At 53.1% G+C, this 115,343-nt stretch carries 101 protein-coding genes and 2 pseudogenes (1 of these 103 running past the window's edge); 44 read left to right on the forward strand and 59 right to left on the reverse strand.

Features of this window, described 5'->3' with window-relative positions:
* From OGY37_RS15150 to OGY37_RS15185, 8 genes are all read left to right on the forward strand, one after another.
* Positions 1–405, forward strand: a 405-nt coding sequence (locus tag OGY37_RS15150) for a hypothetical protein (RefSeq protein ID WP_286621145.1), incomplete at its 5' end; no start/stop codon positions are given.
* Positions 406–416: 11 nt separating this feature from the next.
* Positions 417–1,103 (forward strand): phosphonate C-P lyase system protein PhnL, encoded by a 687-nt coding sequence (gene phnL / locus OGY37_RS15155; RefSeq protein WP_286621147.1) that lies wholly within the window; start codon positions 417–419, stop codon positions 1,101–1,103.
* Positions 1,100–2,236 carry an alpha-D-ribose 1-methylphosphonate 5-triphosphate diphosphatase gene (phnM, locus tag OGY37_RS15160; RefSeq protein ID WP_286621149.1) on the forward strand — a complete coding sequence of 379 codons (1,137 nt, stop codon included), beginning with the start codon at positions 1,100–1,102 and terminating at the stop codon, positions 2,234–2,236. The genes phnL and phnM overlap by 4 nt, the downstream gene beginning before the upstream one ends.
* A gap of 2 nt (positions 2,237–2,238) precedes the next feature.
* The gene (gene phnN, locus OGY37_RS15165; RefSeq protein ID WP_149281892.1) at positions 2,239–2,793 is read left to right on the forward strand and encodes a ribose 1,5-bisphosphokinase; all 555 of its coding nucleotides are present in this window, start codon (positions 2,239–2,241) and stop codon (positions 2,791–2,793) included.
* Positions 2,780–3,214 (forward strand): aminoalkylphosphonate N-acetyltransferase, encoded by a 435-nt coding sequence (gene phnO / locus OGY37_RS15170; protein ID WP_126319498.1) that lies wholly within the window; start codon positions 2,780–2,782, stop codon positions 3,212–3,214. The genes phnN and phnO overlap by 14 nt, the downstream gene beginning before the upstream one ends.
* Before the next feature lie 8 nt (positions 3,215–3,222).
* Positions 3,223–3,981: a phosphonate metabolism protein PhnP gene (gene phnP / locus OGY37_RS15175; protein ID WP_191234316.1), complete on the forward strand. Its 759-nt coding sequence runs from the start codon at positions 3,223–3,225 to the stop codon at positions 3,979–3,981.
* 78 nt (positions 3,982–4,059) lie between these two features.
* Positions 4,060–4,311, forward strand: a complete 252-nt coding sequence (locus tag OGY37_RS15180; protein ID WP_149281894.1) for a type II toxin-antitoxin system Phd/YefM family antitoxin — start codon at positions 4,060–4,062, stop codon at positions 4,309–4,311.
* Positions 4,308–4,595: a type II toxin-antitoxin system RelE family toxin gene (locus OGY37_RS15185; RefSeq protein WP_085049650.1), complete on the forward strand. Its 288-nt coding sequence runs from the start codon at positions 4,308–4,310 to the stop codon at positions 4,593–4,595. The genes OGY37_RS15180 and OGY37_RS15185 overlap by 4 nt, the downstream gene beginning before the upstream one ends.
* On the opposite strand, the gene yjdP is transcribed toward OGY37_RS15185, so the two are convergent.
* On the reverse strand, positions 4,592–4,921 hold the full coding sequence (gene yjdP / locus OGY37_RS15190; RefSeq protein WP_275398412.1) for a DDRRRQL repeat protein YjdP: 330 nt from the start codon (positions 4,919–4,921) through the stop codon (positions 4,592–4,594). The two genes, OGY37_RS15185 and yjdP, sit on opposite strands and share 4 nt — an antisense overlap.
* 69 nt (positions 4,922–4,990) lie before the next feature.
* Complete coding sequence (locus OGY37_RS15195; RefSeq protein WP_286621153.1) at positions 4,991–7,255, reverse strand: hybrid sensor histidine kinase/response regulator; 2,265 nt, start codon at positions 7,253–7,255, stop codon at positions 4,991–4,993.
* Positions 7,256–7,369: 114 nt separating this feature from the next.
* On the opposite strand from OGY37_RS15195, the gene OGY37_RS15200 reads away from it, so the two are divergent.
* From OGY37_RS15200 to OGY37_RS15210, 3 genes are all read left to right on the forward strand, one after another.
* Entirely contained in the window at positions 7,370–8,893 is a 1,524-nt protein-coding gene (locus OGY37_RS15200) for a sugar ABC transporter ATP-binding protein (protein WP_149281896.1), read from the forward strand.
* Entirely contained in the window at positions 8,886–9,881 is a 996-nt protein-coding gene (locus OGY37_RS15205; RefSeq protein ID WP_063941242.1) for an ABC transporter permease subunit, read from the forward strand. The genes OGY37_RS15200 and OGY37_RS15205 overlap by 8 nt, the downstream gene beginning before the upstream one ends.
* An 88-nt stretch (positions 9,882–9,969) precedes the next feature.
* On the forward strand, positions 9,970–10,911 hold the full coding sequence (locus OGY37_RS15210) for an ABC transporter substrate-binding protein (RefSeq protein WP_003826688.1): 942 nt from the start codon (positions 9,970–9,972) through the stop codon (positions 10,909–10,911).
* A 71-nt stretch (positions 10,912–10,982) separates the two neighbouring features.
* Here OGY37_RS15210 and OGY37_RS15215 read toward each other — a convergent pair whose 3' ends face one another.
* The 6 genes from OGY37_RS15215 to OGY37_RS15240 are packed head-to-tail and all read right to left on the reverse strand — an operon-like array spanning position 10,983 to position 18,919.
* Positions 10,983–12,389, reverse strand: a complete 1,407-nt coding sequence (locus OGY37_RS15215; RefSeq protein WP_286621155.1) for a KPHS_23130 family T6SS system protein — start codon at positions 12,387–12,389, stop codon at positions 10,983–10,985.
* The gene (locus OGY37_RS15220; protein ID WP_003826683.1) at positions 12,386–12,646 is read right to left on the reverse strand and encodes a PAAR domain-containing protein; all 261 of its coding nucleotides are present in this window, start codon (positions 12,644–12,646) and stop codon (positions 12,386–12,388) included. The genes OGY37_RS15215 and OGY37_RS15220 overlap by 4 nt, the downstream gene beginning before the upstream one ends.
* Position 12,647: 1 nt before the next feature.
* Positions 12,648–13,427, reverse strand: a complete 780-nt coding sequence (locus OGY37_RS15225; protein ID WP_286621157.1) for a T6SS immunity protein Tli3 family protein — start codon at positions 13,425–13,427, stop codon at positions 12,648–12,650.
* Positions 13,428–13,473: 46 nt separating this feature from the next.
* Positions 13,474–14,247, reverse strand: coding sequence for a T6SS immunity protein Tli3 family protein (locus tag OGY37_RS15230; RefSeq protein ID WP_286621159.1), 774 nt, complete (start codon positions 14,245–14,247; stop codon positions 13,474–13,476).
* A 9-nt stretch (positions 14,248–14,256) separates the two neighbouring features.
* Entirely contained in the window at positions 14,257–16,353 is a 2,097-nt protein-coding gene (locus tag OGY37_RS15235) for a T6SS effector phospholipase Tle3 domain-containing protein (protein WP_286621160.1), read from the reverse strand.
* Entirely contained in the window at positions 16,346–18,919 is a 2,574-nt protein-coding gene (locus tag OGY37_RS15240) for a type VI secretion system Vgr family protein (protein WP_286621161.1), read from the reverse strand. Before OGY37_RS15240 ends, OGY37_RS15235 begins: the two co-directional genes overlap by 8 nt.
* Positions 18,920–19,435: 516 nt before the next feature.
* On the opposite strand from OGY37_RS15240, the gene OGY37_RS15245 reads away from it, so the two are divergent.
* From OGY37_RS15245 to OGY37_RS15255, 3 genes are read left to right on the forward strand one after another with little or no spacing between them, the layout of a single operon-like run.
* Positions 19,436–20,119, forward strand: coding sequence for a D-lyxose/D-mannose isomerase (locus OGY37_RS15245; RefSeq protein WP_126319504.1), 684 nt, complete (start codon positions 19,436–19,438; stop codon positions 20,117–20,119).
* 14 nt (positions 20,120–20,133) lie between these two features.
* Positions 20,134–20,994: a ketose 1,6-bisphosphate aldolase gene (locus OGY37_RS15250; protein WP_003826670.1), complete on the forward strand. Its 861-nt coding sequence runs from the start codon at positions 20,134–20,136 to the stop codon at positions 20,992–20,994.
* Entirely contained in the window at positions 20,991–21,995 is a 1,005-nt protein-coding gene (locus OGY37_RS15255; protein WP_122973898.1) for a carbohydrate kinase family protein, read from the forward strand. The genes OGY37_RS15250 and OGY37_RS15255 overlap by 4 nt, the downstream gene beginning before the upstream one ends.
* 154 nt (positions 21,996–22,149) lie before the next feature.
* Here OGY37_RS15255 and OGY37_RS15260 read toward each other — a convergent pair whose 3' ends face one another.
* Entirely contained in the window at positions 22,150–22,881 is a 732-nt protein-coding gene (locus OGY37_RS15260) for a response regulator (protein ID WP_003826666.1), read from the reverse strand.
* Between the two features lie 288 nt (positions 22,882–23,169).
* On the opposite strand from OGY37_RS15260, the gene fdhF reads away from it, so the two are divergent.
* Entirely contained in the window at positions 23,170–25,317 is a 2,148-nt protein-coding gene (gene fdhF, locus OGY37_RS15265; protein ID WP_081003612.1) for a formate dehydrogenase subunit alpha, read from the forward strand.
* A gap of 91 nt (positions 25,318–25,408) precedes the next feature.
* Entirely contained in the window at positions 25,409–26,092 is a 684-nt protein-coding gene (gene yjcO / locus OGY37_RS15270) for a Sel1 family TPR-like repeat protein YjcO (RefSeq protein ID WP_148362562.1), read from the forward strand.
* A 78-nt stretch (positions 26,093–26,170) separates the two neighbouring features.
* On the opposite strand, the gene gltP is transcribed toward yjcO, so the two are convergent.
* The 7 genes and pseudogenes from gltP to nrfA all read right to left on the reverse strand — a co-directional run bounded on the left by gltP (position 26,171) and on the right by nrfA (position 34,340).
* The gene (gltP, locus tag OGY37_RS15275; protein ID WP_003826659.1) at positions 26,171–27,481 is read right to left on the reverse strand and encodes a glutamate/aspartate:proton symporter GltP; all 1,311 of its coding nucleotides are present in this window, start codon (positions 27,479–27,481) and stop codon (positions 26,171–26,173) included.
* 344 nt (positions 27,482–27,825) lie between these two features.
* A complete protein-coding gene (gene nrfG, locus OGY37_RS15280; RefSeq protein WP_286621162.1) occupies positions 27,826–28,437 on the reverse strand; it encodes a heme lyase NrfEFG subunit NrfG in 612 nt (203 codons plus the stop codon).
* A pseudogene (nrfF, locus tag OGY37_RS15285) lies at positions 28,434–30,663 on the reverse strand (heme lyase NrfEFG subunit NrfF). Before nrfF ends, nrfG begins: the two are co-directional and overlap by 4 nt.
* Before the next feature lie 8 nt (positions 30,664–30,671).
* Positions 30,672–31,628 (reverse strand): cytochrome c nitrite reductase subunit NrfD, encoded by a 957-nt coding sequence (nrfD, locus tag OGY37_RS15290; protein WP_032942109.1) that lies wholly within the window; start codon positions 31,626–31,628, stop codon positions 30,672–30,674.
* The gene (nrfC, locus tag OGY37_RS15295) at positions 31,625–32,296 is read right to left on the reverse strand and encodes a cytochrome c nitrite reductase Fe-S protein (RefSeq protein ID WP_003031761.1); all 672 of its coding nucleotides are present in this window, start codon (positions 32,294–32,296) and stop codon (positions 31,625–31,627) included. Before nrfC ends, nrfD begins: the two co-directional genes overlap by 4 nt.
* Positions 32,293–32,859 carry a cytochrome c nitrite reductase pentaheme subunit gene (gene nrfB / locus OGY37_RS15300; protein WP_286621163.1) on the reverse strand — a complete coding sequence of 189 codons (567 nt, stop codon included), beginning with the start codon at positions 32,857–32,859 and terminating at the stop codon, positions 32,293–32,295. Before nrfB ends, nrfC begins: the two co-directional genes overlap by 4 nt.
* Positions 32,860–32,903: 44 nt before the next feature.
* Entirely contained in the window at positions 32,904–34,340 is a 1,437-nt protein-coding gene (nrfA, locus tag OGY37_RS15305; RefSeq protein WP_148362565.1) for an ammonia-forming nitrite reductase cytochrome c552 subunit, read from the reverse strand.
* 434 nt (positions 34,341–34,774) lie between these two features.
* Here nrfA and acs point away from each other — a divergent pair, with 434 nt between their 5' ends.
* From acs to actP, 3 genes are all read left to right on the forward strand, one after another.
* Positions 34,775–36,733: an acetate--CoA ligase gene (gene acs, locus OGY37_RS15310; protein ID WP_286621164.1), complete on the forward strand. Its 1,959-nt coding sequence runs from the start codon at positions 34,775–34,777 to the stop codon at positions 36,731–36,733.
* A 186-nt stretch (positions 36,734–36,919) separates the two neighbouring features.
* Positions 36,920–37,234 (forward strand): DUF485 domain-containing protein, encoded by a 315-nt coding sequence (locus OGY37_RS15315; protein WP_003031750.1) that lies wholly within the window; start codon positions 36,920–36,922, stop codon positions 37,232–37,234.
* Entirely contained in the window at positions 37,231–38,880 is a 1,650-nt protein-coding gene (actP, locus tag OGY37_RS15320; protein WP_003826641.1) for a cation/acetate symporter ActP, read from the forward strand. Before OGY37_RS15315 ends, actP begins: the two co-directional genes overlap by 4 nt.
* A gap of 45 nt (positions 38,881–38,925) precedes the next feature.
* Here actP and OGY37_RS15325 read toward each other — a convergent pair whose 3' ends face one another.
* The gene (locus tag OGY37_RS15325; protein WP_003826639.1) at positions 38,926–39,615 is read right to left on the reverse strand and encodes an LrgB family protein; all 690 of its coding nucleotides are present in this window, start codon (positions 39,613–39,615) and stop codon (positions 38,926–38,928) included.
* A complete protein-coding gene (locus OGY37_RS15330; RefSeq protein ID WP_003826638.1) occupies positions 39,608–40,018 on the reverse strand; it encodes a CidA/LrgA family protein in 411 nt (136 codons plus the stop codon). Before OGY37_RS15330 ends, OGY37_RS15325 begins: the two co-directional genes overlap by 8 nt.
* Before the next feature lie 101 nt (positions 40,019–40,119).
* On the opposite strand from OGY37_RS15330, the gene OGY37_RS15335 reads away from it, so the two are divergent.
* A complete protein-coding gene (locus tag OGY37_RS15335) occupies positions 40,120–41,010 on the forward strand; it encodes a LysR family transcriptional regulator (protein WP_003826636.1) in 891 nt (296 codons plus the stop codon).
* A 59-nt stretch (positions 41,011–41,069) separates the two neighbouring features.
* Here the strand turns inward: OGY37_RS15335 and OGY37_RS15340 are convergent, their stop codons facing one another.
* The 4 genes from OGY37_RS15340 to soxR all read right to left on the reverse strand — a co-directional run bounded on the left by OGY37_RS15340 (position 41,070) and on the right by soxR (position 45,991).
* Positions 41,070–41,561 carry an REP-associated tyrosine transposase gene (locus OGY37_RS15340; protein ID WP_191219610.1) on the reverse strand — a complete coding sequence of 164 codons (492 nt, stop codon included), beginning with the start codon at positions 41,559–41,561 and terminating at the stop codon, positions 41,070–41,072.
* 209 nt (positions 41,562–41,770) lie between these two features.
* Positions 41,771–43,417 (reverse strand): Na+/H+ antiporter, encoded by a 1,647-nt coding sequence (locus OGY37_RS15345; protein ID WP_286621166.1) that lies wholly within the window; start codon positions 43,415–43,417, stop codon positions 41,771–41,773.
* 157 nt (positions 43,418–43,574) lie between these two features.
* Positions 43,575–44,924: a guanine/hypoxanthine transporter GhxP gene (ghxP, locus tag OGY37_RS15350; RefSeq protein WP_003826632.1), complete on the reverse strand. Its 1,350-nt coding sequence runs from the start codon at positions 44,922–44,924 to the stop codon at positions 43,575–43,577.
* Between the two features lie 608 nt (positions 44,925–45,532).
* Complete coding sequence (soxR, locus tag OGY37_RS15355) at positions 45,533–45,991, reverse strand: redox-sensitive transcriptional activator SoxR (protein WP_043018085.1); 459 nt, start codon at positions 45,989–45,991, stop codon at positions 45,533–45,535.
* A gap of 86 nt (positions 45,992–46,077) precedes the next feature.
* Here soxR and soxS point away from each other — a divergent pair, with 86 nt between their 5' ends.
* On the forward strand, positions 46,078–46,401 hold the full coding sequence (gene soxS / locus OGY37_RS15360; RefSeq protein WP_003031731.1) for a superoxide response transcriptional regulator SoxS: 324 nt from the start codon (positions 46,078–46,080) through the stop codon (positions 46,399–46,401).
* Between the two features lie 2 nt (positions 46,402–46,403).
* On the opposite strand, the gene pdeC is transcribed toward soxS, so the two are convergent.
* Positions 46,404–47,990, reverse strand: coding sequence for a cyclic di-3',5'-guanosine monophosphate phosphodiesterase PdeC (pdeC, locus tag OGY37_RS15365; RefSeq protein ID WP_149385239.1), 1,587 nt, complete (start codon positions 47,988–47,990; stop codon positions 46,404–46,406).
* Between the two features lie 552 nt (positions 47,991–48,542).
* Between pdeC and OGY37_RS15370 the strand changes: the two genes are divergently transcribed.
* Complete coding sequence (locus tag OGY37_RS15370) at positions 48,543–48,824, forward strand: YjcB family protein (protein WP_003826625.1); 282 nt, start codon at positions 48,543–48,545, stop codon at positions 48,822–48,824.
* An 81-nt stretch (positions 48,825–48,905) separates the two neighbouring features.
* Here the strand turns inward: OGY37_RS15370 and OGY37_RS15375 are convergent, their stop codons facing one another.
* Together OGY37_RS15375 and ssb1 are read right to left on the reverse strand one after the other, a co-directional pair.
* Positions 48,906–51,215, reverse strand: a complete 2,310-nt coding sequence (locus OGY37_RS15375; RefSeq protein WP_286621168.1) for an autotransporter outer membrane beta-barrel domain-containing protein — start codon at positions 51,213–51,215, stop codon at positions 48,906–48,908.
* Positions 51,216–51,592: 377 nt separating this feature from the next.
* Positions 51,593–52,117, reverse strand: a complete 525-nt coding sequence (gene ssb1 / locus OGY37_RS15380; protein WP_003826621.1) for a single-stranded DNA-binding protein SSB1 — start codon at positions 52,115–52,117, stop codon at positions 51,593–51,595.
* A 251-nt stretch (positions 52,118–52,368) separates the two neighbouring features.
* On the opposite strand from ssb1, the gene uvrA reads away from it, so the two are divergent.
* Positions 52,369–55,191, forward strand: a complete 2,823-nt coding sequence (gene uvrA / locus OGY37_RS15385) for an excinuclease ABC subunit UvrA (protein WP_003826619.1) — start codon at positions 52,369–52,371, stop codon at positions 55,189–55,191.
* Positions 55,192–55,971: 780 nt separating this feature from the next.
* Here uvrA and OGY37_RS15390 read toward each other — a convergent pair.
* The 5 genes from OGY37_RS15390 to dnaB all read right to left on the reverse strand — a co-directional run bounded on the left by OGY37_RS15390 (position 55,972) and on the right by dnaB (position 61,316).
* Entirely contained in the window at positions 55,972–56,328 is a 357-nt protein-coding gene (locus OGY37_RS15390) for an MmcQ/YjbR family DNA-binding protein (protein ID WP_148362570.1), read from the reverse strand.
* A gap of 127 nt (positions 56,329–56,455) precedes the next feature.
* The gene (aphA, locus tag OGY37_RS15395; RefSeq protein WP_003826615.1) at positions 56,456–57,169 is read right to left on the reverse strand and encodes an acid phosphatase AphA; all 714 of its coding nucleotides are present in this window, start codon (positions 57,167–57,169) and stop codon (positions 56,456–56,458) included.
* Between the two features lie 184 nt (positions 57,170–57,353).
* Complete coding sequence (gene tyrB / locus OGY37_RS15400; RefSeq protein WP_286621171.1) at positions 57,354–58,547, reverse strand: aromatic amino acid transaminase; 1,194 nt, start codon at positions 58,545–58,547, stop codon at positions 57,354–57,356.
* Between the two features lie 128 nt (positions 58,548–58,675).
* On the reverse strand, positions 58,676–59,755 hold the full coding sequence (gene alr / locus OGY37_RS15405; RefSeq protein WP_003826612.1) for an alanine racemase: 1,080 nt from the start codon (positions 59,753–59,755) through the stop codon (positions 58,676–58,678).
* Positions 59,756–59,900: 145 nt separating this feature from the next.
* Positions 59,901–61,316 (reverse strand): replicative DNA helicase, encoded by a 1,416-nt coding sequence (gene dnaB, locus OGY37_RS15410; protein WP_003826610.1) that lies wholly within the window; start codon positions 61,314–61,316, stop codon positions 59,901–59,903.
* A 64-nt stretch (positions 61,317–61,380) separates the two neighbouring features.
* Here dnaB and OGY37_RS15415 point away from each other — a divergent pair, with 64 nt between their 5' ends.
* Positions 61,381–62,364, forward strand: a complete 984-nt coding sequence (locus OGY37_RS15415) for a quinone oxidoreductase (protein ID WP_003826608.1) — start codon at positions 61,381–61,383, stop codon at positions 62,362–62,364.
* Between the two features lie 302 nt (positions 62,365–62,666).
* Here OGY37_RS15415 and pspG read toward each other — a convergent pair whose 3' ends face one another.
* From pspG to OGY37_RS15430, 3 genes are all read right to left on the reverse strand, one after another.
* Positions 62,667–62,909, reverse strand: a complete 243-nt coding sequence (pspG, locus tag OGY37_RS15420) for an envelope stress response protein PspG (protein WP_003031713.1) — start codon at positions 62,907–62,909, stop codon at positions 62,667–62,669.
* Positions 62,910–63,042: 133 nt separating this feature from the next.
* Positions 63,043–64,041 (reverse strand): tRNA dihydrouridine(20/20a) synthase DusA, encoded by a 999-nt coding sequence (gene dusA / locus OGY37_RS15425; RefSeq protein WP_003826604.1) that lies wholly within the window; start codon positions 64,039–64,041, stop codon positions 63,043–63,045.
* A 107-nt stretch (positions 64,042–64,148) separates the two neighbouring features.
* Positions 64,149–64,637, reverse strand: coding sequence for a cupin domain-containing protein (locus tag OGY37_RS15430; RefSeq protein WP_003031710.1), 489 nt, complete (start codon positions 64,635–64,637; stop codon positions 64,149–64,151).
* 115 nt (positions 64,638–64,752) lie between these two features.
* On the opposite strand from OGY37_RS15430, the gene zur reads away from it, so the two are divergent.
* The gene (gene zur / locus OGY37_RS15435; RefSeq protein WP_003031709.1) at positions 64,753–65,271 is read left to right on the forward strand and encodes a zinc uptake transcriptional repressor Zur; all 519 of its coding nucleotides are present in this window, start codon (positions 64,753–64,755) and stop codon (positions 65,269–65,271) included.
* Positions 65,272–65,319: 48 nt separating this feature from the next.
* Here the strand turns inward: zur and OGY37_RS15440 are convergent, their stop codons facing one another.
* The 4 genes from OGY37_RS15440 to OGY37_RS15455 form a co-directional block, all read right to left on the reverse strand.
* Positions 65,320–65,529 carry a CsbD family protein gene (locus OGY37_RS15440; RefSeq protein WP_003031706.1) on the reverse strand — a complete coding sequence of 70 codons (210 nt, stop codon included), beginning with the start codon at positions 65,527–65,529 and terminating at the stop codon, positions 65,320–65,322.
* 136 nt (positions 65,530–65,665) lie between these two features.
* Positions 65,666–66,985, reverse strand: coding sequence for an MATE family efflux transporter DinF (gene dinF / locus OGY37_RS15445; RefSeq protein ID WP_126319527.1), 1,320 nt, complete (start codon positions 66,983–66,985; stop codon positions 65,666–65,668).
* Between the two features lie 131 nt (positions 66,986–67,116).
* Positions 67,117–67,725, reverse strand: coding sequence for a transcriptional repressor LexA (gene lexA, locus OGY37_RS15450; protein ID WP_003826596.1), 609 nt, complete (start codon positions 67,723–67,725; stop codon positions 67,117–67,119).
* A gap of 109 nt (positions 67,726–67,834) precedes the next feature.
* Positions 67,835–68,203, reverse strand: coding sequence for a diacylglycerol kinase (locus OGY37_RS15455; RefSeq protein ID WP_003826594.1), 369 nt, complete (start codon positions 68,201–68,203; stop codon positions 67,835–67,837).
* 170 nt (positions 68,204–68,373) lie between these two features.
* Here OGY37_RS15455 and plsB point away from each other — a divergent pair, with 170 nt between their 5' ends.
* Positions 68,374–70,794, forward strand: a complete 2,421-nt coding sequence (gene plsB, locus OGY37_RS15460) for a glycerol-3-phosphate 1-O-acyltransferase PlsB (protein WP_003826592.1) — start codon at positions 68,374–68,376, stop codon at positions 70,792–70,794.
* Between the two features lie 106 nt (positions 70,795–70,900).
* On the opposite strand, the gene ubiA is transcribed toward plsB, so the two are convergent.
* The 5 genes from ubiA to malK form a co-directional block, all read right to left on the reverse strand.
* Positions 70,901–71,773 (reverse strand): 4-hydroxybenzoate octaprenyltransferase, encoded by an 873-nt coding sequence (gene ubiA / locus OGY37_RS15465; protein WP_003826589.1) that lies wholly within the window; start codon positions 71,771–71,773, stop codon positions 70,901–70,903.
* A gap of 13 nt (positions 71,774–71,786) precedes the next feature.
* Entirely contained in the window at positions 71,787–72,284 is a 498-nt protein-coding gene (gene ubiC, locus OGY37_RS15470; RefSeq protein ID WP_003826587.1) for a chorismate lyase, read from the reverse strand.
* A gap of 180 nt (positions 72,285–72,464) precedes the next feature.
* The gene (malM, locus tag OGY37_RS15475) at positions 72,465–73,412 is read right to left on the reverse strand and encodes a maltose operon protein MalM (RefSeq protein ID WP_003826585.1); all 948 of its coding nucleotides are present in this window, start codon (positions 73,410–73,412) and stop codon (positions 72,465–72,467) included.
* Positions 73,413–73,525: 113 nt separating this feature from the next.
* Positions 73,526–74,881: a maltoporin gene (locus OGY37_RS15480; RefSeq protein ID WP_003826583.1), complete on the reverse strand. Its 1,356-nt coding sequence runs from the start codon at positions 74,879–74,881 to the stop codon at positions 73,526–73,528.
* 91 nt (positions 74,882–74,972) lie between these two features.
* Complete coding sequence (gene malK, locus OGY37_RS15485) at positions 74,973–76,082, reverse strand: maltose/maltodextrin ABC transporter ATP-binding protein MalK (RefSeq protein ID WP_048215134.1); 1,110 nt, start codon at positions 76,080–76,082, stop codon at positions 74,973–74,975.
* Between the two features lie 360 nt (positions 76,083–76,442).
* Between malK and malE the strand changes: the two genes are divergently transcribed.
* On the forward strand, positions 76,443–77,633 hold the full coding sequence (gene malE / locus OGY37_RS15490; RefSeq protein WP_003031680.1) for a maltose/maltodextrin ABC transporter substrate-binding protein MalE: 1,191 nt from the start codon (positions 76,443–76,445) through the stop codon (positions 77,631–77,633).
* 15 nt (positions 77,634–77,648) lie between these two features.
* Here the strand turns inward: malE and OGY37_RS23510 are convergent.
* A pseudogene (locus tag OGY37_RS23510) lies at positions 77,649–77,723 on the reverse strand (hypothetical protein); the annotation flags it as partial.
* A gap of 40 nt (positions 77,724–77,763) precedes the next feature.
* Between OGY37_RS23510 and malF the strand changes: the two are divergent.
* The 3 genes from malF (at position 77,764) to xylE (ending at position 82,155) form a co-directional block, all read left to right on the forward strand.
* Positions 77,764–79,308, forward strand: coding sequence for a maltose ABC transporter permease MalF (gene malF / locus OGY37_RS15495; protein ID WP_003826577.1), 1,545 nt, complete (start codon positions 77,764–77,766; stop codon positions 79,306–79,308).
* Positions 79,309–79,464: 156 nt separating this feature from the next.
* Positions 79,465–80,355, forward strand: a complete 891-nt coding sequence (gene malG / locus OGY37_RS15500) for a maltose ABC transporter permease MalG (RefSeq protein WP_003826575.1) — start codon at positions 79,465–79,467, stop codon at positions 80,353–80,355.
* Between the two features lie 324 nt (positions 80,356–80,679).
* Complete coding sequence (gene xylE, locus OGY37_RS15505; RefSeq protein WP_191221937.1) at positions 80,680–82,155, forward strand: D-xylose transporter XylE; 1,476 nt, start codon at positions 80,680–80,682, stop codon at positions 82,153–82,155.
* A 45-nt stretch (positions 82,156–82,200) separates the two neighbouring features.
* Here xylE and psiE read toward each other — a convergent pair whose 3' ends face one another.
* The 6 genes from psiE to pgi all read right to left on the reverse strand — a co-directional run bounded on the left by psiE (position 82,201) and on the right by pgi (position 88,646).
* The gene (gene psiE, locus OGY37_RS15510; RefSeq protein WP_063941223.1) at positions 82,201–82,611 is read right to left on the reverse strand and encodes a phosphate-starvation-inducible protein PsiE; all 411 of its coding nucleotides are present in this window, start codon (positions 82,609–82,611) and stop codon (positions 82,201–82,203) included.
* 165 nt (positions 82,612–82,776) lie between these two features.
* Positions 82,777–84,873, reverse strand: a complete 2,097-nt coding sequence (locus OGY37_RS15515) for a YjbH domain-containing protein (protein WP_286621174.1) — start codon at positions 84,871–84,873, stop codon at positions 82,777–82,779.
* Positions 84,873–85,610, reverse strand: a complete 738-nt coding sequence (locus OGY37_RS15520; RefSeq protein ID WP_286549123.1) for a capsule biosynthesis GfcC family protein — start codon at positions 85,608–85,610, stop codon at positions 84,873–84,875. The genes OGY37_RS15515 and OGY37_RS15520 overlap by 1 nt, the downstream gene beginning before the upstream one ends.
* On the reverse strand, positions 85,607–86,245 hold the full coding sequence (locus tag OGY37_RS15525) for a YjbF family lipoprotein (protein WP_286621176.1): 639 nt from the start codon (positions 86,243–86,245) through the stop codon (positions 85,607–85,609). The genes OGY37_RS15520 and OGY37_RS15525 overlap by 4 nt, the downstream gene beginning before the upstream one ends.
* Positions 86,246–86,363: 118 nt before the next feature.
* A complete protein-coding gene (gene yjbE / locus OGY37_RS15530; protein ID WP_003826562.1) occupies positions 86,364–86,606 on the reverse strand; it encodes an exopolysaccharide production protein YjbE in 243 nt (80 codons plus the stop codon).
* A 390-nt stretch (positions 86,607–86,996) separates the two neighbouring features.
* Positions 86,997–88,646: a glucose-6-phosphate isomerase gene (gene pgi / locus OGY37_RS15535; protein WP_003826559.1), complete on the reverse strand. Its 1,650-nt coding sequence runs from the start codon at positions 88,644–88,646 to the stop codon at positions 86,997–86,999.
* 314 nt (positions 88,647–88,960) lie between these two features.
* Between pgi and lysC the strand changes: the two genes are divergently transcribed.
* A complete protein-coding gene (gene lysC, locus OGY37_RS15540) occupies positions 88,961–90,310 on the forward strand; it encodes a lysine-sensitive aspartokinase 3 (RefSeq protein ID WP_003826556.1) in 1,350 nt (449 codons plus the stop codon).
* Positions 90,311–90,352: 42 nt separating this feature from the next.
* On the opposite strand, the gene OGY37_RS15545 is transcribed toward lysC, so the two are convergent.
* Both OGY37_RS15545 and OGY37_RS15550 read right to left on the reverse strand, forming a co-directional pair.
* A complete protein-coding gene (locus tag OGY37_RS15545; RefSeq protein ID WP_286554719.1) occupies positions 90,353–91,138 on the reverse strand; it encodes a nucleotidyltransferase domain-containing protein in 786 nt (261 codons plus the stop codon).
* Positions 91,139–91,143: 5 nt separating this feature from the next.
* Positions 91,144–92,271, reverse strand: a complete 1,128-nt coding sequence (locus OGY37_RS15550; protein WP_063941217.1) for a slipin family protein — start codon at positions 92,269–92,271, stop codon at positions 91,144–91,146.
* Positions 92,272–92,721: 450 nt separating this feature from the next.
* Here OGY37_RS15550 and rtcR point away from each other — a divergent pair, with 450 nt between their 5' ends.
* Positions 92,722–94,308, forward strand: a complete 1,587-nt coding sequence (gene rtcR, locus OGY37_RS15555; protein ID WP_286621178.1) for an RNA repair transcriptional activator RtcR — start codon at positions 92,722–92,724, stop codon at positions 94,306–94,308.
* Positions 94,309–94,321: 13 nt separating this feature from the next.
* Here the strand turns inward: rtcR and OGY37_RS15560 are convergent, their stop codons facing one another.
* Together OGY37_RS15560 and OGY37_RS15565 are read right to left on the reverse strand one after the other, a co-directional pair.
* Positions 94,322–94,660 (reverse strand): helix-turn-helix domain-containing protein, encoded by a 339-nt coding sequence (locus tag OGY37_RS15560; RefSeq protein ID WP_008786903.1) that lies wholly within the window; start codon positions 94,658–94,660, stop codon positions 94,322–94,324.
* Positions 94,657–95,013: a type II toxin-antitoxin system RelE/ParE family toxin gene (locus OGY37_RS15565; protein ID WP_008786902.1), complete on the reverse strand. Its 357-nt coding sequence runs from the start codon at positions 95,011–95,013 to the stop codon at positions 94,657–94,659. The genes OGY37_RS15560 and OGY37_RS15565 overlap by 4 nt, the downstream gene beginning before the upstream one ends.
* 190 nt (positions 95,014–95,203) lie before the next feature.
* Between OGY37_RS15565 and OGY37_RS15570 the strand changes: the two genes are divergently transcribed.
* Positions 95,204–95,476 (forward strand): YjbD family protein, encoded by a 273-nt coding sequence (locus tag OGY37_RS15570; RefSeq protein WP_003826541.1) that lies wholly within the window; start codon positions 95,204–95,206, stop codon positions 95,474–95,476.
* Here the strand turns inward: OGY37_RS15570 and rluF are convergent.
* Positions 95,473–96,348: a 23S rRNA pseudouridine(2604) synthase RluF gene (gene rluF / locus OGY37_RS15575; RefSeq protein WP_008786901.1), complete on the reverse strand. Its 876-nt coding sequence runs from the start codon at positions 96,346–96,348 to the stop codon at positions 95,473–95,475. The genes OGY37_RS15570 and rluF overlap by 4 nt on opposite strands.
* A gap of 469 nt (positions 96,349–96,817) precedes the next feature.
* Between rluF and OGY37_RS15580 the strand changes: the two genes are divergently transcribed.
* The 10 genes from OGY37_RS15580 to pepE all read left to right on the forward strand — a co-directional run bounded on the left by OGY37_RS15580 (position 96,818) and on the right by pepE (position 104,473).
* Entirely contained in the window at positions 96,818–97,771 is a 954-nt protein-coding gene (locus tag OGY37_RS15580; protein WP_003826536.1) for a sugar-binding transcriptional regulator, read from the forward strand.
* Between the two features lie 70 nt (positions 97,772–97,841).
* Positions 97,842–98,648 (forward strand): SDR family oxidoreductase, encoded by an 807-nt coding sequence (locus OGY37_RS15585; protein WP_286554710.1) that lies wholly within the window; start codon positions 97,842–97,844, stop codon positions 98,646–98,648.
* A gap of 9 nt (positions 98,649–98,657) precedes the next feature.
* Positions 98,658–99,065: a mannose/fructose/sorbose PTS transporter subunit IIA gene (locus OGY37_RS15590; protein ID WP_286554708.1), complete on the forward strand. Its 408-nt coding sequence runs from the start codon at positions 98,658–98,660 to the stop codon at positions 99,063–99,065.
* The gene (locus OGY37_RS15595; protein WP_003826529.1) at positions 99,065–99,559 is read left to right on the forward strand and encodes a PTS sugar transporter subunit IIB; all 495 of its coding nucleotides are present in this window, start codon (positions 99,065–99,067) and stop codon (positions 99,557–99,559) included. Before OGY37_RS15590 ends, OGY37_RS15595 begins: the two co-directional genes overlap by 1 nt.
* A gap of 65 nt (positions 99,560–99,624) precedes the next feature.
* Complete coding sequence (locus OGY37_RS15600; protein WP_003826527.1) at positions 99,625–100,422, forward strand: PTS mannose/fructose/sorbose transporter subunit IIC; 798 nt, start codon at positions 99,625–99,627, stop codon at positions 100,420–100,422.
* A gap of 11 nt (positions 100,423–100,433) precedes the next feature.
* Positions 100,434–101,258, forward strand: a complete 825-nt coding sequence (locus tag OGY37_RS15605) for a PTS system mannose/fructose/sorbose family transporter subunit IID (RefSeq protein ID WP_003031641.1) — start codon at positions 100,434–100,436, stop codon at positions 101,256–101,258.
* Between the two features lie 68 nt (positions 101,259–101,326).
* Positions 101,327–102,550, forward strand: coding sequence for an L-sorbose 1-phosphate reductase (sorE, locus tag OGY37_RS15610; protein ID WP_003826522.1), 1,224 nt, complete (start codon positions 101,327–101,329; stop codon positions 102,548–102,550).
* A 1-nt stretch (position 102,551) separates the two neighbouring features.
* On the forward strand, positions 102,552–103,364 hold the full coding sequence (locus OGY37_RS15615) for a shikimate 5-dehydrogenase (RefSeq protein ID WP_063941212.1): 813 nt from the start codon (positions 102,552–102,554) through the stop codon (positions 103,362–103,364).
* 94 nt (positions 103,365–103,458) lie between these two features.
* Positions 103,459–103,674, forward strand: a complete 216-nt coding sequence (locus OGY37_RS15620) for an addiction module antidote protein (RefSeq protein WP_232018068.1) — start codon at positions 103,459–103,461, stop codon at positions 103,672–103,674.
* A gap of 109 nt (positions 103,675–103,783) precedes the next feature.
* Complete coding sequence (pepE, locus tag OGY37_RS15625) at positions 103,784–104,473, forward strand: dipeptidase PepE (RefSeq protein WP_286621186.1); 690 nt, start codon at positions 103,784–103,786, stop codon at positions 104,471–104,473.
* Between the two features lie 195 nt (positions 104,474–104,668).
* On the opposite strand, the gene OGY37_RS15630 is transcribed toward pepE, so the two are convergent.
* Positions 104,669–106,300, reverse strand: a complete 1,632-nt coding sequence (locus OGY37_RS15630) for a Na/Pi cotransporter family protein (protein WP_003826514.1) — start codon at positions 106,298–106,300, stop codon at positions 104,669–104,671.
* Positions 106,301–106,520: 220 nt separating this feature from the next.
* A complete protein-coding gene (gene metH / locus OGY37_RS15635; RefSeq protein ID WP_198579244.1) occupies positions 106,521–110,204 on the reverse strand; it encodes a methionine synthase in 3,684 nt (1,227 codons plus the stop codon).
* A 195-nt stretch (positions 110,205–110,399) separates the two neighbouring features.
* Between metH and iclR the strand changes: the two genes are divergently transcribed.
* Positions 110,400–111,224: a glyoxylate bypass operon transcriptional repressor IclR gene (iclR, locus tag OGY37_RS15640; protein WP_003826510.1), complete on the forward strand. Its 825-nt coding sequence runs from the start codon at positions 110,400–110,402 to the stop codon at positions 111,222–111,224.
* A gap of 85 nt (positions 111,225–111,309) precedes the next feature.
* Here iclR and aceK read toward each other — a convergent pair whose 3' ends face one another.
* The 3 genes from aceK to aceB all read right to left on the reverse strand — a co-directional run.
* Entirely contained in the window at positions 111,310–113,091 is a 1,782-nt protein-coding gene (gene aceK, locus OGY37_RS15645; RefSeq protein ID WP_003826508.1) for a bifunctional isocitrate dehydrogenase kinase/phosphatase, read from the reverse strand.
* A gap of 102 nt (positions 113,092–113,193) precedes the next feature.
* Positions 113,194–114,498, reverse strand: a complete 1,305-nt coding sequence (aceA, locus tag OGY37_RS15650; RefSeq protein ID WP_003826506.1) for an isocitrate lyase — start codon at positions 114,496–114,498, stop codon at positions 113,194–113,196.
* A gap of 31 nt (positions 114,499–114,529) precedes the next feature.
* Positions 114,530–115,343, reverse strand: partial view of a malate synthase A gene (aceB, locus tag OGY37_RS15655; RefSeq protein WP_003031607.1) — the 3' portion only. Its footprint extends 788 nt past the window's final position; 814 of the gene's 1,602 nt are visible here — the last part of the coding sequence; its start codon lies off the right edge, out of view — the gene reads right to left on this strand; its stop codon occupies positions 114,530–114,532.

Here is a 115,343-nt window from a genome sequence, read left to right on the forward strand (position 1 = left end):
CGGCATCGCTTGTGCCGGATGGCGGCTACGCCTTATCCGGCCTACGGAGCGGCATCGCTTGTGCCGGATGGCGGCTATGCCTTATCCGGCCTACGGAACGGCATCGCTTGTGCCGGATGGCGGCTACGCCTTATCCGGCCTACGGAACGGCATCGCTTGTGCCGGATGGCGGCTACGCCTTATCCGGCCTACGGAACGGCATCGCTTGTGCCGGATGGCGGCTATGCCTTATCCGGCCTACGGAGCGGCATCGCTTGTGCCGGATGGCGGCTACGCCTTATCCGGCCTACGGAGCGGCATCGCTTGTGCCGGATGGCGGCTACGCCTTATCCGGCCTACGGAGCGGCATTGGTTGTAGGCCTGATAAGCGAAGCGCATCAGGCAATCGAACGCAAAAATGTCTAAAGAGGCTAAAAATGAACGCGATCCGCGTTGAAAATGTCAGTAAAACCTTTGTCCTGCATCAGCAAAACGGCGTGCGTCTACCGGTGCTGCAAAACGCCACTCTGGACGTTAAAAGCGGCGAATGCGTGGTGCTGCACGGTCGCTCGGGAAGCGGAAAATCCACATTGCTACGTTCGCTGTACGCCAACTACCTGCCGGATGAAGGACGCATCCACATCCGCCACAGCGATGAATGGGTCGATCTGGTGCAGGCCCCGGCGCGCAAAGTACTGGAGGTTCGCCGTTCAACCATCGGCTGGGTGAGCCAGTTCCTGCGCGTGATCCCAAGGATTTCCGCGCTGGATGTGGTGATGCAACCGCTGCTGGATCTGGGGGTCTCCCGTGAGGAGTGTGCAGCCAAAGCAGCTAACCTGCTTACCCGCCTGAACGTGCCGGAGCGGTTGTGGCACCTGGCGCCGTCGACCTTTTCCGGCGGCGAACAGCAGCGCGTCAACATCGCTCGCGGGTTTATCGTCGATTACCCAATTCTGCTACTTGATGAGCCTACCGCCTCGCTGGACGCCAAAAATAGCGCCGCCGTCGTCGCATTAATTGAAGAGGCGAAAGCCCGCGGCGCAGCAATTGTCGGCATTTTTCACGATCAAACCGTGCGCGACCGCGTCGCGGATCGTCTGCATCTGATGGGAACAACAGCATGATTATCAATAATGTAAAGCTGGTGCTGGAAGATGAAGTGGTGCAAGGATCGCTGGAAATCGAGGGCGGGGTCATTCGCACCTTTGCAGAAAGTCCGAGCAGCCTACCTGAGGCGCTGGACGGCGAAGGCGGCTGGCTGCTACCAGGGCTTATCGAGCTGCATACCGATAATCTCGACAAATTTTTCACCCCGCGCCCAAAGGTAGACTGGCCTGCCCACTCGGCGATGAGCAGCCACGACGCGCTAATGGTCGCCAGCGGCATTACCACCGTACTGGACGCGGTGGCAATTGGCGATGTGCGCGACGGCGGCGACCGTCTGGAAAATCTGGAGAAGATGATCAATGCGGTCGAAGAGACGCAAAAGCGCGGGGTCAATCGCGCCGAGCATCGCCTGCACCTGCGCTGTGAGCTGCCGCATCACACTACCCTGCCGCTGTTTGAAAAACTAGTCAGCCGCGAGCCGGTAACGCTGGTGTCGCTGATGGATCACTCGCCAGGCCAGCGTCAGTTCGCCAATCGCGAGAAGTACCGCGAGTATTATCAAGGTAAGTATTCGCTCACCGACGAGCAGATGGCCCGCTATGAAGAAGAACAGTTAGCGCTGGCGGCGCGTTGGTCACAGCCTAATCGCACGGCGATTGCCCAGATGTGTCGTGAGCGCCAGATTGCGCTGGCGAGCCATGATGATGCCACCCATGATCATGTGCTGGAATCGCACCAGCTAGGCAGCGTGATCGCCGAATTTCCCACCACCTTCGAAGCGGCTGAAGCCTCGCGCCAGCATGGTATGAACGTGCTGATGGGCGCGCCCAACATCGTGCGCGGCGGTTCTCACTCCGGCAACGTAGCGGCGCATAAGCTGGCTGAGCTGGGGCTTTTGGATATTCTCTCCTCCGACTACTATCCCGCCAGCCTGCTCGATGCGGCGTTTCGCGTAGCGGACGACGACACCAACCGTTTTACGCTGCCACAGGCCATTCGTCTGGTGACCCGCAATCCGGCACGGGCATTAAATCTCGACGATCGTGGCGTTGTTGCCGAAGGCAAACGCGCTGATCTGGTGCTGGCACACCGCAAAGGCGGCAACATCCATATCGACCACGTCTGGCGTCAGGGCAAAAGGGTATTCTGACTATGGGTAAACTGATCTGGCTGATGGGGCCATCCGGCTCCGGTAAGGACAGTCTGCTGGCCGAACTCCGCCAGCAGGAACCGGCGCAACTGCTGGTAGCGCACCGTTACATCACCCGCGCCGCCAACGCCGGGAATGAAAATCATATTGCGCTCAGTGAACCAGAGTTTTTTACCCGCGCCGGGCAAAACCTGCTGGCGCTGAGCTGGCACGCCAACGGCTTCTACTACGGCGTTGGCGTGGAGATTGACCTCTGGCTACACGCCGGTTTTGATGTGGTGGTCAACGGCTCGCGCGCACATCTGCCCCAGGCGCAGGCCCGTTACGGCGCTTCTTTACTTCCCATTTGCTTACAGGTTTCCCCGGCGATTCTACGCCAGCGCCTGCAGGCGCGTGGACGGGAGAGCGAAACGGAAATCGCCGCCCGCCTTGAACGCGCAGCCCGCTACGCCCCGTATGACTGCCACGTCCTGAACAACGATGGAAGTTTGCTACAGTCTGTCGATACACTACTCACACTGATGGGACGCAAGGAGAAGAAACATGTCTGTCTGTGAATTACGCCGCGCCACGCTATACGATACCGATGCGGTTTACGCGCTTGTCTGTGAGTTGAAGCAGGGCCAATTCGATCTGCAGGCCTTTAGCGCTGGCTACGCCGCAAATCTGCAAGATCCCAATATGCACTACCAGCTGGCGCTGCTCGACGGACAGGTCGTCGGCTTGATCGGCCTGCACCTGCAGTTTCATCTGCACCACGCCAACTGGATTGGCGAGATTCAGGAACTGGTGGTGATGCCACAGGCACGAGGGTTAAGGGTCGGCAGTCAGTTACTGGCCTGGGCCGAAGCCACCGCGCGCGAAGCGGGCGCAGAAGTCACCGAACTTTCCACCAGCACCCAACGCCTTGACGCACACCGTTTTTACCAGCGTGAAGGCTATACCATGAGCCATTTTCGCTTCACCAAACCGTTGTAGGGGGAGCCATGAGTCTGACCATTACGCTGACGGGAACGGGCGGCGCACAGCTAGTGCCGACATTTGGCTGCGACTGCGCGGCCTGCCAACGAGCACGCTTACAGGCACAATACCGTCGACGCCCATGTAGCGGGGTGGTCAAGTTCAATAATGCGGTGACGCTGCTGGACGCGGGGATCCCGCATCTGATGGACGACTGGCCGGCGGGCAGCTTCCAGCAGTTTCTGCTGACCCATTATCATATGGATCATGTACAGGGATTGTTTCCGCTACGTTGGGGCGTGGGGACGACCATCCCGGTGTACGGTCCGCCGGATGAACAGGGTTGCGACGATCTGTTTAAGCATCCGGGCATCCTCGATTTTAGCCATACCGTGGCACCGTTTGTGGTGTTTAATCTGCAAGGATTGCAGGTAACGCCGCTACCGCTCAACCATTCAAAGCTGACGTTTGGTTATCTGCTGGAGACCGCACATAGCCGCGTGGCGTGGCTCTCCGATACCGCCGGGCTTCCCGACAAGACGTTGAAGTTTCTCCATAATAACCAGCCTCAGGTGATTATCATCGACTGCAGCCATGCCCCGCGCGCCGAGCCACCGCGCAATCATTGTGATTTAAACACCGTTATCGCCTTGAACGAGGTTATCCGCTGTCCACGGGTGATCCTGACGCATATCAGCCATCAGTTCGACCTGTGGATGATGGAAAATCCACTTCCCGCAGGGTTTGAGGCAGGATATGACGGAATGGAGATTGTGCTGGATTAATTTCCCGGACAATAAGACTTGTTAACAGGTCTCTTAAATCCTATACTAAGACCAGTTAAATGGTCTTTAGGAGCGATTATGCCGCATATCATTTTAAGCGATACCACCGCCAGTGTGAGTGAGCTGAAAAAGAACCCGATGGCAACTGTTAACGCAGGGGATGGGTTTCCGGTCGCAATCCTGAACCGTAACCAACCCGCCTTTTATTGTGTGCCAGCAGAGCTTTACGAAAAAATGCTCGATGCACTGGATGACCAACAGCTGGTTAAATTAGTCCATGAACGAAGCCAACAACCCCTGGTGGATGTGGATCTGGACAGCTACTTATGAGTTATACGGTAAAGTTCAGGGAAGATGCGCTGAAAGAATGGCAAAAACTTGATAAAGCCATTCAGCAGCAATTTGCCAAAAAACTAAAGAAATGCTGTGAAAATCCACATGTCCCTTCAGCAAAGCTCAGGGGAATAAAAGATTGCTACAAAATCAAACTACGAACATCAGGGTTTCGTCTTGTTTATCAAGTCATTGACGACACCCTGGTCATCGCGGTCGTTGCCGTCGGTAAACGCGAGCGTAGTGAAGTCTATAACCTTGCCAGCGAAAGATTACGCTAACGATCGTAATCTTCTTCCATTCTGCGTTCTTCGTCTTCTAACTGACGCCGTTCTTGATCGAGCTGACGCTGACGGTCATCCAGTTGGCGACGTCGATCTTCAAACTGGCGGCGGCGATTGTCATACTGCCTGCGCCGATCGTCGCTCATCTGGCGCTGCCAGCTTTCATCACGGGAGTCATCATAATCCCGCCCGTTGTCCGGTTTGTATGCGTCGTTAATCGCCTGCTGAATATTACCAATGGCGTCATCGATAATATCCGCCTGCGCTGACATGGTGGTCAGTGACAGCAAGCTAAAAAGAAGAAATGTCGCGGAGCGTTGCATAAAACCAGCCTCATCAAGAAACTCGCCCCACGGTAATCAAAGCGTATTTGCGCGGGTAGCGGACGAATCTCAATTACGCGAATGCCACAGCGCCTGCGCCAGTTCTCCCCGGGTAAAAGGCTTACGCAATAGCGCCACATCCGGCAGCGCCGGGTTATGCGCCGGACGTAAATCCTGACCGCTTATCAGCAGGATGGACAACTGCGGATAATGTGCCAGCGCATGATTCACCACATCCACGCCGCTCAACCCTCCTGGTAGCATTAAGTCACTGATTAAAATATCAATCTCGGATGAAGCCGCCAGCATATGCATCGCCTGTTCGCCGTTGGCGGCCTCTAACGTCAGGTAGCCCAGCAGGTGTAACTGCTCGCACAACGTCTGGCGTACATCGGCTTCATCTTCAAGCACCAACACCAGTTTTTCACCGCTGTTCGCCGCATGTACCGCCACCGGTTCTGCCTGAGCCTGCACCGGCACAACGGCGCGAGGCAGTTGTAGCCTGACCGTCGTTCCCTGCCCGGGAGCGCTTTCAATCTCTACCCGACCACCGGACTGGCGTACAAAACCGTAAACCATCGACAGCCCCAGTCCGCTGCCGCTACCGGTCTGTTTGGTGGTGAAAAACGGTTCGAAGACCTGGGCTTTCACCTCCTGTGACATCCCGCTCCCCTGGTCGGCGACCTCCAGCATCACCATATCCTGCTTGCGCCCATCGCTGCGCGTAACCCGCTGATTCCAGGTACGGATTTTAATCGTGCCCGCCTGCCCGTCCATGGCGTCACGGGCGTTCATCACCAGATTGATAATGGCGTTTTCCAGTTGGCTGACGTCAATCCACGCGGGCCAGGCGGGAGACTGGGCTTCAATCTCCAGCGTCAACGTGGTCGGAAGAGAGTGGCGCATCAGTTCGCCCAGGTTTTCCAGCAGCGTTTTCAGTTCCACCGCATGGGGATGCAACGACTGTTTGCGCGAAAAGGCCAGCAGGCGTTGGGTAAGTAGCGCCCCGCGCTCGGCGGCTTTTAGCGCCCGATTGACCCGTGGCGCGTCGGGTGACTCCGGATTCACCAGATCCAGACTGCCAATAATCACCGCCAGCAGGTTATTGAAATCATGTGCTAATCCACCCGTCAGTTGCCCCACCGCCTTCAGCTTTTGGCTGTGCAACAGCGCTTCTTCCAGCCCCTGACGCTCGGTGCGGTCGATTTCCATCTGGCTGGTTTTTTCTTTTAGCAGTCGGGTGGTGTGCTCCAGCGACGCCGTATTCCGGGCAAAGACGCTAAAGGCGCGGGCCAGCTCGCCCAGCTCATCGCGCCGCTGCAGGGCCGGGACGCTGACGTCTGATTCACCGTGCGCCAGCCGGGTCATCGCCCGCGAAATGGCCGTCAGGTTGGAGCCGAGATTGCGGTAGATATACCACCCGGCAAAACCGGTGATCACCACCGCCAGCAGCGCAAACACTAAAATAAACAACGCGCCGGATTGCAGTTCCTGATGGCTTTGCGCCACCCGCTGCTCTGAGATCAGCGCCACCTGCGAGGCATACTGATTGATATCGCTGTTGAGGATCGCCACCAGCGCTTTGATATGAAACATATACCAGTTGATGGCCAAATCGCTCTGCTCCAGCGCGGAAGAGAGCGGCTCCAGCTTATGCAGCTCCTGGTTGAAGTCGTTGAGGATACCGCTAATCAGCGGACTAGCATGGCGCAAGGGAAGCGCAGGCATCACCGCATCCAGTTGTTTCACCACCGAACGCGGCGTGGGCGTGTCGATGGCAGCAACAATTAAGCGATCCATCTGCCCCAGCAGCACATCATCCTGCGCGCCGATGAGCTTTTGCAGATGACGTAAATAGCTTTGATTTTGATACAGAGAACTGAGCAACGCGTTACGCTCCAGATGCCGCCGCTGTCCGCGCTGCAACATCCCTTCTACGCTGCTTTGTAGTTCATTACTGCGCTGGATAATACGCTCGACCAGCACCGGCTCCTGCTGCGCCAGCGGCGCGGTAGCCAGTTGTTCCAGCGATCGCTTCAACGCCCGTTGCGTCTCCTGCAGCCGCTCCGCTTCCCCTTTGTATTCCAGCGCCCCGACCACCTGCGACAGCCGCACTGCCGCCGTCGCCACGTTCGCCGTATCGCGCGCCAGGTTCATGCTGCCGGTCATGTCGTCAACGGTTTGCTGCTGCACCTGCTCCTGAATCTGGCTTGCGTGCTGAAAACCCAGCACCGCCACGCCGCTCACCATCAGCGTGACCGCCACCACCAGCAGATTGAAGAACAGCAATCGTCCGCGCGCACTGGCGAAAAAGTGACGTCCCGGTTGCGGCATATCACGCTCCGTGAAGAAAAATCGCAATATGACAAATATGAACGGCTTCTGACATTTTGCATTTACATTCCTGTGATGGACTGCTGATATCGGCCACCCCACAGGAGATCCGCCATGAGCAGGACACCGGTTCTGGAGATGCGCAACATTGCTAAAGCGTTTGGCAAATTTTACGCGCTGAAAGGGGTCGATTTAACGGTCTGGCCGGGCGAGATTCATGCCCTGATGGGCGAGAATGGCGCGGGGAAGAGTACCCTGATGAAGATCCTCGCAGGGGCCTATACCGCCACCAGCGGTGAGATCCTGATTGACGGTCAGCCGTTCCACATTCGCGGGCCAAAAGACGCGCTTAGCGCAGGCATCACGCTGATTTATCAAGAGATGCAGCTCGCGCCAAACCTGACAGTGGCAGAAAATATCTTTCTTGGCAGCGAGCTGTCGCGCGGCGGTCTGGTCCAGCGTAAAGAGATGGTGATGCAGTCACAGAAAGTCATCGACCGACTCGGTGCCCAGTTTAAGGCCAGCGACCGTGTGATGACGTTGACCATCGCCGAACAGCAGCAGGTGGAAATTGCCCGTGCCCTGCACCGTAAAAGCCGCATTCTGGTAATGGATGAACCCACCGCCGCCCTCTCCTCACGTGAAACCCACCGCCTGTTTGAACTGATCATGCGCCTGCGCGATGAGGGGATGGCGATTATCTACATCAGCCACCGCATGGCGGAAGTGTACGAACTCTCGGACCGCGTCAGCGTCCTGCGCGACGGGCAATATGTTGGCAGTCTGACCCGCGACAAGCTCAACGCCTCGGAGCTGGTGCGCATGATGGTGGGCCGTCCGTTGAGCGATCTGTTCAACAAAGAGCGCGACATTCCCTTAGGTAAAGCGCGCCTCAACGTTCATCACCTGACTGATGGCAACAAAGTGCAGCCGTGCAGTTTGCTGGTACGCTCCGGGGAGATCGTCGGCCTGGCCGGGTTAGTCGGTGCCGGGCGTTCTGAGCTGGCTCAGTTGATTTTTGGCGTGCGTAAAGCCATCGGCGGCATGATTGAAGTAGACGGTGAACCGGTAGTGATCCACTCCCCGCGCGAGGCGATTGACCACGGCATTGGCTTTCTGACGGAAAACCGCAAAGAGCAGGGATTATTTTTAGAGCTGGCAGCGGCAGAAAACATCACCATGGCAACGCTGGAGCGTGACGCCAACTGGGGCATGCTCGATCGCAAAAAGGCGCAGGCTATTTCCGATGACGCCATCAAGCTGCTCAACATCCGCGTGCCGCACGCACAGGTACGCGCGGGCGGGCTGTCTGGCGGAAATCAGCAAAAACTGCTGATTTCACGCTGGGTCGCGATCGGCCCACGTATTTTGATCCTCGATGAACCCACGCGCGGCGTGGATGTTGGCGCCAAAAGCGAGATCTACCGGATCATGAACGATATGGCGCGCAAAGGCGTAGCGATCCTGATGATCTCCAGCGAACTGCCGGAAGTCGTCGGCATGAGCGATCGCGTGTACGTCATGCGGGAAGGAAGCATTGCCGGCGAGCTGAACGGACAAAGTATTACCCAGGAAAATATTATGACGCTGGCTACCGGCGTGAACGACTCCCACCATCAGGCGGTGCCCCATGAATAATCCAACCCCTCCCCAGCAGGTGGCGAAATCCGCCTCCGCGAAAAGAATGCTGATGAGCGATCTGATGCAAACAGTCGGCATCTTACCGATTCTCATCCTGATTGTGGCGGTATTTGGCTTTATCGCGCCCAACTTTTTTACCGAAAGCAACCTGCTGAATATAACCCGTCAGGCGTCGATCAACATCGTGCTGGCGGCTGGCATGACCTTCATTATTTTGACCGGCGGAATCGACCTCTCGGTTGGCTCGATTCTCGGCACCACCGCCGTCGCAGCCATGGTCGTTTCTCTTATTCCTGAGCTTGCCATGCTGTCAATTCCGGCGGCGCTTATGCTCGGCCTGGTGCTGGGATTATTTAACGGCGCGCTGGTCGCTTTTGCCGGACTACCGCCGTTTATCGTCACGCTTGGAACCTATACGGCGCTGCGCGGCGTGGCCTATCTGCTGGCCGACGGTACAACGGTGATTAACTCCAATATCAGCTTTGAGTGGATCGGTAACAACTATCTCGGCCCGGTTCCGTGGCTGGTGGTCATTGCGCTGGCGGTGGTGGTGGTGTGCTGGTTCATTCTGCGCCGCACCACGCTCGGCGTTCATATCTACGCGGTCGGCGGCAATATGCAGGCCGCACGTTTAACCGGGATCAAAGTGTGGCTGGTGCTGCTGTTCGTCTACGGCATGAGCGGTTTGCTCTCAGGTCTTGGCGGGGTGATGAGCGCCTCGCGGCTGTATAGCGCCAACGGCAACTTAGGTATGGGTTACGAGCTGGACGCCATCGCGGCGGTGATCCTCGGCGGCACCAGCTTTGTTGGCGGGATCGGCACCATCACCGGCACGCTGGTGGGGGCGTTGATAATCGCCACGCTCAATAACGGCATGACGCTAATGGGCGTCTCCTATTTCTGGCAACTGGTGATCAAAGGGGCGGTGATCATCATAGCGGTGCTAATCGACAAATACCGTACCCGACACCATCAAAGTGCATAGACAAGCTTACTGGCCTGCTCATTCGTAGGCCTGATAAGCGCAGCGCCATCAGGCGTATAACAACAATACCCTACGTGAGGAAACGAGTATGCGTTTGAAGCCATTAGTGACCGCGCTCTGTGCTGGCGCCCTGCTTGCTGCAGCTCCGTTTGTGCAGGCAAAAGAACTGAAATCGATTGGCGTTACGGTGGGCGATCTGGCCAACCCGTTCTTCGTGCAGATCACCAAAGGTGCGGAGCTGGAAGCACGCAAGCTGGCAGGTGATAGCGTTAAAGTAACGCTGGTTTCCAGCGGTTACGATTTGGGGCAACAGGTGTCGCAGATCGACAACTTTATTGCCGCCAAAGTCGACATGATTATCCTTAACGCCGCCGACTCCAAGGGCATCGGCCCGGCGGTAAAACGCGCGAAAGACGCCGGGATCGTGGTGGTTGCCGTTGACGTGGCAGCGGAAGGCGCAGACGCGACCATTACCTCCGATAACACCCAGGCAGGTGAAATGGCCTGTAAATACATTACCGACCGCCTGAAAGGCAAAGGCAACGTCGTCATCATCAACGGGCCACCGGTTTCCGCCGTCCAGAACCGCGTGGAAGGCTGCCAGACTGAGTTTAAACGCCACCCTGACATCAAGGTGCTGTCGCATAACCAAAACGCCAAAGGCAGTCGCGAAGGCGGGCTGGAGATCATGACCGCGCTGCTGGCGGCGAATCCGAAGATCGACGGTGTATTCGCCATTAACGATCCGACAGCGATCGGTGCCGATCTGGCGGCAAAACAGGCGCAGCGTAGCGAATTCTTTATTGTCGGCGTAGATGGATCCCCAGACGGTGAAGAAGCGCTGAAGCGCGAAAACTCACTATTTGTGGCGACTCCGGCACAAGATCCGCAGGTGATGGCTGCCAAAGCGGTCGAAATCGGCTATGACATATTGCAGGGGAAACCCGCCCCGAAAGAACCCGTGCTGATCCCGGTGACGATGATCGATAAAAACAACGTCGGCAGTTATAAGGGTTGGACGGTGAAATAAATCCTGAACCGACTAAGGCTCCTGCCACAAAGAGAGTCAAAGAAGCAAGAGCGCCCGTCAGGGCGCTTACCTCATAAAAACTGAGAGTAATAAATATCCATTTCCTCTTCTATATTATGACTCAGTATAAAAGAAAAAATCATAACCGCCGTGTAAATAACCAGAATACCAATAACCAAAGGTGCAAACGTATACCAGGGGTGACTTTGGAACAGTTCTAGTGGTACGAGACTTACAAATCCCATACACCATAAAATAATTGCGCACAATTTTATGACTCTCCAATAATCATGGAAATCCAGCTTATCAAGTGCAGGCCAGCATCCTGGATATTTAGCAGCTATTATACCGGATTGAATAGTATCTGCGGATGTACTGGCGAATAACTGATGGCCTTGACCATATTTTGCAGCATCCGCAGCCAACGCTAATACAACCCAGCGCTGAACCTCTGTGCTTTGCCCAGTGACGGCCTCCAGTTCATATCGACTATCGGCCAAAATGCTCGTTTTTGCGTTTTCTATCCCACTAAACAATACGAATTTTGACTGCTTATCCAGTGAGTTGAACCATAGTTTTTTAATTTTACTGACATCAACTTGCTGTGCAGAAAGATATGTACTTACGATTTCATCAAGATAGTAAGGGGTACTGTCCATCATGCGTAATAAATATAAAGGTGTGTCTTTATCTTTAAGCAGTTGTGTATTGGTAAAAATAAAGGCATTAGCACTTTCAAAAAAATCAGCATTATTTTCATCATGCAATTCAACGGTAATAACCAGGTTATTTTCAGAAATATTTAAATCAACCCACTCATTTATTAAAAAATAATCAGGACATTTGTGAAGAATATTAATTTTTCCGACCTTATCGTTGGGGATGCTCAGACTTGCCAGCACCGCCTTGAAACTATTGCCGATAGTGTCATCCGCTCCCTTAACGTATAGCCAGGTAGTAAAAGGCCGATAATCCCTGACAAGAGAACATTTGAGGGGCTCTATCAACTGCCTTAGTACTTTATCAACTCTGGCGTCATCCATTGAGTCAACTTCAATATCAATTCGTAACGGCGTTGCAGAACCTTCTGGCGCTTCACCCTCTAATTTCTGAATTTTTAATGCCAGTTCAGGCACCGGGAGAATGGATGAATAGTCTAAAAGAGGCAATGCCCGTATTGCCCAGTTTTTCCACTGGTTCATACCATACTTCTCAAGATAACCCGCATAGTAACATGGAAAAGATATAACACCGTAAGTGATTACCACCACACACCAGATTGCTAATACTATTAGCGACGGGATACCTATTGCATTCCATATCAGATCATCAGGAACTTTCTTGTCCTGCAACCAGCTGAATATATTGTACGTTATAAAAAACAGAAAGATAGCACAGCTAATGATCAGCATAATATTAAGCGGGAATTTTTCTGGTTCTTCATAGGGATTCTTGTTTGGTATCTTCCATTTCCTCATTTGCTTGTCCCCGCCGTTGGCAGTGTGGTTTTAATTGCACAACCACATGCGGCCCTACAGCCATCCACAACGACGCCTTTGCCGTCCATTGTCCAGGTTGGCTCAAAATCAAGTATTGGGAAGGTACCTTTGTGCAGAATACAAACCACAGTATCCCCCTGTAAAGCGACAGGAATTCCCATAAACTTGCTACCAGAAGCTTTATTGACATATCCGCCATTTTCCAGCGGATCGTTTAGCCTGATTACACCTTTCATATTATTTCCCTGTATCCATATCGCAGTGCATCCGGGTCCAGCCCTTATAGCCACCCACCTCCGGTTCTTTGTCCGGCAGGTTTTGATAGTTGGCCTTATAACCTTCCGTTAAATGGGCTAAAGATGCTTTCATAAACACCACCGTTCCCCACGCAGCACCTGGAAACTCAGGACTGGTATGGCCGTTCACATACTCGCCACCGGATTTATGCTTGCCTGGCCTGTAGAGATAATAGGTGTCATCAAAGTATTGATAATCTATACCCGGACCACCCGGCGCCAGACGCGAGTCGTCAAAAGGATATGAACTCATATACAAATGCCCCTGTGCAGTGGTAATAAATGCCTGATTATTAACTACCACCACTCTTTTTATTTCTTTTCCTTCAGGTCTGTCACGCATAACACCATCTGAGTTTCTCTCCAGCGCCGGGAAAGGGGCCATATATGTTGCTACCTGCCACGTTTGTCCATAATCTTTTGATATCAGATAAGCAGTCGGCTCCCAGTTTGGGATAAGTATATATTTATCAGAAGGGTGAATATAGTTTCCCGAGAAAAGTCTGAAGGAGGCAAATCTTCCATCAATTAACTCTTTGTGAATATTTTTTTTACCATCGTGATACCAAAGTGCTCCCTCACAATAATAGCCTTTTAACTCCAGATAACGATTATCGTCATAACGATAAATAACCTGCGAGGGTGTTTTTTTTGTACAGGCAGTGATAGCGCATAGTGAAACTGCGCCGATTAATACTCTTACCATAATTCCTGGTTTCATAATTCATCCTTAAACGTTAAGCGGTTTTGGCATATCCCATTGCAGATTATTTCCCTGCATCCATATCGCAGTACATCCGGGTCCAGCCCTTATAGCCCACCACCTCCGGTTCTTTGTCCGGCAGATTTTGATAATTCGCTTTTTCTGACTCAACAAGATTATCCAGTCCTTGTTTCATAAAAATAACCATACCCCACGCATATCCTGGAGATTCAGGTCTGATGTGGGCATTCACATACTCGCCACCGGATTTATGCTTGCCTGGCCTGTAGAGATAATAGGTGTCATCAAAGTATTGATAATCTATACCCGGACCACCCGGCGCCAGACGCGGGTCGTCAAAAGGATATGAACTCATATACAAATGGTCCTGCGCTGTGGAAATAAACGCCTGGTTATTGACCACCACCACTCTTTTTATTTCTTTTCCTTCAGGATAGTCGCGCATAATACCATCTGAGTTTCTCTCCAGCGCTGGGAAAGGGGCCATATATGTTGCGACCTGCCATGTTTGTCCGTAATCTTTAGATATTTTATATGCCCCTGGCTCCCACTCAGGCACAAGTATGTACTGTTCTGAGGGATGGATAAACTCACCCGAGAAAACCCTATAGATTGGATTGCCATAAATTGATTTGTGGATCTTTCTTTTTATGTCATGGTAAACAACATATCCTTCACAATCATAACCGATCAACTCCAGGTAGCGATTATCATCAAACCGGTAAATTACCTGTGAGGGTGTTTTTTTTGTACAGGCAGTGATAGCGCATAGTAAAACTGCGCCGATTAATACTCTTACCATAATTCCTGGTTTCATAATTTATCCTTAAACGTTAAGCGGTTTTGGCATATCCCATTGCAGATTGGGAGTCTCGGTATTGTATATTTCATTGTGTCTGGCAGGTTTAACCGTTGTTGAATGACAATATTCGTTAACCACGCCAAACTCGCCTGTCGGTAAAATATCATCCGGTCTATTCATGTAATCTTTTGTGTCAGCTTTATTCAATATCCCCGTTGTATAATAATCCACAGTTTTTGGCAGACCATTACGCTTCATACGCCAGTCTCCGCGCAGGAGTAGCTCGGTCCAGAATTCTCCGCAGCGGTGATCGAATGCCCCGCATATCCCCACCGCCAGATCGAAGGCCATCGCTTTTACGGGGGCATCTTTCGACATAACAATAGAAGAGTGCTGGCTGTAACCAACCTGCTCTGATTGCAGCCATTCTTTTTGCAGCTCATCCGGCGTTTTTTCATAAATCAACTGAACGGTCTTATTGTATCCCCCGCCCAGAACAACGCCTTTGGTATAAGGCTTACCATATTTTTTGGAGAACATCGTAAGTTCAGTGGGCGTTAATTCATGGCCCGGCTGTAAAGAATCAAAACCTGCCCCGCTCAGCGTTCTGATGTCGGTTTCAGTGCGCGCAATAACCGTGGCTTTTGCAGAAAATGAGATGTCCTGATCGGGTGAACCCGGCGCTATCGAATATTTATACTGACTTCCCGCACCCTGTAACTGGTGTCTGAAGGTGACGGGGAGCTGCTCACCATTCACAACAACATCCGCAAATGTATATTGTCTGGTCGCCAGCGTATCCTGATCAAAACAACCCTTTTTTAACGCCGGCATTTCAAAAGGCACGCTCAGTGGGCTGCCGCCTATTTCCGGACCATTTTCGCAGAAAACCCGCTGGCGCAGATTGTCTATGCCGCTGGCAATGTCGTGGGGGACTCCCCGCCAGCCCAACCCCTGGACGTTAAGTAATGAAACCACACTGTCATTGGGGCAAAAATAGTTATATACCTTGCCAAAGTTATTACGCGTATAGAGTTTATTCTTGCGCCATTGAGAATTGGTTTTACTCAGGCACAGCGCGCCTTCTAATTCATCGATCTCAGCCTGCGTGTGATATTCCCCCTTGCCATATCTGGCGTTGGTCGCCATCAACTGGCAGAAATTGCGGAACGTCTGCTGTCGGGCGCGATCCGTTTGATGATGTCCGGGCGTCATACCTTCAGCAGCCGTTTTTTCCAGTGCGTAGGGAGAGTGATTCAGGATCACACAATCGGCAGGATCGGCACCTGCTGCTTTGACCAGCATATTGGCCAGCATGGTAATTATCGTTCCCTGGGAGTGCGCAATGATATTAATTGGGTCGTTTTCAGTAGGTTTATTTTTTCGAATCATCAGGATTAAATCAGCCAGCCGCTGCGCGGCAAAAAACTGATAAATACGGTGCGGGTTATCATAAATAGGGTGCGTAAAATCCCCAGCATTCAGATGAAATGAAGCAAATCCTGCCGTAGCGTTCGCAGGGCCGCCGGAACCAGGGCCTAACATATCCGGAATAGTAGTTGTCGCATTGGCAAAGGTACCCCCGCCTTTCGCATACACATCATCCAGCACGTTGCCAAAATTATCATTCTGATATTTCAAGGTGGTTTGGGGAATATGCCCCAGCTTTTCCAGCTTTGTGTTGTCATCTTCCTGATAGGCGTTGTAAGGCAGTTTTGCGGCGTCTCCTGATTTTGCCCGTTCTTCGCGATAACGCCGCTGGTCTTCTATATACGTCGCATGATCGACAGGTTTATATCCCCAATAAAATGGAATGACCGGGCTGCGTCCGGGCATTTTCACCTGCTGCTGCTCGCCATCGCCCATATCCATTTTGTACTGATGCCATTCATGCGGATACATATCCGTGCGGCCCAGACGTTCATTCAGGCCGGCAATGATCCCCTGCTCCTGATTCTGATAGGCCTCGCCAACATCGTTGACACCGTGCACAAGGATCACAATACAGGGCATGGGATACTTAACGGGCACGTCGCAGACAGCCATTTTTCCGCCCGTTGATTTAGGCACGCCCTGTACACCGGTCGCCACCACCCGCGGATTAAAGGGACTGTTACTCATTTGGCAAAATCTCCATTTTCATTTCGTCCATTTCAGTCATATCCAATAACGGCGTCATTCCTTCATCGTCTGTGGCGCCTTCAATGGTTTCACCTGATGCCTTAGTCAGTCTGAATTTTGTATTTTTCAGAACATCGTCTGGGTTGCCAGAGCCATGTAATTTAATGCGGCGATGAAACTGTTCTTCCTGAAAGACAGGGGTTTTATCTTTTGCCGACTCCGGTCCGCTCCAGTCAAGAGTGGTGCCTTTCAACTGCACTTTTGCGGGAGAGAATATTTTTACTGAGCCGTCTTCATTTATTCTGATACCGCCACCACCGCACAAAAGCTGGATATTCTTCCTGGCGCTGATGGTCACGTTGCCGTTCATACTCTGAATATGAAAATGCTTATCAGAAAGCAGGCCCATTTCCCCGCGCTGCGCCTGGACGGAAATATCATCTTTTGCGGCGATGATTTTGATTCCGATAGCTCTGCTGAAAAGTGACAGGCCCTGTCCAACGGCCATTGAGAGTTTTTTAAAGACGTTAAAGCTGCCGTTGCTGGCGGCGTTTAGCGACAAATCTTTGTCTGCTGATAATGCCATCGTTTGTGGTGTCAGCAGGGCCATACCGTGATCGGCGTAGGCCACCAGTCCCGAACGGGTAAGCTGTTCAAGCGCAGCGTTAAGCTGCTGCTGCGGCCCCAATTCGACATTTAACGCCTGTGCCGTCAGCGCGCTCTGCTGAAGTGACGTTGCCAGCGTAAGCGCGTCCTGAAGCTGCTGAACCACTGCGCTCATATCAAGCTGCTTGCCCTGGGCTTTTGGCTGCGCCTCGGTCGTGAGTAATATCCCCTTTGCCGCCCTCAGGACCGCGCGGTCATCGGTGCGCAGTTCTGCGCCTTCGCCGCGCGGTTTACCACCAGCATCAACCAGATGGCCCATATTCAACTGCGTTTTGCCGTACTCGGTACTCAGTTTGACGTGTTCCTGCCCGCGCCGATCCTCCATCCGCAGCTTATTAAAACCCGCAGTGCGGATGACATTGCGGGTATTATTGCGGCTGGTGACGGGGTCAGGCTTTGGAGCATGATGCAGGGCGTGCGCAATAAAAGGTCTTTCCGGATCGCCGCCTTCAAACGCAATGGCGACCTCTGTGCCCTGGATTAACGGAAAGTGATGACCATAAGTATCACCGGCATAAACCCGCGCCAGACGAACGGGCATGCTTTCATAACCTTGCCTGTGCTGGTCGAGGTCAAAATCAAACTTCACCCAATATCGACCCTGCACATCGATATGAGCATATTTGTCATTGTCTATTGATGATGAAACGATCGCGGGAACAGTACCCGCAATACGTGGCCGGGGTAGCGGCTGAGGTCGAAAACAAACGTTCTGGCTGTAGGGAATACCGATAAGCCGGGACTGGAGCGCTGCATCGCGCCTCCCCGTCACCCGCATTGCCGTTACCACAAATCCAGAGGCGAAAGCATGTGGAATGGTACCGTCGATTTCCAGCACCATCCCCGGCACGATCGACGGACTGGTGGTCACACCGTTTAAAATGGACTGATTATTAAGAATAATTTCGTGATGCAGTTTGGCATAGAACCAGCTGGATTCACCTGGCTGCACCTCGGCAAATTGCGATCCCGGCTGATGATGGATATCCGCATAGCGATACTCTGTGCCATATGTCGTAGCCCTTTCCGCAGACACATCGGCGTCAGCATTTAGCATCAGCGAGTTTGCCAGCCTGTAATCAAAGTTCTTCGCCCTAACGTCTGCCGAGACAACGTTGTGCTTTGATACCAGCTTATCGATCGAATAATCATTTGATGTCAGCCCTGCGTGGGATGAGTGCATAATCTTTTGATCAAAAATGTACTGGCATTGTGAATCACTGAAGATAACCACCATAATGTGCGAAACAGCATGATGATTTGCGATCCTGAACCAGATCCCAACTTCTGACAGGATGCGGCTGATAAACGCTAAATCCGACTCCTCCCACTGGACGATCATTTCCCGGTTGGGATAGATACAAACAAGATTATCAAAGTCGATTTCATAATCGGCAAAAGCATGTTCTTTGAGGATCTGCGTGACCAGTTTCGGCACATTTATGTTCAGGTAAATAGCCGAACGCTTGCGTCGTGAGAGTAATGCCAGCTTATGCTCCAGCCTGATTTCGTACAGTGATTCATCCGCTGATGTACTAATAAGCGAAAATGACGTAATCACGCCTTCAATTTGCCGTTCATATAGCCACTTCTCAGAACCTTGAATATATTTATTCCAGTTATGATTAGGTACTCTGATTTTCAGCGAGCCTTCAATGTTAAGAAGTGAGTCAGGAGGGATGTTTTTTTGTTTTGATGTAAATGTGATTTTATAACTGTATGGTTTACTTAAATTTTCATGACCTTCAATTGTTTCAACATCCAGCAACCCTAACTTACCCTCGTCCCTAACAGAGAATAAATACTTATTAATACTCTCCTCTGAAACTATACCTTCCAGATTATAGAAACTCGACCCTTTTTTCATTATCGCATCCCTTACCAAAAGAAAGTAATACATAAGAAATAAAGTCCAGTCAGCATATCAACAATAATAAAAAAAGGGTTATTTTTTTACTGGAAACAAATCTGGAAAGTGAAATAATTATTATTAGTTAAACGTGTAATATAATCCTTACATATAAATAAACGATTAACTGGCGCGAATTTAGATTCAATGACATCATTTTCTAACAAAACGGTTTATATAGCCCAGCATTCGTTTTTTCATCGTAAGGCAACAATCCAATAATCACATCCAAATGGTTCCAAAAACTGAGGCGCGACTAAAAAAACAAGTATTAAGGCAATGATTTTTAATAACATTTATGAAAACAGCCTTTTTATTTATTATTTTATTGAATAAATCACATCCTTCCATAAAAAAACACAATAAAATATAACTATTCCCTATTCTGCTGTGAGGGGAGAGGTAACTGGATTATGCCCATGTGTTCACCAGGAAGATTTTGGTTTTCTCCCTCTCCCTTTGAGAGAGGGCCGCATAAAGGTCATCTTATCAGCCACAGGAGAATCAATGAAACGCTCCGCAATAAACGAGATCCTTGGCCACACGCGCCAGTTTTTCTCTCAGCACGACGTGCACCTCCCCCCTTTTGCCAGTTTCCCGCCGACCCAATGGCGCAAGCTTGATGCCGCTGCCTGGAGCGAAGTTTTCGACCTCAAACTCGGTTGGGATGTCACTGCGTTTGGCGGAAACAATTTCGCCGCGCAAGGCTTAACGCTGTTCACCCTGCGTAATGGCTCGCCAAAAGGCATGCCTTACGAGAAATGCTACGCCGAGAAAATCATGCATGTTCGCGATGCGCAGGTCACGCCGATGCATTTTCACTGGCGCAAGCGCGAAGACATTATCAATCGCGGCGGCGGCAATTTAATAGTGGAACTGTGGAATGCGGGGATCCGGGAGCAAACGGAGCAGACCGACGTAAGCGTGGTGATTGACGGCTGTCGGCAAACCCATGCGGCAGGCAGTCAGTTGCGCCTGACGCCGGGTGAAAGCATCTGCCTGCCACCGGGCCTGTATCACAGCTTCTGGGCGGAAAAAGGTTTTGGCGACGTGCTGGTCGGCGAGGTTTCTTCTGTTAATGACGACGACCACGATAACCACTTTTTGCAACCGATCGCCCGCTATAACGACATTGAAGAAGACGAACCTGCGCAGCTGGTGCTGTGTAACGAATATCGCCTGTTCCGCTAACCAAGGAGCGCATTATGCCGTTGATATCTCTCGCTGATGGCCTTGCCCATGCCCGTGAGCATCGCTATGCCTTAGGGGCGTTTAACGTTCTGGATTCACACTTCCTGCGTGCGCTGTTTGCCGCGGCAAAGCAAGAACGTTCGCCGTTTATCATCAACATCGCCGAGGTGCACTTTAAATATATCTCGCTGGATTCTCTGGTCGAAGCGGTCAAATTCGAAGCCGCACGGCATGACATTCCGGTGGTGTTGAACCTTGACCACGGCCTGCACTTTGAGTCGGTGGTTCGGGCACTACGCTTAGGGTTCAGTTCAGTAATGTTCGATGGCTCCACGCTGGAGTATGAAGAAAATATCCGCCAGACCCGAGAAGTGGTAAAGATGTGCCACGCCGTCGGCGTATCGGTGGAAGCCGAACTGGGCGCGGTGGGTGGTGATGAGGGCGGCGCGCTGTACGGCCATGCCGACGAGTCGCTGTTTACCGACCCGATGATGGCGCGTGATTTCGTCGACAGAACCGGGATTGACGCACTGGCGGTCGCCATTGGCAATGCCCACGGCAAATATAAAGGCGAACCGCTGCTCGACTTCCCGCGTCTGGACGCCATTCGCCAGCAGGCGGCAATCCCGCTGGTACTGCATGGCGGCTCCGGTATCAGCGACGACGATTTCAAGCGCGCGATTGAACTCGGCATTCACAAAATCAACTTCTATACCGGCATGTCGCAGGCGGCGCTGTCAGCGGTAGAAACACGGATGGCGAATCGCCAGCCGCTGTACGACGAATTCGCCGAACTGCTGCTCGGCATTGAAGAGGCCATTACCGATACCGTTTCGGAACAGATGCGCATTTTTGGCAGCGCGGGACGGGTCTGATGGAACGCAAAGGCGTTATCGCCGCAGGCAACATGCTGGTCGATCACGTGCATCAAATTGTGCAGTGGCCGGAACGTGGCTGGCTGGCGGAAATCACCCGTAGCGAACGCGCCACGGGCGGTGCGCCGCTTAATGTGCTGCTGACGCTGGCAAAAATGCACACTGGGCTGCCGTTGCAGGCGGTGGGGTTAATCGGTCAGGACAGCGACGGCGACTACATCATGGCGATGCTGGAGCAGTATCACGTTAATCGCCAACACGTGCAGCGCACCACATTCGCCCCCACGTCGATGTCGCAGGTGATGACCGATCCCAGCGGTCAGCGCACCTTTTTCCACTCACCGGGAGCCAATCGGCTACTCGATCTGCCCGCGTTTGAGCAACTGGATACCTCGATGAAAATCTTCCATCTGGGTTATCTGCTGCTGCTCGACAGTCTGGACATGCCGGATGAGGAGTACGGGACGCGTAGCGCACGGCTGCTGGCACAAATGCGCGACAACGGCTTTGAAACGTCGCTGGATCTGGTCTCACGCAAGGGCGACCCGCGCTACCAACCACTGGTAATGCCAGCCCTGCGCCATCTCGACTATCTGGTGATTAACGAGCTGGAAGCCGGGGAGTTCAGCGGGCTGGAGATCCGCCAGCCCAACGGCGAACTGCATATTGCGCACATCGCCACCGCCGCACACGAATTATTGAATGCAGGCGTGCGCCAGCGGGTGGTGATCCACTGTCCGGAAGGTGCCTGGGGTGAAGCGCCGGATGTGCCGGGCGTCTGGATCCCGTCGCAGTACCTGGCGCAGGAGGAGATCGTTGGCAGCGTCGGGGCGGGAGATGCGTTTTGCGCTGGATTTTTGTATGGCTGTCATGAGCGCTGGTCGCTGACGGACAGCGTCAGGTTGGCACACGCCTGTGCGCGGGCAAGCTTGCTGTGCGCGAATGCGATAGACGGTGCGAAGACGCTGGCAGAGTTGAAAGCAGAAATGGCTGACGCCTGATGCGCTGCGCTTATCAGGCCTACGTTCGCATCGTCCGGAAATATGCCTGATGCGCTGCGCTTATCAGGCCTACGACCGTATCAGGCCTACGGGGTCGTTATCGCTTTTGTAGGCCGGATAAGGCGTTTACGCCGCATCCGGCAACTGCACACAATCACGCCGCCTTATCGTGATGTTGCACGTCGGCGGCAAACACATAACCCAGCCCGCGCAGGGTTTTGATCAACATTGGCTGGTGCGGGTTGTTCTCTATTTTTCGCCGCAGCCGCATGATTAACACGTCAATCGTGCGGTCAAACACCTCAACGCTGTCGCTGCGCGTCAGCTCCAGCAGTTGTTCCCGACTCAGCACCCGGCGGGCATTTTGGGCCAGCGCCAACAGCAGGCTGTATTCCCCCTGCGTCAACTCCACCTTCAACTGCTGGGGATTATGCAGCTGGCAACCGGCGGTATCGAGATGCCAGCCATTGAAAGAAAGCCCCGTGGTTTGCGGGCCGCCGCTTTCTGCCGTTAACACGCCAACGCGTCTGAGCACCGCCTTTACCCGAGCTACCAGCACCCGCGCATTGAACGGCTTACCGATATAGTCGTCAGCCCCCATTTCCAGTCCGACAACCACATCCGACTCGCTGCCAAGCCCAGTCAGCATCACCACCGGTAATCCGGGCCTCAACTTCTGCACCTGTTGTAGCACCATCAGGCCGTTAATATCGGGCAACATCATATCCAGTAATACCAGAGCGATATCCGGCTGAGTCTCAATGCAGCGCAGCGCCTCCTGCCCGGTGTGACAGGCAGTCACCGTAAAGACGTGTTCGCTCAGCACATCCTGTAAAAGCGTGCAGACAGCGATGTCATCATCCACAACCAGTATGGCTGGCTTCATTGTTTTTCCCCATTTCTGGCCAACTTAAATGAGTGTGATTGATTCTGCACAGAGTGACAGCGATAAGGCACAAGGATGTGCGGGAAACATAACCTCGGTCACACTGCCGGGCTGTCACGTATTGGAGATTCGTCACGTCAAATATGACGACAGCCTGTTTTTCGTCAGAGTTTTGCGCAAAATTCGCCCGTAATATCGACTAATGCCCCTGATAAAAACATGGCATAAAAGATGCATAACAAAAACGACAAGCGCGTATGCGCGATTTGATTAACTGGAGCGAGACCGATGAAAAAAGTCGTCACGGTTTGCCCATATTGCGCATCAGGTTGCAAAATCAACCTGGTGGTCGATAACGGCAAAATCGTCCGGGCTGAAGCGGCGCAGGGGAAAACCAACCAGGGTACCTTGTGTCTGAAGGGCTACTATGGCTGGGATTTTATCAATGATACCCAGATCCTGACCCCTCGTCTGAAAACCCCTATGATCCGTCGCCAGCGTGGCGGCAAACTGGAATCCGTTTCCTGGGATGAAGCGCTTGATTACGTCGCCAGTCGTCTGAGCGCCATCAAAGCGAAGTATGGCCCGGACGCTATTCAGACGACCGGTTCATCTCGCGGTACGGGTAACGAAACCAACTATGTAATGCAAAAATTCGCGCGCGCCGTTATTGGTACCAATAACGTTGACTGCTGCGCTCGCGTCTGACACGGCCCATCGGTTGCAGGTCTGCACCAATCGGTCGGTAACGGCGCAATGAGTAATGCTATCAATGAAATTGATAACACAGATTTAGTATTCATCTTCGGGTACAACCCGGCGGATTCCCACCCGATCGTGGCGAATCACGTGATTAATGCTAAACGTAACGGGGCGAAAATCATCGTCTGCGATCCGCGCAAAATTGAAACCGCGCGTATTGCCGACATGCACATCGCGTTGAAAAACGGCTCGAACATCGCGCTGCTCAACGCTATGGGTCATGTCATCATCGAAGAAAAACTGTACGACCAGGCGTTCGTCGCCTCCCGTACGGAAGGATTCGAAGAGTACAGCAAGATCGTCGAAGGCTACACGCCGGAGTCCGTCGAAGATATCACTGGCGTTAGCGCGCAGGATATTCGTCAGGCTGCACGTATGTATGCCACGGCGAAAAGCGCGGCAATCCTGTGGGGCATGGGTGTTACCCAGTTCTATCAGGGCGTGGAAACCGTGCGTTCACTGACCAGCCTCGCAATGCTGACCGGCAACCTCGGTAAGCCGAGCGTGGGCGTTAACCCGGTTCGTGGGCAGAACAACGTTCAGGGCGCATGTGACATGGGCGCGCTGCCGGATACTTATCCGGGCTATCAGTATGTGAAAGATCCGGCTAACCGCGAGAAGTTCGCTAAAGCCTGGGGCGTGGAAAGTCTGCCTGCTCATACCGGCTATCGCATCAGCGAACTGCCGCACCGTGCAGCGCATGGCGAAGTACGCGCGGCGTACATCATGGGTGAAGATCCATTACAAACCGATGCTGAACTCTCCGCAGTGCGCAAAGGCTTTGAGGATCTGGAACTGGTCATCGTGCAGGATATCTTCATGACCAAAACTGCCGCTGCCGCAGACGTTATTTTACCGTCTACGTCATGGGGTGAGCATGAAGGCGTATTCTCCGCAGCTGACCGTGGCTTCCAGCGCTTCTTTAAAGCCGTTGAGCCGAAGTGGGATCTGAAAACGGACTGGCAGATTATCAGTGAAATCGCCACCCGTATGGGCTACCCGATGCACTACAACAACACCCAGGAAATCTGGGACGAGTTGCGTCATCTATGCCCGGATTTCTACGGTGCCACTTACGAGAAAATGGGTGAACTGGGTTATATCCAGTGGCCTTGCCGCGACACCTCAGAAGCCGACCAGGGTACGTCTTATCTCTTCAAAGAGAAGTTCGACACCCCGAACGGCCTGGCGCAGTTCTTCACCTGCGACTGGGTAGCGCCAATCGACAAACTCACTGAGGAGTACCCGATGGTACTGTCTACAGTGCGTGAAGTCGGCCACTACTCTTGCCGCTCGATGACCGGTAACTGTGCGGCGTTGGCCGCGCTGGCGGATGAACCGGGCTATGCCCAGATCAACACCGCCGACGCAGAACGCCTGGGCATCCAGGATGAAGAGCTGGTGTGGGTGAACTCGCGTAAAGGCCGGGTCATTACCCGTGCGGCAGTCAGCGATCGTCCAAACAAAGGCGCGATTTACATGACCTACCAGTGGTGGATTGGCGCATGTAATGAACTGGTGACCGAGAACTTAAGCCCGATTACCAAAACGCCGGAGTACAAGTACTGTGCTGTAAACGTTGAACGCATTGCCGATCAGCGCGCTGCCGAGCAGTATGTCATTGATGAGTACACCAAGCTGAAAGCCAGCCTGCGCGAAAGCGCGATGGGTTAAGCTTCCCCTGACGGCCTCCATTCGGAGGCCGTTTTTTTATGCACATAATCTCTCTATACTGTTCATTCCCTACACTAAATCTAAATATAAGATGAAACGACTTTTCGCCTTGATGGTGTTAATGACATGCTTTGTCCATGCCGAAGAGCCCGGTAGTCAGTTTTTGAAAGCCGCCGAGTCCGGAGACCGACGTGCACAATATTTCCTCGCTGATACCTGGTTTAGCTCAGGCGATTTGGGTAAAGCGGAATATTGGGCGCAAAAAGCCGCCGACAATGGTGATGCCGATGCTTACGCATTGCTGGCTCAGATTAAGATTACCAATCCGGTCAGTCTGGATTACCCCGAGGCCAAAACGCTGGCGGAAAAAGCGACCCAGGCAGGCAGTAAAACCGGGGAAATTACGCTGGCGCGTATTCTGGTCAACACTCAGGCTGGACACACCGATTACCCCAAAGCCATTACCTTGCTGCAAAACGCCTCCGAGGACCTGGAAAACGACTCCGCCGTCGACGCGCAAATGCTGCTTGGGCTGATTTACGCCAACGGCGTGGGTATTCCCGCAGACGATGAGAAAGCGACGTGGTATTTCAAACGTAGCTCAGCCATTTCCCGCACCGGTTATTCCGAATACTGGGCCGGGATGATGTTCTTAAACGGTGAGCAGGGTTTTATCGTGAAGAATAAACAGAAGGCACTGCACTGGCTGAATTTGAGCTGTACGGAAGGATTCGATACCGGCTGCGAAGAGTTTGATAAGTTAACCAATGGGTAGCCGTTGTAGGCCTGATAAGCGTAGCGCCATCAGGCAACCCGGAGCAGGTTGCCGGATGGCGGCGTTGCCTTATCCGGCCTACAAGGCGGTCTTATCAAACTGACCTAATACTTCGCGCTCATAGGCCAGCGCTTTTTTGCGGTCAAATTTGTGTTCCCACTTGGAGATAACCAGCACCGCCAGCGCGTTACCCACCACGTTCAGCGCGGTACGCGCCATGTCGAGGATACGGTCAACACCGGCAATAAACGCCAGGCCTTCCAGCGGGATCCCCACGCTGCCCAGCGTTGCCAGCAGCACCACGAATGATACGCCCGGCACGCCCGCAATCCCTTTCGAGGTCACCATCAACGTCAACACCAGCACGATTTCCTGCCACAGCGACAGGTCGATACCATACAGCTGCGCAATAAAGATCGCGGCAATACTCTGGTACAGCGTTGAACCATCAAGGTTGAATGAGTAACCGGTCGGCACCACAAAGCTGGTGATTGAAGCCGGTGCGCCATAGGCTTCCATCTTCTCGATAATACGCGGCAGTACGCTCTCGGAGCTGGCGGTAGAGTAAGCCAGAATCAACTCGTCTTTCAGAATGCGGATCAGGATCCAGATGCTCAAACCGCAGATACGCGCGACAATCCCCAGCACCACCAGCGCGAAGAACAGGATGGCAAAGTGCACCAACAGCACCAGCTTCGCCAGCGGCCACAGGGAGGCAAAACCGAAGTTCGCGACGGTAACGGCAATCAGCGCGAAAACGCCGACTGGCGCATAGCGCATAACCATGTGGGTCACTTTAAACATGGTTTCGGAAATAGAGCGGAACACGGTAACCAGCGGCTCGCGGTGAGTTGCCGGCAGGGAAGACAAGCCTAAACCGAACAGCACCGAGAAGAAGATAATCGGCAGCATATCGCCTTTTGCCATTGAGGCGACGATATTGGTCGGCACCAGTGACAAAATTGTCCCCATCAAGCCATGTGCGTGGCTCTGTACTTCTGCAGTCGTGCTTTGATATTTCGAAATATCCACGGTCGCCAGTTGCGACATATCAATCCCGGAACCCGGCTGGAACACATTAGCCAGCGTGATCCCAAGGATAATCGCCACGGTGGTGATCACTTCGAAATAGAGAATAGTTTTAGCACCAATACGGCCCAGCTGTTTTGCATCACCGACTCCGGCGATACCGACAACCAGCGTAGAGATGACAATGGGCACAACGATCATTTTGATCAGATGGATAAAGATATCGCCCGCCGGTGACAGCAGGTTTACAACCAGCCATTCACGGCTGTCACTATGGTAATGCAGGTAACTCCCTAGCAGAATGCCCAGCACCATGGCGATTAGAATCTGCCATGCCAGGCTGACTTTCAAATTTTTCATAACAACGGACTTCCTCGATGGAGCGCTATTCCACATGCGGTGTGTGGGAATAGTACATACTGAAAGGGTATGATTTGTGTTGCGTTCGTTTATGGAGTTTTTTAACGCTTATTATCATTATCATCTGCATGGCATTCCGCGCAACCCTCTAAGAACAGGGCTTTTAGCTGAATTTATGCATAAAAATGCAATTTTGTCGCGGTATCGATGAATAACTTTTTGTTATAAAAGAATTTTAATATGTTCAAAAATGAAGAAGTCATGGCGAGAGTTTTTTTTGCTCATTTGTTCGTTTGCCTGTTTTTTAAACAGGCCAAATGATACAAATCACAAAAAAAACAAATTTATTTTTGCCGATTCTGCAATAACTTCGCCATATTAATAGAGTCAACGAGCTGTGCCCGGTTCACCCTCGGCGAGTTTAAATCCATAACCTTTTGCCACACTGAAATAGCCTGGGCGTAGTCTGCCTGCATAAACGCATCTGAGGCTAACAGCATCAGCGCGGTGACCTCTGCCGGGTCCAGCGCCAGAGCCTTATCAATCATCTCGCGAGTGGGCGGCGTCATATGTTGTCCGGCCTGGTAATACAATACCGTTGCCATCGCTGAATAGATCTCAGCATTTTCACCGCCGACACGCAGCGCCTGTTCGTAGGCCAGCAGCGCATTATGATACGCGTTTTGCCAAAGATAATACTCCCCGAGTTGCGCCCATTTCACGCCGTCCTGGGGGTTAGAGCGAATCTGCGATTGCAGCAAAAGCAGCTGTTTTTCCTGAATATTTTCATCGGAGAAAGCATGTAAAGGGTCCGCCAGTCGCGTCTGCTCCTGACGAACCGCCTGCCATTTTGGCGTCAACAAGTAGCCTCCTATGCAGGCCACAACCATCAGCACCGCCGCAGCGGTCAGTCGCTTCATGGGCATTGGGCGTAACGACGGTTCGCACTGGTTCATTGCTCACCCTCCTCCGTATGCTGACGTCTTCTCACTCGCCAGACCACCACACCTACCAGCAATAACAACAGGCACGGTAACGCCCACAGCAGCAACGTTTGCTCATTCAGCGGCGGATTATAACGAACGAAGTCACCATAACGCTCGGTCATCCATGTCGTGATCTCAGCTTCGCTTTTCCCTTCCGCCACCATGCTATAAACCTGATGGCGCATACTGACCGCTACCGGCGCATTGGATTCCAGCAAGTTTTGGTTTTGACACTGCGGGCAGCGCAGTTGGCTGGCAATAGACAGCGCTTGTTCTTGCTGCTGCGGGTTGGCAAACGTCCATGTGTCCACAACCTGGGCATGGGTAGCGAAAGTGATGAAAAACAGGAGGAGCGTTAAGAGTAAAAATTTTTTGCCGGAAGGCGCTGCGCTTATCCGGCCTACGGTTCGCGCTGCCTGTAGGCCGGATAAGGCGTTTACGCCGCCATCCGGCAACGCTGTTATTAATTTACGCATCACGCTTCCTTCCTCGCCATCCGCTCAGCAGCGCGCCAAAGACCATTAAGAGTCCCCCACCCCAAATCCAGCGCACGCCGGTCTGCACGTACAAACGCATGGCATAGCGGTCAGGTCCGGTTTTTTCACCCATTACCGCGTACCAGTCATGCATCAGATTCCAGCGGATCCCCGGCTCCATCATCTGTTGACGGCGCGCGGCATAGAAGCGCCTTTCGGGTTGCAGGCTGCCAATACGTTTCTCATTGTGCCACAGCGTGATCTGCGCTTTTTCACTGGTGTAGTTACCTTTGGCTTCCAGGTCGAGACGCTCAAAACGGAAAATGTAACCCGCCAATTCAACCTGCTGCCCAGGGCTCAGGTTCAGGCTTATCTCCTGACGGCTACCGCTGGAAAAGACGATCCCCGCCGCAAACATCAGCACCCCGGCATGCGCCAACAGTGCCGGAAGCTGGATGCGGAAAGACACGTTGCGGCTTCTGACCGTTGCCAGCACGATAACCAGCAGCATCAGCAGGCCAAAAGGCAGCGTAGCGCGGTTAAAGTACGGTGCGCCTACGGAGAGCCGTCCCCAGCCGAACAGCCCGTAAATCATCGGGTAGAGCGTGCCAATCAACACAATCAGCAGCACCGCACTAAAGAGCAGCAGCGCAACCAGAATCAGCATCTCGCGTGACCAACCGCCAAAACGCGCATTCTGCCGGACTTGCTGGCCCCGCCAGGCGTACAGCCCGAGCGACGCCAGACTCAACACGGTAAACAGCGCAAACAGCGGCGCGGCGCGGACGTTATCCAGCGCGAAAGCATGCACCGAAACGAGAATGCCGGAACGCACAATCAGCGTCCCCAGCAGCGATAAAATCAGCGTGACGATCGCCAGTAGCAGCGACCAGTGGCGGAAGATTCCGCGCTGGCGCGTGATATACAGGCTATGCAGCAGCGCGCTGGCGGAAAGCCAGGGTAATAAGGAGGCATTTTCAACCGGGTCCCAGAACCACCAGCCGCCCCAGCCCAGCTCGCAATAGGCCCACCAGGAGCCGAGGATAATCCCCAGCGTCAGCGCGCACCAGCCGGGCAGCGCCCAGCGCCAGCACACCCAGGCGCTTTGCGCATTAAAGTCACCTCGCAGCAGCGAGGCCAGCGCCACGCCTGCCGCCACCATCAAACCACCATAACCTAGGTACAGCAGCGGTGGATGGAGGATTAACCCGAGATGTTGCAGCATCGGGTTAAGGTCGCGCCCTTCAATGGCTGGCGGGAAGATACGCACAAACGGATCGGACCATACCACCACAAACAGTAGCAGCAGGGCCGTAATCATTGAGAGGACGCTAAGCGTCAGCGGAAACAGCGCGTCGGTATCACGCCGATAGCGAAGAGCAAACAGCGCGCTCCAGCCGGAAAGAAACAGCACCCACAGCAGCAGCGATCCTTCATGACCGCCCCACACCGCCGCCAGTTTTAATCCCCACGGCAGCAGGCTGTAGCTGTGCTGAGCAACGTAGACCACCGAAAAATCGCTGGTCAAAAAGCAGAATACCAGAATGGCAAAAGCCAGCAGTAGCAGGGTAAATTGCGCCCACACGCCCACCGTTGCAAGGCGCATCACCCCTTGCCAGCGCTGGCGGACACCCACCAACACGGCAAGCGGGGTCAACACGTTGACCCCAAGGCTTAATAACAGCGCCAGAAAACCGGCTTCAGGAAGGAGAACGTCCAGATATCACCTTACGCAACAGTTAGCTGACCCGCATAGAGTATAAAAAAACGCAGCAGCAGTACGCCGGTCAGGCTGGCGCCGCACACTGCCAGCACGCCATGAAACGTCGAACTGCGGTTGGCCCAGGGTTTTAGCAGCATCGGCAGTATCAGCCCAAGCCCAGCCACGCCAAGCCAGAACCACCAGGTCCAGAATCCGCCGCCCAGTGCCGCCGCCAGCGCACGCATTTTGCCGTCATCGCCCAGCGCCAGACCAACAAAGAACGCCGCCAGCAGGAAGATCTCCAGCCATACCACCGGGACTTCCATGCGATGCACAAAGTGCGCTTCGGTGCTGTGCGGGTTGCTACGATGGCGTAACGCCATGGCGATCAGCGCCACCGCGGCCCCGGAGGAGATCCCGGAGAACAGAAACAGCACCGGCAGGATCGGGTTATTCAGGAACGGGTAGGATTTCAGCGCTGACAGCAGGAACCCGGTGTACGCCCCGAGCAGGACTGCCAGCACCAGCATTAACGTCTCAAGCGCACGATGAAACGGCGCGATCAGCGTCAATACTTTCTGCACGATACCTAACCGCGGCAGCCAGCGCTGTTGCAGAGCAATCACCTCTTTTTCAAAGATTTTTGCCAGCCACAGCACCAACACCACCATGTACAACTGGAACAGCATGACCCCCATCGACATCACCGAAGTGAAGCTGTAGTGGAACATCAGTTTCCAGAAAGTCCATGGACGCGTCAGGTGGAACACCAGAATTAACAGACCGAGGATAATCGCCCCCGGTCCTAACACCAGAGTAGTGCGCAGCAGCGTGCTGTCCGAACCGCCCGCCTCCGGATGGAAGCGACGCAGCAGAATCGCCAGCGTGACCAGTCCGGCAGAGATACCTATCAGGAACAGATAGATGGCAATGGGCCAGTCCCACACCAATGATTCAAAATGAAATGCAGAAGCGGATGTCATTGGCTCACCTCCCCAAATTTAAAGGGAACGCGGTAGACCTTCGGTTTTGTACCCAACGCCAGCTTGTAACGGTAGGTCGTTTTCTGCTGCAACAAACGGGAGATATCGCTGTTGGGATCGTCCAGATTACCAAACGTCAGCGCCTTCGTCGGACATGACTCAACGCAGGCGGGCTGTTTGCCCGCTTTAAGGTTGGTTTTCCGGCAGAAATCGCATTTATCCGCCGTTTTGCTCACCGGATGGATAAAGCGCACGCGATAAGGACACGCGGCGATGCAGTACTGGCAGCCAACACAAAGGTCCGGGTTCACATCCACAATGCCGCTGGCGGCATCGCGATACGATGCCCCCGTCGGGCAGACGTCAACGCAGGGAGCGTGGTCGCAGTGCTGGCACGAGTGACGGAAGAAGCGATACTTCACATCAGGAAACGTACCCTGTGGCTCACTGCGAATAATCGTCAGACGCGATACGCCTTCCGGCACGTTGTTGACTTCGCGACAAGCATCCATACAGGCCGTACAGCCGATGCATAATGACTCATCATGTACCATACCGTAACGCACGCCGTTGATGTTCAGCGTCTTCGCCACAACGCGCCCCGCCGTCCCGCTCACTGCCACCAGCGCGCCGACGCCGGTGATAAACTGGCGACGAGAGCAACTCATGGATGCTCCTTAAGCAACGGAATCGACGCCGGATTAAAGTTCGGATTGTTACGCTGATCGCTGTGGCAATCGACGCAAATCTTGATCCGTCCTTTATCGCTCAGCGTTTGCATCGTGTCTTGCTTCGGATGCAGTGAGTGACAGCTGGCACACGCCACTTTGGTTACGTGGACATCGTGCGGCCAGAACGCTTTTTGCAGCTGCTCAGGCAGGTGACAGGACATACAGACGCTGTTCTGCTGCTCCACGTTGTACATCGGCTCATTAAAGCGCATCACATCTTTCACCCCTTCACGGTGGTTCAGTGACGGCTGGCCGTGACAGTTGGTGCAGGTGACCGGCAGTTTGTTATTCGGGTTGATGACTTCCGCATGCTTACCATGCATGCCTTCGGTATCTGGCTTGTGACAGTCCAGACAGGCGGCATCCGGATTACGCTGTTGGGTAACCGTCCAGCGTTGATCCGACTCCTGCGGCGTTGGCGTGGCAGTGATTCCACTCAGGCTCCATAACAGGCCTGACGCCAGCACCCCAGCAGTTAATAACGAACGTAATACGCTCATATTCACTCCGTTGAGTTATCCGCCCCTTGCGGGGCGAAATGGGGTTATTGGCTTAACAGACCGTTTTTACGCGCCTGTTCTTCCCACTGCGGAATCACCGTTTTGATGAAGTCCTGCTTCTCAGCATTGATTTGCTGCATGTTCAGACCAATCGCCGCCTGGGCTTTCTCTTTGGTCGAGATATCCGGCAACGGAATTTCATGCGTGATGCCTTTGGTCGCCAGCAGACGGACCAGTTTGGTACGCGCGTCAGCGGCTTTATCCAGTGCGCTACCCAGCATCCGCAGGCCTTCTTCCGGGGCGTGCATGTGAATGCCGTGTGAGGCGATAGACAGGTCCCAGCGCCATTGTGCGTGACGGATATCTTCCAGAATCGGCTTCATTTCCGCTTCGGTTGCGCCCGCATCCCATGCGGCTTTCGCTTCGAAGTGCGCACGCACCAGCTGATCTTCAACCTTGATTTTCAGGTCATGAATGGCCTGTTTACGCTCGGCGACCACTTTTTGCAGGGACGCTTTGTCCTGGGTGTGGCAGTTCGCGCAGGTCTGAGGGAAGTTATCGAACGGGTTACCAATCTTATGGTCGGTGTAGATCTTGCCTTCCGCGTTTTGCACTTTCGGCATGTGGCAGTCGATACAGGTCACGTTGTTCTTGCCGTGAATGCCCGCGCTCCAGGTTTCATACTCCGGGTGCTGCGCTTTCAGCATCGGCGTTTTAGACAGGGAGTTGGTCCAGTCAGAGAAAGCAATGTTGTCGTAGTATTTCTCCATGTTCTCGACTTTCATGCCGTCGTCCCACGGGAACTTAACGGCTTTGTTTTTACCGTCGAAGTAGTATTCCACGTGGCACTGGCCGCAGACCATGGATTGCTGGTCAAAGCGACCGGCTTTCTCAAACGGTTTGCCGATGGTTTCCATCGCGCGTTCTGCATAAGGACGCGACAGGGTCAGTTCCGGCTTGCCTTTGGCGAAGTCTGGTGACGCGGTGTTATGGCAATCTGCGCAACCGAGGTTGTTAACAATTTCCGGGCCGCCGCGCGCCCATTTACCGTGGAAGTAGCCATCTTCGCCGTCTTTCTGGATAAGACGCGCTACGTCCGGGCTTTTACAGCTCCAGCAGGCCATCGGCAGCGGACCATCTTCTGCCGTTTTTGGTGCGCCGGTACGTAAGGTTTCACGCACATCAGTCACGGCATACGCGTGTCCACGCGGTTTGTTGTAATCGCGCGAGAATGGATATCCCGCCCACAGGATCACCAGACGCGGATCTTCTGCCAGCGCATCTTCACGGGCTGATTGCTCAGACGTGGCTTTCCAGGAGAGATATTGATCGGGATGCTGAGGCGCGAAGGTTTCATTCTTCGCTTCAACGGTGACGGTTTTTGCGGGTACAGGAGTTTGTTCAGCGTGAACAGCAGAGATAAATAATAAAGGTAATAACAGGCTGAAGAAACGGCGTACGCGTGATTTTATCCTTGCCATAGGGGTCTCATCCAGATGACGCCATTATCTGCAATGGCGATTCTTTTATTGTTTTCCATAACAGCAACCACACGAATACTGTTATGACATTGCTCCACCCTATTTGTAACAAGAAACCACACTGAAAATGTTGTTTTTAATCAATTGTAAGTGTATGTAAAATACCACTTTAGAGTTATAACACCCCTCTAACCTCTCACTCTTTTGTCTAATTCAGAGACAGATCACCTTTTCAACAATCCTTTAGATAACTGCATGTTATCGCGAGATTTGATCAATTTTTGCTAGTTCCCTTCAAAATTCAGTTTGTCGCTAATTTGCACAATTCGTTTATTGCGTGATCTGCCGCGCAAATACTAAACAAAACTCTCAAAGCCCCTACATTTAACGTTTATGAGACATATTATTAACATCCTACAAGGAGAACAAAAGCCATGAGCCAAATACATAAACACGCTATTCCCGCAAACATTGCGGATCGTTGCCTGATAAATCCGGAGCAGTACGCAGAGAAATACCAGCAATCCGTTAACGAATCCGACACATTTTGGGGCGAGCAGGGAAAGATTCTTGATTGGATCAAGCCGTACAGCCAGGTGAAGAACACCTCCTTCGCACCAGGCAACGTGTCTATTAAATGGTACGAAGACGGCACCCTGAACCTGGCCGCAAACTGCCTTGACCGCCACCTGCAGGCAAACGGCGATCGTACCGCCATTATCTGGGAAGGCGATGACGCTACCCAAAGCAAAAACATTACCTATCGCGAGTTGCATCGCGATGTCTGCCGTTTCGCCAATACGCTACTGGATTTAGGCATTAAAAAAGGTGACGTGGTGGCCATTTATATGCCGATGGTGCCAGAGGCTGCGGTTGCCATGCTGGCCTGTGCCCGCATTGGGGCCGTGCATTCTGTCATCTTCGGCGGTTTCTCACCGGAAGCCGTCGCCGGACGTATTATCGACTCCAATTCACGCCTGGTGATCACCGCCGACGAAGGCGTACGCGCCGGGCGCGCTATCCCACTGAAAAAGAACGTGGATGATGCGCTGAAAAATCCAAACGTGAAAACCGTTGAACATGTGGTCGTCCTCAAACGTACCGGTGGTAAAACGGAGTGGCAGGAAGGCCGTGACCTGTGGTGGTCCGATCTTATAGAGAAAGCCAGCTCAGAACACCAACCGGAAGAGATGAACGCGGAAGATCCGCTGTTTATCCTGTATACCTCCGGTTCAACCGGCAAGCCGAAAGGCGTGCTGCACACTACCGGCGGGTATCTGGTCTACGCTGCAACCACCTTTAAGTACGTGTTTGATTACCATCAGGGTGATATCTATTGGTGTACCGCTGACGTGGGTTGGGTAACCGGGCACAGTTACCTGCTGTACGGTCCGCTGGCCTGCGGCGCAACCACGCTGATGTTCGAAGGCGTGCCAAACTGGCCAACGCCTGCGCGTATGTCGCAGGTTGTGGACAAGCACCAGGTCAATATTCTGTATACCGCACCGACCGCCATTCGCGCCCTGATGGCGGAAGGCGATAAAGCGATTGAAGGTACTGACCGTTCGTCGCTGCGTATCCTGGGTTCGGTTGGCGAGCCGATCAACCCGGAAGCGTGGGAGTGGTACTGGAAGAAGATCGGCAACGAAAAATGCCCGGTCGTCGATACCTGGTGGCAGACCGAAACCGGGGGATTCATGATCACCCCACTGCCGGGCGCTACCGAGCTGAAAGCCGGTTCTGCAACCCGTCCGTTCTTTGGCGTACAGCCTGCGATTGTCGATAACGAAGGTAATCCGCTGGAAGGCGCGACGGAAGGAAACCTGGTGATTACCGACTCGTGGCCAGGCCAGGCGAGAACGCTGTTTGGCGATCACGAACGCTTTGAGCAAACCTACTTCTCTACCTTCAAGAATATGTACTTCAGCGGCGACGGCGCGCGCCGTGACGAAGATGGCTATTACTGGATCACCGGACGTGTGGACGATGTGCTGAACGTCTCCGGCCACCGTCTGGGAACGGCTGAAATCGAATCAGCGCTGGTGTCGCATCCGAAGATTGCTGAAGCCGCAGTGGTCGGTATCCCGCATAACATTAAAGGTCAGGCGATCTACGCCTACGTCACGCTGAATCACGGTGAAGAGCCGTCACCTGAGTTGTACGCCGAGGTTCGCAACTGGGTGCGTAAAGAAATTGGCCCGTTGGCAACGCCAGACGTGCTGCACTGGACCGACTCACTGCCGAAAACCCGCTCCGGCAAAATCATGCGCCGTATCCTGCGTAAAATCGCGGCGGGCGATACCAGCAATCTGGGCGATACCTCGACCCTCGCCGATCCTGGCGTAGTTGAGAAACTGCTCGAAGAGAAGCAGGCCATCGCGATGCCATCATAACCTTAACCGTGAAATGCCCGATGGCGCGCTGCTTATCGGGCCTACAAACCCTATCCCTACCCCTCCCCTGACCGGGAGGGAAATATAAAAACCCTCCCCCAAAGGATTTCGCGTTGCAGGACTGCGACAGCAGCCAGGTCATGCCTGCTGCGCGAAAGACGAAGGGGACCTCTGGAGAGCTCTGTGATGAATGACCAAATTTATCAGCGGATAGAAGACAGTGCGCGTTTCAGGGAGTTAGTGGAAAAACGGCAACGGTTTGCCACCATTCTTTCCATCATCATGCTGGCAGTTTATATCAGCTTTATTTTATTGATTGCCTTTGCGCCGGGCTGGCTGGGTACTCCGCTACACGCGGGAACCAGCGTCACCCGCGGTATTCCGATTGGGGTCGGTGTGATCCTTATCTCCTTCATCCTGACCGGGATCTACATCTGGCGGGCAAACGGTGAATTCGATCGCCTGAACAATGCGGTTCTGCACGAGGTTAAAGCATCATGAAGAGAGTCCTGACGGCGCTTGCCGCCACGCTGCCCTTCGCCGCAAACGCGGCGGATGCTATTAGCGGTGCAGTCCAGCGCCAGCCAACCAACTGGCAGGCGATTATCATGTTCCTGATTTTCGTCATCTTTACGCTCGGCATTACCTACTGGGCGTCAAAGCGCGTACGTTCGCGTAATGACTACTACACCGCTGGCGGTAACATCACCGGTTTCCAGAACGGGCTGGCGATTGCGGGCGACTATATGTCGGCGGCATCGTTCCTCGGGATTTCCGCGCTGGTGTTTACCTCGGGTTATGACGGGCTGATCTATTCCCTCGGCTTCCTGGTTGGCTGGCCAATTATCCTGTTTCTGATTGCTGAGCGTTTGCGTAACCTGGGTCGTTACACCTTTGCCGACGTTGCGTCTTATCGTCTGAAGCAAGGGCCAATCCGTATTCTGTCCGCCTGTGGTTCCCTGGTGGTGGTTGCGCTGTATCTGATCGCGCAGATGGTTGGTGCAGGTAAGCTGATTGAGCTGCTGTTTGGTCTGAACTATCACATCGCTGTCGTACTGGTCGGCGTGCTGATGATGATGTACGTGCTGTTTGGCGGCATGCTGGCGACCACCTGGGTACAGATCATCAAAGCCGTACTGTTGCTGTTCGGCGCCAGCTTTATGGCCTTTATGGTGATGAAGCACGTCGGCTTTAGCTTCAATAATCTGTTCACCGAAGCGATGGCGGTACACCCGAAAGGCTCTGCCATTATGAGCCCTGGCGGGTTGGTAAAAGACCCAATCTCCGCGCTGTCATTGGGCCTGGGCCTGATGTTTGGTACGGCAGGCTTGCCGCACATCCTGATGCGCTTCTTCACGGTTAGCGATGCCCGCGAAGCACGTAAGAGCGTGTTCTACGCCACCGGTTTTATGGGTTATTTCTACATCCTGACCTTTATCATCGGCTTTGGCGCAATCATGCTGGTAGGTGCTAATCCGGCGTACAAAGATGCTGCGGGCGCGCTGATTGGCGGTAATAACATGGCGGCGGTTCACCTGGCGAATGCGGTAGGCGGTAACCTGTTCCTCGGCTTCATCTCAGCAGTGGCCTTTGCCACCATCCTGGCGGTGGTTGCCGGCCTGACGTTGGCGGGCGCATCGGCGGTTTCTCACGACCTGTACGCCAACGTATTCCGTAAAGGCGCAACTGAACGTGAAGAGCTGCGAGTCTCGAAAATTACCGTACTGGTGCTGGGCGTGATTGCTATTCTGCTCGGCGTGCTGTTTGAGAACCAGAACATCGCCTTCATGGTGGGCCTGGCGTTTGCTATCGCGGCCAGCTGCAACTTCCCTATCATTCTGCTCTCCATGTACTGGTCAAAACTGACCACGCGTGGCGCAATGTTGGGTGGCTGGTTAGGCCTGCTGACGGCGGTTGTGCTGATGGTGCTTGGCCCAACGATTTGGGTCCAGATCCTCGGACACGAAAAAGCCATTTTCCCGTATGAGTATCCGGCGCTGTTCTCCATCAGCGTAGCATTCCTCGGGATCTGGTTCTTCTCAGCCACCGACAACTCAGAAGAAGGCAACCGCGAACGCGAGCAGTTCCGTGCTCAGTTCATCCGTTCCCAGACCGGGTACGGCGTAGAACAAGGTCGCGCGCACTAACTTCCCTTCTCCTCCGGCTTTCGGGCCGGAGGATTACATCCTTTCTCAGAACATCAGCTTCGCCACCAGTGGTGCCACCAGCACCATCACCACGCCGGAAAGCATCATCACCAGGCTGGCAACGACCCCTTCCTGCTGACCGAGCTCATAAGAGCGTGCCGTGCCTGCGCCGTGCGATGCTGCGCCAAATCCTGCGCCTTTCGCCATCCCTTCACGAATGGAAAGCCGTAAAAACAGCACATCGCCGACCGCCATACCAAATACGCCGGTCACCACCACGAACAATGCCACCAGGTCCGGCTGCCCGCCCAACGGTTCTGCTGCCGCCAGCGCAAACGGTGTGGTGACGGAGCGCACCGCCAGACTGCGTTGGATCTCATCAGGCAACATAAACAGGCGCGCCAGCCATACGGAACTGGTGACGGCCACCAGCGTTGCCGTTACCACGCCCGCCGTCAGCGACATCCAGTGACGCTTAATCACGGCAAGGTTGTCATACACCGGAACGGCAAAGGCGATGGTAGCCGGGCCTAACAGCCACAGCAACCAGTGCGATTCACCAATATAGTTTTGCCAGGAGATATGGCCGAAAACCAGCATCAGCACCAGCAGGGCCGGGGTGAGAACTAATGGCATCAGGGGTAATTTACGAAAACGGCGATACAGACGCTTATTGGCAAAGTAGATACCCAGCGTAATCACCAGACACAATACGCTTAACTGGAAATTACTCACGGTTTAGCCTGCGCATTTCATAGCGATACACTTTATCCACGACCCACGCCGTTGCGCCGAGCACCATCAGCGTACTGATCGCAATCACGGCAAATATACGCCAGCCATCAACCAGCAACAGCTGCGTGTAGTTCACAACGGCGACCACCGCCGGGACAAAAAACAGAAGCATTTCAGCCAGTAACCAGCGAGCACCTGCGCGAATCCAGTTCAGCGGGATAACCCGACAGACAATTAACGCCAGCATCAGCACCATCCCTACCAGGTTGGCAGGAAGCGGCAGATGCAGCCAGGAGACAAGATATTGAGCAAATACAAAGAGACCTGCATACAACAGAACCTGAACGGGGATCTGGAGTCGATGAATAACGGCAGGCGTCACGCGGCTTATCGCCACAGCCATGAGGGTATGTCCTTAAAAAATAGAGAGCGCCAGTATAGAGAGCCCCCGTCCAGGACTGAAATGAATTAAACTCATTGCAGGCATAGTCTTAAGGAATAATCATGGATATCAGAACACTGCGATATTTTGTTGAGGTGGTTCGTCAGCAGAGCTTTACCCGCGCAGCGGAGAAGCTTTTTGTCACCCAGCCCACCATCAGCAAGATGTTGAAGAACCTTGAAGACGAGCTTAACTGCACGCTGTTAATCCGCGACGGTCGGCGACTGCTGTTAACCGACACCGGGCAGGTCGTTTTCGAACGCGGCCTGGCGATCCTTGCCGAGTTTCGCCAGCTTGAAGCGGAACTCAGTGACATTAATCACCTCAACAAGGGCGTGTTGCGCCTCGGTATCCCGCCCATGGTGGGGATGTTGATGGCCGGGCCGATCGGCCTGTTTCGCCAGCGCTATCCCGGCGTGGAGCTGAAGGTCTCTGAATTTGGCGGCTTAACCGTTCAGCAGGCGGTAATGAACGGTGACCTGGATGTCGCGATGACCGCGCTGCCGGTTGAAGAAGAGAGCGGTCTGGCAACCCTGCCGCTTTTTAGCCATCCACTCTGCGTGTTGGTTCCTCGCTCCGGTCAGTGGACAACGTGCGAATCCATTCCCCCTGAGGCGCTGGCGGAACATCCGCTGCTTATCTACAACGAAGATTTCGCGTTGAGCCGCCAATTGCTTGAGCTGTTTAGCCAACACAACGTCAAGCCCCGCATCGCGGTGCGCAGCGGGCAGTGGGATTTTCTGGCGGCAATGGTACAAGCCGGAGTCGGGATTGCCATTTTACCGGAACCGATTTGCCAGCGGCTAGATAAGCAAACGTTGCGCTGGATCCCTCTGGAGAGTGATTTACGCTGGCAGTTGGGCATGATTTGGCGCGAAGGCGTGTATCTGTCGCACAGCGCCCAGGCGTGGCTCAAGTGCTGTGAAGGGTTTTGGCTACCGCAAGCGTCGTAAAATACCGGATGCGGCCTACATCGGTATGCCGGTCTTGTAGGCCTGATAAGCGTAGCGCATCAGGCACGTTCACCCGCATTAAAATCCATTATTTCACCTGCCCAATCTTGCGGGTACAAACCGTGCCTCACATCACGATGAAATGTTGAAAAAGGCCAGTCCTGTACCTGCTTTACCCAACCGTGCTTCACCGGGTTAATGTAAATATAATCAATATGCTGGCGATAATCATGTTCATCACGGATGGTGTGCTCCCAAAAGCGAGATTGCCAGATATGTCGGGAAGACAATGAGTGGGTGAAATGCTTCTTAATTTCCCGCCAGCGAGAGGAATAATCCGCATCATTGTCAGGTAACGTCCATATGCAATGCATATGCTCGGGTAAAACGACCCACGCATTAATGCGAAAAGGCCTAACCTTTTTGACCGCAGCGATTGCACACCGAAGCGCGTGAATGTTGGCAGTCAGAAGATGGCTTCGACGGTCCTGCAGATTTACCGTAAAAAACCAGGTTCCCCCATTGATGTAATTTCGTCGATAGTTGGACATGTTTCCCCCTTTCCTCAACCGTATGGAGAAAAGAGGGAATCAACAAGAGGGATGGATTCGTTCAGGAAAGCCGCTCGCAAATTACACGATGAATAATTTCTTGCAGCCAGTTGCGCGCCATTTGGCACACCCTTCGCCGGATGCGGTTAGCGCCTTATCCGGCCTACATCGCTATTTCCGGTCTTGTAGGCCGCATCAGGCACTACCGTTTACTGATTCTCGATCAACAGCGCTTCCAGCAAATCCAGGTCGTGCAGTAATTTTTGCAGCGTTTCATTGCTGATTTCACGCGTGGCGCGCAGGTGATAAAGCTCCGCGCGTTCTGAACGTAGCGCTGCCAGGCGGAAACGCCGTTCGAGGTTTTCTTCCTGCATCGAGCTTTCCACATCGTTGCGCCCGTCGGCGCGTCGGCGCAGGTTACCAATCACGCGTGAACTCACCTCGGTGAGCAACTGGTTATCGATGTTCTCTTCGGTGTCCGCGGCCAGTCGCTCCTCCATTTTCTGGATCGCGACAATCGCCACTTCTGCCGTGGCAGCGCGGGCAATACGTTCCTCTTTCTGCTGCTGCGAGTGGTCTGCCACTTCCAGATGTTGTAGCAGAATCGGCAGCATCACCACGCCAACAAACAGCGAGAACAGAATCACGCCAGCGGCAAGGAAGATCAGCTCATATCGCGCGGGGAAGCCGCTACCGTCCGGTAACAACAGCGGAATGGAGAGCACACCGGCGAGGGTAATTGCCCCACGCACGCCTGCAAAAGAGGCGATCAGGATTTCACGCGTCGTCCAGGATCCAAACTCCATCGGCTTTTTCTTCAGGAAGCGCAGACTGAACTTCTTCATGGTCCACAGCCAGCCAAAACGTACCAACATCAGCGCCACGTAAATCAGCACGATATCGGTAAACAGCATCCAGATTTCAACATTCGGATCGGCCTCGGCCGCCGCCAAAGAAGACTCCAGAATTCCCGGTAACTGTAGCCCTAACAGCAAGAAGACCATGCCGTTAAATACAAACTCCAGCATCGCCCAGGTACTGTTAGCACGTAAACGCATCGCCAGCGGCGCGCGGCGCATCACCCCGGAACGGGTGATCGTCATCCCGGCAGCGACCGCCGCGAGGATACCGGAAACGCCGATATGTTCCGCAATCAGGTAAGACGCAAACGGCAGCAGGAACAGCAGGACGATTTGCGTTGCCGGCTCGTCACCGCCCCAGCGGCTGAGGAAGCGCAGGGAGCGGCCGTACAGCCAACTGACGACAAAACCAGCCAGGATGCCCCCAATCGCCACTTTGAAGAACTCAAGCGTTGCGCCACCAACGGTGAATACCATCGTGCCCATCGCCACGGCGACGGCAAACTTCAGAGAGACCAGACCGGAGGCGTCGTTCATCAACGCTTCGCCCTGCAGGATACCCATGATTTTCTTCGGTATACGTCCCTCTCCCACAATGCCGGAAAGTGCGACGGCATCGGTTGGCGATAGCACAGCAGCCAGCGCAAAGGCTGGGATGAGAGGGATCCCCGGCACCAGCCAGTAAATCATAAAGCCAATGCCGACCACCGTGACCAGTACCAGCGCCAGTGCCAGGCCGAAAATCTCTCGCCCGTGCTCGAGAAACTCACGCGTTGGCGTCTTCCAGCCATCGGCAAAGAGCAGCGGCGGGATGAACAGAACCAGGAACAGCTCAGGATCGAATTCCACATGCAAACCAAACGTCGGCCACGCCAGCAAGGCGCCGATGGCGATCTGCATAAGGGGTAAAGGAAGTTGGAAGGGCAATACGCGAGTAAATACCCCCGACAGCGAGACCACAAGGGTCATGATGAGTATGGTGAAAAAGATTTCCATGCGTTCCCTGTTTGCGATGTTTCTTATGATTGCTAATGAGAGGCGTCGTGCCTCAATTCTATCTAATTGAGAGTAACGCAAAAGACAACGAGTGTGTTCTGAAAATGAAAACGGGCGGCCAAAGCCACCCGTTTTTAGGATCGTCAGGAAATCAGAATCAGATAGCCCAACCGCCGGCGTAGAAGGCCACCAGCGCGATGGCGATCACCACGGTGCCGATGTTCAGTTTGCGCCATTCACCAGAAACGATGCGGCCAATTACCAGGGTGGCAAAGCCAATCATGATGCCGGTAACGATGTTACAGGTCAGCACGATAAATACGGCCGTAACCAGTCCTGCCATTGCGTCGACAAAGTCAGCAAAGTCGATTTTCGCGACGTTGCTCAGCATCAACAGGCCCACATACATCAGCGCAGGTGCCGTTGCGTACACAGGTACAAGATAAGAGAGCGGAGAGAGGAACAGAATCAGCAGGAACAGTACGCCAACGGTGATCGCTGTCAGGCCGGTTTTACCGCCTGCCGCCGTACCCGCTGCGGATTCAATGTAAACCGCCGCCGGAGCTGCACCCACCAGACCAGAGAACACGCTGCTCAGGGAGTCAGTGGTCAGCGCTTTGCCACCGTCGATAATCTGTCCGTCTTTATCCAGCAGATTCGCCTGTCCGGCTACCGCGCGGATGGTTCCGGTTGCATCGAAGACAGCGGTCATGACCAGCGCCAGCACGCTCGGCAGGACAATCGGGTTCAGTGCCCCCATGATATCCAGGCTGCCGATCAACGAGTTGCCGTTTTCATCACTCAGAGACGGCATAGCAAAAATGCCGGAGAAATGCACGGCCGGGTCGAAAATCAGACCAACCACGGAAATACCGATAATGGTCAGCAGAATGCCACCCGGTACTTTCAGTTTTTCGAGGCCAATAATCACCGCCAGACCAATCAACGACATAATGACCGGGAAAGTATCGAAGTCACCCAGCGCAACCGGCAGGCCGTCCAGCGGGTTCTTAATCACCAGGCCAACACCGTTTGCCGCAATCAGCAGCAGGAACAGGCCGATACCAATCCCCGTGCCATGCGCAACGCCCTGCGGCAGATTGCGCAGGATCCAGCTACGGATACCGGTCGCGGAAATGATGGTAAACAGGACACCCATCAGGAACACCGCACCCAGCGCAACGGGCACGCTAATATGTTGGCCCAGCACCAGACTGAATGCGGTAAATGCGGTCAGAGAAATGGCGCAACCAATTGCCAGCGGCAGGTTTGCCCACAGGCCCATCACGATTGAACCGACGCCTGCGACCAGACAGGTCGCCACAAATACAGCAGCAGGCGGGAACCCGGCTTTACCCAGCATCCCCGGAACCACGATAACGGAGTAGACCATGGCCAGGAAGGTCGTTAATCCGGCAACGACTTCCTGACGAACGGTACTGCCGCGGAGCGAAATTTTAAACCAGGCGTCGAGTGAACCGCCGGTACGCGCTGAAGGCGTAGACATAGAAAACATCCCCTGAGAGTTTATTTTTTCGTCATTATGCGTGCTGGACAATCCACTGCCTGCTAAACGTTTTCTCCATGTGCCAGGTTTGCGTCAATAGGGGTGTCGCAAAAAAGCAAACGTTTAGCTCCGCGCATAAAAAACGGGTGGTAAAAAAAAGCAAACGATTATCCAGCGATCATACGCTGGTTTTCAACTGAACTTTGCCGCTTTTTACTCATTTCTTCTTATAACGCGCAAAAAATAACCAGTCGATGCGCAAACGTTATCGTCAATGCGCAATTTGGCAACAAATTTCGCGGAGTTATTACAACATCGGCGTGTTTATTTCGCGCAACTCGCGCAAGAAAACAGGTGAAGATGCATAAAATTTTTTGGCTAAAAAATCACCATTTCACTGGCAAATGGAGGGAGGTGGCTTACACTTACATTATCAACACAGGCCGGAACCTCCCCTAATGTGCTCGACTGAGGGGTGTTGATGTCGGGGGAAACCCTCCCGTGAACCAGCGGGATAGAGTGAAAGACAAAGACCGGAACCAAACTAAAGCGCCCTCTGTGGCGCTTTAGTTTTATGCCCTTCATACCCATCACATATTTTAAACCAATTAATCATCTTCCAGCAGCCGCGCTCCGGTCCCCTGCTCGCCAAGCTGGTCGCCAGGGTTACGCAACGGGCAATCGCTGCGTGACAAGCATCCGCAACCAATACACCCATCCAGCTCATCGCGTAGCGCCACCAAAGTATGAATACGTCGGTCCAGTTCTTCACGCCATTGCGAAGAGAGCTGCTTCCACTCTTTGGCACTGAGTGAATGCCCTTCAGGTAATACCCCTAACGCATCGCCAATCGTGGCCAACGGGATCCCGATGCGTTGAGCAATCTTGATAATCGCTACATAACGCAACACATCACGTTTGTATCGGCGCTGATTGCCGCTGTTGCGCATACTGCTGATTAACCCTTTGCTTTCATAGAAATGCAGGGTCGATACCGCCACGCCGCTACGCCTGGCGACTTCACCTGGCGTGAGCAGTGCTTTTATCCGGGGTAATTTCTTTTCCATAAATCGCTTTACCTCAAGTTAACTTGAGGAATTATACTCGCCCACAGACAAAACGACGAATCGAATACTGAGAAAGAGGCAGCCCTATGTCCCATCAGCAGATTATTCAGACCCTTATTGAATGGATTGATGAACATATCGATCAACCGCTGAACATTGAGGCGGTGGCGAAAAAATCAGGTTACTCGAAGTGGTATTTACAAAGAATGTTCCGCACGGTGACGCGCCAAACCTTGGGTGACTACATCCGCCAGCGTCGACTTTTGCTGGCCGCCGTTGAACTGCGGACGACTGAGCGACCTATTTTTGATATCGCGATGGATCTTGGTTATGTATCGCAACAAACCTTCTCGCGCGTGTTTCGCCGCGAATTTGATCGTACTCCCAGCGACTACCGCCACCGCCTGTAAGATCACTGCCCGCTCTGCGTCAGTATAGCGGGCGACCGTTGTACCCAGTGCATGAACTCCTGCGGCGGCAGCGCCTTCGCAAAATACCAGCCCTGACAATACTGTACGCCTCGCTCAAGCAGCCATTCGATTTGCTCCTTCGTTTCCACCCCTTCTGCAATTGTCTTCAGGTGTAAGCTTTGCGCCATTTCGATGATATGTTCGGCAATCAGGTGACTGGTGCTGTTACTGGACAGCGTGCTAATAAACGATTTGTCGATCTTCAGGATATCGATATTCAACGCGGACAAATTATGTAGATTGGAATATCCCGTGCCAAAATCATCAAACGCCACTTCATAACCCGCCTTGCGGAACGCCTGGATTATTGGGGTCATTTTATGTACATCTATGAACCCACGCTCCGTCACTTCGACTTTAATTTGCTGGGCCGCCACGGAGTACTCACGATTTTTGTCGTTAATCAGAGCAATCAATCGGGATGAATGAAAGTCAGAAGCGGAAAGGTTAATCGAGATAGAAAGCTGAGGATGCGCCGAAAGAAAATACCCCAAATCGTTGAACACCTCTTCAACGACATAATCCGTGATCCGCTCAATCATTCCCTCTTTTTCAGCCAGCGGAATAAACTCCGTCGGGCTCATCACCTCACCTTTACAACCCGGCCAGCGCAACAGAGCTTCAGCACCAACACATTGCCCATTCTTAATATCAATGATCGGCTGGTAATGCAGGCAAAGCTGACGTTTTTTGATCGCGCGTTTTAATAAGCGCCGGGGAGATAAGTATTCCTGGCGCGTGCGCCACCACATTAGCAGTATCAGGATGCTGCAGATAATCCCGAAGGGAATGGTTAATGCCGCCTCGTGATAGAAAATCTGACTTACGCGGTTGTCTGAGGTCGACACAATAATCGCAATTGGACGTTTTTCTGAATGCACGATGGTGTAGAAGCGATCGTCTTGTTGAAAGGTCGAGGCTTCACCGCGTATGAGCGGCGCGAATTGCGCAATATTTGCCGCTTCGCTGGCAGAGAAAAACGTATCTGTTACTGTGTCATACACGCCCCAGGAGAGATCCGGATCATCTGACATGACTTCGCTGTAGGACAATGGATTGATGACTGCGACGTAGTTCCCGCGTTGCATGTACGTCATTCTGTAGCCAGCGAAAAAAGGGGTATCGCGGTAGTAATAGATGGAGATATCCGGCGTACGTTTATAATCGGCTGTCGGCATAATATAAGTAACAGGCGGCGCCATCGACGTAGAGCACAAAAAGTGATCGCCCTGCGCATAAATTAGCTCACTGATATATAAACGACCGCGAATAATATTTAGCATACTTTTCTGATGTGCCGGGGTACACATCTTACCCTGATACAACTGGGCCATATCACGCGCCAAATCAGCTTGTAGGATCACCAATTCTGTTTTATTTAACACCAGTTGAGCAAAAGAGCGGAGTTGGCTATGGGTTTCGGTCATCGCCCGGATGTGTGCAAACCATATCGCCAGCACCACGGGGAACAATACCACCATGAATGTTCCCAGGAACTTCAGCAGCTTGCGTCGCGCTCTGTGATTCATGTCAGCCCTATTTCCCTGTTTCGTATATGCCAGAACCCATCAAGGCAGGATGCTATAAACACCGACTGATTAAGTTGCATGAATCTATCAGTATTAGCAACAGACTTCTCTATGTAAAAGTCTGATAATAGTTGATGATGATATTATTTTTCCGTAAGGCAAACTTAAAGTCATGCTTATTTCATAACGTTATTATCCCCAAGGAGTAATTTTTTATGAGCCTTATCCTGGCTGCGTTTAAGAAATTCATTAAAGTTTTTTAACGTTTAATTTAGGATAAATATAACAAGCAGATTAAATGCATGTTTAAAGCATGGTTATTTTTTATCAACCCTTCATTAAATAAAGCCACACATTTAGAGTGGTTTTAGCCCTACAAAAATAACGTCCAATAGTGGTGGACAAACGACCAGTTGTGATATAGTTCACAAAAATCATGTAACAGAAACAATGTTTCATTCATGTTATTGCCCGTCGATAGCCAGAGTATCACACCCTCGGTGAACACCCCCGCGCTGTCCTGGGCATCCAGACTTTCTGAGGACGTTTTTCATGGCGACAATAACAACTGGCGTGGTTCTTCTGCGGTGGCAACTACTCAGCGCGGTGCTGATGTTTTTAGCCAGTACGCTCAATATCCGTTTTCGTAAATCAGATTATATTGGCCTGGCCGTCATTAGCAGCGGTTTGGGGCTGGTTTTTGCCTGCTGGTTTGCGACTGGATTGCTCGGCATAACCCTGGTGGATATGTCCGCTATCTGGAAGAACATTGAAACCGTGATGGTTGACGTGATGAGCCACACACCGCCAGATTGGCCGATGGTGTTGAACTGATCGTAAGAAAGCGTCCGACTGAACCCAGGCTTCAGTCGGACGCTCATTTTTAGGTTAAGTGACCCGATTCAAGGCTATGAACTACCACTCCATACGGAAACCCGCGTTAACCTGCCAGTTCATATCAATGTCACCTCCCGCCGACCTTTCCAGATCAACATACAACCGGGAGTTATTGTTCTGAGTAAGATGGATATTGGTACCTATACCATAGTTGATCCAAGAGTCACTTCCTCCTTCACTCACTTTCAGTGAGGCATCTTTACCCCAAACGATAACATCACGATCGCCAGCAAACTCATGCAGCAAATCCAGCTTCACGTAAATATCGCTATCCGGGCGCGATTCAAACCGATAACCTCCGCGCAATCCGACACGACCAATAACGCTGTCTATATCGTTTTGACGGACTTTCAACCCACTACTGGTGGTATAACTGGCCTCATCCAGATAGGTATACACCAGCTGACCTTGCGGTTCGATAAAAGTAGAGTTTCCTAAGCTAAACTCGCGACCGTATTCTGCACTGGCACTGATTGACCATGTACTGCTATCTGCAAAGCCAGAGTTGCCGTATGTGTTCCTGTAATTGAAGTCACTTTCATGGCGGCTATATTTCAGTACCAAATCCAGGTAATCTAGTTTCTCTGGACGATTCCAGGCAACATAAAGTGAACCACCATAGCTCTTGTTATCGCCAGTACCATAAGTGAAGTCTGCATTGCCTCTCATGTAATGCGCGGCGATCCCTCGCGTCCAGACAGACTCCTCGCCTTCTTCTTTGTTGTCATAGCCGAGTTGCCAGAAGCTATACAAGTTTTTGAAGTAGCTCCCTGTATCACTCTCTATTTCACCACCTTTATAGCGGATCCACAGACCATTTTGCTGCTGGTCCTTGCGGAGTTCGCCTAAACGCTTATTCAGGTTGTCGATTTCAAGACGGGCAGTTGCCATGGCGTAGTTCAGACCGGCATTGGCTATCACGGTGTTACTACCTGCGCTGGCTTTCGTCGAAACACCCGTGATATACCAGTTGGTTCCGTACTGGCTTTGCGGATCGCCTTCACGAATATCAGAACGCAGCAGCGGTTTATAGTCATACACATACTCGTTCGTAATATCGACTTTATCGTACGCTTCGAACGCCACATTACTTGCCGCATCGGCAACCCAGATGTCTTCCTTCAAATCAGTGAGCTTGTTAATATTCAACGCTTCAATCGCATGTGTACCGCCGGTACTACTTTTAACAACCTCAATGAAGTCACTACCGTTGCGTCGTTGCTCATCTGTTTTATTAGTATTGACATCAATTAGGAAAATACCGTTATTCCCTTTCAAATCATGAATTTTAACGGTTTCGTTGATACTCTGGTTGGTATGTAGATTAAAACCATGTAGGTTTACCGTGCCGCCGTCTTTCAGGGTGATGGCACTGATTTCCGCATCTTTACCATCGGGAATCCAGTGGGCATTATTCGCCAACGTAAGATTGAGATCGCCGCTCCATTTCCCGATTTTTTCATCAAAGTAATTAGCTTCATGTCCATGCCAGTATGAATCTGCACCATTAAGCGTAATATTCATTTGGCTTGTATTAGAATAAAGCTTATCGCCAAAGTCGAGGTTACCTAATAGATTAACCTTGTTGCCTCCGGCCTGATTAATATTAACGACGCCACCGTCTTTAGCGCTGACCGCATCACTTTTTGATGACCCTTTCGGGTAGCCACTATTGTTCTCCAGGAGTTCTTTAAAGTTACTGGCGTAGGTATTAATGTATATATCGCCACCGTTTGCCGTAATGGTTGAGCCCGCCCCCCGCGCATAAATTCCGTTATTGGCCAACGTTGCATCTTCACCCTGTTTGGTGTGCTCAACCTCAGAACGAATGTACACATTGCCGTTGACGGAAACATCAGCGCCATCGCCTGCATATAATGCAGTATTGTTATGTGTGTACTTAGAGCCAATCAGGAAATTATTTTTAAGACTAAAATTGTCGACTGTCACTTTGGTATCATTGCCCTCAGCGGACAACCCAAAGAAGGCTAATCCAGAACGGTGATCCTGCTGCGTGGTCCCACCAATATTGACGCTGTAATTACCAATATGATATTCACCGCCCTGATCATTCGTGATGTTGCCAATCTTGACCTCAAGACCGTTACCTTCACCTCGCACAGGATTATCAACTTTCACCGTAAAATCGTAGTTGTTGTCACCTGCTATCGTATCTTTGATGCTAATACCCGAACTTTCAGGATTATCACCGATGTAGTTTAACTCATAGTTTTTAGCAATTGCTCCGCCAGAATATAGCGCATTACTTATGCTCACTGACAATACTAAAGGCAATATTACCTTAGCATTATTTTTCCATTGATACATATATAGACTCCGAAACACAAAAGAATATAGAAATATCAAAACGATTATCAAACCCTCACCAATAGAAAGAGATCGGAGAACAATACACTTGTATCAATGATGAATTGACAATCTCAGAGCATTATTTAATGCAGAATATTATGCTGTCAATATTTTGTGACTTATTAAGCACATAAATTTAAGATATTTTATTTAAATTTGATTGCTATCAATATTATTATATGCATCTATTAAAATGTTAATTATCCACAGTATTTATATTTCGATTTTTTCTTGCAAAACATTCGATTAATACATATGAGAAAATCGTCAAAAACAAAAAGCCCCATATAAAATGGGGCTTTTGATTCATTACGATAAGAATCGTTTGGTCACGATTAGAACGGAATATCGTCGTCGAAATCCATCGGCGGCTCGTTAGACGGCGCAGCCGGAGCTGACTGTTGCGGACGAGACTGCGCGCCGCCGCTGAACTGGTTGCCACCCTGCGGCTGCTGAGGTTGACCCCAACCGCCCTGCTGCTGACCGCCACCTGCCGGAGCACCACCACCCTGACGACCACCCAGCATTTGCATGGTGCCGCCAACGTTAACCACAACTTCTGTGGTGTACTTTTCTACGCCGGACTGATCGGTCCATTTGCGGGTACGCAACTGACCTTCGATATAGACCTGAGAACCTTTACGCAGATATTCGCTGGCCACTTCCGCCAGTTTGCCAAACAGCACAACACGGTGCCATTCAGTCTGCTCTTTCATTTCACCGGTCGCTTTATCACGCCAGGATTCGGAAGTAGCCAGCGTAATGTTGGCAACTGCGCCACCATTCGGCATATAGCGTACTTCCGGGTCCTGGCCCAGATTACCGACGAGAATCACCTTGTTTACGCCTCTGCTGGCCATGATCGTGTCTCCTGAAAAACGTTACTGAATAAGTGTAAGCGCGGGATTGTAGCATTTCCAATAGCGCTTTTACTACGTTGCGAAGTTGATTCCAGTAAACAACCCCAGCCAGACATTGTTGCACAGACCTCTGCGTTTTGCATTCCAATACTGTATATCCATTCAGGTCAGGTTGTGTCATAATTAACCGTTTGTGATCGCCGGTAGCACCATGCAGCCAGGCAAAAAAGCGTTTAATCCGGGAAAGATGAATGGATAAGATCGAAGTTCGGGGCGCCCGCACCCATAATCTCAAAAACATCAACCTCGTCATCCCGCGCGACAAGCTGATTGTCGTCACCGGGCTTTCGGGCTCAGGCAAATCTTCGCTCGCTTTCGACACCTTATATGCCGAAGGGCAGCGTCGTTACGTTGAATCCCTTTCCGCGTACGCGCGTCAATTTCTGTCGCTGATGGAAAAACCGGACGTCGACCACATTGAGGGGCTCTCTCCTGCCATCTCAATTGAACAAAAATCGACGTCCCATAACCCGCGATCCACGGTAGGTACAATTACCGAAATTCACGACTATCTGCGTCTGCTGTTTGCCCGCGTTGGCGAGCCGCGCTGTCCGGATCACGACGTTCCCCTGGCAGCTCAGACCGTAAGCCAGATGGTGGATAACGTCCTGTCGCAGCCGGAAGGTAAGCGTCTGATGCTGCTGGCGCCGGTGATTAAAGAGCGTAAAGGCGAGCACACCAAAACGCTGGAAAACCTGGCAGGCCAGGGCTATATCCGCGCCCGTATCGACGGTGAAGTCTGTGACCTTTCCGATCCGCCCAAGCTTGAGCTGCAAAAGAAACACACCATTGAAGTGGTGATTGACCGCTTTAAAGTCCGTGACGATCTCACCCAGCGCCTGGCGGAATCCTTTGAAACCGCGCTGGAACTGTCCGGCGGTACGGCGGTCGTTGCCGATATGGACGACCCGAAAGCGGAGGAGCTGCTGTTCTCCGCCAACTTCGCCTGCCCTATCTGCGGCTATAGCATGCGCGAACTGGAACCGCGGCTGTTCTCGTTTAACAACCCGGCGGGCGCGTGTCCAACCTGTGACGGTCTCGGCGTGCAGCAATATTTCGATCCTGATCGGGTGATCCAAAACCCGGAACTGTCGCTGGCCGGTGGTGCTATCCGCGGTTGGGATCGCCGTAACTTCTATTACTTCCAGATGCTTAAGTCTCTGGCGGAACACTATAAATTCGACGTTGAAGCCCCGTGGGCCAGCCTGAACCCTGCCGTGCATAAAGTGGTACTGTACGGTTCCGGTAAAGAGAATATCGAATTTAAATACATGAACGATCGTGGTGATACGTCCGTACGTCGCCATCCGTTCGAAGGCGTATTGCACAATATGGAGCGCCGCTATAAAGAGACGGAATCCAGCGCAGTACGTGAAGAATTAGCCAAGTTCATCAGTAACCGACCTTGCGCCAGCTGTGAAGGGACGCGTTTACGCCGGGAAGCTCGTCACGTATTTGTTGAAAATACGCCGCTGCCTGCGATTTCTGACATGAGCATCGGTCATGCAATGGATTTCTTCAACAATCTGAAGCTTGCGGGTCAGCGGGCGAAGATTGCCGAGAAAATTCTTAAAGAGATTGGCGATCGTCTGAAGTTCCTGGTCAACGTCGGCCTCAACTACCTGACGCTATCGCGTTCGGCAGAAACACTCTCCGGCGGTGAGGCCCAGCGTATTCGTCTGGCAAGCCAGATCGGCGCGGGTCTGGTCGGTGTAATGTACGTGCTGGATGAGCCGTCTATTGGCCTGCACCAGCGCGATAACGAACGTCTGCTGGGTACGCTTATCCACCTGCGTAATCTGGGTAATACCGTTATTGTGGTCGAGCACGATGAAGATGCAATTCGCGCTGCTGACCACGTGATCGATATCGGCCCCGGCGCTGGCGTTCACGGCGGTCAGGTCGTCGCCGAAGGGACGCTCGACGACATCATGGCAGTGCCTGAGTCGCTGACCGGCCAGTACATGAGCGGTAAACGCAAGATTGAAGTGCCTAAACAGCGCGTTGCGGCTGACCCAGAGAAAGTACTGAAACTCACCGGCGCACGCGGTAACAACCTGAAAGATGTCACCCTGACGCTGCCGGTAGGTTTATTTACCTGCATTACCGGGGTTTCCGGTTCGGGTAAATCGACGCTGATTAACGACACACTGTTCCCGATTGCACAGACGGCGCTAAACGGTGCGACGCTGGCTGAACCTGCGCCATATCGCGACGTTCAAGGCCTGGAACATTTCGACAAAGTGATCGACATTGACCAAAGCCCGATTGGCCGTACGCCGCGCTCTAACCCGGCAACCTACACCGGGGTGTTTACGCCAGTGCGCGAACTGTTTGCCGGTGTACCGGAGTCACGCGCACGCGGTTACACGCCGGGGCGTTTCAGCTTTAACGTCCGTGGCGGACGCTGTGAAGCCTGTCAGGGCGATGGCGTGATCAAAGTCGAAATGCACTTCCTGCCGGATATCTACGTGCCGTGCGATCAGTGCAAAGGCAAGCGCTATAATCGCGAAACGCTGGAAATTAAATACAAAGGCAAGACTATCCACGAAGTGCTGGATATGACGATTGAAGAAGCGCGTGAGTTCTTCGATGCCGTTCCGGCGCTGGCGCGTAAGCTGCAAACGCTGATGGACGTTGGCCTGACGTACATTCGACTGGGTCAGTCCGCTACCACGCTCTCGGGCGGTGAAGCACAGCGCGTGAAGCTGGCGCGCGAACTGTCCAAACGCGGTACCGGGCAAACGCTGTATATTCTCGATGAGCCGACCACCGGTCTGCATTTTGCGGATATTCAGCAACTGCTGGACGTGCTGCATCAGCTCCGGGATCAGGGCAACACCATCGTGGTGATTGAGCACAATCTGGACGTGATTAAGACCGCAGACTGGATTGTCGATCTCGGTCCGGAAGGCGGCAGCGGCGGCGGCGAAATCCTTGTCTCCGGCACACCAGAAACGGTCGCTGAGTGTGAAGCCTCACACACAGCCCGCTTCCTCAAACCGCTGTTGTAATTACGCAACACTTGTCTGGCCTACAGAATATGCATGAAGCTTGTAGGCCGGATAAGGCGCTTGCGCCGCATCCGGCTACGGTTGTGCCTGATGGCACTGCGCTTATCAGCGCCTACGAAACTACAGACCAGGCATGAAGCCTGTAGGCCGGATAAAGCGCTTACACCGCATCCGGCAACCGTTGTGCCTGATGGCGCTACGCTTATCAGGCCTACAAAACTACAGACCAGGCATAAATCTTGTACGCCGGATAAGGCGCTTGCGCCGCATCCGGCAACCGTTGTGCCTGATGGCACTGCGCTTATCAGCGCCTACGAAACTACAGACCAGGCATAAAGCTTGTAGGCCGGATAAAGCGCTTACACCGCATCCGGCTACGGTTGTGCCTGATGGCACTGCGCTTATCAGCGCCTACGAAACTAAAGACCAGGCATAAAGCCTGTAGGCCGGATAAGGCGCTTGCGCCGCATCCGGCTACGGTTGTGCCTGATGGCACTGCGCTTATCAGCGCCTACGAAACTACAGAATATGCATAAAGCTTGTAGGCCTGATAAGGCGCTTGCACCGCATCCGGCAACAGTTGTGCCTGATGCACTGCGCTTATCAGGCCTACGAAACTACAGACCAGGCATAAAGCTTGTAGGCCGGATAAGGCGCTTGCGCCGCATCCGGCAACCGTTGTGCCTGATGGCACTGCGCTTATCAGGCCTACGAAACTACAGAATATGCATAAAGCCTGTAGGCCGGATAAGGCGCTTGCGCCGCATCCGGCGAACCGGATCAGGGCTGCGTCAGTATCCGGCGTTTCTCTTCCGGTAACGTGTTCACAGCCTGCTGATAAGAGGCGTCGACCAGATAATAAATCTGTGAATCCGGCAGCGAGCCGTCCAGATACACCGTACTCCAGTGCGCTTTATTGAGATGCCTGCTTGGCCGAACATCGCTATGCTGCTGGCGCAACAGTTCTGCCAGTTCAGGGCTGGTTTTCAGAGACACCGCCGGGCGTTCTTCCACCTCTTTTACCATGGCAAAAAGCACATCTTCGACTTTGATTTGCGTGGCCTTCCAGTCACTGTGAACGCTCTGCTCCGCGCCCGTTTTTGCCATGCAGTATTGCAGCAACTCCGAATTCGTCATCTTTATTCCCCTTACCAGCATATTGCCTCATGAGAACATCTTTTATTCAGTGTGCAGCAAGTCCGCAAAAGGTAAAAGCCAGCAATGTAAATTTGTTTAAAAAAACAGCAATCCGCAGCCAGCGTCCTCAATATTCCGAGTTGACGATCACCTCTTCACCAAACGCACCGGCCTGTGGCAGCGGCTTATAAGTGGAGTTAGAGGCGCGCAAAATGCGAATACCGCGAATACCCACGTCGCGAGCGGCAGTGATGTCATTATCGGAGTCACCGTAGAACATGCGGATATTTTTATCCTGCAGCCACTGCGTTTTGGTGTTCTGACCCGGCTTGTCGCCGGCAAAAATGACCGGATTCATATTTCCAGCCGGGATGTGAAAGTTATCAGACAACGTTTTCGACACCGTTTCAGTCTTCGTCTGGCTACGCCCGGTCACGAAAAAGATGCTGTCACCGCGACGCACGTGCATATCAATCAGTTGGCGCGCGACTTCTTTTGGAATACTGAACTCGTCCCAGCCATTGTTCATTTTTTCCCAGAAGGCCGGATTCTTCAGGTAATCCTCACTGTCCGGAGAATACGTTTTTTTACCGCGCCAGAAGCCTGGGCTGGAAAAGAGGACAGTGTCATCGATATCAAACCCGACGGCCATCGGCGGACGTCCGGTCAGGCTGTTTTCAATTTGTGCCACGGAGACCCAGTGAATGGGAGCCTGCTCAGCGAGCTTTGCAACGTTAGTGCCTGGATTGAGCTGAGAGGGAGAAGAAACGAGTGCCTGGGCTGGCTGATTTAGCGTGAACAATAAACAAACGGCACTCAGTGCCAACGTAAACTTGCGCATATTTTTCCCTAAGTAGTCAGTTAGTTATCATTTTTTTATTAACAACTGGTCAAAAAACTATCTGACCTTACCCCTTAGGGGGAGGGAAAGGAAGGATTTTCTCTGGTTTTGTCCTGGAAAAGGAGCACGATCACATTGGAAAACAGGCCTGATGGCGCGACGCTTATCAGGCCTGCAAAGTCGGTTACATGACGGCAGCAAATGCCTTCGCCACGCGCTGCACGTTACCGTGATTCAGCCCGGCCACGCACATACGACCGCTGGCGATCAGGTATACACCGAACTCATCGCGCAGGCGATCGACCTGGGCTACGCTAAGCCCGGTATAGCTGAACATACCGCGCTGTTGCAGCAGGTAGTCAAAATTACGGCCTGGGATCTCCGCATTTAATACGTTAACCAGCTCCTGACGCATCGCCAGAATGCGAGTACGCATCTCTTCAACTTCCGCCAGCCAGCTGGCTTTCAGCACGTCATCACCCAGCACCGCGGCAACAACCTGCGCACCAAAGTTTGGCGGGCTGGAGTAGTTACGACGCACCGTCGCTTTTAGCTGCCCCAGAACACGGCTGGCGGCATCAGCGTCTTCACATACCACAGACAGTCCGCCGACACGCTCACCGTATAAGGAAAAAATCTTCGAGAATGAGTTGCTGACCAGAGCGGGCAATCCGGCGCTGGCGATGGCGCGAATCGCATAGGCGTCTTCTTCCATTCCACCGCCGAAGCCCTGGTAAGCAATGTCCAGGAACGGAATCAGATCGCGTGCTTTCAGGATCTCAATAACGCTATCCCACTGCGCAGACGTTAAATCCGCCCCTGTCGGGTTATGGCAGCACGGATGTAGCAGCACGATGCTGCGCGCCGGTAGGGTATTCAGCGTTGCCAGCAGGTCGTTGAAACGCACGCCGTTGGTCGTGTCGTCATACCATGGGTAAGTGCTTACTTCGAATCCGGCACCTTCAAAAATCGCGATATGGTTTTCCCAGGTCGGATCGCTGACCCACACACCAGAATCAGGGAAATAACGTTTCAGGAAATCTGCGCCAACCTTTAACGCACCGGAGCCGCCCAGCGTCTGAATGGTTGCGACGCGCTGCTGCTGGAGAACCGGATGTTCTGCGCCAAACAGCAGCGGCGCAATGGTATGGCGATACGTGTTCAGACCTTCCATCGGCAGATACAACGAAGCACCATGCGGTTTGGCATTAAGTCGAGCTTCCGCTTCCGCCACCGCTCTAAGCTGAGGAATAATACCGTCTTCGTTGTAATACAGGCCGATGCTGAGATTCACTTTGTCGCTACGTGAATCTTCTTTGAAGCGCTCCATGAGCGATAAAATCGGGTCGCCAGCGTAGGCGTCAACTTTTTGAAACACGTGTGGTTCTCCGGGTTTACAGGCAGGGGTTAAGAACACAATAAACCGGAAGTGGGAGAAGATCGAGAGGATGTTGAGAGGAATATTGCCGGAAGGCGGCGTAACCACCTGTCCGGCACATCATGCTGTTAATCGATATACTTCATCGCCACCCTTGAGGTCAGGCGTGTAATAAGTTCGTAAGCACTTACTTTCGTCATTTCAGCAATACGTTCAACGGGCAGGCCCTCGCCCCACAGAATCACCGAATCGCCGGCTTTATCCTGCGCTTCGGGCCCTAAATCGACGCAGATCATATCCATCGCGACGCGACCGACGATCGGCACTTCACGGCCGTTGACCAGTACCGGCGTCCCCGAAGGCGCTGCGCGCGGATAACCATCGCCATAGCCCATCGCTACCACGCCAAGACGCGTGTCGCGCTCGCTCAGCCAGGTTCCCCCATAACCAACCGGCTCGCCCGCTTTGTGCTCACGCACCGCAATCAGACTTGAGGTCAGCGACATTACCGGTTGGCAGCCAAAATCAGCGCCGATGGAGTGATTTTCCAGTGGTGATACGCCATACAGAATCAGCCCCGGACGCGCCCAGTCGAAATGAGACTGCGGCCACAGCAAAATACCACCCGACGCGGCAATCGAACGCTGCCCCGGTTTGCCTTCACAAAAACTGTTGAAGATATCGAGCTGTTTTTCGGTCGCGCCACACTCAGGCTCGTCCGCGCGAGCAAAGTGGCTGACGATATTGACCGGCTGGCGCACGTTTTCACATTGCGTTAAGCGCTGATAAAACGCCTCAGCCTGCTCAGGGCGTACGCCCAGGCGATGCATACCGGTGTCGAGCTTCATCCAGACGGTAACGGGTTCAGCCAGTTTTGCTGCTTCCAGGGCTTCGAGTTGCTCCTGGTTATGGACGGCAGTATGCAGACGCTGCGCGGAAATAGTCGGCAGATCGGAGGCATCAAAAAACCCCTCCAGCAGCAGGATGGGCTGCGTGATCCCTCCCGCTCGCAAGCGCAGGGCTTCTTCAAGACGAGCGACACCAAAAGCGTCCGCATCGGGGAGCGTTCGCGCGGTCTCTAACAGACCATGGCCGTAGGCGTTCGCTTTCACGACCGCAACCAGTTTGCTGGCTGGAGCCAGTTCACGCAGACGTTGCAGGTTGTGTCGCAGAGCGCGGCGGTTAATGACTACAGTTGCCGCTTGCATTTGTATTCCTTTATAAAAGAATCTTCTAAATCATTCGTGTTGCTGGAGGGCGACAAGCCAGAGAATCCCCGGAAGCTTAGTAAACTAAGTGATCGGGGTGAACGGGCGTAGTCAACACATCTGCAGCATGAAGGATGACGGAGATTTATTCGTCGTCGTATTGTGGGCCCGCATAGTTATCGAAGCGCGACCACTGACCGTTAAACGTCAGGCGCACCGTACCGATCGGGCCGTTACGTTGCTTACCAATAATGATTTCTGCGATCCCTTTCAGGTCGCTGTTTTCGTGATAAACCTCATCACGATAGATAAACATGATTAAGTCGGCATCCTGCTCGATGGAGCCGGACTCACGCAGATCCGAGTTGACCGGACGCTTGTCGGCACGTTGTTCCAGAGAGCGGTTAAGCTGCGACAGCGCCACCACCGGCACATGCAGTTCTTTCGCTAACGCTTTCAGCGAGCGGGAGATTTCTGCAATTTCCAGCGTACGGTTGTCGGAGAGCGACGGCACGCGCATCAGCTGCAGGTAGTCGATCATGATAAGTCCGATACCGCCATGTTCACGGGCGATACGACGGGCACGCGAGCGCACTTCCGTAGGCGTCAGGCCGGAGGAGTCATCAATATAGATGTTTCGTTTCTCCAGCAAAATACCCATTGTTCCGGAAATTCGCGCCCAGTCCTCATCATCCAGTTGACCGGTACGGATTTTGGTTTGGTCTACGCGTGAGAGCGAGGCCAGGGAACGCATCATGATCTGTTCTGAGGGCATTTCAAGACTAAAGATAAGAACCGGCTTATCCTGCAACATCGCCGCATTTTCGACGAGGTTCATTGCAAATGTCGTTTTACCCATCGACGGACGCGCGGCGACAATAATTAAGTCTGACGGCTGCAAACCAGCCGTCTTTTTATTGAGGTCGTCATAACCGGTGTTCACCCCGGTGACGCCGTCGTGCGGTTGCTGGAACAGCTGCTCGATACGCGCGACGGTGGCGTCGAGCACGTCAGTAATATTTTTCGGGCCTTCGTCTTTATTAGCGCGGCTTTCCGCGATTTTAAAGACACGGGATTCTGCAAGGTCCAACAGATCTTCACTGGAGCGTCCTTGCGGATCAAAACCGGCTTCAGCGATTTCGTTCGCAACTGAAATCATGTCACGAACAACGGCGCGTTCGCGGACAATATCCGCATAAGCGCTAATATTCGCCGCACTTGGTGTATTTTTAGATAACTCAGCCAGGTAAGCAAAACCGCCGACGCTGTCCAGTTGTCCCTGAACCTCCAGCGACTCTGCCAGCGTGATCAGATCGATGGGTTTTCCCATCTCCTGCAGGCGATGCATTTCCGTGAAGATATGCCGGTGCGGTCGGGTATAAAAATCTTCCGCCACCACACGCTCGGCGACATCGTCCCAACGTTCGTTATCCAGCATTAAACCGCCCAACACCGACTGTTCCGCTTCAATCGAGTGCGGCGGTACCTTCAGCCCGGCGACCTGGGGATCGCGCTCACGAGCATCAGTCTGTTGTTTGTTGAAGGGTTTATTTCCTGCCATAGTGAATGGAGTTACCGAGATAATGATTGGGTCGAAAGATTACCACATTTCTTTTGGAGGAAGCATGGCAACACGTATTGAATTTCACAAGCATGGTGGCCCTGATGTACTCAAGGCGGTGGAGTTTACGCCCGTAGACCCGGCGGAAAACGAAATCCAGGTCGAGAACAAAGCGATTGGGATCAACTATATCGACACCTACATCCGCAGTGGTCTTTATCCACCGCCTTCCCTGCCCAGCGGTCTGGGTACCGAAGCCGCAGGCGTGGTCAGCAAAGTCGGCAGCAAAGTGACACACATTAAAGCTGGCGATCGCGTGGTGTACGCCCAGTCTGCCCTTGGCGCCTACAGCTCAGTGCATAACGTTCCGGCCGATAAAGCCGCCATCCTGCCTAACGCTATCTCGTTTGAACAAGCTGCCGCCTCGTTTCTTAAAGGGCTAACCGTTTTTTATCTGTTACGTAAAACGTATGAAATTCAGCCTGATGAGCCGTTTTTGTTCCATGCGGCTGCGGGCGGCGTCGGCATGATTGCCTGCCAGTGGGCAAAAGCATTGGGTGCGAAGCTGATTGGTACCGTCGGCAGTGCGCAAAAGGCGCAAATTGCGTTGCAGGCTGGCGCATGGCAGGTCATTAACTATCGTGAAGAGAGCATTGTTGAGCGAGTGAAAGAGATAACTGGCGGTAAAAAAGTGCGGGTGGTGTATGACTCGGTAGGGAAAGATACCTGGGAAGCCTCGCTGGATTGTTTACAGCGCCGGGGACTAATGGTCAGCTTTGGTAATGCTTCCGGGCCGGTGACTGGCGTGAACTTAGGCATTCTGAACCAGAAAGGTTCGCTATACGTGACCCGTCCTTCACTCCAGGGGTATGTCACCAATCACCGCGAATTAACCGAGGCCAGCAATGAGCTATTCTCGCTAATTGCCAGTGGAGTGATCAAAGTGGATGTCGCGCCTGGTCAGACGTTCGCACTGCACGATGCACAGCGTGCTCATGAAGTACTGGAAAGCCGGGCCACGCAGGGATCGAGTTTGCTGATTCCGTAACGCCATCATTTTCCCCTAAATAATTCAAGCTCCAGGAAGGCGGCAATGGAATGAATCCCCAGGAGCTTACTGGAGTAAGTGACTGGGGTGAATGAAAGCAGCCAACACACCTGGAGTTTGAATTATGACGGGGAAAGAAAGAATTAGGGCTTCCCGCAGGAAGCCCTTTCTTTTTTTAGTTCGGCTGTATGTAGGGTACAGCTCGATGAATTCGTTAACCTGGCAATAGTGACAGATTTGATAATCAATTCCTATTTGGTTCTAAAGGCAATGTTGCAGGTTGTGACGTACCGCTCAATACCTTAGTAAAACCGGCGGTTATTGCGCTGATACTGTGGGACTTTTGGCGCTTTTATCGCCTTGATAACCCACACCACGGCAACAGCCAGTAGCAGCCAGGGCAACAGTTTAATCATCAAGGCAAATAGTCCGCCCAGAAACATCACTGCGGTGGCTACGACCAATGCGGCCAGAACGCCCAGCAAAGAAACGCCGGTGACCATCAGCATGATAAAAAATCCAATCACAAAAAGTAGTTCCAGCATGGCTCTCTCCCGAAATGAAATTCTCTCCATTGCTTTACAAGAAACATGCCAAAAATAATGCGTTGATTTATAAAGAAAACGCCCTGCGACAAAGCGCAGGGCGTGGTGAAATTAACTAACTTTTGGTGAAAACTTAACGCTTGTCTGCCACCAGCTTCAACGCGTGCTCCAGAACGTTAATATCTGCCCCGGCTTTATGTGCATTCTCGCTCAGATAGCGACGCCACTGACGGGCACCAGGGATCCCCTGAAACAGCCCCAACATATGGCGTGTCACATGTCCCAAATAGGTTCCCTTACTCAGTTCACGCTCAATATACGGGTACATGGCGCGCACCACGGCGACCGGATCGGTATCTTCGGTAGCGGCAGAGAAAATCTCACGGTCAACGGACGCCAGAATACCTGGGTTTTGGTAAGCTTCACGCCCCACCATCACGCCATCCATATGTTGCAGATGAATTTTCGCTTCTTCCAACGATTTAATGCCGCCGTTGATCGACATCGTCAGATGCGGGAAATCACGCTTTAGCTGATAAACACGGTCATAATCCAGCGGCGGAATTTCGCGGTTTTCTTTCGGGCTTAACCCGGACAGCCAGGCCTTGCGAGCGTGAATGATAAACATCTCACATTCGCCTTTGCCAGATACCGTGTTGATGAAATCGCAGAGGAATTCGTAGCTGTCCTGGTCATCAATGCCGATACGGGTTTTCACCGTAACCGGAATCGACACCACGTCGCGCATCGCTTTGACGCAATCGGCGACCAGTTGCGCATTCCCCATCAGGCAGGCGCCAAACATGCCATTCTGCACGCGGTCGGAAGGACAACCCACGTTGAGATTGATTTCGTCATAGCCCCGCTGTTCAGCGAGCTTTGCGCACTGCGCCAGCGCCGCAGGATCGCTCCCGCCCAGTTGTAATGCGACCGGATGCTCTTCTTCGCTATACGCCAGATAATCGCCTTTACCATGAATGATTGCCCCAGTGGTTACCATCTCCGTATAGAGCAGCGTCTGGCTGGACAGTAAGCGCAAAAAGTAGCGGCAGTGTCTGTCCGTCCAGTCGAGCATCGGCGCGATAGAAAAACGATGAGCGGGAAAAGCGGTAGACTGAGATTCAGGCAGCATGGCGAATATTCAAGCATCCGGTTAAAAAAGGGGCGCTACTATAGCATAGACCGTTACGATAGTGAGCCACATCCTCGCGGCTCACTCCCCCTGACCCTAAATAAACGCTATTTACGCCCCGGTTTTCCGTCGTGAGATCCAAAAAACTGCGGCGGATGGTCGACCCAGCGATCCTCACGTGTAGCGGCATAGACCGGGTTAAGCGGATAATAAATGCGATTGTATTTTTTGTTCGCCTCACCCACGACTAACAGGCGCACCTCTTCACTGGTGTTATTAATAAAGGTATGGCACACGCCTGTACCTGCCGGGAAACCGACGCTGTCGCCCGGTTCCAGCTTCCATAAATACCCGTTAATCCAGGCCTCAGGATAACCTTCCAGCACGTAGATAAATTCTTCCTCATCGCTTTCAGCGTGCGGGTACGACGTGCGCCGACCCGGCGGCAGGCGTTCATGATGAATGCCGAGTCGTCCTAACCCCAACTTGCGGGCAAGTGGCGCGCCAATAGCAAATAGCTCATCGCTGTCAGGATAAGTGGAGTCATCAGCCCCCTCAACCTCACGCCAGTGGCGAATACAATCGGGTCTTTTCATGGTTATTTTCCAGTATTGCGATGCGTCAGGTATAGCACACCACGGTGGATCTCGGTGTTTTAAGCAGAACATGTTAAAGTAAGGGATTAACCTTCCACGCAAATCGAGGCGCCAAATGGACAAAACCACTACGCAAGAGTTATTGGCTCAAGCTGAAAAACTCTGCGCGCAACGCAACGTGCGGCTTACGCCACAACGCCTCGAAGTACTGCGCCTGATGAGCCTGCAGGAAGGTGCGATCAGCGCCTATGACCTGCTCGACCTGTTGCGGGAAACTGAGCCACAGGCTAAACCACCTACCGTATATCGTGCGCTCGATTTTCTGCTGGAACAAGGTTTCGTGCACAAGGTGGAATCCACCAACAGCTATGTGCTTTGTCATCTGTTCGATCAGCCAACCCACAGTTCTGCAATGTTCATTTGCGACCGCTGCGGCGTGGTAAAAGAAGAGTGTGCGGAAGGTGTGGAAGACATTATGCATACGCTGGCGGCAAAAATGGGCTTTGCACTGCGGCATAACGTTATTGAAGCCCACGGGCTGTGTCCGGCCTGTGTGGAAGTTGAATCTTGCCGCCATCCTGGCGAGTGCCAGCATGACCATACGATTCAGGTGAAGAAGAAGGTTGGGCGCTAGGTAAGCGGGAGAGCGTACATCCTTGTACTCTCAGGAGGGAAGGGTTAATTACCAGCGGTAATCATTACGTTTTTCCCAATCGTTAACTTCTTTCTCCGCCTGATCTTTCGCGTAACCGTAACGCTCCTGGACTTTACCGACCAGTTGGTCACGTTTACCTTCAATGACCGTCATATCATCATCGGTCAGTTTGCCCCATTGCTCTTTCACTTTACCTTTAAACTGCTTCCAGTTGCCGCCGACTTCGTCTTTATTCATCATCAAGTCCTCATCGTTAAGTTGTGAATAGCGAGAGTGCCATGTCCAGACACATGCTGTTTTTGCTGGACGTGAGAATAAGTGTAGTCAGTGATTCTGGGTTTTATTTACTATTCGGAATTTTTAACCATTCCGCTCAGGCAAACCAGGTTCCATTACGCCAGTGACGTCGCCAGATAAAGGCCAGTGAAAGCCCGCGCAACGCCAGGAAAACCGTTAACGCCAACCACAAGCCATGGTTTCCCAGCCACGGCAAAGTCAGCAGCGTTAATGCAAATCCTGTGGCAGCAACGGCCATACTGTTGCGCATTTCTGCCGCGCGCGTCGCGCCAATAAACATTCCGTCGAGCAGATAACACCAGACACCCACCAGCGGTAACACCACCTGCCAGAAAAGATAGCGATCGGCCAGCAGTTGGATTTGCGGCAGCGAGGTCAGTAGCGCAACAATCTGCTCGCCAAACAGGGCATAAACCAACGAGAACAAAATAGCCACAATACCGGACTGTCGGCAGGCCGCCCGCCAGACGTCCAGCAACTGGCTACCATCTCGCGCCCCATAGGCCTGGCCCGAATGCGCTTCCACGGCATAGGCAAATCCATCCAGCGCGTAGGCGGTAAAGGTTAGCAGGGTCATCAGAACGGCATTAACCGCAATGATATCGCCTCCCAGACGCGCACCCAGCACCGTGATAGCGCCAAAACAGAGCTGCAGCAGTAGCGAGCGCAACATGATGTCACGGTTAAGTGCCAACAAACGGCGGAAGTTGCCACGCCACGCCTGCTTCAGCATTGCCAGCGAAATTCCGCGCATATGCAGGACTTTTCGCACCATCATCAGGCCGATCAGCAAGGTGGCATATTCAGCAATCACCGTTGCCAGTGCCGCACCCTGCACGTTCATATGCAGGCCCATCACCAGCCATATATCAAGCACAATGTTGAGAATATTGCCGACAATCAACAAGATAACCGGCGCACGCGCATACTGAACGCCAAGCAGCCAGCCGAGCAGCACCAGATTCGCCAGCGAGGCGGGTGCGCTTAACCAGCGAATTTCAAGGAAACGTCGGGCCTGCTCCAGTACCGCTTCACTTCCGCCAACAATGTGCAGAGCCAGATCGATAATTGGCGTACGAAACAGTGCGATAAGCAACCCCGCTCCCAGCGCCAGCATGAGCGGCTGCACCAGTGCGCGCGCCAGCGCTTGTGGATTTTTCGCACCAAATGCCTGTGCGGTCAGACCAGTGGTACTCATGCGCAAAAAAAGCAGCAGCATAAAAAGAAAACTGGTTGCCGTAGCACCAACCGCAACACCGCCAAGATAGACCGGACTATCCAGATGACCAATCACCGCAGTATCCACCAGTCCCAGCAGAGGAACGGTGATATTGGAGAAGATCATCGGTAAGGCGAGGTGCCAGAGTGCTTTATCAGAAGAGGTAAAGAAAGGCATACAGGAGGGCCTGAGAAGAAGTTAGACGTACTGGACAATGTGATGCAGGCCCGGCAAGCGCAGCGCTACCGGGCACGTTGCCGGATGGCGACGTCATCGTCTTATCCGGCCTACAGGGATTCAACAGAAAATTACAGCCATTCACCGTTACGAATGACGCCTACTGCCAGCCCTTCAATAGTGAAGTTTTGTTCGCGCAGGTCGACAACGATAGGTTTGAATTCGCTGTTTTCTGGCAAGAGTTCAACCTTGTTGCCCTGCTTTTTCAGACGCTTAACCGTAACTTCGTCATCAATACGGGCAACAACAACCTGGCCGTTACGCACGTCCTGGGTCTTATGCACAGCGAGTAAATCACCGTCCATAATCCCGATATCTTTCATCGACATACCGCTAACGCGCAGCAGAAAATCGGCGTTCGGTTTGAACAGTGAAGGATCGACCTGATAGTGGCCTTCAATGTGCTGCTGCGCCAAAAGTGGCTCACCGGCTGCCACGCGCCCCACAAGCGGTAACCCTTCTTCTTCTTCCTGCAACAGTCGAATACCGCGCGATGCGCCGGATACAATTTCCAGCACACCTTTACGCGCCAGCGCTTTCAGGTGTTCTTCAGCTGCGTTTGGGGAACGGAACCCCAAACGCTGCGCGATCTCCGCACGCGTCGGTGGCATACCTGTCTGGCTGATGTGATCTCTAATGAGATCAAACACCTCTTGTTGCCTGGCCGTTAACGCTTTCATTCCGCCCCCTGGGTGTATATACAGTTATGCTGTGAGTATATACAGCTAAAGGCGATTTTGGAACCGCAAACTGCACAAAAAACAGGAGATTTATGCAGTTGTGGAAGCCTTATCGCAAATGCGACCACAACAGAATGCCCCAGGTGATCAGCGCGACAAAAATAGACAGCAATACCGCTGCCGACCCCATATCTTTCGCCCGACCGGAAAGTTCGTGGTACTCAGAACCAATACGATCAACTACCGCTTCAATCGCACTGTTGAGGATTTCAACGATCATCACCAGCATCACAGAACCGATCAACAACACGCGGGTAATTGCATCAACATCCAGCCAGCAGGCGATGGCGACGCCCAGCAGGACGGCAACACTTTCCTGACGGAATGCCGCCTCATTAATCCATGCAGCGCGAAAACCTTTCCAGGAATAACCTGCTGCTTTGATAATTCGGGTGAATCCAGTGGTATTATTGGCCATCAAAAAGAACCTTTTTACATTATTAGCGTCAATGTCATTGTAACGTTACCCCGTTTGTTCAGGGTGTGGCAAAGCAGCGCGAAGTATGACCGGATACCACAGAAATTCACTAAACTTTCTGATATCCTTGCAGCGCATTTGCATTATTAACCAGAGGCTTTACATCGTTTATGTCCGGCTGGCCACGAATTTACTACAAATTACTGAATTTACCATTAAGCGTCCTGGTAAAAAGCAAGTCTATTCCAGCAGAACCTGCTCCGGAATTGGGACTCGATACTTCGCGTCCCATTATGTACGTCCTACCGTACAATTCGAAAGCAGACTTGCTGACGCTGCGTGCCCAATGTCTGGTGCACGACCTCCCCGATCCCCTGGAACCACTAGAGATAGACGGAACGCTGTTACCGCGCTACGTGTTTATTCACGGCGGTCCGCGTGTATTCACCTATTACACGCCGAAAGAAGAGTCTATCAAGCTGTTCCACAACTATCTCGACTTGCATCGCAGCAATCCAGATCTGGATGTGCAGATGGTGCCGGTTTCGGTGATGTTTGGCCGTGCGCCGGGGCGTGAAAAAGGCGAGGTCAATCCGCCGTTACGTATGCTAAACGGCGTACAGAAATTCTTTGCGGTGTCCTGGCTGGGTCGCGACAGTTTTGTCCGTTTCTCCCCGTCGGTCTCTCTGCGCCGTATGGCGGATGAACACGGTACGGATAAGATCATCGCCCAGAAGCTGGCACGCGTGGCGCGTATGCACTTTGCTCGCCAGCGCCTGGCCGCTGTCGGCCCGCGCCTCCCTGCCCGCCAGGATCTGTTTAATAAACTGTTAGCTTCAAAAGCGATCGCTCGTGCGGTAGAAGATGAAGCGCGCAGTAAAAAAATCTCCCACGAAAAAGCGCAGCAAAATGCCATTGCGCTGATGGAAGAGATTGCCGCCAACTTCTCCTACGAAATGATTCGTCTGACGGACCGTATTTTGGGCTTTACCTGGAACCGTCTGTATCAGGGGATTAACGTTCATAATGCTGAACGTGTACGCCAGTTGGCGCACGATGGGCATGAAATCGTGTACGTTCCGTGCCACCGCAGCCATATGGACTATATGCTGCTGTCGTACGTTCTGTACCATCAGGGTTTGGTGCCGCCGCACATCGCAGCCGGTATCAACCTGAACTTCTGGCCAGCGGGTCCGATTTTCCGCCGTCTGGGCGCGTTCTTTATTCGTCGTACCTTCAAGGGCAACAAGCTCTATTCCACCGTATTCCGCGAATACCTGGGCGAGCTGTTCAGCCGCGGCTACTCGGTTGAGTACTTTGTCGAAGGGGGCCGTTCACGTACCGGTCGTCTGCTCGACCCGAAAACCGGCACGCTGTCGATGACTATTCAGGCGATGCTGCGCGGCGGTACGCGCCCTATTACCCTCGTACCTATTTACATCGGCTATGAGCACGTAATGGAAGTGGGCACCTACGCGAAAGAGTTGCGTGGCGCGACGAAAGAGAAAGAAAGTCTGCCGCAAATGCTGCGTGGCTTAAGCAAGCTGCGTAACCTGGGTCAGGGCTACGTCAACTTTGGTGAACCAATGCCATTGATGACTTACCTCAACCAGCATGTGCCGGAGTGGCGTGAATCTATTGACCCTATCGAGTCTATCCGCCCGGCCTGGTTGACGCCGACGGTGAATAACATTGCCGCCGATTTGATGGTGCGCATTAACAACGCAGGCGCGGCCAACGCCATGAACCTGTGCTGTACTGCTTTACTGGCCTCCCGCCAGCGCTCTCTGACCCGTGAACAGCTGACCGAGCAGCTTGACTGCTACCTGAGCCTGCTGCGCAACGTGCCGTACGCGGCGGATGCTACTGTTCCTGCGCAGAGTGCCAGTGAACTGATCGACCACGCCTTGCAGATGAACAAGTTTGAGGTCGAGAAAGACACCATCGGTGACATCATTATTCTGCCGCGCGAGCAGGCGGTATTGATGACCTACTACCGCAATAATATTGCGCATATGCTGGTTCTGCCTTCGTTGATGGCAGCCATTGTGACTCAGCATCGTCGTATTTCACGCGCCGCATTGCAGCAGCATATTGATGCGCTGTACCCGATGCTGAAAGCGGAGCTGTTCTTACGCTGGGAGCGTGATGAGCTTGCCGGGGTAATTGATGAACTGGCCAGCGAAATGCAGCGCCAGGGACTCATCACCCTGACCGATGACGAACTGCATATCAATCCAGCCCGCTCCCGCACGCTACAGTTGCTGGCGGCAGGTGCTCGCGAGACGTTGCAGCGCTACGCCATTACCTTCTGGCTGCTGAGCGCGAACCCGTCCATCAACCGTGGCACGCTGGAAAAAGAGAGCCGCACCGTGGCGCAACGCCTCTCAGTGCTGCACGGCATTAACGCGCCGGAATTCTTCGATAAAGCCGTGTTCAGCTCTCTGGTGCTGACGCTGCGTGACGAGGGATTCATCAGCGATACCGGAGATGCCGAACCGGAAGAGACGATGAAGATCTATCAGATGCTGGCCGAACTGGTCACGTCAGATGTGCGTCTGACTATCGAGAGCGCCACTCAGGGCGAGTAAGCATAAAAAACCGGTCATTTTGAACTGCACCTTACTTCGTTGGGTGTCCAACTTTTTGGGTGCAGTTCAAAATGACCGGTTTTTTATTTTGCAGGCTAAGCCAAAATCAAAAATGCCAGTAGCTCATTGCCAGGCCTAAGAACAGCACCAGACCGACGTAGTTATTGTTCATAAACGCTTTAAAGCAGGCATCACGTTCACGGTTGACGATCAGTTTCTGCTGATAGACAAACAGCGCGCCCGCCACCAGCAGAGACCAGTAATAGCCCAGTCCTAACCCGTTTAACCAGCCCACCAGCGCCATCAGCACCAGCACGCCTACCTGCAAAATACCAATAATCAGCTTGTCGTTCTGACCGAACAGGATCGCGGTCGATTTAATGCCGATCTTCAGGTCATCATCCCGGTCAACCATGGCGTACTGCGTATCATAAGCCACCGCCCAGAGAATATTCGCAAGGAACATCAGCCAGCAGCTCAGCGGTACGGACTCACTCACGGCGGCGAACGCCATCGGGATCGACCAGCCAAACGCCGCCCCCAGCACCACCTGCGGCAGATGCGTATAGCGCTTCATAAACGGATAAACCCACGCTAATGCTAATGCCGCAACGGATAACAAAATGGTCATCGTGTTGAGGGTCAAAACCAGCAGGAAGGCCAGCAGCACCAGTACCACAAACAGCGTTCGGGCTTCTTTCTCGGTGACAGCCCCGCTCGGCAGCGGTCTATTCGCGGTGCGTTTGACGTGCCCGTCAAATTTCCTGTCGGCATAATCATTCACCACGCATCCGGCGGCGCGCATTAACCAAACGCCAGCGACAAAAACCGCCAGGATCCACAGTTGCGGCATGCCTGGGGTCGCCACCCACAGTGCCCACAGCGTAGGCCAGAGCAGCAGTAAGGCGCCGATTGGCTTATCCGTACGCATCAAGCGGTGAAACGCCAGCAGCTTATTCTGCGTCAGACTCCACTCCATCTTTATCTTCCTCTCAGTACAACGGCGACGCAGGCAGAAAAAGCTCGGTAAGCATCAGTGGCTTACCGCTCAGCCGCAGGCGGGAACGACGCCCCCACAGCGCTGCATCGCGGCCAATCTCAATAAAATCTCGGGTCAATGTCGATGACGTAAACAGGTAGCGTCCGAGCGGGGTTTTCCCAAGGTTCTGTAAGGCCAGTTCAGGGCCGCACAAGGTTGATTCAGGCACCACAGTCCGTCCGGCAAGCCAGGGTTCACCATCCGCGCATAACAGGATTTCACGTAACCAATAACGAGACTCTTTAGGCAGCAGCGTCAGTTCTTCAGCCACCTCATTTTGCCCAACGAATTCTTCGCGAATCAACGTTACGGTGACCTTTTTCCCCTGCTGCTCAAAACGTTTGGTCATGGAATCTTCCAGTAACAACCAGTCGAGCAGTTGGGCGTCCAGCGCTGGGATCGCATCAAAATAACGCAGCGCACGCAGTTGCGTTAACGCAGGGTGTGGCATGCCTTACTCTCCGATTTATAACCTGAAGGCATTGTATCGCAGAAAAGGCATTACGGGGTGAGCAAACACGATTAAGTGATCGGTAGGGCAACATAAGTGTAACAATTAGCACCGAAGGATAAAAAAAGGTGCGCCAGGAGACGCACCAGTTGTTGCAAAATCAACAATGTGGGGAGAAGTTTACCCCTTGCCTTTTACACTGCTGATAAAGGTGGATCGGGCAGATTTGGATCCCAGACGTTCCGCTTCATCAAGCAGCTTCAGCGCTTTATCAACATCGCCTTTTGCAACTGCATCCTTAATCGCCTGATTAAAATAGCTTTCCGTGTCGTTCAGCATTGGCTCGCTTTTCTTCACGGGTTGTGGTGCCGGAGCAGCAACGGCTGCCGCCGGAGCCGCGTAGGCCACTGCAGGCGCTGCGGTATTACCAACCGTAACAGGGCCAGGACCGGAAGAACCAAACAGCGGCCCGACCAGCACGCTGGAGGAGGAGCTGGTTTTAACTTTCAGATGCAGCAGACCGTCGGTGGTGTGGCGGGCAATCGGGTCCGGAATATCCGGAACAGCGTTACCTACCCCCTTGGCATAGGCTTTTGCCGGGTCAAGCAGGGTTGTGGTCTGCTGGAGATCTTTATCAGTAGTAAAGACCAGAACATACAGTTTTTGCTGTCCCAGCGCTGGCGTCAGGCGCATCACCCCTTCCAGGCGATCGGCACTCATCACACCCGGTGCCTGGTAGGTAAAGTAACTGCTAGGGAAGAACGCAGATGGCGTCATGTTCTGATCAAGAATTAAGACGTTTGGCGCGAATACGCTGGTTTGTTTGTTAACTTCACTGCTCAGTGTCAGGGTCAGTTCACCAATGTTGGCCGGTACGCTGTAGGCGGCAACCGGGCCGCTAATACCGGCAATGTCCAGACGCTGTCCCGCTGTCGCCAACGAGGTTGATTGGGTTTTCGATTGATCAACTGGCGTCCAGGTTAACTGTTGCAACGCTGCAGTGGGAATAGCAGGCGCCGCGGTGGTGTTCTGCGGAACAATATTTACATCGGCCAGGCTGATGCCAGGCGCGCTGGCAAATAACCCTGCAGATAAACAAAGGGCAACGAGACTTTTCTTCATTTTCATTGTTATCACCTCAGATAGCATGGGTTCAGCGGTGGCCAGGCAATAGCGCGCTAAACCGTAATCAAGAGGGGCTTGCGCCCCTCTTTCGGTCTTTACGTCAGGTTAGAGCTGAATTACCACCAGATTTCCATCTGAGCACCGAAGGACCACTCATCGCTGTCGCCACGGCTGGTTGTGCTGATACCAGAGTTCGTTGCAGCTGCGTATTTAGATACGTTGTTACCATTTTTAACGTAGCCCCACTCTTCATCCCATTTGGCATAGGTTGCAAAGACGCGGATTGCCGGACGAGACCAGATGCTGTCGCCTGCCTGCCACTGTTGTGCCAAGGTGATTTTGTATTGGCTGTTGCGATCGCCAGTCTGTTGAGATTTGACGTTGTCGTAGCCGACTTCCATCAGGGTGCTCATGATTGGTGTCCATTTGTACATCGGACGAATACCCACGGTGTACCATTCAGTACCCAGGTCATTATCCATGTCGATATTCTGATACATACCGACGTACATCAGGTCCCACTTGTCGCCCAGAGAGATAGCACCGTGGTCAAGTACGCGCACCAGGCTACCGTTGTTATTGATATTGTTGTTTACATGATGGATAACGGGATCATTTGGTGTTGCCTGGGTATCGAAGGTTGAACCGTAAGTACCCTGCGAGCCACCTTTACCCTGCGTGGTCATCGCATCAGTTGCATACTGAACCACGAACTTGTTATAGCCCTTCAGCATGCTCTGAGTATGTTCTGCAGTGAACATCCAGCCATCTTTAGAAGCGCTATCCGCGTAGCTATAACCGTCAGTTTTATTCGCACGACCGTAGTCAACACCCAGTTCCAGCATGCCGTCCGGGTTAATGGCCATCTGCGCTAAACGCATGTCGAATACGTCGTTCGCGGTATCTTTGGATGTGTCGTAGATATTCTGGCTACTGAAGGTGTAAGAACCACCCGCTTCCTGAGAACGGGTTGCGGCCAGAGACAGTTTACCGAAGCCCAGATCGATGTTTTCAATACCGGCACCAGGACCTGAAATATCCCAGTAGTAGAAGTCGATCATGTGGACGTCATGACGCTGATAGAAACGTTTACCGGCCCAGATGGTGGAACCCGGCAGCCATTCAATCAGGTTTTTACCCTGCACGTTGGCTTCGCGGAAAGCAGGATCGGTCGCTTCCCAGTCATTCTGCTGTGCAACGGAGTAGGCAACGTTGGTGTCGAAGTAGAAGCTCTTATCGCCCTCTTTCCACACTTCCTGACCTAATTTGATTTCCGCATAGGTTTCACATTCGTTACCAAGACGGTATTTACTTTGGGCACCAGTTGCCTGGAAACACTGTTGTTCACCGCCGCTACCTGTCCAGCCAATGCCGGAACGAGCATAACCATGGAAATCCACAGCCATTGCCTGAACAGACATAATGCCTGCTGCTACAGCAACCGCCAGAGGGAGTTTGCGCAGAGTAATCATCGTTCTATCTCCTGAGATCATTGCTTTTCTTTAAACGCTGCCACCGTCTAAAACTGCGAATGGTTTTGCGTTTCGTTTTTTTATGGGGACCTTAAACGCCCGGCTCCTGGTGCAACCGACGACATGCAGTGCCATCCTCACGGAACAGATGGCAACGCTCTGGCGGCAGGCCGATAGCGAATGTGGCACCCTCTTCTACCAACACCACGTCGTTCTGGCGGTAAACCAGGTTTTGACGGATGGCGGGGATCTGGATATGAATTTGTGTTTCGTGACCAAGCTGCTCGACCACCTGCACTTCACCTTCGAGGGTGACATCGGCGATATCGCTGGGCAGCAGATGTTCCGGGCGGATACCTAAAGACATGTTGGCGCCAACCTGTACCGCATGGCTGTCTACCGGGAGCCATATTTGCTGGCGGTTGGGCAGTTCAACCTGCACCTGATCGATAGCCGTTGCCGTGACTTTCACCGGCAGGAAGTTCATCTTCGGTGAACCAATGAAGCCCGCCACAAAGCGGTCAGCCGGGTAGTGATACAGTTCCAGAGGCTTACCAACCTGCGCTACGCGACCGGCATCCAGCACCACAATTTTGTCGGCCAGCGTCATCGCTTCGACCTGATCGTGGGTAACGTAAATCATCGTGCGGCCAAGACGTTTATGCAGGCGGGAGATTTCAATACGCATCTGCACGCGCAGAGCGGCATCGAGGTTCGACAGTGGTTCGTCCAGCAGGAATACGCGCGGTTCGGCGACCAGCGTACGGCCAATCGCCACACGCTGACGTTGTCCGCCGGAAAGCGCTTTTGGTTTACGCTCCAGCAGGTGTGCCAGTTGCAGAACTTCCGCAACCTGGTTCACGCGCTGGTTCATCACCTCTTTTTTCGCTCCGGCCAGTTTGAGGCCGAACGACATGTTTTCCGCGACGGACAAATGGGGATACAACGCGTAGGACTGAAAGACCATGCCTACACCACGTTCGGCGGGCGGAATGTCGTTCATCCGGGTCTCCCCGATAAACAGGTCACCACTGGTGATGGTTTCAAGTCCGGCGATCATACGCAGCAAGGTCGACTTACCGCAGCCTGACGGTCCGACAAACACCACGAATTCCCCTTCGTGAATGTCGAGATTGATATCTTTCGATACCACCACGTCACCCCAGGCTTTCGTTACATTTCGTAGCTGTACGCTCGCCATGCCCTTCTCCCTTCGTTACAACCTGTCATCGACAGCAACATTCATGATGGGCTGACTATGCGCGATCCCTTGACTGCGTGAATCCTCCACCCCCCGGCTTTTTTATGGGGGAGGAGGCGGGAGGATGAGAGAGCAGCGTCTGAGACCCGGGCCACCAGCCTCAGAGGAATTTCGTGATGCAGCCTGCAAAAATCGGTGGGTTTTTATGTGCGCCAGTACGCAATACTCACATTTATGTAACACAGATCACATAAAGAGCGGGTGGGGCGTAGGGGTAAGGAGGATGGAAAGAGGTTGTCGTATAAAGAAACTAGTAACCGTTAAGCCACCTCTGCAAAATCACCAAACAGGATGGGAACTATGAAAATCAAAACTGGCGCACGCATCCTCGCATTGTCTGCATTAACGACGATGATGTTTTCCGCCTCGGCTCTCGCCAAGATTGAAGAAGGTAAGCTGGTTATCTGGATTAACGGCGACAAAGGCTATAACGGCCTCGCTGAAGTGGGCAAAAAATTCGAGAAAGACACCGGGATCAAAGTCACTATTGAGCACCCTGACAAACTGGAAGAGAAATTCCCGCAGGTTGCCGCGACCGGCGACGGTCCGGACATCATCTTCTGGGCACATGACCGTTTTGGCGGCTACGCTCAGTCTGGCCTGCTGGCTGAAATCACACCTGACAAAGCCTTCCAGGACAAGCTCTATCCGTTCACCTGGGATGCCGTACGCTATAACGGCAAACTGATTGCCTACCCGATCGCGGTTGAAGCGCTGTCGCTGATTTACAACAAAGACCTCGTTCCAAATCCACCGAAAACCTGGGAAGAAATTCCTGCACTGGATAAAGAGCTGAAGGCGAAAGGTAAATCCGCGCTGATGTTTAACCTGCAAGAACCGTACTTCACCTGGCCGCTGATTGCCGCCGACGGTGGTTACGCGTTCAAGTTTGAGAACGGTAAGTACGATGTGAAAGACGTGGGCGTGGATAACGCTGGCGCGAAAGCGGGTCTGACCTTCCTGGTTGATCTGATCAAGAACAAACACATGAACGCGGATACTGATTACTCCATCGCCGAAGCGGCCTTTAACAAAGGCGATACCGCGATGACCATCAACGGTCCGTGGGCGTGGTCCAACATCGATAAGAGTAAAATCAACTACGGCGTCACGCTGCTGCCAACCTTCAAAGGAAAAGCGTCTAAACCGTTTGTTGGCGTTCTGAGCGCCGGTATCAACGCCGCCAGCCCGAACAAAGAACTGGCGAAAGAGTTCCTCGAAAACTACCTGCTGACCGATCAGGGTCTGGATGAAGTGAACAAGGACAAACCGCTGGGCGCCGTTGCGCTGAAATCCTTCCAGGATCAGTTAGCGAAAGACCCACGTATCGCCGCCACTATGGATAACGCCCAGAAAGGCGAAATCATGCCGAACATCCCACAGATGTCCGCATTCTGGTATGCCGTTCGTACCGCAGTGATCAACGCAGCCAGCGGCCGTCAGACCGTCGATGCCGCACTGAAAGACGCGCAGGGTCGTATCACCAAGTAGTGCTGTAGCACACGTGCCGGATGGCGGCATAAATGCCTTATCCGGCCTACAACTCACCGTAGGCCTGATAAGCGCAGCGCCATCAGGCACTTTTGCCGACAGATGTTCAATGTTGTAGAGGAAGATCCCCATGGATGTCATTAAAAAGAAACACTGGTGGCAAAGCGACACGCTGAAATGGTCAGTGATGGGTCTGCTTGGGCTGCTGGTCGGTTACCTTGTTGTTTTGATGTACGCTCAGGGGGAGTACCTGTTTGCCATCATGACGCTGATTTTAAGCTCTGCTGGCCTGTATATTTTCGCTAACCGTAAAGCCTATGCCTGGCGCTATGTTTACCCGGGCGTTGCCGGTATGGGGCTGTTTGTCCTGTTTCCGTTGATTTGTACGATCGCCATTGCCTTTACCAACTACAGCAGTACCAACCAGCTGACCTTTGAACGCGCTCAGGAAGTCCTGATGGATCGTTCGTATCAGGCTGGGAAAACCTACAACTTTGGCCTGTATCCGGCGGGTGATGAGTGGCAACTGGCCCTCACCGACGGTGAAACCGGCAAGAATTACCTTTCTGACGCTTTTAAATTTGGCGGCGAGCAGAAACTGCAACTGAAAGAAGCCGAGGCGCTGCCGGCAGGCGAACGTGCAACACTGCGTATCATCACGCAGAATCGCCAGGCGCTTACCCAATTGACCGCCATCCTGCCGGATGAAAGCAAAGTTACCATGAGTTCGCTGCGCCAGTTTTCCGGCACGCAGCCACTTTATACGCTCGCTGAAGACGGCACGCTCACCAACAGCCAGAGCGGCGTAAAATACCGCGCCAACAACGATATTGGTTATTATCAGGCGATTAACGCTGACGGTAGCTGGGGTAGCGAAAAACTCAGCCCGGGCTACACCGTTGCCATCGGCTGGGATAACTTCACCCGCGTGTTTACCGACGAAGGCATCCAGAAACCGTTCTTCGCCATCTTCGTCTGGACGGTGGTCTTCTCGGTACTGACCGTTATTTTGACCGTTGCCGTGGGCATGGTGCTGGCCTGTCTCGTACAGTGGGAGTCTCTCAAAGGCAAAGCGATTTACCGCGTCCTGCTGATTCTTCCGTATGCCGTACCGTCGTTTATCTCGATTCTGATTTTCAAGGGCTTATTCAACCAGAGCTTTGGTGAAATCAACATGATGCTGAGCGCGCTGTTTGGCATCAAACCGGCCTGGTTCAGCGATCCAACCACCGCGCGTTCGATGATTATTATCGTCAACACCTGGCTCGGTTATCCATACATGATGATCCTGTGCATGGGTCTGCTGAAAGCGATTCCTGACGACCTGTATGAAGCCTCAGCGATGGATGGCGCAGGTCCGTTCCAGAACTTCTTTAAGATAACGCTACCGCTGTTGATTAAGCCGCTGACGCCGCTGATGATCGCCAGCTTCGCCTTTAACTTTAACAACTTCGTGCTGATTCAGCTGTTGACCAACGGTGGTCCGGACCGTCTTGGTACCACCACACCAGCCGGTTATACCGACCTGCTCGTGAGCTACACCTACCGTATCGCCTTTGAAGGCGGCGGTGGTCAGGACTTCGGTCTGGCGGCGGCGATTGCTACGCTGATCTTCCTGCTGGTTGGTGCGCTGGCGATTGTGAACCTGAAAGCCACACGTATGAAGTTTGATTAATTGGAATAACCAGGCGTCATTGGCGCGGGCAGTTTGAGCTCGGCCAGCGCGGAAGAACCGGAGCGTACACGTAGTACGTGAGGATTCTGAGCACTGCCCGAGTTCAAAATGGCAAGCAAAATAGCCTGGAGCGGTATCAAGGGGAGTAAAAATATTATGGCTATGGTTCAACCCAAATCTCAGAAGTTACGTTTATTCGCAACGCACTTAGGGCTGCTGATTTTTATCGCGGCGATCATGTTCCCGCTGCTGATGGTTATCGCTATCTCGCTGCGCGAAGGTAACTTTGCCACCGGCAGCCTGATTCCGGAAAACATCTCCTGGGAACACTGGAAACTGGCGCTGGGCTTTAGCGTTGAACACGCGGATGGCCGTGTGACGCCACCGCCGTTCCCGGTACTGTTATGGCTGTGGAACTCGGTGAAAGTGGCCAGCATTACCGCGATCGGTATCGTGACGCTTTCCACTACCTGTGCTTACGCCTTTGCTCGTATGCGTTTCCCGGGCAAAGCAACCCTGCTGAAAGGGATGCTGATTTTCCAGATGTTCCCGGCGGTGCTGTCTCTGGTCGCGTTGTATGCTTTGTTTGATCGCCTGGGCCAGTACATTCCGTTTATCGGCCTGAACACGCACGGCGGCGTGATCTTCGCCTACCTCGGCGGTATTGCGCTGCATGTATGGACGATAAAGGGCTATTTCGAAACTATCGACGGTTCACTGGAAGAAGCGGCCGCGCTGGATGGCGCTACGCCGTGGCAGGCATTCCGCCTGGTGCTGCTGCCGCTTTCCGTTCCGATTCTGGCGGTCGTGTTTATTCTGTCTTTCATTGCCGCTATTACCGAAGTACCGGTCGCGTCACTGCTGCTGCGTGATGTGAACAGCTATACCCTTGCGGTAGGTATGCAGCAGTACCTCAACCCACAGAACTATTTGTGGGGCGACTTTGCCGCCGCGGCTGTACTTTCAGCCATTCCGATCACTCTGGTGTTCTTGCTGGCGCAGCGCTGGCTAGTCAACGGTCTGACCGCGGGTGGTGTGAAAGGTTAAGTTTTACCGAAGTACCTGCCCGGCAACGGGCAATGCCACTGCAACCCTCAACTTATGTTATCCCAACCTGTGACTGTTATTCGGCGCTCTACGGAGCGCCCTTTTTTTATGTTATTTTGCATCACTGTTACGATTATTTCCTTTCGTGCTCTCCATCACTGCAATTCTATTTCCTGTCTGAATATAGATAAATCAAACAGAATTAAGATCACAGAAAAGACAAAACGTAATTGCAATGTAAAAAATGATAATTGTCTTCCCTGCCTGTTAAATTCAACATCACGGCACTGATCAAAAGAGCTGTATCCTCTAAGGCAGGTCTGAATGAACACCCAATATAATTCCAGTTATATTTTTTCGATTACATTAGTGGCAACGTTAGGAGGGCTATTATTCGGCTACGACACTGCGGTCATATCCGGAACGGTAGAATCCCTGAATACCGTGTTTGTCGCCCCACAACATTTAAGTGAATCCGCCGCCAACTCGCTGTTGGGCTTTTGCGTCGCCAGTGCGTTGATAGGCTGCATCATCGGCGGTGCCCTGGGCGGCTATTGTAGTAACCGGTTTGGCCGCCGGGACTCGCTGAAAATCGCGGCGCTGCTGTTCTTTATTTCCGGTATTGGTTCCGCATGGCCAGAATTAGGTTTTACGACTATTAACCCGGATAACGCCGTACCCGTTTATTTAGCCGGATACGTTCCCGAATTTGTTATTTATCGTATCATTGGGGGTATTGGTGTCGGTTTAGCTTCAATGCTCTCACCAATGTATATTGCTGAACTGGCACCCGCACACATTCGTGGGAAACTGGTGTCATTTAACCAGTTCGCCATTATTTTTGGTCAACTGTTAGTGTATTGCGTTAACTATTTTATCGCACGTTCAGGCGACGCCAACTGGCTGAATACCGATGGCTGGCGCTATATGTTTGCGTCCGAAAGTATTCCCGCCCTGCTGTTTTTACTGCTGCTGTACACCGTACCAGAAAGCCCGCGCTGGCTGATGGCACGTGGCAGACACGAGCAGGCGGAAGGTATTCTGCGCAAAATTATGGGCAGCGCCCTCGCCACCCAGGCCATGCAGGAGATCAATCAGTCTCTGGAACATGGTCGTAAAACAGGCGGCCGCCTGCTGATGTTTGGCGCAGGCGTTATCGTCATCGGCGTAATGCTGTCTATCTTCCAGCAATTCGTCGGTATTAACGTCGTGCTCTACTACGCCCCGGAGGTGTTTAAAACGCTGGGAGCCAGCACCGATGTGGCGCTGTTACAGACCATCATTGTTGGCGTGATCAACCTGAGCTTCACCGTGCTGGCGATCATGACGGTGGATAAATTTGGTCGCAAACCGCTGCAGATTATTGGCGCTCTGGGCATGGCCATCGGTATGTTCAGCCTCGGTACCGCGTTTTATACCCAGGCTTCCGGGCTGGTTGCACTGCTGTCGATGCTGTTTTACGTCGCCGCATTCGCCATGTCCTGGGGACCGGTTTGCTGGGTGTTGCTGGCAGAAATCTTCCCCAATGCGATTCGTGGCAAAGCGCTCGCCATTGCCGTTGCCGCTCAATGGCTGGCGAACTACTTCGTCTCCTGGACCTTCCCGATGATGGACAAAAATTCGTGGCTGGTTTCCCATTTCCACAACGGTTTCTCCTACTGGATTTACGGTTGTATGGGTATTCTGGCGGCGCTGTTTATGTGGAAGTTTGTACCGGAAACCAAAGGCAAAACGCTGGAAGAACTTGAAGAACTGTGGGAACCCGCCGCAGAGAAAACCCAGCCTGCCTCTGCGCAGTAATCCTGACCTGCAACACGCCGCGGTCCGATTGCGGCGTGTTGTCTTTTACTCTCGCTTCAGCCGTTTGGAATTACACAGCCACAGGGTGATCACCAGCAGCAGGATCGCCGCGGAATAGATCAGTACATCCATCGGTGCTTTATGATCGACGATGATCAACCGCACAATCGCGGTGATCCCAATATAGACAAAATAGCGCAACGGAAAGTGAAACCCTGACTGAAAGTACTTCACAATCAGCGCGATAAATTCAAAGTAGAGGAAGTAAACCACCAGCCCTTCCACCAGCTCATACTTGCTGGTTTGTTCCGGCGCGAACAGCACATCCGCCAGATGCAGCGTTTCTTTCCCGAGGAATACAACCAGGATCAGGCCCAGAGTCAGCAGCCCCAGATTCAACACGGTCTGTAAGATGGTAGAGATAAACTCCACGCGCGGACGAGATAGCGACGTCATAACAGCACCTCTTACTCAGTGGCGAGGTTCCTGTATAACGCAAAAATGTGACAGAGATCTACATTTTTTGTTTATTTTTTGTTCCCCAGAAGGTCCTTGCCGGATGGCGGCTTTGCCTTATCCGGCCTACGGCCCGGTAAGCTCTGCGCACCAGGCGATCGCGTATTACCGGAAGTTCTCACTCCTGTCGCTGGTCATGTCGTACAAACCAAACTTACGTCCAAGCTGCTGGCCGCCATCACGCGTTAACGGCGTCCAGCCAATCGCCGCACGGCTGCGGGTCGGGCCAGACGAGAACAGATCCAGCGGCACGGATACGTACACCCCTTTGGTAAAATCACCCTCTCCGTACTCATCCGGCGAGGCGTCGGTGATGGTCGCATAGCCGCCGACCACAACGCCGCTGTCAAAGCGCTTCGCCACTTCCAGCGTTCCGCCCTTATCTCCCGCCAGATACTGGCCCACGCTGGCTTTTACCAGTACATCCTGAGCGAATGACGGATTCCAGTACGCCGTCAAATGCCCGGTCTTCACGCTGTAGTCGGTGAATTTCATCATATCCTGCGCGCTACGCCAGTCACGCTGTTTCACGTAGTTGGCATCAACACCCAACGCCCAGTTGCTGTCCAGCGGACGATACAGCACTTCCGCCCCCGCTCCGCCGTACATGGTTTCCAGATAGCCACCGTAAACCTGTCCGTAGAACCCGTTTCCGAGTGACTGGAAGTAGTTGGCCTGCAGGTTATTCACGTAGACATCGTTTTGCACATACTCGCGCACATGGGTACGCACTCGTGGCAAATGCGAATCCTGCGGCGGGTTGGTGTAGTTAAATTTGTCATAGTTATTGGCGAGGTTGGCGAACAAACTTCCGGTGGTCAGCAGGTGATCGGTAACCCACCAATCCGCCGTTCCCATCACGCCCAACTGATACATATAGAAGTTTTCCGGGCCGCCCACTGACTGGTTAAGCACCGGATCAATGTGGAAATCGAAGCGTGACTTATCGATGTACCAGCCCTGCTCGGTCGTTTTCGGCACCACGGGCTCAACGCGTTTTTGCGCCAGCTGGGTTTCATGGCCCAACGGTTCGCCTTCCAGATGACGCTTGAGGCTGGAAACCTCCGTTTCGGTCGTCACCTGCGGTAAGTTAAGACGATTTTCCGTAATACGGATCGTGCGGATCCCGTCGGGAAGATCGTTCATCACGATCCGGTTGGCACGTTCGATCCCTTCGCGCGAATCACGATATTTCACCTGTTCACCGGTCACATACAGCGTATCGCCCTGCACCTGAATTTTAGGATCGGCCAGTCCGGCGTTATATTTCAGCAGCGTTAGCTGATTCGCCACCACCGAGTGTTGCAGGATGGCATCCTGCGGCTGTGGCTGATATTTCGGGCGGGCGTTGTCGTTATAGTTTGGCCGCAGATCGTTGAAGTTAGTCCGCAGCGTGACCCCAAACATAAAAGTGTTCCCACGCTCATAGCTGAGGTTAACGTCGGCCCAATCGGTGACGCGATAAATAGCGCCGACGTTAAACTTGCTCTTCTGATCCAGCTTGCCCGCAAAATCCTGCTGGTAATTGTTACCCTCATACTCCAGTTTCAGGCGCAGCGGCTGCCAGGGTGTCTGATACTCGACGCCGCCAAACAGTGACGCCGGACCGTGGAACATCTGGCTGCCGTCAATAGAACCGGCCTGCTTGTAGCTGTTATCGCGATAGCAGAATTTATCGCTGTATGAGCAAAACGGATTGCTGACGTTGCCGCTGGTCCCGAGATATCCCCAGCCCAGACCAAGCGAGAAATCAAACGGCCCCCAGGCTTTATTCGCCACAATATACTCCGCATCGAACAGGCCGGTTCCGCCAATATCCCGCGCGCCAACCGCCACCTGCGGCATCCAGTAGCTCTCTTCCCACAGCCGCAGTTTGAGATCAAAAGCTTTATCCTTGTAAGTCTGATCGCCAGAAAATGACTCCACGCTACTGTATTTTTTGGTACGCACATCGGTATAGCGCAGCGTGGTTTCCAGCCACGGGAAGAGCTGCACCGACGCAGAGTAGTAGCGGTACTGATCGTTATCGCGGTAATTGAGGCTCATTTCGCCCTCGCGCGCCATGCGTGCGGTTGGGGTTTGCAGCAGCCCCACGCCGCCAAAATCGGACTGCGAAGGTCCAATGGGCGCGGGCCAGGTTTCACCATGGCAGGCAACGCTTACGCCCAGCGCCAATACGCTGAGCAGGTAAGTTTTTCTCATTATTCGGGTATCCGCTGGGTCAGGGTGCGAAGAATGTCGGCATTAATTTCATCCGGGGTGCTGCTCCAGACAGCATCAGAGAGTCCGACATAAATGATGCTGCCGGGCATCGGCTCAACGTGACGTTTGTTCCAGTAAGCGACCGGTACTTTTTGCGTGCGCCCGTCGGGATAGATAACCCAGGCGAAGCTACGATCCGCGACGCTGAGCCGACTTTGCCCATCGAGATAACTGGCAACATCACGCCCGGGCATAAACGGTTGTTTACCCGGATGGCTTAGCAGGCCAAACAGCGTGATATGCGTTGGCTGCGCTCCGACCCACAGCGTGTAATTGCCCTGCAACGGCGGGTTGCCTCGCTCGCTGACGCGCACAACATCCGGGTCAAGATTAATCATCTGCCTGCCGGTCACCTTCAACGCCTGAATTTGCTGGCGTAATGCGTTGATAGCGGCAGCATCGTCACCGCTTTCTTCAGCGACCAGCGTCGCCAGGCGAGCCAGTAATGCCTGCTGCTGACGTCCCGCCTCCGTCGTTGCCCGCTCTTCGCTAATAACCGCGCCTGGCCACCAGCTATTGCTCAACCGCGGCTGTCCGACCAGGTCGAGCAGATGTTCGGCCCCGGTCAGCGTTTTTGGCTCTTCGCTGGCGGAGGTAAAGACCTTAACGCTGCCCGCAGCAAAAACAGACGCCGCGCTCAGGCTCAACAGCAGCGCCATAACGGCTCGTTTGATCATGATTTTGCCGCCTTAACCAGCGTGGTTTTCACCGGGAAGTAATGCGCGCCAAGATACTGTACCGACTGGCGAATCTGCCCTTCACTGTCGATCCAGTAGCGGTTATGCCAGCGCGTTTGATCGGTGGTTACCTCTTCATCGAGGATCCGTACCGGCGTGTCATCGTTGCCGACCTTGATGGTGTCTGCGCCATCCCATGTGAAAACCGAGCGTGCGGTGGCATAGCGTACCTGCTGATGCTCGCTCCAGCCCATCGTGCGGGTCCATGTTGCGCCATCAACTATCTGATTGGGTTTGATGAGTGGGTCTGCCGCCAGATTATTCACCTCGATTAGGTTATCCCCGCCGAGATGCGTTTTCACAATGCGCCCATGCTGCGTGACGAGAATAGCCCGATCCTGAGTCACCCATTTCTGCTGTCCGTTTTCCGCAAACGCGAGTACCACAAACAGCTGGGGGCCGCCGTTTAGCTGCATATACTGGCTGGCGTAGGGCATATTTTGGATTTCATCGTCCGTCATCTGTACGCCGGGAGTACCAAACACGCTATCCCACAGCGAATGTCCCAACCTTTCGGTGGTGGCTGAGCACGCCTGCAGTAACAGGCAAACCATTATGAGCGCTGGTCGCTTCACGACGTTTCTCCGCATTATTGCCGGGTGGCGCAACGCTTACCCGGCCTACAAATCCCACAGACTTTTGGCAATTCAAAATAACCACACCGAAGTGTGGTTAGAATTAAACGTACCTTTATTACTGGGTACTGGTGGTTGTAGTGGTTGTAGTTCCGGTATTAGAACCATCGCCACCACCGGTCGCCGCCAGGGCGACCCCCACTGCAGAACTTACGGTGCTCACGCTGGTTGCGGAGGAACTTCCTGCCGAAACCGACGCGGCAGCCGACCCTGCCGCCTCACCCACCTGAACGGGGGCAGCATAGACAGAAGTCGCCGCAAGCGCAGATATAGCCCACAGGCCATACAGAACTTTTTTCATTAAAAATTCCCTTCATTGTATGAATGGAGATTTACCCAAAAGAATTTCGGGCGAGATCGAGTATACACAAACCAAAGTGTGCAAATTACGCCATGCGGGAATTTAGGATAATTAGATAACGAAAGGAAAAATGATTGGAAAATACAATAAAGACAGCTAAATCAATAAATTAAAATATAAAAATTAAAATGCAACATCCGGTAAATCCGAAAAATAAGAAATTGAATAACATTAATAAAATTATTTTAGGATTAAGCTCAATTAAGGTATGAAGTTAAAACGTAGATATCCTGGAGCATTCTTACAAAAAAGCCGATATTAATATCGGCTTTTTATTTCATTAATGCCGGATGCGGCTAAACGCCTTATCCGGCCTACAAGTGTGTGCTATCAGGCACGCCAGGACTTATAACGGTTAATCAAACCGTTGGTAGAACTGTCGTGGCTGCTCACTTCGGAACCATCTTTCAGCTCTGGCAGAATGCGGTTTGCCAGCTGTTTGCCCAGCTCAACGCCCCACTGGTCAAAGGTGAAGATATTCAGGATAGCGCCCTGAGTGAAGATTTTGTGTTCGTACAGTGCAATCAGCGCACCCAGGCTGAACGGGGTGATTTCGCGCAGCAGGATGGAGTTCGTTGGGCGGTTACCTTCGAACACTTTGAACGGCACAACGTGGTCCAACGTTGCCGGATCTTTACCCTGGTCGCGGTATTCCTGCTCAACCACTTCACGAGATTTACCGAATGCCAGCGCTTCGGTTTGCGCGAAGAAGTTAGACAGCAGTTTCGGATGGTGATCCGACAGCGGGTTGTGGGTGATGGCCGGCGCGATGAAATCGCATGGAACCATTTTGGTGCCCTGGTGGATCAGCTGGTAGAACGCATGCTGGCCGTTAGTACCCGGCTCACCCCAGATGATTGGGCCAGTCTGGTAATCCACCGCATTGCCGTTACGGTCAACGTATTTACCGTTGGATTCCATGTTGCCCTGCTGGAAGTAAGCCGCGAAACGGTGCATATACTGGTCATACGGCAGAATCGCTTCGGTTTCGGCACCGAAGAAGTTGTTGTACCAGATACCGATCAGCGCCAGCAGCACCGGCAGGTTTTTCTCAGCCGGAGTGGTGGAGAAGTGTTTGTCCATCGCATGCGCGCCGGAGAGCAGCTCAACAAAGTTGTCGAAGCCTACGGACAGGATGATGGACAGACCGATTGCAGACCACAGGGAGTAACGACCGCCTACCCAGTCCCAAAACTCGAACATATTGGCAGTATCAATACCGAACTCGCCAACCGCTTTACCGTTAGTGGAAAGCGCAGCGAAGTGTTTGGCAACGTGCTTGTTGTCGCCTGCGGTCGCCAGGAACCAGTCGCGCGCGCTGTGGGCGTTGGTCATGGTTTCCTGGGTGGTGAAGGTTTTGGAAGCGACCAGGAACAGCGTGGTTTCCGGGTTCACTTTCTTCAGCACTTCGGCAATGTGCGTACCATCGACGTTAGACACAAAGTGCATGTTCAGGTGATTTTTGTACGGACGCAGCGCTTCGGTCACCATGAACGGGCCGAGGTCAGAACCGCCGATACCGATGTTTACTACATCAGTGATGGCTTTACCGGTATAGCCTTTCCAGCTTCCGGAGATGATCGCTTCAGAGAAGGATTTCATCTTCTCCAGCACAGCATTCACTTCCGGCATGACATCTTTGCCGTCAACGATGATAGGCGTATTGCTACGGTTGCGCAGCGCCACGTGCAGCACGGCACGGTCTTCAGTGCGGTTGATTTTCTCACCGGAGAACATGGACTTGATGGCGCCCGCCAAATCGGTTTCTTTCGCCAGATCCTGCAGTTTAGCCAGCGTCTCTTCAGTGATGCGGTTTTTGGAGAAATCCACCAGCATCAAATCGTCAAACGTCGCGGAAAACTTAGTGAAACGATCGCTATCTTTCGCGAAAAGATCCGCGATAGTAACGTCTTTCATTTCTTCAAAGTGTTTTTGTAGTGCCTGCCAGGCTGAGGTCTGCGTTGGATTGATGTTTTTCATTAGCAATACTCTTCTGATTTTGAGAATTGTGACTGAGATCGATTGTAACGCCAGTCACAGAAAAGTGTGATTGTTTTAATGCCATTGCCAGGGCATCCGCCAAACGTGGCTAAAAAGTATAGCTGTTATCAGCGTTGTTATTAGTACCGTTACTCAACGCAGTTGCAGCATGAAAAATCCGCATAATCCCAGCGTTGACAGTGCAAGCTACACATTTTATTTATAAATACGGTATTTGCATTTGCGCCTGCACCGGTTTCTGTTCTGCCTTATGTGCCATGGTCGCTCTATTCATTCCCTGACACGAGGTAGTTATGACTGATGTAGTTGTCTCCAAGTTTGGCGGTACCAGCGTGGCGGATTTTGATGCCATGAATCGCAGCGCTGATGTAGTGCTTTCTGATGCTAACGTCCGTGTAGTGGTACTTTCCGCTTCTGCGGGGATCACCAACCTGCTGGTCGCACTGGCTGAAGGGCTGGAGCCAACCGCGCGCTTCGAAAAACTCGATGCCATTCGTCAAATTCAGTTCAATATTCTGGAGCGCCTGCGTTATCCAAACGTGATCCGTGAAGAGATCGAACGTCTGCTGGAAAACATCACCACGCTGGCAGAAGCGGCGTCACTGGCGACCTCAACCGCGCTGACCGACGAACTGGTCAGCCACGGTGAACTGATGTCTACCCTGCTGTTCGTCGAGATCCTGCGTGAGCGCAACGTGCAGGCGCAGTGGTTTGACGTACGTAAAGTGATGCGCACCAACGATCGTTTTGGCCGCGCAGAGCCTGACGTCGCGGCGCTAGCCGAACTGGCAACGCTCCAGTTGGCCCCACGTCTGAGCGAAGGTCTGGTGATTACTCAGGGCTTTATCGGCAGTGAAGGCAAAGGCCGCACCACCACGTTGGGGCGCGGCGGGAGCGATTATACGGCTGCCCTGCTGGCCGAAGCGCTGCACGCCACGCGCGTCGATATCTGGACCGATGTTCCTGGCATTTACACGACCGATCCGCGCGTTGTTCCGGCGGCGCAGCGTATTGATGAAATCGCCTTTGAAGAGGCCGCAGAAATGGCGACCTTTGGCGCGAAAGTGCTGCACCCGGCAACGTTGTTGCCAGCCGTGCGTAGCGATATCCCGGTGTTTGTTGGCTCCAGTAAGGATCCAAAAGCAGGCGGTACGCTGGTATGCAATAAAACCGCGAATCCACCGCTGTTCCGGGCGCTGGCACTGCGCCGTAAGCAAACGCTGCTAACGCTGCATAGCCTGAATATGCTGCACTCTCGCGGCTTTTTAGCGGAAGTGTTCGGCATCCTGGCACGCCACAATATCTCGGTAGATTTGATTACCACATCCGAAGTCAGCGTGGCGCTGACGCTGGATACTACAGGCTCCACCTCCACCGGCGATACACTGTTAACACAGTCTCTGCTGATGGAACTGTCTGCCCTGTGTCGGGTTGAAGTGGAAGAAGGCCTGGCGCTGGTGGCACTGATTGGCAACGACCTGTCTAAAGCCTGTGGCGTGGGTAAAGAGGTGTTCGGCGTACTGGAACCGTTCAACATCCGCATGATTTGCTACGGCGCATCCAGCCATAACCTGTGCTTCCTGGTGCCCGGTACTGAAGCCGAACAGGTGGTACAGAAGCTGCACCATAATTTGTTTGAATGAGTAGATACCGACGCCCGATGGCTCTTGTACCATCGGGCGTTTTCACCGCATCACCGTTTCATATAACAATCTGTCCAGCTCCCTGACATCGCCTTCCCGGCAATCCGGTAACGTCGGCGGAATCTCTCCTCTTTCCAGTTCGGCGCGGATAAACGCATGCAACAGTGGACAACGAGGGCCGTATTCCGCTTCACCTGCACACTGCTTGCGTTCCAGCAGTTCATCAATTTCCTGACGCAAAGGCGCATCCAGTTCACTTCCCGCCAGCAGGTCGGCAAAACGCATCGGTGGCACGCCTTTCCCCGCTTCCACCCAACGCACCGCCAGCAGCGGCCGAATGACGTAAAAGTACTTTTTCAATCGCACGTCGTCACCTTGCAGATAGCCACGGAAGTTTTTCCGCGCCATCGAGTAGTAGTGCCAGCGGGCACGTAGCGGTGAAAACCATTTGGGCACCAACGCTTTCAGCGCCGACACGGTCACTTCATCCTGCTGATAGACCACTGGCGAATCCAGCCACTCGATAAGCGTAGGGTTTGCGCCTTTCAGTAACCCCAGCGCCTTGCGCCATTCCCAACCGCAGACGTCCAGCTCATCATCTATCGGCAACTCGATAACATCTCGTGGCGCTTCAACCCGCAGATACCACTCAGGCGGATGAACATAGAGAAATCGCACATCGTAGTCGCTGTCCGGCGAGGCAAATCCCCAGCCACGACTGCCGGATTCACAGGCATACAGCACCCTGACGCCATAGCGCTGCTCTACCTCTTTTAGCTGGCGCAATACCTTTTCGCGCATCGCACCGTCCACTGTGTTGTAGCTCATTATTCTTATCCTTTTATGTTCACAAGGCCGTGCAGCACCTGGTCGAGGCCACCGAACACCGAGATTTTATCGATACGTTCAGCGACTCTTTCAAGGGTTTCCAGCTCTTTTAAGCGCAGCGCCACCGGGTTGTTTTCCATCACTTTCGCGGTATTCAACAGCGATCGCGTCGCGGCAGTCTCTTCACGACGGCGGATCACGTTGGCCTGGGCGGATTTCTCAGCTTCAACCAGTTGGGACAGGATGGCCTTCATATCCCCCGGCAGGACAATATCTTTCACGCCGAGCGAAGCGACCTCTATACCAAACGGCGTCATTCGGGCTTTCACCTGTGCGCTCACCACCTCATCGATCACCTGCTTATCTTCCAGCAGCTCGTCCAGCGTGCGCGTTCCCACCGCTTCCCGCAGGGCAAACTGCAATTCGCGGTAAAGGTGATCCAGCGGTTTGGTTAGTTGGCCAAAAGCCAGCAACACATCGCCATAACGCCAGTTTGCGGCCAGATTTAAACGCAGGTTGACCTTATCCTTGGTCAGGATCTCTTGTCCACCGACCTCCAGTACCTGTAAACGAGTATCAACAACTTCGGCTTCAATCAGATGGTTTACCTTCCAGTATGCGGTCAACCCCGGCGGCAACAGCGTCTGGGTTTCGCCATCAATTTTCAGCACACCAACATGCCACGCAGGAACCTGTACCGTTAAGATAGCTTCACGACCTTTCACCGTACCGTTACGTCGTGGCTGTAACACTGCATTCATCACCTCAACCGGTACCGAAACCTGACGAGTATCCATACGCACCAGCTTCAGTGCTTCCTCTGCGCGCCAGTACAGACGGCGCGTTCCCGGTGGCAAAATTTCCTGCAAGACGCCGTTCACATACAGCGCACCCGCTTCGGTATCGGTTAAATCGGCCACCACACAGTACTGCTCCACCCATGTAGGCTGGAAGCGACGTAAATACTCCGCCAGTGCTTCCGGAATTTCGCTGCCATCGGTATTGATCACCAGAACATCCGGTGTGTTAAACCATGGCAAACGGTGTTCACCTGCATCCAGTACCTGATAGTAATCACCCTGTCGGGATAACAGGCCAAGCTGGCCTTTACGAATAGTGATTTTTTTCTTCATTTTTTATTCCTTATTGTGAGTCAGGTGCGGGTGCAGGGGCGAAGCGACAGGGGAATTCCCTTTTGCCTGTCGCACGGCATCATTACCGGCAGCCTGTTCTGGAGCGTGCTAACTGCACATTACTCCGCTTTATACCTTTGATTAACAACCAGTTTTCATTCGGAGGATGAAATTGGGAATCGAACCCACTGTGTGTCAGCGGCTGACGGAACACTCCCGGAAAACAGCCTGTGCCGTTCCTGATGTGCCGGCGGGGTTTAACCCCCTGCGTTTTCAGCGTGATTGACGTAAGAGTTATTGCCAGAAGCGTGCCAGAAATGAAAATCGTCAGAGTTTATTTTTAATTAATTGATTTATATAAATTTAATTGTTTCCGCCAATATTGGCAGTTGTCTCACTCGGTTAATTTTTTTATCTTTTAATCTCTTAATTTATCTTTTTGGATAAACCATGAAAAAGCGGCGGGTTGTAATTGGCGTACTGGGTACGGTGCTGGACAAACGCGGTAAACGCGCCAATCGGTTTAAAAAGTGGCGCCCCACGGTTGGATTGTGCCAACAGCCTGATTTCCCTGTCGACAGACTGGAACTGCTCCACCAGCCACGCGATGAAGGCATGGCGCAAAGGTTGATTGAAGACGTCGCGCTGCTCTCACCTGACACCGAAGTACGCCCGCATGCCGTGACTATTAACGACCCCTGGGATTTTGAAGAGGTCTACGCCGCCTTTCTCGACTTCGCCACACACTACAGCTTTGATACGGAAAACGAAGAATATCTGGTGCACATCACCACCGGGACGCACGTCGCGCAGATCTGCTGGTTTCTGCTAACGGAAGCCCGCTACCTGCCCGCCAGCCTGCTGCAAACCAGCCCGGCACTAGCCGGTTCATCGGATGAGGCCGTTGCCGCCGGCGTTTGCTCGATAATCGATCTCGATTTAAGCCGCTACGCCACGCTCACCAGTCGTTTTCAGCGCGAACAGCAGCAGTCGATCTCTTTTCTGAAGGCCGGGATTGATACGCACAACGCCACCTTCAATAAACTGATCGATCGCATTGAGCGTGTGGCCCTACGTTCGACCGACCCGATCCTGCTCACCGGCCCCACCGGCGCGGGTAAATCCTTTCTGGCGAAACGTATTTTTCAGCTACGCCAGTCGCGGCATCTGGTGGCGGGAAAACTGGTCGCCGTCAACTGCGCAACCCTGCGTGGCGACAACGCGATGTCTACGTTGTTCGGTCACGTGAAAGGGGCGTTTACTGGCGCACTCACGGCGCGCAGCGGACTGCTGCGAGAAGCGGATGGCGGCGTGCTGTTTCTCGATGAGATAGCCGAACTGGGGTTAGACGAGCAGGCTATGCTGCTAAAAGCGATTGAAGAAAAAACCTTTTTCCCGTTTGGATCGGACAAAGAAGTACAGAGCGATTTTCAACTGATTGCCGGAACCCATCGTGATATGCAGCAATGGGTCGCCGAGGGCCGTTTTCGCGAAGATCTCTACGCGCGTATCAATATGTGGAACTTCGCCCTGCCCGGTCTGGCGCAGCGGCGGGAAGATATCGCTCCGAACGTCGAGTATGAGCTACACCGTTTTTCCAGCAGTAAACAGATGCAGATCCGTTTCGACAAAGAGGCACGTGCTTGTTATCTGGCATTTGCCTGCTCCCCACAGGCGCAGTGGCGCGGCAATTTTCGCGAGCTAAGTTCATCCATCGCGCGAATGGCGACGCTTGCCGAACAGGGACGCATCACCTTATCCCTTGTCGAAGAAGAAATTGCGCTGTTAAAAGAGAGTTGGCAGATTAACGATACGCAACCGGAACTGAACATGGACATTGACCTTTTCGATCGCCGCCAGTTAGAAACGGTGCTGGAAGTGTGCCGCCGCAGCGCGTCGCTGTCGGAAGCCGGACGCGAACTGTTTGCCGTCTCACGGCAGAAAAAAGCCAATCCTAACGATGCAGACCGCTTGCGAAAATATCTCGCCCGCTTCGGGCTGAGCTGGGAAAGCGTTCGCAGCGATCAGATACAATAAACAATATCTAACATTACCCAATCTGAACTGTTACTGGTTTTCCTAACTTCACCAGCATCATGACCAGCGCATCAAGGGTAAATTTGTTGGTTTTCTGATTAACAACATCTGAAACACGGGGCCGGGAAATATTCAGTTTCACAGCAGCTTCCGCTTGTTTCAGATGGTTTTCATCAATCCATCCGGAAATTTCTTGCATCAACTGCTGCTTCAGGCGAATGAGTTGTTCGACCTCGCATTCAGCATCATGCTTTAAGCTCTTCGCTTCCGCTTCTGCAAACCCCAGTTCGGCAAAAATATTGACATCCGGAGAGGTTACATGGCGAACCTTATTATCAACGGTATTGTTCATTTCTGATTCCTGTCTTCTTGCAAAGCGGTTCGATATCTAACTTTAGCAATGTGTTTATCGTGCTCAGAAGTACGTTTCGTCTTTTTATTGAAGCAATGCAGTACATAGACCGCGTTAGCATAGCGAGCAATGTAGATGATTCGGTATGCACCAGATTCATACCTGAGCCTTACCTCCTCAACACCTCGACCTATCTCTGGCATCGGCTTCCAGTCAGCAGCTTCTAATCCAGCCTGTAAACGATGTAGCTGAAAGCCAGCGGTTTTACGTATATCTTCAGGAAAGCTTCGTAAATCATCAAATGAACTGCCAATCCAGACAATGGGCTTTAAGGCCCGCTTTATTGAAAGCATAACACATAATTGTATAAAATTTTATACAACAATAAAATGTGTAACCCACACGTTTTCCTGTCATTACGCTAAATCAGAATAGAAATTCCGTCACTTCAACAAGCTATATTTTGCGAGGCTCTTTCAGGATTAGTTTTATTCTGCACGAATTACCGTACACTGAGGATATCGGCTAACAGAGGGCACCCTTATGGCACTCCCCCGCATTACCCAAAAAGAGATGACCGAGCGCGAACAGCGTGAACTGAAAACGCTGCTCGACCGCGCGCGCATTGCGCATGGTCGTCTGCTGACCAACGCAGAGACCAACAGCATCAAGAAAGAGTACATCGATAAACTGATGGCCTTGCGCGAAGCAGAAGCTAAAAAAGCCCGCCAGTTGAAGAAAAAGCAGGCCTATAAACCGGATGCGGAAGCATCGTTTTCCTGGTCAGCAAATACGCCGACGCGCGGCAGACGTTAGCGTCCCTTCTTCTTACGCCCCGGAGAGGTAAAACGCTTACCGTTTGCCGCCGGGCGCGATTTTTCTTTCTCCGCTGATTTTTCGATTTTCACCACCGGACGCTTAATGCCTGCGGTTTTTGGCTTCGCTTTCGCCTTCGGTTTGGCTTCTGAGGACGAGTTCTCAATCAGCTTGAACAGATCGATCAGTTCGTCATCTGTCAGGTCGCGCCATTCACCAAGCGGCAGACCAGACAAACCAACGTTCATGATTCGCGTACGCTCAAGCTTGGTAACTTCATAGCCAAAGTGTTCGCACATACGACGGATCTGACGGTTAAGTCCCTGAATCAGCGTAATGCGAAACACAAACGGCGCTTCTTTCTTCACCTTACATTTTTTGGTGACGGTACCGAGAATGGGCACACCGGCCCCCATCCCACGGATAAAGTCATCAGTGACCGGCTTATCGACCGTCACCAGATACTCTTTTTCGTGATCGTTACCGGCACGCAGGATTTTATTCACCAGGTCGCCGTGGTTGGTCAGAAAGATAAGTCCCTGGGAATCTTTGTCCAGACGGCCAATTGGAAACACGCGCTTGCTGTGATTCACGAAATCAACAATGTTGTCGCGTTCGCTGTCTTCCGTGGTGCTGACAATCCCTACCGGCTTGTTCAGCGCGATAAAAACCAGATCTTCCGCTTCACGCGGCTCAATCAACCGACCATTTACTTTTACGACGTCGCCAGGCATCACCTGATCGCCGATGGTGGCGCGTTTACCATTCAGGAAGACATTCCCTTGTTCGATAAAGCGATCCGCCTCGCGACGCGAGCAGATTCCGCTTTCACTGATGTATTTATTTAATCGGATAGATGAGTCGGGCAGCATAATTTCTCCTGTATACACTTCATCCTGCAAGCTGTCTCTGCGTTGGCTACCCTCACTCACCCAGGTCACATAGCAATCTATGCTCCCGGAGGTTCGCTCCCTTGCCGCCTTGATACAACTTGAATGACTTTGTGTATTAAAAGCGAAATATACCCTACCTTGCGGACGATAAAAAATAATCGTGTTCGACTGTCCACACGCTATTTGTGATCCGTCACACCTTTTGACACAAAAGTGTCAGCGATCCATCCCTGCAATTTTGTTGAGTGAAAACAAGCAGAATCAATACATTAGAGAGGTTTGCACATCTGTGCCGACAACGCGCCATCACCACATCAAATGTGCAACACAATCGGCCATTTCAGGGCACTGAAATAAGTGAAAATAGCTTTGAGATGGAGAACAGATGGGGTTATATCAGATCAAGAAGGCAATTTCGTGATTTGCACAAATGTGCAGGAGTCCAAAAATGGCGACGGAAAACAGCGATGATATCCGCCTGATCGTAAAAATAGCGCAGCTGTATTACGAACAGGATATGACACAAGCGCAAATAGCTCGCGAGCTGGGTATTTATCGCACCACGATCAGCCGGTTACTAAAACGTGGACGCGAGCAGGGTATCGTCACCATCGCCATTAATTACGACTACAACGAAAATCTGTGGCTGGAACAGCAGCTAAAACAGAAATTTGGCCTGAAAGAGGCGGTCGTAGTCTCCTGCGATAGCGAGCAGGAAGATGAACAACTTAATATGATGGGCGCACATGGCGCACAGTTGCTGGAACGCTTACTGGAACCTGGGGACATTATCGGGTTCTCATGGGGCCGCGCGGTACGGGGACTGGTGGAAGGATTATCTCCTGCCAGCCAGTCGCGCCAGCTGATCTGTGTGCCGATTATCGGCGGACCATCCGGCAAGCTTGAAAGCCGCTACCACGTCAATACGCTGACCTACGGCGCTGCGGCAAAGCTCAAAGGGGAATCACACCTGGCAGATTTCCCGGCACTGCTGGAAAACCCGCTGATCCGTAACGGGATCATGCAGTCACGACATTTTAAATCGATTTCTGCGTACTGGGATAATCTGGACATCGCGCTGGTCGGGATTGGATCTCCGGCGATACGTGATGGCGCTAACTGGCACGCTTTTTACGGCAGTGAAGAGAGTGATGACCTGCATGCCCGCCAGGTCGCCGGAGACATTTGCTCGCGCTTTTACGATATCAACGGTGTAACCGTAGAGACCAATATGAGTGAAAAGACGCTCTCCATCGAAACCAATAAATTAAAACAGGCGCGTTACTCCATTGGCATTGCAATGGGTGAAGAAAAATACAGTGGGATATTAGGCGCATTACGTGGGAATTATATTAACTGTTTAGTCACCAACAGCAATACCGCTGAGTTATTGTTGAAGTAAATAAATTCTAATTGGTCCTACCATAATTAAATTTATGTGGGATCCCCTTATCTGAAATCGGGAGTTAATTATGCAAACGTGGTTAAACTTGCAGGGCAAAGTCATTATTGTTACCGGTGGTGCATCCGGAATTGGTCTGGCAATTGTCGAGGAGTTATTAGCGCAAGGCGCTAATGTGCAAATGGCAGACATTCATAGCGGAGAAGGTAAATACGATAGAAATGACGGGTATCATTTCTGGCCAACGGATATTTCCAGTGCCAAAGAGGTTAATCATACGGTCGCTGAAATTATCCAACGCTACGGACGTATTGATGGGCTGGTAAATAATGCTGGCGTTAATTTTCCGCGTCTGCTGGTCGATGAAAAAGCACCCGCCGGGCAATACGAACTCAACGAAGCTGCTTTTGAAAAAATGGTTAATATCAACCAGAAAGGTGTGTTCTTAATGTCGCAGGCAGCGGCACGCCAAATGGTAAAACAGCGTAACGGCGTGATTGTGAATGTCTCTTCTGAAAGCGGACTGGAAGGTTCTGAAGGTCAAAGCTGTTACGCCGCGACCAAAGCCGCATTGAATAGCTTTACCCGTTCCTGGTCGAAAGAGTTGGGCAAACACGGCATCCGTGTAGTTGGCATTGCACCTGGCATTCTGGAAAAAACCGGACTGCGGACCCCCGAGTATGAAGAAGCGCTGGCCTGGACCCGCAACATCACCGTCGAACAGCTGCGCGAGGGCTACACCAAGAACGCGATCCCGATTGGTCGTTCAGGACGCTTAAGTGAAGTCGCTGATTTTGTTTGTTATCTTTTATCTGAGCGTGCCAGTTACATCACCGGAGTAACCACTAACATTGCGGGCGGAAAAACGCGCGGCTAAGGAGATTTTATGGTCAATGCAATCTTCTGTGCTCACGGCAAACTGGCCTGCGCCATGCTGGAATCAGTACAGATGGTTTACGGTGATGCCAACGTTGAAGCCGTGGCATTTGTCCCCGGAGAGAACGCCAGCGACATTGTGGAAAAGCTAAAAAAGTTAGTAAGTATTCACACTGGCGATGAATGGCTGATTGCCGTCGATTTGCAGTGTGGCAGTCCCTGGAATGCCGCTGCGACGCTGGCGATGCACAATCCGGCGATACGGGTCATTAGCGGGTTATCACTGCCGTTGGCGCTGGAACTGGTAGACAACCAAAGCAATATGAATGTGGATGAACTGTGCGAACACCTGACGACCATTGCTCAACAAACCTGTGTCGTCTGGCAACATCTGGAAACGACCGAAGAGGATTTCTGATGAACATTACCCTTGCTCGTATTGATGACCGCCTGATCCACGGTCAGGTCACCACCGTCTGGTCGAAGGTGGCAAATGCCCAACGGATTATTATCTGTAATGACGACGTTTATAACGATGAAGTACGTCGCACATTATTACGTCAGGCCGCCCCACCGGGAATAAAAGTGAACGTCGTTAATATCGAAAAGGCGGTCGCGGTTTACCATAATCCGCAATACCAGAACGAAACCGTTTTTTATCTGTTTACCCGCCCACAGGATGCATTAGCAATGGTCAAGCAAGGCGTGAAAATCGCCACGTTAAATATTGGTGGTATGGCCTGGCGACCGGGTAAAAAACAATTAACTAAAGCCGTTTCTTTAGACAGTGACGACATTAATGCGTTTCGAGAATTAGCTAAACTGGGTGTCACGCTGGATTTACGCGTCGTCGCATCCGATCCATCTATTAATATTCTCGAAAAAATAGAAGAACAATCGTTCGCTGAATAAATAAAAATGTCTGTGTTCTTATGCTTTAACAGGCAGGGATGATCACATTCACAAGGTGACATATTATGGAAATAAGTACCCTACAAATTATCGCCATATTCCTATTTTCCTGTATTGCCGGAATGGGCAGCGTGCTGGATGAGTTCCAGACCCACCGTCCGCTAATTGCTTGTACCGTTATCGGCCTGATCCTTGGTGATTTAAAAACCGGGATTATGCTCGGCGGCACGCTGGAGTTAATCGCTCTTGGTTGGATGAACGTCGGCGCAGCGCAGTCTCCCGATTCGGCGCTCGCCAGTATTATCTCCGCCATTCTGGTTATCGTCGGTCAGCAAAGCATTGCTACCGGTATCGCCATCGCCCTGCCAGTCGCGGCGGCAGGTCAGGTACTAACTGTCTTTGCCCGTACCATCACCGTGGTGTTCCAGCACGCGGCGGATAAAGCAGCCGAAGACGCCCGCTTTCGCACCATCGACATGCTGCACGTTTCCGCTCTCGGCGTACAGGCGCTGCGCGTTGCCATTCCTGCATTAATCGTCTCGCTGTTTGTCAGCGCCGATATGGTCAGCAATATGCTCAACGCCATTCCGGAATTCGTCACCCGCGGATTGCAGATTGCCGGTGGCTTTATCGTGGTGGTCGGCTACGCCATGGTGCTGCGCATGATGGGCGTGAAGTACCTGATGCCCTTCTTCTTCCTCGGGTTTATCGCTGGGGGGTATCTCGATTTGAGTCTGCTGGCTTTCGGTGGGGTTGGCGTGATTATCGCGCTGGTCTACATCCAGTTGAACCCACAGTGGCGTAAAGCCGAACCGCAGGCGCAACCCGCCTCTTCTCAAGCTCTCGATCAGCTTGATGACTAATGGAGCCAGCCATGGAACAGAAAAAACTAACCAAATCCGACCTGTTTAGCATGTTTGTTCGCTCCAACCTGCAACAGGCGTCATTCAACTTTGAACGCATTCATGGACTGGGCTTTTGCTACGACATGATCCCTGCCATCAAGCGCCTGTATCCGCTGAAAGAGGACCAGGTTGCAGCACTCAAACGCCACCTGGTGTTTTTCAACACCACGCCTGCCGTGTGCGGCCCGGTGATTGGCGTGACCGCCGCGATGGAAGAAGCTCGCGCCAACGGCGCAGAAATTGACGACGGGGCCATCAACGGCATCAAAGTTGGGCTGATGGGTCCGCTGGCCGGTGTTGGCGACCCGTTGGTCTGGGGAACATTGCGCCCGATTACCGCCGCGCTCGGCGCATCGCTGGCGCTGTCCGGAAACATTCTCGGCCCACTATTGTTCTTCTTTATTTTCAATGCAGTACGTCTTGCCATGAAGTGGTACGGCTTACAGCTTGGCTTTCGTAAAGGGGTCAATATCGTCAGCGATATGGGCGGCAACCTGCTGCAGAAACTGACCGAAGGCGCATCGATTCTTGGCCTGTTTGTCATGGGGGTGCTGGTCACCAAATGGACCAGCATCAACGTGCCGCTGGTGGTATCGCAAACGCCTGGCGCAGACGGCACCACCGTCACCATGACCGTGCAGAACATTCTCGACCAACTCTGCCCTGGCCTGCTGGCGCTGGGTCTGACGCTGCTGATGGTGCGTCTGCTCAACAAGAAAATTAATCCGGTATGGCTGATCTTCGCCCTGTTTGCGCTGGGGATTATCGGTAACGCGCTGGGCTTCCTGTCCTGATTTTTTCGCTCCGGCAATGCCGGGGCAACTTCAACAAATAGTCCTCGAAAGAGGAAGAGGTGGTAACAATGCAAACAACAACAGCTTTACGCCTTTATGGTAAACGCGATCTGCGCCTGGAAACCTTCGATCTTCCTGAAATGCAGGACGATGAAATTCTGGCCTCAGTCGTCACCGACAGCCTGTGCCTTTCCTCCTGGAAAGAGGCTAACCAGGGCGAGAACCACAAAAAGGTGCCGGACGATGTAGCCACCAACCCGATCATCATCGGTCACGAGTTTTGCGGCGATATTATTGCCGTGGGGAAAAAATGGCAGCATAAGTTTCAGCCCGGCCAGCGCTATGTCATTCAGGCTAACCTGCAACTGCCGGATCGCCCGGACTGCCCCGGCTACTCCTTCCCGTGGGTAGGCGGTGAAGCCACGCACGTTATCATTCCTGATGAAGTCATGGAGCAGGACTGCCTGTTGGCCTACGAAGGTGAAACCTATTTTGAAGGCTCGCTGGTTGAGCCGCTGTCCTGCGTGATTGGCGCATTCAACGCCAACTATCACCTACAGGAAGGTACTTATAACCACAAGATGGGCATTCGTCCGCAGGGGCGTACACTGATACTCGGCGGCACCGGGCCGATGGGACTACTGGCGATCGACTACGCGCTGCATGGTCCGGTTAACCCAGCGCTGCTGGTGGTGACCGACACCAATAACGACAAGCTGAGCTACGCCCGCAAGCACTATCCATCAGAACCACAAACGTTGATCCATTATCTCCACGCGCAGGATGCGAGTTATGACAGCTTGATGGCGCTGAGCGGCGGGCACGGGTTTGATGACATCTTTGTGTTTGTGCCCAATGAACAACTGGTCACGCTGGCCTCTTCTTTGCTGGCTGCGGATGGTTGCATGAACTTCTTTGCCGGTCCGCAGGATAAGCAGTTTAGCGCGCCGATTAACTTCTACGACGTGCACTATGCCTTCACCCATTATGTTGGGACATCTGGCGGCAATACCGACGACATGCGCGCGGCGGTAAAACTGATCGAAGAGAAGAAAGTTCAGGCGGCAAAAGTGGTGACGCACATTCTGGGATTGAATGCGGCAGGTGAAACAACGCTGGAACTGCCGCAAGTCGGTGGGGGTAAAAAACTGGTTTACACCGGAAAAGCATTGCCGTTAACTGCGCTCACCCAGATTGACGATCCGGCCTTGCGCGATATCCTGGAGCGTCATCAGGGGATCTGGTCGCAGGAAGCCGAACAGTACATATTGTCTCACGCCGAGGAGATTTAACATGATTAACCGCGACACCCAGTTGTGCATGTCGCTTGCCGGTCGCCCCGGCAACTTTGGCACACGCTTTCATAACTATCTGTATGAAAAGTTAGGGTTAAATTTTATCTACAAAGCCTTTACTACGCAGGATATTGAGGCCGCAGTGAAAGGCGTTCGCGCGCTCGGGATTCGCGGCTGTGCGGTCTCTATGCCGTTTAAAGAGAGTTGCATGCCGTTTCTGGATGCCATCGATCCTTCCGCAAAAGTCATTGATTCCGTCAACACCATTGTCAATGACAACGGTACGCTGACAGGATTTAACACCGACTACATTGCGGTAAAAAGCCTGATTACCAGCCACCAGCTTGATAACCACGCACGCGTCATGATCCGCGGCAGCGGTGGAATGGGTAAAGCTGTCATTGCTGCATTTCGCGATGCCGGTTTTCGCGATGTGATCGTCGCCGCCCGTAACCGGGAGAGCGGTCCGGCGCTGGCAAAACAGTACGGTTTCCAGTGGCAACCGCAGCCGGAAGGGATTACCTGCGATATTCTGGTCAACGTGACGCCCGTCGGCATGGCTGGCGGTAAAGAGAGCGATGAACTGGCCTACAGCGAAGCGATAGTCGCTGCCGCCAGCGTGGTGTTTGACGTCGTCGCCCTGCCGCCGGAAACACCGGTAATCAAACTGGCACAGCAATTAGGTAAAAAGACCATCAGCGGTGCAGAGGTGATTGCCTTACAGGCCGTGGAGCAGTTCGCCATGTACACCGGCGTACGCCCGGATGACGCGCTAATCGCCGAAGCGGCAGAATTTGCGCGGGCGGGGTAACGAAGCAGGAACAGAGCGCCAGGGATGGGCGCTCTAATAGCCATTAATCAGAATGTCCTTTGAAAATCACTGAACGAACCGTTTTCTTCCACCCATTGATTTAATTGCCCTCGAAACAGGCGATGCAGCGTACATAGCAAAAGCACTGGGCGTGGTGGCTCGCGCTAAGGGAATAGCGAACATTGCGGCAAAAACGGGATTATCCCGTGAGCAGCTTTATCGCTCTTTTAGTGAGAAAGGTAACCCGACGCTGAAAACCACCCTTGCAGTGATGAAGGTACTCGGCATTGAATTGACACTTAAAAAATAGCCTCAGCTTCTATCTCCCCGTCCAACATCGTGAGCCATATCAGTAAGGTGTTTGGCTGATAGTGGTAGCATTAGCGCGGTTTGTAATTTTCTGATTACATGGAGAAATGATGGAACTGCTTTTATTGAGTAACTCGACGCTGCCGGGCAAAGGCTGGATGGAACATGCGCTGCCGCTGATTGCTGAGCAACTGAATGGTCGCCGTACGGCGGTGTTTATTCCTTTCGCTGGCGTGACGCAAACCTGGGATGAGTACACGGCGAAAACGGCAGCCATCTTTGCGCCAATGGGCGTCAACGTTACGGGTATTCATACCGTTGCCGACCCGATTGCCGCTATTGAAAACGCAGAGCTGGTGATTGTCGGCGGGGGTAATACCTTCCAGTTACTGAAAGAAAGCCGCGAACGCGGACTGCTGGCGCCGATTGTGGATGTCGTCAAACGCGGTGCGCTGTACATTGGCTGGAGCGCGGGTTCTAACCTCGCCTGCCAGACCATCCGCACCACCAACGACATGCCGATTGTTGATCCAAAAGGCTTTGATGCGCTCGGTCTGTTCCCGCTGCAAATTAACCCACACTTCACCAACGCGCTGCCGGAAGGCCATAAAGGCGAAACGCGTGAACAGCGTATCCGCGAGCTGCTGGTTGTGGCACCAGAGCTGACGGTGATTGGCTTGCCGGAAGGTAACTGGATCAAAGTGAGTAACGGTCAGGCGGTGCTTGGCGGCCCGAACACCACGTATATCTTTAAAGCAGGTGAAGAGGCGGCTGCCGTTGAAGCAGGCCACTGCTTTTAGTTGATTTATTGTCTGATGCCGGATGGCGGCTTCGCTTTATCCGGGCTACAACTGTAGGCCTGATAAGCGCAGCGCCATCAGGCAGTTCAGCGCACATTGCCGGATGCGGCTTCGCCTTATCCGGCCTACAAAGTAAACGACAACATTGCCGGATGGCGGCATAAATGCCTTATCCGGCCTACCGCTTCACCTCACTCAAAAATCATCCCGCCCATCGTCTTCATCCGGCTGTTCCAGCACGCTGTAAGCCACGGAGCAAAACAGCGAGTTCAGACGCTGCATATCGCCCAACAGCGCCAGGTGCAACGAGCTGGTCTCGATGCTCTGCACGTTCTGTTGATGCAGACGGTCAACGTGCGCATGCGAATAACGACGATTGAGAATACGGAAGCGGTGCTTGCTGCGGCGCAGACGACGGGCACTGGTCACATCTCCTGAGAAGAACACCGACATCGCCAGCTGCAGATTGCTGAGCAACTGATCGTAGAGCGCATCCAGTTCTTTCAGCCCTTCGACAGAGAATGCCCGGCGGGCGGCCAGCGACTTATCGGCTATCTCGCTGCCCATACGTTCGACAATATCGGAAGCCTGCTCAAGGTTGAGCGACATTTCGATAATCTCCGCCCAACGGCGCGATTCCTCTTCCGCCAGCTCATCCTTTGGCATCCGCGCCAGATAGAGCTTAATTGCCGTGTACAGCACGTTAATGTCGTCCGCCATCCTGCGCAGCTCTTTTTCTTCACGCGGCTCGCCATGCATCACCTTCTTCAGCCCGTCCATCATCTGCTCCATCGCGTCGCCGATACGCAGGGCTTCGCGGGCGGCATTGGCCAGAGCGAGCGTCGGCGTATCCAGCGCGCTGACGTCCAGATGTTTGGGTTTAAGATGTGCATCCAGCTCCGGCTCATCGCGGATGATGCGCTTACAAAAACGCGCCATCGGTTCGGCGAACGGCACCATCGCCACGCAGCGCACCAGGTTGTAGAAGACGTGGAAGTAGATAACCAGTTCAGATTTCGGCAGCGGCAGTTCATCCATCAGATTGGCCAGCGGATGAACAAACGGCAGGATAATCAGGCTCCCCACCAGCTTAAACAGCAGGCTACCGAGCGCCACACGACGTGCTGCGGCGTTAGCGGCGCTGTTATTCAACATCGCCAGCAGGCCGGACCCGAGGTTGGCACCAATCACCAGACACAACGCCACCGGGAACGAGATAATACCTGCCGCGGTCAGCGTGGCCGTCAGCAGCACCGCCGCCAGGCTGGAGTAACTGATAATCGCAAACATGGCGCCAATCAGCGCATCGAGCATAATATCGCCGGTGAGCGAGGCAAAAATAACCTGTACACCATTAGCCTGGGTGATCGGCGTTACCGCCTGCACAATCAGCTCCAGCGCCAGCAAAATCAACCCCAGTCCAATACCAACCCGCCCCAGTTGCCCCACGCGGGACTGCTTACGACCGAGAAAGAAGATCACGCCGATAAAAATCAGCAGTGGCGACAGCCAGGAGAGATCGAAGGTCAGGATACGCGCCATCAGCGCGGTCCCCACGTCGGCGCCGAGCACTATGACCAGCGCAGGGGTGAGCGCCACGAGATCTTGTGCAACAAACGAGGTCACCAGCATGGTGGTGGCGTTGCTACTTTGCACCAGCGCCGTTACGCCGATACCTGCACAAAAGGCGAGCGGCTTCTTTTCAACGCTACGGCTGAGCACGGTACGCAAGCGGGCGCCAAAGACGCGCATCACGCCGGTACGCACAATATGCGTACCCCAAACCAGCATCGCGACGGCAGAAAGCAGGTGTAACAGAGTTAACACGGAATCAGGTTCTCCTTATTTTTATGGTTTTTTGAGGCTCATTTGCCTGATGGCGCTGCGCTTATCAGGCCTACAAATCATCCCTATGTAGGCCGAATAAGGCGTTTACGCCGCCATCCGGCAACGGCCCCCTTTCAGTATAAGGGTTTAAACGTAATAAAGAGACAGGGCACTCATTGAGCGCCCTGTTTGTTGTAAAGAAAGATGACAGTTTTGTGAATCAGTCGGCGTCATAGCCGAGGTTCGGCGCTAACCAGCGCTCCACTTCTGCCACGCTCATGCCTTTACGGAATGCATAATCTTCAACCTGATCGCGCTGGATTTGCGCCACGGCGTAGTACTTGCTGTCCGGATGACTGAAATACCAGCCGGAGACCGACGCGCCTGGCCACATGGCGAAAGATTCGGTGAGTTTCATCCCGGTGTGCGCTTCCACATCCAGCAGCTCCCAGATGGTGGCTTTTTCGGTGTGTTCCGGACACGCCGGATAACCCGGTGCCGGGCGAATCCCCTGGTAGTTTTCGCGGATTAGCTCCTCGTTACTGAGATTCTCATTCGCCGCATAGCCCCAGTAGACTTTACGCACGCGCTCATGCAGATATTCTGCGAACGCTTCCGCCAGACGGTCAGCGATCGCTTTCACCATGATCTTGTTGTAGTCGTCATGCTGGGCTTCGAAGGCATCCGCCAGCGCATCTTCCTCCAGACCACCGGTCACCGCGAAAGCACCGATGTAATCCGCTTTGCCGCTCAGTTTCGGCGCAACAAAGTCAGACAGGCAGTAGTTGGCGAAACCGACTTTTTCCGTCTGCTGGCGTAGGTGATGACTCACGTTGATAACGTGCGTACGCGTCTCGTCACGGTAAATCTCGATGTCGTCACCCACGCGGTTGGCCGGGAATAACCCCACTACGCCGCGCGGATTCAGGGTCTTCTCAGCGCTGAGTTTATCCAGCATGTCGTTGGCGTCTTTGAACAGGCGCTTCGCCTCTTCTCCCACCACCTCATCTTCAAGAATGCGCGGGTATTTCCCGGCCAGCGACCAGGTCATAAAGAACGGCGTCCAGTCGATGTAATTGCGCAGAGTTTCGATGCTAGCTTCCACTTCCTGCACGCCCAGACGGTGCGCCACCGGCGGGGTGTAGTTTTCCCAGTCGAAGGCCAGATCGTTGTCGCGAGCAGCCTGTAACGTTACTGGCGGGGTACGCGGTTTCTTACGCGCATGCTGGATACGCACGGTTTCGTACTCTTTACGCGTACGGGCGACAAAGTCATCGCGCTGGGTGTCAGAGAGCAGCGCAGCCACCACGCCAACGGTACGCGAGGCGTTCTGCACGTACACCGTCGGGCCGCTGTAGTTCTGCTCAATTTTCACCGCCGTGTGCGCTTTTGAGGTGGTCGCACCGCCAATCAGCAGCGGAATAGTGAATCCCTGACGCTCCATCTCTTTCGCCACGTTGACCATTTCATCCAGCGACGGGGTAATCAGCCCGGAAAGGCCTATCAAGTCGGCATTCACTTCACGCGCCGTTCTGAGGATTTTCTCCGCTGGCACCATCACGCCAAGATCGACGATTTCGTAGTTGTTACATTGCAGCACCACGCCAACAATGTTTTTGCCGATATCGTGCACATCGCCCTTCACGGTCGCGATGACCATTTTACCGTTGCTGGAGCCTTTCTCTTTGCTGGCCTCAATGTACGGTTCGAGGTACGCCACCGCCTGCTTCATCACGCGGGCGGATTTCACCACCTGCGGCAGGAACATTTTGCCTTCGCCGAACAGATCGCCAACGACGTTCATGCCGTCCATCAGCGGTCCTTCAATAACTTCGATCGGACGCGCTGCCTGCTGGCGCGCTTCCTCGGTATCCAGCTCAATAAACTCGGTAATGCCTTTCACCAGCGAGTATTCGAGGCGCTTTTTCACGTCCCAGGTCCGCCATTCCGCCATCTGGGCATTCGCCGTGTCGTCAGTTTTGCTGCCGCGATATTTCTCTGCCAGCTCCAGCAGTCGTTCGGTGCCATCGTCACGACGGTTGAGGATCACATCTTCAACCGCATCGCGCAGCTCGGCGGGCAGGTCGTCATAAATTGCCAGCTGTCCGGCGTTGACGATCCCCATGTCCATGCCGTTGCGAATGGCGTAGTAGAGGAATACCGCGTGAATGGCTTCACGTACCGGGTCGTTGCCACGGAACGAGAATGAAACGTTAGAAACGCCGCCGGAGATCAGCGCGTGCGGCAGTTCGCGTTTGATGTCTTCACACGCGCCGATAAAGTCCTGCGCGTAGTTGTTGTGCTCATCAATACCGGTCGCGACAGCAAAGATGTTCGGGTCGAAGATGATATCTTCCGGCGGGAAGCCCACCTCTTCGGTAAGAATTTTGTACGCCCGACGGCAGATTTCGATTTTACGTGCGCGGGTGTCGGCCTGCCCTTGCTCGTCAAAGGCCATCACCACCACCGCGGCACCGTAGCGACGCAGCAGCTTCGCATGATGGATAAAGGTCTCAACCCCCTCTTTCATCGAGATGGAGTTAACGATGCCTTTACCCTGAATGCACTTCAGGCCTTTCTCGATGACGTCCCATTTCGAGGAGTCGATCATAATCGGCACGCGGGCGATATCCGGCTCACCGGCGATCAGGTTGAGGAAACGCACCATTGCCGCTTCGGCATCGAGCATCCCCTCATCCATGTTGATATCGATGATCTGCGCGCCGCTTTCCACCTGCTGACGGGCGACGTCCAGCGCTTCGCTGTATTTCTCTTCTTTGATCAGGCGCTTAAATTTCGCCGAACCGGTGACGTTGGTACGCTCGCCGACGTTCACAAACAGGCTGTCGTCGCCGATGTTCAGCGGCTCAAGGCCGGAAAGGCGGCAGGCAACCGGGATTTCCGGCAAGCGGCGCGGCGGTAAGCCATCCACCGCGAGGCTCATGGCGGCGATATGTTCCGGCGTGGTGCCGCAGCAGCCGCCGACGATATTCAGGAAACCGGCCTCAGCCCACTCGCGAATCTGCGTCGCCATGGTATCGGCGTCGAGATCGTATTCACCAAAGGCGTTCGGCAGACCGGCGTTCGGGTGCGCAGTCACGTAGCATTCGGCAATGCGTGACAGTTCCTGCACGTACTGGCGCAGCTCGTCCGGACCTAACGCGCAGTTCAGACCGAAGGTCAGCGCATCGGCGTGGCGCAGGGAGTTGTAGAATGCTTCGGTAGTCTGGCCGGAAAGCGTACGGCCGGAAGCGTCGGTGATGGTGCCGGAGAGCATAATCGGCAGCTCAACGCCCAGCGCTTCGAATTCAGTTTTAACCGCGAAAATAGCGGCTTTGGCGTTCAGAGTATCGAAGACGGTTTCAATCAGGATCAGGTCACTGCCGCCTTCCACCAGCGCTTTGGTGGATTCACGGTAGGCGGCCACCAGCTGATCAAAGGTAATGTTGCGGTAAGCCGGGTCGTTAACATCAGGCGAGATAGACGCCGTACGGTTCGTTGGGCCGAGCACGCCCGCGACGTAGCGCGGTTTTTCCGGCGTGCGCGCCGTCCATTCGTCAGCCGCCGCACGCGCCAGTTTGGCTGCCGCAAAGTTGATTTCCGCCGACAGGGATTCCATCTGATAATCCGCCATGGCGATGGTCGTGGAGTTAAAGGTGTTGGTTTCGATGATATCCGCGCCCGCCTCAAAGTAGGCGTTATGGATAGCGGCGATGACCTCCGGTTTGCTGAGCACCAACAGGTCGTTGTTGCCTTTCAGATCGCACGGCCAGTCGGCAAAGCGTTCGCCGCGGAAATCCTCTTCGCTCAGACGATATCCCTGGATCATGGTGCCCATACCGCCGTCCAGCACCAGAATACGTTCATTTAACTGCTGACGTAATTGTTCTACTTTGCTGCTCACACTCGCTCCCGACAACGCTCAACCAGACCGAAAAAAACTCAACAGGCCATACTGGCACAAACCTGAGAGGCGGAAAAGAGAACAACGGCCAACATGAGACATGTTCAGCTTCACTCATCCGATCAGTGCAGGAATTCTTGCATTATAATTGAATAAAACGAAAATGATTTCCACGATACAGAAAAGGAGTCTGCCATGGTAGCCACTGTCCCCGCGAAACGCGGTAGAAAACCCGCCGCCGCTACTGCACCTGCAACCGGGCAGGTTCAGTCTCTGACCCGCGGCCTGAAGCTGCTGGAGTGGATTGCGGAATCCAACGGCAGCGTGGCGCTGACCGAGCTGGCGCAGCAGGCTGGCCTGCCAAACTCCACGACTCACCGTTTGCTGACCACCATGCAGCAGCAGGGTTTTGTCCGTCAGGTGGGTGAATTAGGCCACTGGGCCGTAGGTGCGCATGCGTTCATCGTCGGCAGCAGCTTTTTGCAAAGCCGTAATCTGCTGGCGATTGTCCATCCGATCCTGCGCAAGCTGATGGAAGATTCCGGTGAGACGGTAAACCTGGCCGTGCTGGATCAAAGCGATCATCAGGCCATTATTATCGACCAGGTGCAGTGCACCCAACTGATGCGCATGTCCGCGCCTATCGGCGGCAAGCTGCCGATGCACGCCTCCGGTGCGGGTAAGGCGTTTTTATCCCAACTGAGCGAAGAACAAGTGACTGGCCTGCTGCACCGCAAAGGCCTGCATGCTTATACACACGCCACGCTGGTGTCGCCAGTGCATCTGAAAGAGGATTTGGCCCAGACGCGCAAGCGCGGCTATTCCTTTGATGATGAGGAACATGCGCTGGGTCTGCGCTGCGTGGCGTCGTGCATTTATGACGAGCACCGCGAGCCATTTGCTGCGATTTCCATCTCCGGACCCATTTCGCGTATTACCGACGATCGCGTGACCGAGTTTGGCGCCATGGCGATCAAAGCGGCGAAAGAAGTGACGCTGGCGTACGGTGGATTTCGCTAAGATGGGGTTGCCGGGTAGCGGCTACGCCTAACCCGGCCTACTGTCCAGGGTTAGTGCAGATTTGTAGGCCTGATAAGCGAGCGCATCAGGCACGGCGCACATTGCCGGATGGCGGCGCGAGCGCCTTATCCGGCCTACGGTCGGTTTCATAACGTACGCTGAACCGTTGCCGACGCCGGTAGGCGTAAACATCTTCCACGTGACCGTTTTTGATGCGCGTCTGTAGGCCGCGCCAGTAGTCAGCGCTGAACAGGTCAGCGTGCATCTCTTCAAATAGCGGCCCTATACGCGGGTCGGCACATAGCCAGTGACGAAACTCTTCCGGGAAGACATCTCCCGGCGATACGCTGTACCACGGCTCAGCGCTCATCTCATCTTCCGGGTAGCGTGGCGGCGGGATATGGCGGAAATTCACCTCCGTCATGTAGCAGATTTCATCGTAGTCGTAGAACACCACGCGCCCGTGACGGGTCACGCCGAAGTTCTTAAACAGCATATCGCCGGGGAAAATATTGGCGGCGGCCAACTGACGAATGGCGTTGCCATACTCTTCAATGGCATCGCGCAGTTGCTGACCTTCGACCTGCTCCAGCCAGATATTCAGCGGCACCATCCGTCGTTCAATATACAGATGGCGAATGACGATCTGATCGCCGAGATCGGTAATTTTTTCCGGGGCTTCCTGCAATAACAGCGCCATCAGCGCCGGATCGATTTGCCGTTTCTCCAGCACAAAATTCTCGAATTCCTGGGTGTCAGCCATCCGCCCAACACGATCGTGTTCTTTGACCAGTTGATAGCAGGCGCGGACATGGGCGGCAGACATCTCTTTTTGCGGGGCAAATTTGTCTTTGATGATTTTAAACACCCGGTCAAAACCCGGCAGCGTAAACACCAACATCACCATGCCGCGGATCCCAGGCGCTTCAATAAACTGCTCATCGCAATGGGCAAGATAGAGCAGATATTCGCGGTAACTTTCGGTCTTCGCGTGTTTCTGACAGCCAATCGCCATGTACAGTTCGGCTGTGGTTTTACCGGGCAGGATCTCGCGCAGCCACTCCACCAGCGCCGCGGGCAAAGGGGCGTAAACCATAAAATAGGAGCGGGCGAAGCCAAACACAATACTCGCCTCCGCCGTCGTGGTCAGACAGGTATCGACAAACAATTCGCCTTCATCAGTCCGGTGGATTGGCAGTAAAAACGGTAGCGTCCCCGAAGGAGTAATCAACTTACCGACCAGCCAGGCAGCCTTGTTGCGATAAAACAGTTCGTTCGCCACCTGTAAATGGCAACCCGACAACACATCCGCTCCCAGGGTTTCGGTCAGGTGTTCGATGATGTAGTGGATATCACGATGTTTGTTCTGCCACGGCAGACGCAGGGGCAGATCGCTAAGGACGCGTGTCAGCAGCCACTCCCAGCCGGTATCCGGAAAAAAGTCTTTCGCCAGCGGACGTGGGATCGTGCGAAAACGGCGCTCTGGCTGAGAACTAAAAATAAACAGCCGCTCGGGAGTCAGCGAGCGGTGGTCAAATAACCGACAGTAAACGGAGTTAAAGAAACTCTCCGCAATCTCGAAGCGCGGGTAATCCGGCAGTAGCCGGGTGTAATGCTCTTTCACGCGAAGTAAAAAATCCGCGTCGGTACTTTTGCCGTCAGTAATGCAGCGCAACTGCTCCACCACCAGACCCACGTGATGATCGTAAAGGTGAATACGGCTTTTCATCGCCTGTTGAACCGCATGCCAGTCAGCATGTTCAAAACGCTGCTGCGCGCCGGAGGTGACTTCCAGAAAACGCCCGTACTGGGCGTCGAAACCTTGCAAGATAGTCTGAGCAATCAGTAATTCCAGGCCACGCGTCATCAATGTCTCCCATCCGGCACAACGTCATGCCGGATGGCGCGTTCGCTTATCCGGCCTACATCCCTTCGTAGGCCCGGTAAGCGCAGCGCCACCGGGCATTCATCAAAACTGCGATTCTTCGGTCGAGCCGGTCAGCGCGGTCACCGAGGAAGCTCCGCCCTGAATGATGGTGGTGACTTTATCGAAGTAACCTGTGCCCACTTCCTGCTGATGGGAGACGAAGGTGTAACCGTCTTTAGCTGCCGCAAATTCTGGCTGCTGAACCTTCTCAACATAGTGGCGCATGCCTTCACCCTGCGCATAGGAGTGTGCGAGGTCGAACATGTTGAACCACATGCTGTGGATACCCGCCAGGGTAATGAACTGGTATTTGTAACCCATATCCGACAGCTGCTGCTGGAAGCTGGCGATGGTTTTGTCGTCCAGGTTTTTCTGCCAGTTAAACGACGGCGAACAGTTGTAGGCCAGCAGTTTGCCAGGGTATTTAGCATGGATCGCATCGGCAAAACGCTTCGCCAGTTCGAGGTCCGGCGTGGAGGTTTCACACCACACCAGATCCGCATACGGTGCGTAGGCCAGGCCGCGACTGATCGCCTGCTCAATGCCCGCATGCGTGCGGTAGAACCCTTCGCTGGTACGCTCGCCAGTGATGAACTCGCTGTCGTATGGGTCGCAGTCAGACGTAATCAGGTCGGCTGCGTCAGCATCGGTACGTGCAATCACCAGCGTCGGCACACCCATGACGTCGGCTGCCAGACGGGCGGCCACCAGTTTCTGGATAGCTTCCTGAGTCGGAACCAGCACTTTGCCGCCCATGTGACCACATTTTTTCACCGATGCGAGCTGATCTTCGAAGTGAACGGCCGCTGCACCAGCCTCAATCATCGATTTCATCAGTTCAAACGCGTTCAGTACGCCGCCAAACCCTGCTTCCGCATCGGCAACGATCGGCAGGAAGTAATCGACATAGCGAGGATCGTTCGGCTCAATACCGGTTGACCATTGGATCTGATCGGCGCGACGGAATGTGTTGTTGATCCGATCCACCACCGCCGGGACGGAGTTCGCCGGATACAGCGATTGGTCCGGGTACATGCTGGATGCCAGGTTGGCATCTGCCGCCACCTGCCAGCCTGAAAGGTAGACCGCTTCAATACCGGCTTTCGCCTGCTGCAGCGCCTGACCGCCGGTCAGCGCGCCGAGGCTGTTGATATAACCTTTCTTCGATTCGCCGTGCAGCAGACGCCACATTTTCGCCGCGCCAAGCTGCGCCAGCGTGCATTCCGGGTTGACCGAGCCACGTAATTTCACCACTTCCTCCGCGCTATATGGACGGGTGATGCCTTCCCAGCGCGGTTGAGTCCATTCTTTCTGTAATTCTTCGATTTGTTGAGTACGGGTTTTCATGTGCAGATGCTCCATATTGTTATGTGGTGGATTACGCCAGCAGGCGGTAGCCTGGCAGGGTCAAGAAATCGATCAGTTCATCAGAAGTAGTGATTTGCTCCATCAGGCGCGCGGCATCGTCAAAACGCCCGCTGCTGTAGCGGTGTTCGCCCAGCTCGTCCTGAATCACCAGCATCTCTTCGGCCAGCATCTGACGGAACAGCGGTTTGGTAACCGGCTTGCCGTTGCTGAGCGTCTTCTGGTGGTGGATCCACTGCCAAATGGAGGTACGGGAGATTTCGGCGGTGGCCGCATCTTCCATCAGACCGTAAATCGGTACGCAGCCGTTACCGGAGATCCACGCTTCGATGTACTGCACCGCGACACGGATATTGGCGCGCATGCCTTCTTCAGTACGCTCACCTTCACAAGGTGCCAGCAGTTGCTCTGCGGTAATCGGGGCATCTTCTTCACGGGTCACGAACAGCTGATTTTTGTTTTCACCGAGTACGTCGTTGAACACCGCCATAGCGGTATCGGCCAGTCCCGGATGGGCAATCCATGTGCCGTCATGACCGTTATTCGCTTCCAGTGCTTTGTCCGCTTTTACCTTGGTCAAAACCTGGTTGTTACGTTCCGCATCTTTGCTGGGAATGAACGCTGCCATGCCGCCCATCGCGAATGCGCCACGTTTATGACAGGTTTTAATCAGCAGACGCGAATAGGCGCTGAGGAATGGCTTATCCATCGTCACCACCTGACGGTCCGGCAGCACGCGATCCGGATGGTTCTTCAGCGTTTTGATATAGCTAAAAATGTAGTCCCAACGACCGCAGTTCAGACCCACAATGTGGTCACGCAGGGCG

The sequence above is a fragment of the Citrobacter sp. Cpo030 genome, assembly GCF_030333005.1.
Lineage (GTDB): Bacteria > Pseudomonadota > Gammaproteobacteria > Enterobacterales > Enterobacteriaceae > Citrobacter > Citrobacter portucalensis.

Bases quoted from the DNA above. Each gene is read 5' to 3' on its own strand.
- xylE (WP_191221937.1), top strand. From the start codon at position 80,680: ATGAACACCCAATATAATTCCAGTTATATTTTTTCGATTACATTAGTG.
- malM (WP_003826585.1), bottom strand. From the start codon at position 73,412: ATGAAAATGAAGAAAAGTCTCGTTGCCCTTTGTTTATCTGCAGGGTTA.
- pdeC (WP_149385239.1), bottom strand. From the start codon at position 47,990: ATGAATCACAGAGCGCGACGCAAGCTGCTGAAGTTCCTGGGAACATTC.
- rluF (WP_008786901.1), bottom strand. From the start codon at position 96,348: ATGCTGCCCGACTCATCTATCCGATTAAATAAATACATCAGTGAAAGC.
- nrfC (WP_003031761.1), bottom strand. From the start codon at position 32,296: ATGAGTTGCTCTCGTCGCCAGTTTATCACCGGCGTCGGCGCGCTGGTG.
- malG (WP_003826575.1), top strand. From the start codon at position 79,465: ATGGCTATGGTTCAACCCAAATCTCAGAAGTTACGTTTATTCGCAACG.
- OGY37_RS15235 (WP_286621160.1), bottom strand. From the start codon at position 16,353: ATGAGTAACAGTCCCTTTAATCCGCGGGTGGTGGCGACCGGTGTACAG.
- OGY37_RS15440 (WP_003031706.1), bottom strand. From the start codon at position 65,529: ATGAATAAAGACGAAGTCGGCGGCAACTGGAAGCAGTTTAAAGGTAAA.
- OGY37_RS15230 (WP_286621159.1), bottom strand. From the start codon at position 14,247: ATGAAACCAGGAATTATGGTAAGAGTATTAATCGGCGCAGTTTTACTA.
- OGY37_RS15185 (WP_085049650.1), top strand. From the start codon at position 4,308: ATGAGTTATACGGTAAAGTTCAGGGAAGATGCGCTGAAAGAATGGCAA.
- OGY37_RS15195 (WP_286621153.1), bottom strand. From the start codon at position 7,255: ATGCCGCAACCGGGACGTCACTTTTTCGCCAGTGCGCGCGGACGATTG.
- OGY37_RS15200 (WP_149281896.1), top strand. From the start codon at position 7,370: ATGAGCAGGACACCGGTTCTGGAGATGCGCAACATTGCTAAAGCGTTT.
- OGY37_RS15240 (WP_286621161.1), bottom strand. From the start codon at position 18,919: ATGTATTACTTTCTTTTGGTAAGGGATGCGATAATGAAAAAAGGGTCG.
- OGY37_RS15600 (WP_003826527.1), top strand. From the start codon at position 99,625: ATGGAAATAAGTACCCTACAAATTATCGCCATATTCCTATTTTCCTGT.
- yjdP (WP_275398412.1), bottom strand. From the start codon at position 4,921: ATGCAACGCTCCGCGACATTTCTTCTTTTTAGCTTGCTGTCACTGACC.
- OGY37_RS15515 (WP_286621174.1), bottom strand. From the start codon at position 84,873: ATGAGAAAAACTTACCTGCTCAGCGTATTGGCGCTGGGCGTAAGCGTT.
- nrfD (WP_032942109.1), bottom strand. From the start codon at position 31,628: ATGACATCCGCTTCTGCATTTCATTTTGAATCATTGGTGTGGGACTGG.
- pepE (WP_286621186.1), top strand. From the start codon at position 103,784: ATGGAACTGCTTTTATTGAGTAACTCGACGCTGCCGGGCAAAGGCTGG.
- OGY37_RS15390 (WP_148362570.1), bottom strand. From the start codon at position 56,328: ATGACGAATTCGGAGTTGCTGCAATACTGCATGGCAAAAACGGGCGCG.
- dusA (WP_003826604.1), bottom strand. From the start codon at position 64,041: ATGCTGCCTGAATCTCAGTCTACCGCTTTTCCCGCTCATCGTTTTTCT.
- psiE (WP_063941223.1), bottom strand. From the start codon at position 82,611: ATGACGTCGCTATCTCGTCCGCGCGTGGAGTTTATCTCTACCATCTTA.
- dinF (WP_126319527.1), bottom strand. From the start codon at position 66,985: ATGCCTTTCTTTACCTCTTCTGATAAAGCACTCTGGCACCTCGCCTTA.
- OGY37_RS15570 (WP_003826541.1), top strand. From the start codon at position 95,204: ATGGCACTCCCCCGCATTACCCAAAAAGAGATGACCGAGCGCGAACAG.
- pgi (WP_003826559.1), bottom strand. From the start codon at position 88,646: ATGAAAAACATCAATCCAACGCAGACCTCAGCCTGGCAGGCACTACAA.
- dnaB (WP_003826610.1), bottom strand. From the start codon at position 61,316: ATGGCAGGAAATAAACCCTTCAACAAACAACAGACTGATGCTCGTGAG.
- OGY37_RS15565 (WP_008786902.1), bottom strand. From the start codon at position 95,013: ATGCTTTCAATAAAGCGGGCCTTAAAGCCCATTGTCTGGATTGGCAGT.
- OGY37_RS15335 (WP_003826636.1), top strand. From the start codon at position 40,120: ATGGATATCAGAACACTGCGATATTTTGTTGAGGTGGTTCGTCAGCAG.
- aceK (WP_003826508.1), bottom strand. From the start codon at position 113,091: ATGACGCGTGGCCTGGAATTACTGATTGCTCAGACTATCTTGCAAGGT.
- phnN (WP_149281892.1), top strand. From the start codon at position 2,239: ATGGGTAAACTGATCTGGCTGATGGGGCCATCCGGCTCCGGTAAGGAC.
- ubiC (WP_003826587.1), bottom strand. From the start codon at position 72,284: ATGCCACACCCTGCGTTAACGCAACTGCGTGCGCTGCGTTATTTTGAT.
- OGY37_RS15245 (WP_126319504.1), top strand. From the start codon at position 19,436: ATGAAACGCTCCGCAATAAACGAGATCCTTGGCCACACGCGCCAGTTT.
- OGY37_RS15210 (WP_003826688.1), top strand. From the start codon at position 9,970: ATGCGTTTGAAGCCATTAGTGACCGCGCTCTGTGCTGGCGCCCTGCTT.
- ubiA (WP_003826589.1), bottom strand. From the start codon at position 71,773: ATGGAGTGGAGTCTGACGCAGAATAAGCTGCTGGCGTTTCACCGCTTG.
- OGY37_RS15370 (WP_003826625.1), top strand. From the start codon at position 48,543: ATGGCGACAATAACAACTGGCGTGGTTCTTCTGCGGTGGCAACTACTC.
- iclR (WP_003826510.1), top strand. From the start codon at position 110,400: ATGGTAGCCACTGTCCCCGCGAAACGCGGTAGAAAACCCGCCGCCGCT.
- rtcR (WP_286621178.1), top strand. From the start codon at position 92,722: ATGAAAAAGCGGCGGGTTGTAATTGGCGTACTGGGTACGGTGCTGGAC.
- phnO (WP_126319498.1), top strand. From the start codon at position 2,780: ATGTCTGTCTGTGAATTACGCCGCGCCACGCTATACGATACCGATGCG.
- OGY37_RS15340 (WP_191219610.1), bottom strand. From the start codon at position 41,561: ATGTCCAACTATCGACGAAATTACATCAATGGGGGAACCTGGTTTTTT.
- OGY37_RS15520 (WP_286549123.1), bottom strand. From the start codon at position 85,610: ATGATCAAACGAGCCGTTATGGCGCTGCTGTTGAGCCTGAGCGCGGCG.
- lexA (WP_003826596.1), bottom strand. From the start codon at position 67,725: ATGAAAGCGTTAACGGCCAGGCAACAAGAGGTGTTTGATCTCATTAGA.
- nrfB (WP_286621163.1), bottom strand. From the start codon at position 32,859: ATGAGCGTATTACGTTCGTTATTAACTGCTGGGGTGCTGGCGTCAGGC.
- yjbE (WP_003826562.1), bottom strand. From the start codon at position 86,606: ATGAAAAAAGTTCTGTATGGCCTGTGGGCTATATCTGCGCTTGCGGCG.
- OGY37_RS15375 (WP_286621168.1), bottom strand. From the start codon at position 51,215: ATGTATCAATGGAAAAATAATGCTAAGGTAATATTGCCTTTAGTATTG.
- OGY37_RS15215 (WP_286621155.1), bottom strand. From the start codon at position 12,389: ATGAGGAAATGGAAGATACCAAACAAGAATCCCTATGAAGAACCAGAA.
- OGY37_RS15615 (WP_063941212.1), top strand. From the start codon at position 102,552: ATGATTAACCGCGACACCCAGTTGTGCATGTCGCTTGCCGGTCGCCCC.
- uvrA (WP_003826619.1), top strand. From the start codon at position 52,369: ATGGATAAGATCGAAGTTCGGGGCGCCCGCACCCATAATCTCAAAAAC.
- OGY37_RS15250 (WP_003826670.1), top strand. From the start codon at position 20,134: ATGCCGTTGATATCTCTCGCTGATGGCCTTGCCCATGCCCGTGAGCAT.
- OGY37_RS15590 (WP_286554708.1), top strand. From the start codon at position 98,658: ATGGTCAATGCAATCTTCTGTGCTCACGGCAAACTGGCCTGCGCCATG.
- OGY37_RS15315 (WP_003031750.1), top strand. From the start codon at position 36,920: ATGAATGACCAAATTTATCAGCGGATAGAAGACAGTGCGCGTTTCAGG.
- OGY37_RS15180 (WP_149281894.1), top strand. From the start codon at position 4,060: ATGCCGCATATCATTTTAAGCGATACCACCGCCAGTGTGAGTGAGCTG.
- gltP (WP_003826659.1), bottom strand. From the start codon at position 27,481: ATGAAAAATTTGAAAGTCAGCCTGGCATGGCAGATTCTAATCGCCATG.
- OGY37_RS15430 (WP_003031710.1), bottom strand. From the start codon at position 64,637: ATGAAAAGACCCGATTGTATTCGCCACTGGCGTGAGGTTGAGGGGGCT.
- OGY37_RS15225 (WP_286621157.1), bottom strand. From the start codon at position 13,427: ATGAAACCAGGAATTATGGTAAGAGTATTAATCGGCGCAGTTTCACTA.
- OGY37_RS15550 (WP_063941217.1), bottom strand. From the start codon at position 92,271: ATGAAGAAAAAAATCACTATTCGTAAAGGCCAGCTTGGCCTGTTATCC.
- OGY37_RS15345 (WP_286621166.1), bottom strand. From the start codon at position 43,417: ATGGAAATCTTTTTCACCATACTCATCATGACCCTTGTGGTCTCGCTG.
- OGY37_RS15220 (WP_003826683.1), bottom strand. From the start codon at position 12,646: ATGAAAGGTGTAATCAGGCTAAACGATCCGCTGGAAAATGGCGGATAT.
- OGY37_RS15605 (WP_003031641.1), top strand. From the start codon at position 100,434: ATGGAACAGAAAAAACTAACCAAATCCGACCTGTTTAGCATGTTTGTT.
- OGY37_RS15330 (WP_003826638.1), bottom strand. From the start codon at position 40,018: ATGGCTGTGGCGATAAGCCGCGTGACGCCTGCCGTTATTCATCGACTC.
- malE (WP_003031680.1), top strand. From the start codon at position 76,443: ATGAAAATCAAAACTGGCGCACGCATCCTCGCATTGTCTGCATTAACG.
- lysC (WP_003826556.1), top strand. From the start codon at position 88,961: ATGACTGATGTAGTTGTCTCCAAGTTTGGCGGTACCAGCGTGGCGGAT.
- zur (WP_003031709.1), top strand. From the start codon at position 64,753: ATGGACAAAACCACTACGCAAGAGTTATTGGCTCAAGCTGAAAAACTC.
- acs (WP_286621164.1), top strand. From the start codon at position 34,775: ATGAGCCAAATACATAAACACGCTATTCCCGCAAACATTGCGGATCGT.
- ssb1 (WP_003826621.1), bottom strand. From the start codon at position 52,117: ATGGCCAGCAGAGGCGTAAACAAGGTGATTCTCGTCGGTAATCTGGGC.
- soxR (WP_043018085.1), bottom strand. From the start codon at position 45,991: ATGGAAAAGAAATTACCCCGGATAAAAGCACTGCTCACGCCAGGTGAA.
- actP (WP_003826641.1), top strand. From the start codon at position 37,231: ATGAAGAGAGTCCTGACGGCGCTTGCCGCCACGCTGCCCTTCGCCGCA.
- OGY37_RS15260 (WP_003826666.1), bottom strand. From the start codon at position 22,881: ATGAAGCCAGCCATACTGGTTGTGGATGATGACATCGCTGTCTGCACG.
- OGY37_RS15585 (WP_286554710.1), top strand. From the start codon at position 97,842: ATGCAAACGTGGTTAAACTTGCAGGGCAAAGTCATTATTGTTACCGGT.
- OGY37_RS15560 (WP_008786903.1), bottom strand. From the start codon at position 94,660: ATGAACAATACCGTTGATAATAAGGTTCGCCATGTAACCTCTCCGGAT.
- pspG (WP_003031713.1), bottom strand. From the start codon at position 62,909: ATGCTGGAACTACTTTTTGTGATTGGATTTTTTATCATGCTGATGGTC.
- malK (WP_048215134.1), bottom strand. From the start codon at position 76,082: ATGGCGAGCGTACAGCTACGAAATGTAACGAAAGCCTGGGGTGACGTG.
- soxS (WP_003031731.1), top strand. From the start codon at position 46,078: ATGTCCCATCAGCAGATTATTCAGACCCTTATTGAATGGATTGATGAA.
- OGY37_RS15415 (WP_003826608.1), top strand. From the start codon at position 61,381: ATGGCAACACGTATTGAATTTCACAAGCATGGTGGCCCTGATGTACTC.
- aceA (WP_003826506.1), bottom strand. From the start codon at position 114,498: ATGAAAACCCGTACTCAACAAATCGAAGAATTACAGAAAGAATGGACT.
- OGY37_RS15480 (WP_003826583.1), bottom strand. From the start codon at position 74,881: ATGATTACTCTGCGCAAACTCCCTCTGGCGGTTGCTGTAGCAGCAGGC.
- ghxP (WP_003826632.1), bottom strand. From the start codon at position 44,924: ATGTCTACGCCTTCAGCGCGTACCGGCGGTTCACTCGACGCCTGGTTT.
- nrfG (WP_286621162.1), bottom strand. From the start codon at position 28,437: ATGAACCAGTGCGAACCGTCGTTACGCCCAATGCCCATGAAGCGACTG.
- OGY37_RS15580 (WP_003826536.1), top strand. From the start codon at position 96,818: ATGGCGACGGAAAACAGCGATGATATCCGCCTGATCGTAAAAATAGCG.
- phnM (WP_286621149.1), top strand. From the start codon at position 1,100: ATGATTATCAATAATGTAAAGCTGGTGCTGGAAGATGAAGTGGTGCAA.
- alr (WP_003826612.1), bottom strand. From the start codon at position 59,755: ATGCAAGCGGCAACTGTAGTCATTAACCGCCGCGCTCTGCGACACAAC.
- phnP (WP_191234316.1), top strand. From the start codon at position 3,223: ATGAGTCTGACCATTACGCTGACGGGAACGGGCGGCGCACAGCTAGTG.
- OGY37_RS15205 (WP_063941242.1), top strand. From the start codon at position 8,886: ATGAATAATCCAACCCCTCCCCAGCAGGTGGCGAAATCCGCCTCCGCG.
- sorE (WP_003826522.1), top strand. From the start codon at position 101,327: ATGCAAACAACAACAGCTTTACGCCTTTATGGTAAACGCGATCTGCGC.
- OGY37_RS15595 (WP_003826529.1), top strand. From the start codon at position 99,065: ATGAACATTACCCTTGCTCGTATTGATGACCGCCTGATCCACGGTCAG.
- phnL (WP_286621147.1), top strand. From the start codon at position 417: ATGAACGCGATCCGCGTTGAAAATGTCAGTAAAACCTTTGTCCTGCAT.
- OGY37_RS15545 (WP_286554719.1), bottom strand. From the start codon at position 91,138: ATGAGCTACAACACAGTGGACGGTGCGATGCGCGAAAAGGTATTGCGC.
- malF (WP_003826577.1), top strand. From the start codon at position 77,764: ATGGATGTCATTAAAAAGAAACACTGGTGGCAAAGCGACACGCTGAAA.
- yjcO (WP_148362562.1), top strand. From the start codon at position 25,409: ATGAAACGACTTTTCGCCTTGATGGTGTTAATGACATGCTTTGTCCAT.
- nrfA (WP_148362565.1), bottom strand. From the start codon at position 34,340: ATGGCAAGGATAAAATCACGCGTACGCCGTTTCTTCAGCCTGTTATTA.
- OGY37_RS15455 (WP_003826594.1), bottom strand. From the start codon at position 68,203: ATGGCCAATAATACCACTGGATTCACCCGAATTATCAAAGCAGCAGGT.
- aphA (WP_003826615.1), bottom strand. From the start codon at position 57,169: ATGCGCAAGTTTACGTTGGCACTGAGTGCCGTTTGTTTATTGTTCACG.
- plsB (WP_003826592.1), top strand. From the start codon at position 68,374: ATGTCCGGCTGGCCACGAATTTACTACAAATTACTGAATTTACCATTA.